The 115,343-nt window shown below is 31.2% G+C and carries 96 protein-coding genes and 1 tRNA gene (2 of these 97 only partly in view); 67 read left to right on the top strand and 30 right to left on the bottom strand.

The annotated features are described in order from the left end of the window. The 4 genes from gmk to lysM form a co-directional block, all read right to left on the bottom strand. On the bottom strand, window positions 1–189 hold the 5' portion of the coding sequence (gmk, locus tag CW731_RS10030) for a guanylate kinase (protein WP_100946596.1). Its footprint begins 405 nt before the window's first position; the window shows 189 of its 594 coding nt (coding positions 1–189); the start codon lies at window positions 187–189; its stop codon lies beyond the left edge, outside the window. A gap of 158 nt (window positions 190–347) precedes the next feature. Next, a complete protein-coding gene (locus CW731_RS10025; protein ID WP_100946595.1) occupies window positions 348–1,202 on the bottom strand; it encodes a YicC family protein in 855 nt (284 codons plus the stop codon). Window positions 1,203–1,249: 47 nt separating this feature from the next. Then, window positions 1,250–2,149, bottom strand: coding sequence for a DMT family transporter (locus CW731_RS10020; RefSeq protein ID WP_100946594.1), 900 nt, complete (start codon window positions 2,147–2,149; stop codon window positions 1,250–1,252). Window positions 2,150–2,271: 122 nt separating this feature from the next. After that, complete coding sequence (lysM, locus tag CW731_RS10015) at window positions 2,272–2,742, bottom strand: peptidoglycan-binding protein LysM (protein ID WP_100946593.1); 471 nt, start codon at window positions 2,740–2,742, stop codon at window positions 2,272–2,274. 97 nt (window positions 2,743–2,839) lie between these two features. Between lysM and upp the strand changes: the two genes are divergently transcribed. After that, the gene (gene upp, locus CW731_RS10010; RefSeq protein WP_100946592.1) at window positions 2,840–3,493 is read left to right on the top strand and encodes a uracil phosphoribosyltransferase; all 654 of its coding nucleotides are present in this window, start codon (window positions 2,840–2,842) and stop codon (window positions 3,491–3,493) included. Here upp and CW731_RS15965 read toward each other — a convergent pair. After that, the gene (locus CW731_RS15965) at window positions 3,488–4,417 is read right to left on the bottom strand and encodes a DUF6427 family protein (protein ID WP_368356653.1); all 930 of its coding nucleotides are present in this window, start codon (window positions 4,415–4,417) and stop codon (window positions 3,488–3,490) included. The two genes, upp and CW731_RS15965, sit on opposite strands and share 6 nt — an antisense overlap. Before the next feature lie 41 nt (window positions 4,418–4,458). On the opposite strand from CW731_RS15965, the gene CW731_RS10000 reads away from it, so the two are divergent. From CW731_RS10000 to CW731_RS09990, 3 genes are all read left to right on the top strand, one after another. After that, window positions 4,459–4,680: a hypothetical protein gene (locus CW731_RS10000; protein ID WP_100946590.1), complete on the top strand. Its 222-nt coding sequence runs from the start codon at window positions 4,459–4,461 to the stop codon at window positions 4,678–4,680. Between the two features lie 7 nt (window positions 4,681–4,687). Beyond that, entirely contained in the window at window positions 4,688–5,359 is a 672-nt protein-coding gene (gene trmB, locus CW731_RS09995) for a tRNA (guanosine(46)-N7)-methyltransferase TrmB (RefSeq protein WP_100946589.1), read from the top strand. A 95-nt stretch (window positions 5,360–5,454) separates the two neighbouring features. Continuing rightward, window positions 5,455–5,784, top strand: a complete 330-nt coding sequence (locus CW731_RS09990) for an MGMT family protein (RefSeq protein ID WP_100946588.1) — start codon at window positions 5,455–5,457, stop codon at window positions 5,782–5,784. 70 nt (window positions 5,785–5,854) lie between these two features. Here CW731_RS09990 and CW731_RS09985 read toward each other — a convergent pair whose 3' ends face one another. Both CW731_RS09985 and CW731_RS09980 read right to left on the bottom strand, forming a co-directional pair. After that, window positions 5,855–6,340, bottom strand: a complete 486-nt coding sequence (locus CW731_RS09985; RefSeq protein ID WP_100946587.1) for a hypothetical protein — start codon at window positions 6,338–6,340, stop codon at window positions 5,855–5,857. 201 nt (window positions 6,341–6,541) lie between these two features. Then, on the bottom strand, window positions 6,542–7,018 hold the full coding sequence (locus CW731_RS09980; protein ID WP_100946586.1) for a hypothetical protein: 477 nt from the start codon (window positions 7,016–7,018) through the stop codon (window positions 6,542–6,544). Window positions 7,019–7,189: 171 nt separating this feature from the next. On the opposite strand from CW731_RS09980, the gene CW731_RS09975 reads away from it, so the two are divergent. From CW731_RS09975 to CW731_RS09965, 3 genes are all read left to right on the top strand, one after another. Next, window positions 7,190–8,323, top strand: coding sequence for an Mrp/NBP35 family ATP-binding protein (locus tag CW731_RS09975; protein ID WP_100946585.1), 1,134 nt, complete (start codon window positions 7,190–7,192; stop codon window positions 8,321–8,323). 9 nt (window positions 8,324–8,332) lie between these two features. Continuing rightward, on the top strand, window positions 8,333–8,569 hold the full coding sequence (locus CW731_RS09970; protein WP_100946584.1) for a NifU family protein: 237 nt from the start codon (window positions 8,333–8,335) through the stop codon (window positions 8,567–8,569). A 202-nt stretch (window positions 8,570–8,771) separates the two neighbouring features. Then, window positions 8,772–9,827, top strand: coding sequence for an NAD(P)/FAD-dependent oxidoreductase (locus CW731_RS09965; protein WP_100946583.1), 1,056 nt, complete (start codon window positions 8,772–8,774; stop codon window positions 9,825–9,827). A 108-nt stretch (window positions 9,828–9,935) separates the two neighbouring features. On the opposite strand, the gene CW731_RS09960 is transcribed toward CW731_RS09965, so the two are convergent. Continuing rightward, window positions 9,936–11,312 (bottom strand): hypothetical protein, encoded by a 1,377-nt coding sequence (locus CW731_RS09960; protein ID WP_198519808.1) that lies wholly within the window; start codon window positions 11,310–11,312, stop codon window positions 9,936–9,938. A gap of 26 nt (window positions 11,313–11,338) precedes the next feature. Continuing rightward, window positions 11,339–13,762 (bottom strand): TonB-dependent receptor, encoded by a 2,424-nt coding sequence (locus CW731_RS09955; protein ID WP_100946582.1) that lies wholly within the window; start codon window positions 13,760–13,762, stop codon window positions 11,339–11,341. A gap of 322 nt (window positions 13,763–14,084) precedes the next feature. Here CW731_RS09955 and CW731_RS09950 point away from each other — a divergent pair, with 322 nt between their 5' ends. The 11 genes from CW731_RS09950 (at window position 14,085) to CW731_RS09900 (ending at window position 27,803) form a co-directional block, all read left to right on the top strand. Next, window positions 14,085–15,242: a homogentisate 1,2-dioxygenase gene (locus CW731_RS09950; RefSeq protein ID WP_100946581.1), complete on the top strand. Its 1,158-nt coding sequence runs from the start codon at window positions 14,085–14,087 to the stop codon at window positions 15,240–15,242. Window positions 15,243–15,439: 197 nt separating this feature from the next. After that, on the top strand, window positions 15,440–16,603 hold the full coding sequence (gene hppD / locus CW731_RS09945; protein WP_100946580.1) for a 4-hydroxyphenylpyruvate dioxygenase: 1,164 nt from the start codon (window positions 15,440–15,442) through the stop codon (window positions 16,601–16,603). Window positions 16,604–16,772: 169 nt separating this feature from the next. Then, window positions 16,773–17,690, top strand: coding sequence for a tryptophan 2,3-dioxygenase family protein (locus tag CW731_RS09940; RefSeq protein WP_100946579.1), 918 nt, complete (start codon window positions 16,773–16,775; stop codon window positions 17,688–17,690). A gap of 159 nt (window positions 17,691–17,849) precedes the next feature. Beyond that, a complete protein-coding gene (locus tag CW731_RS09935) occupies window positions 17,850–18,620 on the top strand; it encodes a DUF3108 domain-containing protein (protein ID WP_100946578.1) in 771 nt (256 codons plus the stop codon). A 122-nt stretch (window positions 18,621–18,742) separates the two neighbouring features. Beyond that, window positions 18,743–20,023: a peptidoglycan DD-metalloendopeptidase family protein gene (locus CW731_RS09930; RefSeq protein ID WP_100946577.1), complete on the top strand. Its 1,281-nt coding sequence runs from the start codon at window positions 18,743–18,745 to the stop codon at window positions 20,021–20,023. Between the two features lie 4 nt (window positions 20,024–20,027). Continuing rightward, window positions 20,028–21,593, top strand: a complete 1,566-nt coding sequence (gene pgi, locus CW731_RS09925) for a glucose-6-phosphate isomerase (protein WP_100946576.1) — start codon at window positions 20,028–20,030, stop codon at window positions 21,591–21,593. Between the two features lie 221 nt (window positions 21,594–21,814). Further along, window positions 21,815–24,352, top strand: coding sequence for a TonB-dependent receptor (locus tag CW731_RS09920; protein ID WP_100946575.1), 2,538 nt, complete (start codon window positions 21,815–21,817; stop codon window positions 24,350–24,352). 11 nt (window positions 24,353–24,363) lie between these two features. Next, window positions 24,364–25,470, top strand: a complete 1,107-nt coding sequence (locus tag CW731_RS09915; protein ID WP_100946574.1) for a hypothetical protein — start codon at window positions 24,364–24,366, stop codon at window positions 25,468–25,470. A gap of 102 nt (window positions 25,471–25,572) precedes the next feature. Beyond that, window positions 25,573–25,995: a hypothetical protein gene (locus CW731_RS09910; protein ID WP_100946573.1), complete on the top strand. Its 423-nt coding sequence runs from the start codon at window positions 25,573–25,575 to the stop codon at window positions 25,993–25,995. Window positions 25,996–26,087: 92 nt separating this feature from the next. Continuing rightward, window positions 26,088–26,816 carry a 1-acyl-sn-glycerol-3-phosphate acyltransferase gene (locus CW731_RS09905; RefSeq protein WP_100946572.1) on the top strand — a complete coding sequence of 243 codons (729 nt, stop codon included), beginning with the start codon at window positions 26,088–26,090 and terminating at the stop codon, window positions 26,814–26,816. Between the two features lie 6 nt (window positions 26,817–26,822). Beyond that, on the top strand, window positions 26,823–27,803 hold the full coding sequence (locus tag CW731_RS09900; RefSeq protein WP_100946571.1) for an acyl-ACP desaturase: 981 nt from the start codon (window positions 26,823–26,825) through the stop codon (window positions 27,801–27,803). 175 nt (window positions 27,804–27,978) lie between these two features. Here the strand turns inward: CW731_RS09900 and CW731_RS09895 are convergent, their stop codons facing one another. Further along, a complete protein-coding gene (locus CW731_RS09895) occupies window positions 27,979–28,494 on the bottom strand; it encodes a GNAT family N-acetyltransferase (RefSeq protein WP_100947677.1) in 516 nt (171 codons plus the stop codon). After that, on the bottom strand, window positions 28,487–29,293 hold the full coding sequence (locus CW731_RS09890) for an amidohydrolase (RefSeq protein ID WP_100947676.1): 807 nt from the start codon (window positions 29,291–29,293) through the stop codon (window positions 28,487–28,489). Before CW731_RS09890 ends, CW731_RS09895 begins: the two co-directional genes overlap by 8 nt. A 79-nt stretch (window positions 29,294–29,372) precedes the next feature. Between CW731_RS09890 and CW731_RS09885 the strand changes: the two genes are divergently transcribed. From CW731_RS09885 to CW731_RS09870, 4 genes are all read left to right on the top strand, one after another. Continuing rightward, complete coding sequence (locus CW731_RS09885; RefSeq protein ID WP_100947675.1) at window positions 29,373–32,126, top strand: PD-(D/E)XK nuclease family protein; 2,754 nt, start codon at window positions 29,373–29,375, stop codon at window positions 32,124–32,126. A 149-nt stretch (window positions 32,127–32,275) separates the two neighbouring features. Beyond that, the gene (locus CW731_RS09880; RefSeq protein WP_100946570.1) at window positions 32,276–33,607 is read left to right on the top strand and encodes an MATE family efflux transporter; all 1,332 of its coding nucleotides are present in this window, start codon (window positions 32,276–32,278) and stop codon (window positions 33,605–33,607) included. Between the two features lie 103 nt (window positions 33,608–33,710). Next, window positions 33,711–34,478: an enoyl-CoA hydratase/isomerase family protein gene (locus CW731_RS09875; RefSeq protein ID WP_100946569.1), complete on the top strand. Its 768-nt coding sequence runs from the start codon at window positions 33,711–33,713 to the stop codon at window positions 34,476–34,478. A gap of 4 nt (window positions 34,479–34,482) precedes the next feature. After that, window positions 34,483–35,040, top strand: coding sequence for an MOSC domain-containing protein (locus CW731_RS09870; RefSeq protein WP_100946568.1), 558 nt, complete (start codon window positions 34,483–34,485; stop codon window positions 35,038–35,040). 4 nt (window positions 35,041–35,044) lie between these two features. Here the strand turns inward: CW731_RS09870 and CW731_RS09865 are convergent, their stop codons facing one another. Continuing rightward, on the bottom strand, window positions 35,045–36,190 hold the full coding sequence (locus CW731_RS09865) for a DNA polymerase III subunit delta' (protein WP_100946567.1): 1,146 nt from the start codon (window positions 36,188–36,190) through the stop codon (window positions 35,045–35,047). A 172-nt stretch (window positions 36,191–36,362) separates the two neighbouring features. On the opposite strand from CW731_RS09865, the gene pgk reads away from it, so the two are divergent. After that, window positions 36,363–37,550 carry a phosphoglycerate kinase gene (gene pgk, locus CW731_RS09860; RefSeq protein ID WP_100946566.1) on the top strand — a complete coding sequence of 396 codons (1,188 nt, stop codon included), beginning with the start codon at window positions 36,363–36,365 and terminating at the stop codon, window positions 37,548–37,550. Window positions 37,551–37,691: 141 nt separating this feature from the next. Continuing rightward, window positions 37,692–38,732 carry an aldo/keto reductase gene (locus CW731_RS09855; protein ID WP_100946565.1) on the top strand — a complete coding sequence of 347 codons (1,041 nt, stop codon included), beginning with the start codon at window positions 37,692–37,694 and terminating at the stop codon, window positions 38,730–38,732. Between the two features lie 102 nt (window positions 38,733–38,834). On the opposite strand, the gene CW731_RS09850 is transcribed toward CW731_RS09855, so the two are convergent. Both CW731_RS09850 and CW731_RS09845 read right to left on the bottom strand, forming a co-directional pair. After that, window positions 38,835–39,149, bottom strand: coding sequence for a DUF6370 family protein (locus CW731_RS09850; protein WP_100946564.1), 315 nt, complete (start codon window positions 39,147–39,149; stop codon window positions 38,835–38,837). A gap of 65 nt (window positions 39,150–39,214) precedes the next feature. Further along, window positions 39,215–40,900 carry a glutamine--tRNA ligase/YqeY domain fusion protein gene (locus tag CW731_RS09845; protein ID WP_100946563.1) on the bottom strand — a complete coding sequence of 562 codons (1,686 nt, stop codon included), beginning with the start codon at window positions 40,898–40,900 and terminating at the stop codon, window positions 39,215–39,217. A 110-nt stretch (window positions 40,901–41,010) separates the two neighbouring features. On the opposite strand from CW731_RS09845, the gene CW731_RS09840 reads away from it, so the two are divergent. From CW731_RS09840 to CW731_RS09805, 10 genes are all read left to right on the top strand, one after another. Next, a complete protein-coding gene (locus tag CW731_RS09840; RefSeq protein ID WP_100947674.1) occupies window positions 41,011–41,226 on the top strand; it encodes a zinc ribbon domain-containing protein in 216 nt (71 codons plus the stop codon). Window positions 41,227–41,490: 264 nt separating this feature from the next. Continuing rightward, window positions 41,491–41,922, top strand: coding sequence for a DUF2452 domain-containing protein (locus tag CW731_RS15680; RefSeq protein ID WP_198519807.1), 432 nt, complete (start codon window positions 41,491–41,493; stop codon window positions 41,920–41,922). Then, window positions 41,923–42,279, top strand: coding sequence for a dihydroneopterin aldolase (folB, locus tag CW731_RS15675; protein ID WP_198519806.1), 357 nt, complete (start codon window positions 41,923–41,925; stop codon window positions 42,277–42,279). A 95-nt stretch (window positions 42,280–42,374) separates the two neighbouring features. Beyond that, window positions 42,375–42,448 (top strand) — tRNA-Cys (locus tag CW731_RS09830). 448 nt (window positions 42,449–42,896) lie between these two features. Beyond that, window positions 42,897–48,458 (top strand): alpha-2-macroglobulin, encoded by a 5,562-nt coding sequence (locus CW731_RS09825; RefSeq protein ID WP_100946562.1) that lies wholly within the window; start codon window positions 42,897–42,899, stop codon window positions 48,456–48,458. A gap of 81 nt (window positions 48,459–48,539) precedes the next feature. Then, window positions 48,540–50,888, top strand: coding sequence for a penicillin-binding protein 1C (pbpC, locus tag CW731_RS09820; protein ID WP_100946561.1), 2,349 nt, complete (start codon window positions 48,540–48,542; stop codon window positions 50,886–50,888). A 117-nt stretch (window positions 50,889–51,005) separates the two neighbouring features. Further along, window positions 51,006–51,170 carry a hypothetical protein gene (locus CW731_RS15590; protein ID WP_157812218.1) on the top strand — a complete coding sequence of 55 codons (165 nt, stop codon included), beginning with the start codon at window positions 51,006–51,008 and terminating at the stop codon, window positions 51,168–51,170. Between the two features lie 154 nt (window positions 51,171–51,324). Next, the gene (locus CW731_RS09815) at window positions 51,325–52,170 is read left to right on the top strand and encodes an MBL fold metallo-hydrolase (protein ID WP_100946560.1); all 846 of its coding nucleotides are present in this window, start codon (window positions 51,325–51,327) and stop codon (window positions 52,168–52,170) included. A gap of 10 nt (window positions 52,171–52,180) precedes the next feature. Further along, window positions 52,181–53,878, top strand: coding sequence for a S8 family peptidase (locus CW731_RS09810; protein ID WP_100946559.1), 1,698 nt, complete (start codon window positions 52,181–52,183; stop codon window positions 53,876–53,878). A gap of 67 nt (window positions 53,879–53,945) precedes the next feature. Beyond that, window positions 53,946–55,787 (top strand): M1 family metallopeptidase, encoded by a 1,842-nt coding sequence (locus CW731_RS09805; RefSeq protein ID WP_100946558.1) that lies wholly within the window; start codon window positions 53,946–53,948, stop codon window positions 55,785–55,787. A gap of 75 nt (window positions 55,788–55,862) precedes the next feature. On the opposite strand, the gene CW731_RS09800 is transcribed toward CW731_RS09805, so the two are convergent. From CW731_RS09800 to CW731_RS09790, 3 genes are read right to left on the bottom strand one after another with little or no spacing between them, the layout of a single operon-like run. Beyond that, a complete protein-coding gene (locus tag CW731_RS09800) occupies window positions 55,863–56,528 on the bottom strand; it encodes a LysE family translocator (protein ID WP_100946557.1) in 666 nt (221 codons plus the stop codon). Between the two features lie 20 nt (window positions 56,529–56,548). Beyond that, window positions 56,549–57,595, bottom strand: coding sequence for a ferredoxin--NADP reductase (locus CW731_RS09795; protein WP_100946556.1), 1,047 nt, complete (start codon window positions 57,593–57,595; stop codon window positions 56,549–56,551). 7 nt (window positions 57,596–57,602) lie between these two features. After that, window positions 57,603–58,592, bottom strand: a complete 990-nt coding sequence (locus tag CW731_RS09790; RefSeq protein WP_100946555.1) for an aspartate-semialdehyde dehydrogenase — start codon at window positions 58,590–58,592, stop codon at window positions 57,603–57,605. Between the two features lie 404 nt (window positions 58,593–58,996). Between CW731_RS09790 and CW731_RS09785 the strand changes: the two genes are divergently transcribed. From CW731_RS09785 to CW731_RS09735, 10 genes are all read left to right on the top strand, one after another. After that, window positions 58,997–60,028 (top strand): rhodanese-related sulfurtransferase, encoded by a 1,032-nt coding sequence (locus tag CW731_RS09785; protein WP_100946554.1) that lies wholly within the window; start codon window positions 58,997–58,999, stop codon window positions 60,026–60,028. A 245-nt stretch (window positions 60,029–60,273) separates the two neighbouring features. Further along, a complete protein-coding gene (gene ricT, locus CW731_RS09780; RefSeq protein ID WP_100946553.1) occupies window positions 60,274–61,797 on the top strand; it encodes a regulatory iron-sulfur-containing complex subunit RicT in 1,524 nt (507 codons plus the stop codon). Further along, the gene (locus CW731_RS09775) at window positions 61,775–62,272 is read left to right on the top strand and encodes a gliding motility lipoprotein GldH (protein WP_100946552.1); all 498 of its coding nucleotides are present in this window, start codon (window positions 61,775–61,777) and stop codon (window positions 62,270–62,272) included. The genes ricT and CW731_RS09775 overlap by 23 nt, the downstream gene beginning before the upstream one ends. Before the next feature lie 2 nt (window positions 62,273–62,274). After that, on the top strand, window positions 62,275–64,548 hold the full coding sequence (locus CW731_RS09770; protein ID WP_100946551.1) for a penicillin-binding protein 1A: 2,274 nt from the start codon (window positions 62,275–62,277) through the stop codon (window positions 64,546–64,548). Between the two features lie 59 nt (window positions 64,549–64,607). Next, window positions 64,608–65,309 (top strand): CoA transferase subunit A, encoded by a 702-nt coding sequence (locus tag CW731_RS09765; RefSeq protein ID WP_100946550.1) that lies wholly within the window; start codon window positions 64,608–64,610, stop codon window positions 65,307–65,309. A gap of 2 nt (window positions 65,310–65,311) precedes the next feature. Next, window positions 65,312–65,968: a CoA transferase subunit B gene (locus tag CW731_RS09760; protein WP_100946549.1), complete on the top strand. Its 657-nt coding sequence runs from the start codon at window positions 65,312–65,314 to the stop codon at window positions 65,966–65,968. A 224-nt stretch (window positions 65,969–66,192) separates the two neighbouring features. Continuing rightward, window positions 66,193–66,420, top strand: coding sequence for a hypothetical protein (locus tag CW731_RS09750; RefSeq protein WP_100946547.1), 228 nt, complete (start codon window positions 66,193–66,195; stop codon window positions 66,418–66,420). A 53-nt stretch (window positions 66,421–66,473) separates the two neighbouring features. Further along, entirely contained in the window at window positions 66,474–67,235 is a 762-nt protein-coding gene (locus CW731_RS09745) for an exodeoxyribonuclease III (RefSeq protein WP_100947673.1), read from the top strand. Between the two features lie 118 nt (window positions 67,236–67,353). Further along, complete coding sequence (locus tag CW731_RS09740; RefSeq protein WP_100946546.1) at window positions 67,354–68,838, top strand: lytic transglycosylase domain-containing protein; 1,485 nt, start codon at window positions 67,354–67,356, stop codon at window positions 68,836–68,838. Window positions 68,839–68,840: 2 nt separating this feature from the next. Continuing rightward, window positions 68,841–69,824: a DUF4837 family protein gene (locus CW731_RS09735; RefSeq protein WP_100946545.1), complete on the top strand. Its 984-nt coding sequence runs from the start codon at window positions 68,841–68,843 to the stop codon at window positions 69,822–69,824. Between the two features lie 180 nt (window positions 69,825–70,004). Here CW731_RS09735 and trpS read toward each other — a convergent pair whose 3' ends face one another. After that, a complete protein-coding gene (trpS, locus tag CW731_RS09730) occupies window positions 70,005–70,973 on the bottom strand; it encodes a tryptophan--tRNA ligase (RefSeq protein WP_100946544.1) in 969 nt (322 codons plus the stop codon). A 331-nt stretch (window positions 70,974–71,304) separates the two neighbouring features. Here trpS and CW731_RS09725 point away from each other — a divergent pair, with 331 nt between their 5' ends. Both CW731_RS09725 and CW731_RS09720 read left to right on the top strand, forming a co-directional pair. Then, a complete protein-coding gene (locus tag CW731_RS09725) occupies window positions 71,305–71,898 on the top strand; it encodes a lysophospholipid acyltransferase family protein (protein ID WP_368356652.1) in 594 nt (197 codons plus the stop codon). Continuing rightward, entirely contained in the window at window positions 71,895–72,536 is a 642-nt protein-coding gene (locus tag CW731_RS09720; RefSeq protein ID WP_100946542.1) for a hemolysin III family protein, read from the top strand. The genes CW731_RS09725 and CW731_RS09720 overlap by 4 nt, the downstream gene beginning before the upstream one ends. A 66-nt stretch (window positions 72,537–72,602) precedes the next feature. On the opposite strand, the gene CW731_RS09715 is transcribed toward CW731_RS09720, so the two are convergent. Then, entirely contained in the window at window positions 72,603–73,076 is a 474-nt protein-coding gene (locus CW731_RS09715) for a CYTH domain-containing protein (protein ID WP_100946541.1), read from the bottom strand. An 87-nt stretch (window positions 73,077–73,163) separates the two neighbouring features. On the opposite strand from CW731_RS09715, the gene CW731_RS09710 reads away from it, so the two are divergent. From CW731_RS09710 to CW731_RS09700, 3 genes are read left to right on the top strand one after another with little or no spacing between them, the layout of a single operon-like run. After that, window positions 73,164–75,497 carry a two-component regulator propeller domain-containing protein gene (locus tag CW731_RS09710; protein ID WP_100946540.1) on the top strand — a complete coding sequence of 778 codons (2,334 nt, stop codon included), beginning with the start codon at window positions 73,164–73,166 and terminating at the stop codon, window positions 75,495–75,497. Continuing rightward, window positions 75,498–76,220 carry a DNA repair protein RecO gene (gene recO, locus CW731_RS09705; protein WP_100946539.1) on the top strand — a complete coding sequence of 241 codons (723 nt, stop codon included), beginning with the start codon at window positions 75,498–75,500 and terminating at the stop codon, window positions 76,218–76,220. Beyond that, complete coding sequence (locus CW731_RS09700; protein WP_100946538.1) at window positions 76,220–78,694, top strand: TonB-dependent receptor; 2,475 nt, start codon at window positions 76,220–76,222, stop codon at window positions 78,692–78,694. Before recO ends, CW731_RS09700 begins: the two co-directional genes overlap by 1 nt. On the opposite strand, the gene CW731_RS09695 is transcribed toward CW731_RS09700, so the two are convergent. From CW731_RS09695 to CW731_RS15955, 5 genes are all read right to left on the bottom strand, one after another. Beyond that, window positions 78,684–79,043 (bottom strand): SdpI family protein, encoded by a 360-nt coding sequence (locus tag CW731_RS09695; RefSeq protein WP_100946537.1) that lies wholly within the window; start codon window positions 79,041–79,043, stop codon window positions 78,684–78,686. The genes CW731_RS09700 and CW731_RS09695 overlap by 11 nt on opposite strands. 33 nt (window positions 79,044–79,076) lie before the next feature. Then, window positions 79,077–79,952, bottom strand: a complete 876-nt coding sequence (locus CW731_RS09690; RefSeq protein ID WP_100946536.1) for an acyl-CoA thioesterase II — start codon at window positions 79,950–79,952, stop codon at window positions 79,077–79,079. Window positions 79,953–79,958: 6 nt separating this feature from the next. Continuing rightward, window positions 79,959–81,125 carry a peptidogalycan biosysnthesis protein gene (locus CW731_RS09685; protein ID WP_232734657.1) on the bottom strand — a complete coding sequence of 389 codons (1,167 nt, stop codon included), beginning with the start codon at window positions 81,123–81,125 and terminating at the stop codon, window positions 79,959–79,961. Between the two features lies 1 nt (window position 81,126). Continuing rightward, on the bottom strand, window positions 81,127–81,315 hold the full coding sequence (locus CW731_RS15960; RefSeq protein ID WP_368356651.1) for a hypothetical protein: 189 nt from the start codon (window positions 81,313–81,315) through the stop codon (window positions 81,127–81,129). A 216-nt stretch (window positions 81,316–81,531) separates the two neighbouring features. Continuing rightward, window positions 81,532–81,942 carry a hypothetical protein gene (locus tag CW731_RS15955; RefSeq protein ID WP_368356650.1) on the bottom strand — a complete coding sequence of 137 codons (411 nt, stop codon included), beginning with the start codon at window positions 81,940–81,942 and terminating at the stop codon, window positions 81,532–81,534. A 193-nt stretch (window positions 81,943–82,135) separates the two neighbouring features. Between CW731_RS15955 and CW731_RS09675 the strand changes: the two genes are divergently transcribed. The 6 genes from CW731_RS09675 (at window position 82,136) to trxA (ending at window position 89,061) form a co-directional block, all read left to right on the top strand. Continuing rightward, entirely contained in the window at window positions 82,136–83,251 is a 1,116-nt protein-coding gene (locus CW731_RS09675) for an efflux RND transporter periplasmic adaptor subunit (protein ID WP_100946535.1), read from the top strand. A 3-nt stretch (window positions 83,252–83,254) separates the two neighbouring features. Next, complete coding sequence (locus CW731_RS09670; RefSeq protein WP_100946534.1) at window positions 83,255–86,455, top strand: efflux RND transporter permease subunit; 3,201 nt, start codon at window positions 83,255–83,257, stop codon at window positions 86,453–86,455. Continuing rightward, the gene (locus CW731_RS09665; protein WP_100946533.1) at window positions 86,442–87,761 is read left to right on the top strand and encodes a TolC family protein; all 1,320 of its coding nucleotides are present in this window, start codon (window positions 86,442–86,444) and stop codon (window positions 87,759–87,761) included. The genes CW731_RS09670 and CW731_RS09665 overlap by 14 nt, the downstream gene beginning before the upstream one ends. A 66-nt stretch (window positions 87,762–87,827) precedes the next feature. Further along, on the top strand, window positions 87,828–87,959 hold the full coding sequence (locus CW731_RS15895; RefSeq protein ID WP_302849628.1) for a hypothetical protein: 132 nt from the start codon (window positions 87,828–87,830) through the stop codon (window positions 87,957–87,959). 113 nt (window positions 87,960–88,072) lie between these two features. Further along, a complete protein-coding gene (locus CW731_RS09660; RefSeq protein WP_100946532.1) occupies window positions 88,073–88,705 on the top strand; it encodes a Crp/Fnr family transcriptional regulator in 633 nt (210 codons plus the stop codon). Between the two features lie 62 nt (window positions 88,706–88,767). Next, complete coding sequence (gene trxA, locus CW731_RS09655; protein ID WP_100946531.1) at window positions 88,768–89,061, top strand: thioredoxin; 294 nt, start codon at window positions 88,768–88,770, stop codon at window positions 89,059–89,061. 31 nt (window positions 89,062–89,092) lie between these two features. On the opposite strand, the gene nadB is transcribed toward trxA, so the two are convergent. After that, entirely contained in the window at window positions 89,093–90,676 is a 1,584-nt protein-coding gene (gene nadB / locus CW731_RS09650; RefSeq protein WP_100946530.1) for an L-aspartate oxidase, read from the bottom strand. 9 nt (window positions 90,677–90,685) lie between these two features. Then, window positions 90,686–91,681, bottom strand: a complete 996-nt coding sequence (nadA, locus tag CW731_RS09645; protein WP_100946529.1) for a quinolinate synthase NadA — start codon at window positions 91,679–91,681, stop codon at window positions 90,686–90,688. 510 nt (window positions 91,682–92,191) lie between these two features. On the opposite strand from nadA, the gene CW731_RS09640 reads away from it, so the two are divergent. From CW731_RS09640 to CW731_RS09595, 10 genes are all read left to right on the top strand, one after another. After that, window positions 92,192–93,637, top strand: a complete 1,446-nt coding sequence (locus CW731_RS09640) for a RimK family protein (protein ID WP_100946528.1) — start codon at window positions 92,192–92,194, stop codon at window positions 93,635–93,637. A 1-nt stretch (window position 93,638) separates the two neighbouring features. Next, a complete protein-coding gene (locus CW731_RS09635) occupies window positions 93,639–94,865 on the top strand; it encodes a glutamate-cysteine ligase family protein (RefSeq protein ID WP_100946527.1) in 1,227 nt (408 codons plus the stop codon). After that, window positions 94,862–95,554: an N-formylglutamate amidohydrolase gene (locus tag CW731_RS09630; RefSeq protein ID WP_100946526.1), complete on the top strand. Its 693-nt coding sequence runs from the start codon at window positions 94,862–94,864 to the stop codon at window positions 95,552–95,554. The genes CW731_RS09635 and CW731_RS09630 overlap by 4 nt, the downstream gene beginning before the upstream one ends. 163 nt (window positions 95,555–95,717) lie before the next feature. Further along, window positions 95,718–97,049 (top strand): cytochrome ubiquinol oxidase subunit I, encoded by a 1,332-nt coding sequence (locus CW731_RS09625; RefSeq protein ID WP_100946525.1) that lies wholly within the window; start codon window positions 95,718–95,720, stop codon window positions 97,047–97,049. Window positions 97,050–97,052: 3 nt separating this feature from the next. Further along, a complete protein-coding gene (gene cydB / locus CW731_RS09620; RefSeq protein ID WP_100946524.1) occupies window positions 97,053–98,126 on the top strand; it encodes a cytochrome d ubiquinol oxidase subunit II in 1,074 nt (357 codons plus the stop codon). 15 nt (window positions 98,127–98,141) lie between these two features. Further along, entirely contained in the window at window positions 98,142–98,450 is a 309-nt protein-coding gene (locus tag CW731_RS09615; protein ID WP_100946523.1) for a hypothetical protein, read from the top strand. Between the two features lie 132 nt (window positions 98,451–98,582). Then, a complete protein-coding gene (locus tag CW731_RS09610; protein ID WP_100946522.1) occupies window positions 98,583–99,887 on the top strand; it encodes a TolC family protein in 1,305 nt (434 codons plus the stop codon). Between the two features lie 157 nt (window positions 99,888–100,044). Next, window positions 100,045–101,124, top strand: coding sequence for an efflux RND transporter periplasmic adaptor subunit (locus CW731_RS09605; RefSeq protein WP_100947671.1), 1,080 nt, complete (start codon window positions 100,045–100,047; stop codon window positions 101,122–101,124). Window positions 101,125–101,296: 172 nt separating this feature from the next. After that, window positions 101,297–104,491: an efflux RND transporter permease subunit gene (locus CW731_RS09600; RefSeq protein WP_100946521.1), complete on the top strand. Its 3,195-nt coding sequence runs from the start codon at window positions 101,297–101,299 to the stop codon at window positions 104,489–104,491. 12 nt (window positions 104,492–104,503) lie between these two features. Next, entirely contained in the window at window positions 104,504–104,713 is a 210-nt protein-coding gene (locus CW731_RS09595) for a DUF2892 domain-containing protein (RefSeq protein WP_100946520.1), read from the top strand. A gap of 82 nt (window positions 104,714–104,795) precedes the next feature. Here CW731_RS09595 and CW731_RS09590 read toward each other — a convergent pair whose 3' ends face one another. Beyond that, on the bottom strand, window positions 104,796–107,537 hold the full coding sequence (locus tag CW731_RS09590; protein WP_100946519.1) for an outer membrane beta-barrel protein: 2,742 nt from the start codon (window positions 107,535–107,537) through the stop codon (window positions 104,796–104,798). 214 nt (window positions 107,538–107,751) lie between these two features. Here CW731_RS09590 and CW731_RS09585 point away from each other — a divergent pair, with 214 nt between their 5' ends. Next, window positions 107,752–108,333, top strand: a complete 582-nt coding sequence (locus CW731_RS09585) for a methyltransferase domain-containing protein (protein ID WP_100946518.1) — start codon at window positions 107,752–107,754, stop codon at window positions 108,331–108,333. A gap of 88 nt (window positions 108,334–108,421) precedes the next feature. After that, the gene (locus CW731_RS09580; protein ID WP_100946517.1) at window positions 108,422–109,234 is read left to right on the top strand and encodes an ion transporter; all 813 of its coding nucleotides are present in this window, start codon (window positions 108,422–108,424) and stop codon (window positions 109,232–109,234) included. A 39-nt stretch (window positions 109,235–109,273) separates the two neighbouring features. On the opposite strand, the gene CW731_RS09575 is transcribed toward CW731_RS09580, so the two are convergent. From CW731_RS09575 to CW731_RS09565, 3 genes are all read right to left on the bottom strand, one after another. After that, window positions 109,274–111,061, bottom strand: a complete 1,788-nt coding sequence (locus CW731_RS09575) for an alkaline phosphatase (RefSeq protein WP_100946516.1) — start codon at window positions 111,059–111,061, stop codon at window positions 109,274–109,276. Window positions 111,062–111,144: 83 nt separating this feature from the next. Continuing rightward, window positions 111,145–112,731 (bottom strand): RagB/SusD family nutrient uptake outer membrane protein, encoded by a 1,587-nt coding sequence (locus CW731_RS09570; RefSeq protein WP_100946515.1) that lies wholly within the window; start codon window positions 112,729–112,731, stop codon window positions 111,145–111,147. Between the two features lie 19 nt (window positions 112,732–112,750). Next, window positions 112,751–115,343, bottom strand: the 3' portion of a protein-coding gene (locus CW731_RS09565) for a TonB-dependent receptor (RefSeq protein WP_100946514.1). It continues 455 nt past the right edge of the window; only the last 2,593 of its 3,048 coding nucleotides appear in the window; its start codon lies beyond the right edge, outside the window — the gene reads right to left on this strand; its stop codon occupies window positions 112,751–112,753.

The following is a 115,343-nucleotide window of genomic DNA, read 5'->3' as shown; positions in this document are numbered from 1 at the left end:
GAAATCTTTTAGATTGATAAAATAATAATCTTCACCATCTTTTTCGAAACCTCTAGGTTCTCTAGAAGTTGCAGAAATAGAAAACTCTAAGTTAAATTTTTCTTGCTTTAATAAATGACGAACAATGGTGGTTTTCCCTGAACCTGAAGGGGCTGAAAACACAAATAGTTTTCCTTTAAAATCTGACATGTAATTTATTATTTGTCATGCTGAACTTGTTTCAGCATTTTGTAATTTATCTATTTAAGTTAAAAATAACAAATGTCTTGTTCAATATAGTCGAAACCTATTCTTTTAAATAGAAATTTAGAGACCTTTCGACTACGTTTAAGGAGACACGTTAACTTTTATAAGACGTTTAAAATTTGTTCTTTAATTTGCTCAAGCTCGTTTTTCATTTGAATAACCGCTTTTTGCATTGGTGCAAAATTAGCTTTAGAACCTGTTGTGTTTATTTCTCGGCCCATTTCTTGAACAATAAATCCTAATTTTTTACCATTAGAATCTTCCGACGCCAATGTCTGTAAAAAATAATCTAAATGATTTGCCAAACGAACCTTCTCTTCATTAATATCTAATTTTTCTAGATAATAAATCAATTCTTGTTCAAAACGGTTTTCATCAGTGTCTACTTTTAGATCGTCGATAGCCTTCTTTAAACGTATTTTTACGTTTTCAACTCTGTCACCGTCTAAAGCTTTTACTTCTTCTAAATAGGTGTTTATATTTTCAATTCTTTGTCTAAAATCAATTTCTAAAGAAGCCGCTTCATCAATTCTATATTGTACAATTTCTGTAATTGCAACATCTATATTTTCATTGATAAGATTCCATTCATTTTCATCTAATTCTTCGCGATCTGTTTTTAATGCATCTGGCATTCTTACTGCCATTTTTAGTAATTCAACATCGTCAGAAGTTCCTGTTTGAACCACATTTCTTAGTTGTTGCATATATTCTTTTACAACACCATGATTTACAGTTGTAGAAGTTTCATCTGCAGTCATTTCAACAAAAATTGAAAAATCTACTTTTCCTCTAACTAAAAAACTGGCTAATTTTTTACGAACAGCTAATTCTTTTTCCTTGTAATAAGAAGGAATTCTAACGTTTAAATCTAAATTTTTACTGTTTAAAGATTTAATTTCTATAGTTACTTTTTTGGTAGGCAATTGTAATACTGCTTTTCCATAACCAGTCATAGATTGAATCATAAAATCATCATTTTTAATAAGTTGCAAATATAACTTTAATTACTAGATTCTTCTACTTGTTTGGTTACTAAATACACACCTAAAAAGATCAATAAAGTAGCACTAACTTTCACTAAACTTAAAGAATCGCTGCCAACAATTAATGCATAAATAGTAGCTATTACAGGTTGTAAATAAATAAAAACACTAACTGTTGTGGGTTTTAATTTCGATAAACCATATAAATTACAAAGATAGGTTACACAAGAAGTAAAAATCATTACAAAACCAATATTCCAGTAGATATTTGTAGGTATTTCTAGCCAAATAACTTCTTTCAATTCACTGTACCCAAAAGGAATTACAAAGAATAACCCGAATAAATACAACCATTTTACAAATACTATAGGATGGTATTTGTTGATTAGGCTTTTAGCCAAAACTAAATACATACCATAAGACGCGGCGTTTACAAAGACTAAAAAATTACCCCAATTGTTATTAGTAGCTGTTCCGTTAGTAGCAGAATTACCATAGGTAATTAGCAAGATAGTACCAGCTAAACCAATAAAAACACCAATAATTCTCTGTTTACCTATCGCTTTTCTAATAAGAATACTAGAAAAAAGTAGCACCATAATTGGAGACATAACCATCATTACAGATGCACTTATGGGAGTCGTTAGGCTTAAACCCTTAAAAAAAGTAAGCATGTTTAATCCTACGCCAAAAAAAGAGGCTAATAATATTTTTTTATAATCTTCTTTTTCTATCTTTTGTTGTTTTATAAATAAACCTAGCAACCAAAAAATAGTTGTTCCTCCGATAACTCTAAGAGAAATAAAGGCGTAAGGTTTTAAGTAGGTTGGCATTACGTCTTTAGCAATGGTAAATGTTAAACCGTATATTAAAGTTGCGATAGAAACTGCAATTAGTGCTAATGTTCTTTGATTCATTAGAAAATAATACTATAAAAGTTAAAAAATGCAAAGTTGATGATAAATTTTAAATTTAACGCATAAAAAAGAGTCTCAAATAAATTTTGAAACTCTTTTTACTTTGGTTGATTAACTTTTGGTTAGTCCACTAAAGGTGGAATTCTTAATACCTGACCAGGGTAAATTTTATCTGGGTGTGATAACATTGGCTTGTTTGCTTTGAAAATTACTGGATATTTCATTGCATTACCATAATATTCTTTAGCAATTTTACCTAAAGTATCTCCGCTTTCTACTGTATGGAACTGTGCCATTGCAGCTTCTTCAATTACTTCGATTTCTGCAACCGTTATATTATCTTCTACAGATGCAATGCCATTTGTATTACCTAGAACTAAAACTACTTTTTCTTTTGTTGCTAAATCTGTAGTTTCCCCCCAAACTTTTACGGCATCGTCATCTACTTCAATGGCTAAATCTTTAACCTCAAGTTCTAGCGCTGTAATAGCACCTCTTAATTGATCAGATTTTTCTGCATTCTCTTCCTCTGTTGTTTTTCCAATACCGAAAACTTTGGCTCCAGCATTTTTAATAAATGAAAAAATTCCCATTTTTTTTTATTTTTAATGATTAATGAAACTAATTTACGGTTAGCAATATACAAATTTTAAGTAATTATGCTACATTTGTTTACCTTATTTCAAAAAAATGCATATACATCACATCTCAGAAAATAATTCAATTCTAAATAAATTTATAGCAGAAATTAGAGACGTTGTTATTCAAAAAGATTCTTTACGTTTTCGTAGAAACATTGAAAGAATTGGCGAGATTCTAAGCTATGAATTAAGTAAAAACCTTTCTTATAAACCTATTGACGTTATTACGCCCTTGGGAGAAAAGTCAATAGAAAAACCAATTAATGATATTGTCTTATGCTCGATATTAAGAGCTGGTTTACCTTTACATCAAGGACTTTTAAATTATTTTGATGATGCAGAAAATGCTTTTATTTCAGCCTATAGACATCATCCAGTTAACAATACGGCGTCTGAAATCGTTGTAGAATATTTTGCTTCTCCTTCCATGGAAAACAAAACATTGTTGTTGGCAGACCCAATGTTGGCTACTGGGCAAAGTTTAGTAGCGGTTTACGAGGCAATTAAAAAGTATGGTGTGCCAAAAGAATTACATATAGTTGCAGTAATTGCAGCTAAAGAAGGAATCGATTTTGTTAAAACCCATTTTCCTGAAAACACACACTTATGGGTTGCTACAATTGATGCAAATTTAAATGAGAAAGGATACATTGTTCCTGGTTTAGGAGATGCTGGAGATTTGGCTTTCGGAAGCAAATTATAGTAAAAAGGGGAAAATAAAGGCGCTTATTAAAAGCAATATAAGAAGTATATTTTTTATTAAATTATTATTTATAGTTTCAAGTCCGTTTGCAATAATAATGGCAGCAGGAAATAGAAATAATAATAACTCTGTTCCGTTTTTATTTGGTATTAATAGTGCAAATAATAGAGCAATTACTAAATTTATTATTAAGAGAATCCAATTTTTTTTGAATGAATTATTTACAGATAATGCTTTAGGCGATTTTAAAAAAAATGAACCTAAAGAAAGCACTATAATTAATATTGATGTCCAATAAAGACTATTTTCTGAATAAAGAACGAAGCTATTGAGTGTTTCGTAATAGAAAAGATTGGTGAAAAGGTACAATTTATCAATCCAAAAGCAATAAGTAAAATAAAGAATCATTGGAGCTAAGAATCCCGTTATTGGGGCAATTAAATTGTTAATAACCCCTTTTTGATGTAAAAAAATAGCGGCATAAATTAATATGGAAAAAATTGCAGAAAATGGTTCGAGTATGCACAGAATACCCAACCAAAACCCACTGTCAAAAAGTTTTTGTAAGGTTTTATTTGGAGATTTTAAGCTGTATATTTTCCTTAAAAAAAGAGCATATAATAGTGTTATAGTCAGTGTTTTAAAGTTTAATGTAATCGATATGTAATAACTTAATGTAACCGTAAAAACAAAGAAGGCGTAAGAGTTGTCGAAGGTTAAGTTATTTTTAGAAACGATAAAATTATAGAAGAAGAAAATAATTAAATATAAACCTAAAAAACCTGTTATTTTTAATAGTAAAGAGAACTCAAAACTATGGTTAAAAAAAAGTAAAAAAACAGTAAATAAAAACAAGCAAACAAATAGGCTTAGAATAATTATGAAATTGATTGGTTTAGATTTCCCTAAAAAATTGGCTAGCATTGTTTCTTTTGTTATTTTTGCAACGTAAAGATAATTAAGTTATGATAGCAAGCAATATTTTTAGATGGATTGGTAGTTTATTTACAGATCTTTTATTCCTTCCTTTTGATTGGTTACGTTTAACCGTAGCGAATGCAGATTTAGGATGGTGGATTTCTAACGCAGTAAACTGGTTTTTTCTACTAGTTCTTTTAGTTTTATTTGCATATTGGATGGGAGAATCTCGTCGTTTTGTAAAGGAAGGAACAGAAGATAGAGCTTAATTTTACTTTGGGAAGCAAAAACAAACTTAAACGATTCAAAGAAAATGAAACGTTTAAAAATGTTATTCAGCCAACAAGAGAAGAAGTTGTAACAGACTTTTCTCACAAAGGTCAATGGCATTCTTTTTTTGGAAACAATAATCCTATAGTTGTAGAACTAGGTTGTGGTAAAGGTGAGTATACAATTGCCTTGGCTAGAAAAAATCCGAATAAAAATTACATAGGTATCGATATTAAAGGTGCTCGCTTTTGGCGTGGTGCAAAAACTGCAATAGAAGAAGGTTTAGATAATGTAGCCTTTGTAAGAACTCAAATAGAGTTGGTCGACTTTATTTTTGCAGAAAATGAGGTTTCAGAAATCTGGATTACTTTCCCAGATCCTCAAATAAAATACCAACGTACAAAGCATAGAATGACAAATACGTCTTTTCTTAAAAAATACAATCATATTTTAAGTGAAGAAGGAATAATGAATCTAAAAACTGATAGCGAATTTATGCACGGTTACACATTAGGTTTATTACATGGTGAAGGTCATGAGGTGTTATATGCAAATCATACAGTTTATAAAAACGAAGGAGCACCAAAAGAAGTTACGGAAACACAAACTTTTTACGAGAATCAATACCTAGAAGTGGGTAAACCAATTACTTATATTCAATTTAGATTGAAGTATTAATCTCGTTCTATAATTTAATTGTCCTTTTTTATCATAATTAAGTTAACTTTTAAGTTTCTATGTGAAACTGAGAGGAATAGCAATATCTTCACATTATGAAAGATTCTGATAATTTTTTTAATAAAGTTTACCATGTTGCACGTTTAATTCCTTGCGGAAAAGTAACAAGTTATGGTGCAATAGCAACGTATTTGGGTGCAGCAAGATCTGCAAGAATGGTTGGTTGGGCAATGAACAAGGCTCATAATTTAGAGGATATTCCTGCACATAGAGTTGTTAACAGAAAAGGTTTACTTACAGGAAAGCATCATTTTGATGGTACAAACTTAATGCAACAATTGCTAGAAAATGAAGGAATTATTGTGGTTGAAAATCAGATTCAAGATTTAGACAAGGTTTTTTGGAATCCTATAGATGAGTTGTAATTTTATTTTTTAGAAATAAAAAAAACCTATCATTTAAATGACAGGTTGTATTATAAGAGTTTTGAGGATTTTATTTTTTAAGAAAGTCATCTTCAATTTTTATGAATTTTCCAGACCAAGTTAAGCCTTCTAAATTAGAATCATAATAATATCTATTTCCTTTTACTCTAGATATTTTTGTATTCAATATTGTGCCTACACCAAAAGGTAAACTTTGTTTATTTATCTCTGTGATAACAAGTTTATATTCACTTTCAGAGGTCCATTTAATTTTAGCTTTAACAAATTCATTATTAGTGTAGTATTCTGTATAGTAGCCGTCTTTAATTTCAACTAATATCTCTTTTTTTCCATTATCGAAAGTGTATTTCCCTTCGCTTAAAACCGTATTTTTTATTGTTTCTTCCTTTTCTTCTTCTTCGGATACATTAAAGGTATTCAATCTGGCAATCTCATAATCTCGAATAGAGTTCGAGGCTACTTCTTGTGAAGAAGTGTTTTGAGAGCCAATAAATAATAATACTACTAAACCTAAAGTTTTTATTTCATTTTTCATAATCTGGGGGATTAAAAGTTACAGTCTAAATTTAGTGGTTTTAAACCATCTTCTCGTTAAACTATGTTAATAAAAATTGTAAAACTAATAAATTTAGTTATTTAAAGTTGAAATGTGGTTTTTAATAGTTATCTATATAACTTTTGGCAAAAAAAAACCTATCATTTAAATGATAGGTTTTTTTTAGAAGTTTAAATAAATTTATTTTTCAAGAAAATCGTTTTCAACTTTTATGAATTTTCCAGACCAAGTTAAGCCTTCTAAATTAGATTTATAATAGTATCTACTTCCTTTTACTCTGGATATTCTTGTGTTTAGTGTTGTACCTTCAACAAAAGGCAAACCTTTTTTATTTATCTCTGTAATAACAAGATTGTATTCATTTTCAGAAATCCAATTAACTTTAGCTTTAACAAATTCATCATTGGTGTAGTACTCTGTGTAATAGCCATCTTTAAATTCAACTAGCACATCTTTTTTTCCATTATCAAAAGTATATTTGCCTTCACTTAAAACAAAGTTTACTTCCTTTTCATCTTCTTCAGACACATTAAATGTATCTAACCGATCTATCTGGGTATTTTGAAGTGAGTTCGAAGCTAGTTCTTGAGAAGCTATATTTTGAGAACCAATAAATAATAATACTACTAAACCTAAAGTTTTTATTTCGTTTTTCATAATCTGGGGGATTAAAAAGTTATACCATAAAACTAAGGTTTTTTATCTATCTAATAGTTAAACTATGTTAAGATATTGTAGTTTATGAATTCTAGAAAGGTTGGCTTTATAGGCTTTAATATCTGCGATCTAAGACGTATCTTTGCAGTTAAGATTAAATAAAAATAAGACGTGAGTTTTAAAAAAGAAGATATATACAAAGCATTAGAAACCATAACGGCTCCTGGTGAAGGAAAAAGTTTGGTAGAAAATAAGAATATAACAAATGTTGTTGCTTTTGGTGAAGAAGTAGAGGTAGATGTTACAATAAGTAACCCAACTTTACAGGCAAAAAAGAAAGTAGAGACGGAAATTGCGAAAGCAATTAAAAAGAATGTTGGCGAGCAAATTACTGTAAAAGTAAATGTAAAGGTAGAAAAGCCTGCGGTAAAAGAAAACCCGAATCAAATTCGTGGAAAGGAAATTCCGAATATTAAAAACATTATTGCAGTTGCATCTGGTAAAGGTGGTGTTGGTAAATCTACAATTACTGCAAATACGGCTATTTCTTTAGCAAAAATGGGTTTTAGTGTTGGTGTTTTAGATGCAGATGTTTACGGGCCTTCACAACATATAATGTTCGACGTAGAAAAAGCAAAACCACTTTCTGTAAACGTAGGTGGAAGATCAAAGATGAAACCCGTAGAGAATTACGGAGTTAAATTATTGTCTTTAGGCTTTTTTACAGATCCAGATCAAGCAGTGATTTGGCGTGGACCAATGGCTTCAAAAGCATTAAACCAATTAATTTTTGATGCAGATTGGGGCGAATTAGATTTCTTATTAATCGACCTTCCACCAGGAACAGGAGATGTACATTTATCAATTGTACAAGCCTTACCTATTAATGGTGCTGTTATTGTAAGTACACCGCAAAACATTGCATTGGCAGATGCTAAAAAAGGAGTTGCAATGTTTCAACAAGAAAACATTAATGTACCTGTTTTAGGAATCATAGAAAACATGGCGTATTTTACACCAGAAGAATTACCAGATAATAAATATTATATATTTGGGCAAGATGGTGCTAAAAACTTGGCAGAAGATATTAAAACAAAATTTTTAGGAGAAATTCCTTTAGTGCAAAGCATTCGAGAATCTGGCGACGTTGGGCATCCTGTAGCTTTACAAAAAGGTACTGTTTTAGAAAAGTCTTTTAATGAGATTACAAAAGAAATGGTAGCAGAATTATTAAAAAGAAATGCAAATTTACCACCAACAGAAGTTGTTAGAATTACAACAATGAGTGGTTGTAGTACAAAATAAACTTTATTTATGACAGCACAGGAAACATTAGACAATGTAGAAAAAGCGTTAGATGAAATTCGTCCGTTTTTAATAAGCGATGGTGGTAATATTAAGCTTTTATCTATAGAAGATAACATCGTTAATGTTCAACTAGAAGGCGCGTGTAATGGTTGTTCGGTAAACCAAATGACTTTAAAAAATGGAGTAGAAGCAACCATTAAAAAATATGCACCACAAATAGTAGAAGTAGTAAACGTAGCATAAACTGATAAAAGTCAGTTTTTAAACCTTTAGAAAAATATATTTTTGGGCGTTCCCTAAAAAGGGCGGGCTTTTCGCACTCGCTTTTTTTACTTAAAAAAGTAAAAAAGAGCTCAAACAAGTGCTTCAATCCCTAACGCGCTCATCAACATAAAAAAGACCTCACAAGTATAAAACTTTGTGAGGTTTTAAAAAATAAAAAAAAGTGATTACAACAGATATCTTAATTATAGGAGCAGGACCAACAGGTTTGTTCACCGTTTTTGAAGCAGGTTTATTAAAACTGCGTTGTCATTTAATAGATGCGTTGCCGCAAGCTGGCGGACAATGTTCTGAGATTTATCCTAAAAAACCTATTTATGATATTCCTGCATATCCAGAAATTTTAGCAGGTGATTTAACCGATAAGTTACTAGAACAAATTAAGCAATTTGAACCAGGTTTTACCTTAGGTGAACGTGCAGAAACCATAGAGAAACAAGAAGACGAAACGTTTATTGTTACTACAAATAAAGGTACAAAGCACCATGCAAAAATAGTTGCAATTGCTGGCGGATTGGGGTCTTTCGAACCAAGAAAACCACCCATTCCTAACATTGCAAATTTCGAAGATAAAGGAGTCGAATATATTATTAGAGATCCAGAATTTTACAGAGATAAAAAAGTGGTAATTTCTGGTGGTGGAGATTCTGCTTTAGATTGGTCAATATTTTTAACAGACGTTGCTTCATCAGTCACTTTAATACACAGAAGAAACGAATTTAGAGGCGCTTTAGATTCTGTAGACAAAGTACAAGAATTAAAAGATGCTGGTAAAATTACCATGCTTACACCAGCGGAAGTTGTAGGTATTGCAGGTACAGATAAAGTAGAAGGGGTTTCTGTAATTCAAAACGGAGGAGAACCATTTATTATAGAAACAGATCATTTTATTCCACTTTTTGGTTTGTCTCCTAAATTAGGACCAATAGGAAACTGGGGCTTAGAAATAGAGAAAAATGCGATTAAAGTAAATAATGCTTTAGATTACCAAACGAACATTCCAGGAATTTATGCTATTGGAGATGTAAATACCTATCCAGGGAAATTAAAATTAATTTTGTGCGGATTTCATGAAGCAACTTTAATGTGCCAAAGTGCGTACAAACGCATTTATCCAAATAAAAAATATGTAATGAAATACACAACAGTTGGTGGTGTAGATGGTTTTGACGGAACACGAAAGGAAGCACCAAAAGCGGTTGTTAAAAAGATAGAGTAACTTAGTTGTTGGCGTTATATTAGAAAAATACCAAACAGCATTTAATAAAAAAACACCCTTCAGGTTATTATATCTTGAAGGGTGTTTTTATTTTGAATTTAATTAGTCTTAGTAAATACCAATATAAGTACCTTCAGCTAAATTTTCTAATGTTGCACCAACAGTAAAACCATCAGGGCTTGTAGAGCTTGTGTCAAAAATATACACATTACCATTTTTACCTGTCGGTGTAATTGCCATGTAGAATTTACCATCTTTAACAACAGCACTTTGGTATTGTCTTAACCAAAGGTTGGTAGGTAAATTCATTTTAATTGCTGTACCGTTATATAAATCTACACGAGCAACAGACCAATTAGAATCGTTATTTGAATTTGTTTCATCTGATCTTAAATACGGAACATAACCAATTCCGTTTCCTGCATAAAACCATCCGTAAGACCTTGTATTTTCTCCTAAAAGATCAGATAAATTAAACTTAAAGGTTTCGTCATAATCACCATTACTTATTTTTAAAATATTTGTGTCATACGTGTTGTCTGGCACAGAAATAATTTGATATACATCTCCAAGTTCATCCTTATAAGCAACAGGAGTTCTATAGCCATTAGTAGCACCTTTTGCAATATCCGTAGAAATAATTTTAGGATTTGTTAAAGAAGGGTAATCTAAAACTAGTGTTTCCGTATTTCTGTAAATTGCTGGAGGGCATCCTCTACCAGAACAAGGGTTTTCTGGGTTGTATGCACTTTTAGACATACCATAATATATTTTATTACCAGCAATAACAGGTGCATCTACTCTACCAACATAATTATAATGGTCATAATCTGTACCCTCCACATTAATGGTATAAGGCTCTAAATCTGTATCACTTACAGGAATAATAATTTCTTCAATAGAACCAAAAGTAAGGTTGTTTAAACCAACACTCATAATTCTTAAAGTAACATCAGACCTTATAAATTTGGTAGCATCATTTTCATCAAAAACTCTTGTAGCATTGCTACCACTAGCATAATGTATAGACGCAGATTCCTCGCTAGCTTTCGTCCATCTTGGGTAGGCTGTACCCATTGCAAATTCTACGTTTTTTTCGAATAATTGATTATAACTTTCCTCTCCATCAACAGAGAATTTGTAGATTCTTCCACCGCCATAATCAAGATTATATAAAGATTTTCCATCTGTAGATCCAAAAATTCTTGCAGTTCTTGTAGAGGGTATTTCAAACCCTTTACCATCATAACTTACGGTTACACCAGCAGTTACATCTGTTAAAGCTTGCGTATACACTTTTGTTTCTCCGGTTGGACTTGCAGATAAAGCCAATGTAAATTGGTTACGACCCTCTACGGTTGGTTCTTCGGGTTCTGGGTTGTCAATTGGGGCATCACTACTACAAGAAGTAGTTATAAAAACGATTGAAAGCATACTCAAAACAATTGTTTTTTGAATAGACCATTTGAAATTAAAATTAATCATAATAAAGTAGTGTTTAAAATTTAAGGTTAAAAAATTGTGTAGTTTATTTTCATGTAAAAAGCACGTCCTGGTTTTTGCAAAGCATAATTATCAAAAACCTGAGCGTTTAAAATATTTCTTGCGTCTAAAGAAAGAGTTAGGTTCTTATTAGGAAAAGTATGTGTAATACCAATATCGCTAACGAGTTGAGTAGGTATAATGTCTTTTCCTGCTCCACCTAAAGATTCCCAATCTCTGTAAAACCAATGCACATAAGATAAATTTGTAGAGAATACTGTTTTAGATTTTTTTTGAAATAAATTATCACTTGTGTATCTTAAGTTACCATTTGCTGTAAGAAAAGGGGCATTTCTTTCTCGGTCTCGATACCAATTATATGCTAGACCCGTTTCATTAAATTGAGTATTAAAACGGGAGTTAAATACAGATACATTTCCGTTAAAATCTAATTTTCTGTCATAAGAATAAAATACATCAATATCAAATCCTTTACTGATGTAACTCTCATCATTAATAAACTCGGTGGTTTCATCGGTATCATCTTCTCTTACATTTCGCTTTATTTTGTCTTTAGTATCTCTTAGAAATGTATTTATTTTAATTCTGGTTTCATTTTTTCCGTAGATAAAAGTTCCTAGTACCACACCCAGGTTTACATTTTTACTCTTTTCGGGTTTTAAATTATAATTAGGTTCAAGGTTTTCGGCAAGATTACCAAACAACTCTCGAGCTACAGGGAGCCTGAACGAGTTTTCTATAGATGTTTGAATTAGAAGATTAGGTAAGATTTCATATGCCATTGTAAATCCAAATCCATCAGCAGTTACATCTCTAGTCACATTATTTAACTCAACAGGAGAAGCGTCATTTTCTTTTTTATATTCAATAATTTGTATATTTTGATTGAAATTTTTATAAAAAACAGCCGTTTTTAGTTTATCATTAAAAGTATTTAACTCATAGCCTATACCAAAAATACTCTTGTTAGAAAATCTTGTATCTTCTAAGTTTCTTATGTCTATGTGCCTTAACGGATCTTGTAAGTCTCTAATAAACCTTGTGTGTAAAAAATTAGCTGTTATTGCGTGGTTATCGTTTATCTTATATTTTGATGATGCACGACCTACGTATACTTTTTCAATACTTTCTTGTAATGTTGGGTTTCCTGCTTCAGCACCAGAGAAATACTCGTAATATCCTATTGAGTTTCCATCTGAATAAAACTTTTCTTTACGTTTCCCATCCCAATCATAAATAAAAGGAGTGATGTCTGTTAGGTTTCTTTTCAATCTAGAGTATGATGAAAATAAATCAACACTAATTTTTTTGCTTCCTAAAAAACTAGCATCTTTATAAGAGGTACTAATCAGTTTTGTTTGTTGCGCTACTTTTCTATTTCCGTAAACAGATTCCATTGTAGCACCATGTTGTATCTCCCTGTTTAAAGAGGAGTAAATAGCACCAACTAATAGTTCATCAGCCCATTTTCGTTTAGAAAATCCCGCATCTACTTTAAACCCTTTAGAAGTATATGCATCATGAAATCTTTTAGCCCTTACATAAGTAATGTCTCCCGTTGTTGGTTCTGTAGTATATACTTGGTTTCCCCAGACTTTGTAGTTGTTGTCAGAATAGTTATAAAAACCGGAACCTCTAAGAGTAAAACCAGATTTGTTATCGTATTTGTTACCAGCTATTGTAGCCTGATGTGTGTTAAAAGAGCCAACTGAATAAGAAGTACTTAAAGAGTTTTTATTAAAATCATCTTTTAAAAGGACATTTATTGCGCCGCCCAAAGCATCTCCCGCCAATTCTACCGGAACAACACCTTTGTACACTTCTATACGCTCTATCATGTTTGTTGGTATGCTACTTAAAGAAAAAGAAGGACCGTATGATTGTATTGGAGATCCATTGATGAAAATTCGAATTGCATTGCCCGAAAGGCCATTTATAGTATAATGTGTGTGAGAACCCAAGCCACCATTTTGCCTTATTCTTACGCCAGAAGAACGATCTAAAACATCATTTGCTTGTACAGATTGTAGCGCTATATCTTTCATTTTTATAGCATTTACAGCAAAACCTTTCGTTTCTATTTTGCGTTCTTTGGTTTTGCTTTTTATAATAATTTCTTTTAGATCATTTGTTTGGTTGTATTTTAAAGTGTGATTTATTACAACCTCTTTGTCGTTAATTATAACAGTTACACTTTCTGTATCCTTACCAAAGTATTTTATTTTAATGATTTGTTTTCCATAAGGCAATCCTGTAATTTTATAAAATCCTTTTTCATTGGTGTAGGTGTGTTTTGTGCCATTTTCTAAATAAACAGTAGCCAAATCAGCAGGACTTTTATCTTTAAATTTAATAACACCAGTAATTGTTGCTTTCTGAGCAAAAAGAGATATGCTTACAAGAAAAAAGAAGACGTAAAAAAAGGATTTCATTTTAAAGTATTATTTTTATTAAATCTAAATAATGATAATTTATGCAAAGATATTTCTTAAAATCAATCTCGCAAGAGTTATTTAGAATAATTTTAAATAAGATTTAGTGAGTTTGTATTTATTGCTAAATAAATGAGACTATTAGTTTTTTAAGAATAAAAAAATAAGAATTGTATTATTTCCTATCTTTGTATAAATAACTAAATCGATTGAGATGTATTTAGATTTATTATCGCATTTAAAATTCCTAATAAAACGCAATCCAGAATAGAGTTTTTAAATTTTTATATTAATCAAATTATTAATTTAAAATTTAAAAAACATGCCTTTCTATCATAAATTAGGAACAATTCCACCCAAAAGACACACACAGTTTCGTAAAAAAGACGGAAGTTTATATTACGAACAACTTTTTGGTACCATTGGTTTCGACGGAATGTCTACCAACTCATATCATGAACATAGACCAACAATGGTCAAAGAAATTCGCAAGCAATATTCTGTAAAACCGAAAATTGCAAAAGCAAATAATATTCAATCTTATCGTTTTCGCGGATTTCAAGTTCCGCCGGAAGATGATTATTTAGAAAGTAGAAAAATTGTTCTAACAAATTCGGATTGTAATATCATTTTATCAGCACCAAAAAAATCGACCACAGATTATTTTTATAAAAATACTGATGCAGACGAGGTAATTTTTATCCATAAAGGAACCGGAAAACTAAGAACACATCTTGGTAATATTGATTTTAAATACGGAGATTATTTAGTAATTCCGCGTGGAATTATATACAAACTAGATTTCGATGATGAAAATAATAGACTTTTTATTGTTGAATCTTATTCGCCTGTATACACCCCAAAAAGATATAGAAATTATTTTGGACAACTATTAGAACATTCACCATTTTGTGAACGAGATTTAAGAAGACCCCAAGAATTAGAAACTTATAATGAATTAGGAGATTTCTTAATCAAAGTAAAAAAACAGGGCGAAATTATAGAAATGATTTACGCTTCACACCCGTTTGATGTAGTTGGTTACGACGGTTATAATTTTCCGTATGCTTTTTCAATTCACGATTTCGAACCAATTACCGGTCGTATTCATCAACCGCCACCAGTGCACCAAACCTTCGAGACAAATGCATTTGTAATTTGCAGCTTTGTACCACGTTTGTATGATTATCACCCAAACTCAATTCCTGCACCTTACAATCATAGTAACATAGATTCAGACGAAGTTTTGTACTATGTAGATGGCGATTTTATGAGTAGAAACGACATCGATCAAGGTCATATTTCCTTGCACCCAGCCGGAATTCCTCATGGTCCACACCCAGGAGCAACCGAGCGTAGTATTGGGCATACAAAAACCGAAGAATTAGCCGTTATGGTAGACACTTTTAAGCCGTTACAGGTTACAGAAGAAGCCATGAAAATTGCTGACGAGGAGTATTATAAATCTTGGTTGGAGTAGCTTAATTATTAGAAGCTATTTCCTGCTTTTCGCACTCGCTTTTTTTGAGAAAAACAAAAAAGAGCTCAAACAAATGCTACAATCAGGGCTAAGTTTGTTTGAAAAAGTACTGCTTTCATTAGAGAGAAGTAGCTAATTTAAAAACGAAAAGACCTCACAGGTTTTTAAAACCTGTGAGGTCTAAAAAATAAAAGACAATGAGTAAAAAAGAAATAAAATCAGTAGAATACGGTTTAGAAAAAATATTTGAAGGAGCACAAGATTTCCTTCCATTACTTGGTACAGATTACGTAGAATTTTACGTTGGTAACGCAAAACAAGCAGCACATTTCTATAAAACAGCATTCGGATTTCAATCACACGCATATCGCGGTTTAGAAACGGGTTCTAAAGATTCAGTGAGTTATGTCTTAACGCAAGACAAGATAAAGTTGATGTTAACAACTCCGTTAAATAGCAAATCGCCAATAAACGATCATATTGTAAAACATGGCGATGGTGTAAAAATTGTAGCACTTTGGGTAGAAGATGCTAGAAAAGCTTATGAAGAAACAACTTCTAGAGGTGCAAAATCGTACATGGAACCAACTGTAGAGACAGATGAGCACGGTGAAGTTGTAAGAGCAGGAATTTATACCTACGGAGAAACAGTACACATGTTCGTAGAGCGTAAAAACTACAACGGAGCATTTTTACCAGGTTTCCAAAAGTGGGAATCAGAATACAACCCGCCAAGTGCAGGTTTAAAATACATAGACCACATGGTTGGTAATGTAGGCTGGAATCAAATGGACGTTTGGGTAAAATGGTACGAAGATGTTATGGGCTTTGAAAACTTCTTATCGTTTGATGACAAACAAATTCACACCGAATATTCTGCATTAATGAGTAAGGTAATGTCTAACGGAAACGGTAGAATTAAGTTTCCAATAAACGAGCCAGCAAAAGCTGCAAAGCGTTCTCAAATTGAAGAATATTTAGATTTTTATGAAGGAGCAGGAGTGCAACACATAGCAGTTGCAACCGACGATATTATTAAAACTGTAAGTCAATTAAAAGCAAACGGCGTAGAGTTTTTATCAACGCCTCCAGAAGAATATTACAGATCAGTACCTGGAAGATTACAAGAATTTAGTCACGAATTAGGTGAAGATATCGAAAAGTTAATGGCTTTAGGTATTATGATAGATGCAGATGAAGAAGGGTATTTATTGCAAATTTTCACAAAACCAATAGAAGACAGACCAACCTTGTTTTTCGAAATAATTCAAAGAATGGGAGCCAAAGGTTTTGGAGCAGGAAACTTTAAAGCATTGTTTGAATCTATAGAAAGAGAACAAGAAAAAAGAGGAACGCTTTAGAAAGAAAAGATAAAAAAGAGACAAGAAAAAAGAACCAAGAGACAAGACTTAAAACTTTTGAATCTTGGTTTTTTTTATTCAACAAATAAAACGTTCTTAATTCAGCAAATAAATTAGATTTTTAAAAAAAGTCTTGTTTATTTGTTCTAATATCTTAATTCTAAAAAACATGAACAAAGACGAAATTTTAAAAGCAATTGAAGAAAAATACGATAAATTAGGTGTTCCTGTAGATTCTATGTTAGAAGGTTTACTTTGGAGTACACCAATTACGTACTGGGATTATATTCAGACAGACGCACTTTTAGGGTTGCAAACACCAAGAACAACACAACCAGATGAAATGGTTTTTATCATGTACCATCAAGTAAATGAGCTGTTGTTTAAAATGATTCTGTGGGAAATAGACCAAGTTGCAAAAACTACAGAAGTTTCTGTAGATAAATTCTCGATGCATTTAGGTAGAATTAGCAGATATTTCGATATGTTGTGCAGTTCTTTTTCTGTAATGGCAGACGGTATGGAGAAAGAGCAATATCTTAAATTTAGAAACACGTTAACCCCTGCAAGTGGTTTTCAAAGTGCACAATACAGAAAAATTGAATTTGCTTCTACAGAATTAATCAATTTAATTGATGCACGTTTTAGAAAAGATATCGATAGAAATTCGTCTTTTAAAAACGCATACAATCATTTATATTGGCAAGCTGCAGGTAAAAATTATACCACTGGTCAGAAATCAACATTGTTAAATCTTTTTGAAGAAAAATATTTAGGAGAATTTATTCATTTTATGGAAGATTATAATGATATTAATCTTTCAAAGAAATTTAAGGAATTGCCAAAAGAGGTGCAACAAAACGAAGATTTAATTAAAGCAATGCGTCACTACGATTATACTGTAAATGTAAAATGGGTAATGGCACATTACAATGCTGCAGGTAAATATTTAGGCGGAAAAGAGAAAGATTTAGAGGCAACTGGCGGAAGTAGCTGGCGAAAATACATGCACCCAAAATACCAGCGAAGAATCTTTTACCCGTATTTATGGAGCGAAGAAGAGTTAAAGAATTGGGGAACATTTTAAGTAAAAATAATTTATTAATTTACTCATAGACATTACAGATGAAATGCTTATTCTTAAAAAAAAAGAAACTTAAAGGAATCGTTTACATAATGTTAGTAAATAATTTTTTTTCTTTTTTGGAACGGTAATTGTCAATACTTTTTTATAAGTTTGAGAATTATGAAAAAATATATCTTAATAACATTTACACTCGTTTTATCTATAACTGCTTTTGCACAAGAAAAGACAACAGCCTTTAAGAGTGGCGAGTGGTTGCGCTATAAAATGAGTTACAGTGGTTTTTTAAGAGCTGGAACTGCGATTTTAGAAGTTAAAGAAACCGATTTACATGGCAAAAAAGTGTTTCATACAAAAGGTTCTGGTTGGACTTCTGGTATGATAAAATGGTTTTTTAAAGTAGACGATGTTTATGAAAGTTATTTTGATAAAGGCAATGTAAAACCCTATGTTTTTAAGAGAAAAATTGATGAAGGTGGTTATAAAAAACATAGAATAACCAATTTCGATTACAATTCAAAAAAAGCATATATTCAAGATTTTATAGAGCAGACAGATACTACGGTTGCATTTACTAACATTCAAGACATGCTTTCTTCCTTTTACTATTTAAGAAATCAAGATGTAAAAAAGATGAAAAAAGGTGATGAAATAGCGATTGATATGTTTATGGATTCTCAAGTATATCCTTTTAAACTTCGTTTTTTAGGAAGAGAAGTTTTAAAAACAAAATTCGGAAAAGTAAACTCTTTAATATTTAGACCCTTAGTGCAATCTGGTAGAATTTTTAAAGCACAAGAAAGTGTAACTATTTGGATTACAGATGATGCAAATAAAATACCAATTAAAATGAAAGCAGATTTATCTGTAGGTTCTTTAAGAGCAGAATTAGAAGCTTATAAAGGTTTAGCTAATAACTTTAAAAAGAGTTAACTAGGTTTTTAGGTAAATTATTAAAACTTTAACGAAACCGTTCTAGCAACTTCCTTGTTTAGATTTAAAATAAATCAATTTTATTTGTACTTTTGAGGGTTAAATTTAATCACTCCCATTTTTTGAAAAAAGTAATCTACCTCTTATTAGTGCTTTTCGCGTTTTCTGCTTGCAAAAACGATGAGAAAATTAAAGAACCAACTCTAAAGCCAAAACCGGAACCAAAACCGGTTTATAAATACGGTTTTAAAATAGCCGATTATAAAGTTGTTTTAGATACAATAAAAAGTGGAGAAAGTTTTGGTGTTATTTTAGATAGACATCATGTTGGTTACCCTAAAATTAATGAAATTGCAGGCTCAATAAAAGATGTTTTTGATGTTCGAAGAGTAAGAGCAGGTAAACCTTACATGATTTTATCTAGTAAAGATTCTTTAGAGGAAGCCAAAGTTTTTATATACAAAAATGATAAAATTAGAGCAACGGTTGTTAATTTTAAAGATTCGATAATTGAAGCTTATTCTTATCTTCAACCTATAAAAACAGTAGAAAGAATTGTAGAAGGAGAAATTTATTCAAACCTTTCTAATGCAATGGATAGTTTGCATTTGTCCCCAAACATAACGTATGCTGTTGCAGATATTTATGCTTGGACGTTAGATTTTTATAAACTTCAAAAAGGAGATTCTTTTAAACTTATTTTCGAAGAAAAATTTATAAACGATAGTCTTTTTGCTGGTTATGGCGATATTAAATCTGCTGTTTTTAAGCATAATAATCAAGATTTGTATGCTTTTCGATTTGTTGCAGATTCTATAAATGGTATTGCAGAGTATTATGATGAAAAAGGAAATATGTTAAGAAGTCAGTTCTTAAAAAGCCCTATAAAATTTCAGTATAGAATATCATCTAGGTATAATTTAAAAAGAAGAATTGCTTATTATGGTAATAGAATAAAACCTCATAAAGGAACAGATTTTGCAGCTAATATAGGTACACCAATTATAGCAACTGCAAGTGGAACTGTTGTTGAATCTACAAGAAGAGGTGGTAATGGTAAGTTTGTGAAAATTAAACATAATAGTACATATTCTACACAATATTTACATATGAAAACGCGTAAAGTAAAAAAAGGACAATACGTAAAACAAGGAGATGTAATTGGTTTGGTAGGAATGACAGGTAATAGTGGTGGGCCACATGTTTGTTACCGTTTTTGGAAACATGGTAAACAAGTAGATCCATTAAGCCCTAAAACAAAATTACCAGAAGCAGAACCTTTAAAGGAAAGCTTAAAACCAAGATTTTTAGAGTTTATGTATCTTCTAAAAAATCAATTAGATAAAAATATACCACAAATAAAAGAACCTACAGTAATTACAGAAGTAATAGCTCAAAATTAATCAAATGGCTTTAAAAAACATCAATCCAACCAAAACACAAGCTTGGGAAAAACTTACAGATCACTTTAATAAAAATAAAGAGATTCGTATTAAAGATTTGTGTAAAGACATAAATAGACAAGAAAATTTTTCTTTAGAACTAGGTGATTTATCAGTAGATTTTTCAAAAAATAGAATTACCGAAGAAACTATTTCTTTGTTGGTGGAATTGGCAAAAGAAGTTGATTTAAAAGATGCTGTAGAAAAACAATTTTCTGGTGAAGTAATTAACGTTACTGAAGGTAGAGAGGTTTTACACACCGCTTTAAGAAGTACTTCAGATGAACCTGTTTTAGTTGATGGGAAAAACATAAAACCACAAATACAGGCAGCTTTAAGAAAAATAAGAAGCTTTAGTAATAAAGTTATTTCTGGAAAGTGGAAAGGATATACAGGTAAATCTATTACAGATGTTGTAAACATTGGTATTGGAGGTTCAGATTTAGGTCCAGATATGGTGGTAGAGTCTCTTCAGTATTATAAAAATCAATTAACTACACATTTTGTATCTAATGTAGATGGAGACCATGTTTCTGAAATAATGAAGAAACTAAATCCGGAAACTACATTGTTTATAATTGTATCTAAAACATTTACAACGCAAGAAACCATTACAAATGCAGAAACGCTTAAAAACTGGTTTTTAAAATCTGCTACAATTTTTGATATTCCGAAACACTTTGTGGCGGTTTCTACAAATTTAGAAGCAGTAGATAATTTCGGGGTAGATAAAGCAAACGTTTTTCCTATGTGGAACTGGGTTGGTGGTCGTTTTTCTTTGTGGTCTGCAGTTGGTTTGTCTATTAGTTTATCTGTAGGTTTCGATAATTACAGAGCTTTATTAGATGGTGCAGAAGAAATGGATTTGCATTATAGAAACGCCGATTTAGATAAGAATATTCCTGTAATTTTAGCTTTACTAAGTGTTTGGTATAATAACTTTTACGGTGCAGAAACAGAGGCAGTTTTACCTTACACACAATATTTGAAAAAACTACCAGATTATTTACAACAAGCAATTATGGAAAGTAATGGTAAAGGTGTAGATAGAAATGGGGATAAAATAGATTATCAAACAGGTACTATCGTTTGGGGAAGTACAGGTACAAATATGCAGCACGCATTTATGCAATTGGTACATCAAGGAACAAAATTAATTCCTGCAGATTTTATTGGTTATAAAGAGTCGTTATACGGTTTAACAGATCATCATAAGAAATTAATGGCAAATTATTACGGTCAAATTGAAGCCTTAGCTTTTGGTAAAACAAAAGAAGAAGTGCATTTAGAGTTAAAATTTGCTGGTAATGAAAATAAAATAGCAAAACTACTACCGTTTAAAGTTTTTGAAGGAAATAGACCAAGTAATTCTATTGTTTTTAACAAACTTACGCCACGTTCTCTAGGTAAGTTAATTGCATTATATGAACATAAAATTTATACTCAAGGAATTTTATGGAATATTTATAGTTACGATCAGTTCGGAGTAGAATTAGGGAAAGAATTGGCGAAAAAAATATTGAATAAGTAGTGATTTGTAGGTTTGGAAATTAAATTGCTAAATTTTTAATTGAATATTGATGTTTTGTTAACAATTTTGTTAACATGTAAGTTGTTGGTATATAGGTTTTAGTGTTTGTTTTGTTTAAATTGAACGTTCTTAATTTTTTGTTAAACCTTAACATTAAATTAACTTTAGAACTCTGTAAAAGGAAGAATTTTGCAGAACATTTAATAACATAAAATTAAACAATGAAAAATTTTAAAAACTTATTATTTGTAGCTCTGTTTTTTGTAACAGCTACAGTTTTAGGACAAACTAAAATTACTGGTACGATTGTCGATGAAACCAATCAACCATTACCAGGAGCAAGTGTTCTAGTAAAAGGAACAACAAACGGAACATCAACAGACTTTAACGGTAAATTCTCTTTACAGGTAAAATCTAATTCAGGTGTTTTAGTAGTATCTTTTATCGGTTACAAACAAAATGAAGTTGCTTTTTCTTCTTCAAAAAACAATTTAACAATTCAATTATTAGAAGATGCAGGAGCGTTAGATGAGATTGTAGTCGTTTCAACATCATTCGCAATTGATAGAAAAACTCCAGTAGCTGTTTCTACTATCAAAGCGGCAGAAATTGAATTAAAATTAGGGTCTCAAGAGTTTCCTGAAATCTTAAAATCAACTCCAGGTGTATATGCTACCAAAGCAGGTGGGGGTTACGGAGATGGTAGAATTAACTTACGTGGTTTTAACTCAGAAAATGTAGCTGTACTTATTAATGGGGTTCCTATTAATGATATGGAAAACGGTAGAGTTTATTGGTCTAATTGGGCTGGTTTAGGAGATGTTACTTCTGCTATGCAAGTACAAAGAGGTTTAGGAGCATCTAAAGTTGCCGTGCCTTCTGTTGGTGGAACAATAAACATTATAACCAAAACAACAGATATTGAAGCTGGTGGAAACATTAAAACTAGTCTAGGTAATGATGGTTATAAAAAATTCGGATTTACATATTCTACAGGGTTAAATGACAATGGAGTTGCTGTTACTGTTTCTGCCGCTAAAACAGACGGAGAAGGTTATGTAGATGGTACATCTTTTACAGGGTTTAACTATTTTTTAAATGTTTCGAAAGAATTTAATGATAATCATAAATTATCATTAACAGCATTTGGTTCTAAACAACGTCATGGTCAAAGACAAAATAGACACCTTATCAAAACTTTTAGAGATAGTGAAAGAGGTAGAAAATATAATTCTGATTGGGGTTATAAGCAAGGTCAAGTAACAAGTGCAGAAGATAACTTTTATAATAAACCTCAAGTATCTTTAAATCATTATTGGAACCTTAGTGAGAAAACATTTATTTCTACTGCTGCATACGTATCTGTTGGTTCAGGTGGTGGTGGTGGTACAGCAGGTGCTAGAAAATTTGGTTATGACAATAGTGATTATAGAATTGGACCATTAGGAACAATTAATTTTGATAAGATTGTTGAAGAAAACATTGCAAATGGTGTAGCTGGTTCAGAATCTGCTTTAAGAGCTTCAAGAAATGACCATAAATGGTACGGGATACTTTCTACCTTAAAAACAGATTTATCTGACGAGTTAACTCTTTTAGCTGGTTTAGATTACAGAAATTATAAAGGAATTCACTTTACAGAAGTTACAGATTTATTAGGAGGTCAATACTTTGCAGATGGTGCAAATGTTAACAATCCAAATAATAAAGCTCAAGTTGGAGATAAAATATTTTATGATAACGACGGAAAAGTTAATTGGTTAGGAGCATTTACTCAATTAGAATATGCAAAAGATAATTTATCAGGATTCTTATCTGTATCATTATCTAATACTTCATACCAAAGGGTAGACCGTTTTTTATATTTAGATTCAGATCCTTTACAAACATCAGACAAGTATGACTTTTTTGGTTTCGGAACAAAAGGTGGAGCTAACTATAACTTCAATGACAATCATGGTGTATTTGTAAACTTAGGATATTTTGAAAAAGCACCTTACTTTAACTCAGTTTTTGCAAACAGAAATAACAAAGATGTTAATGATGATGCAAGAAATCAAAAAATTACAAGTTACGAATTAGGATATACGTACAGAAGTGAAAAACTAACTGCAAACGTTAACTTATACAGAACAAACTGGAAAGATAGAACAGAAGTTGCTCGTTTTCAATTACAAAGTGGAGAAACAGCTTTTGCTAATATTTTAGGGGTTGGAGCTCTTCACCAAGGAATTGAATTAGACTTCCGTTATAAAACAACAGATAAATTAACCTTTACAGGTATGTTATCTTTAGGAGACTGGAGATGGGGTAACAATGTTGAGGGTGTTCAAATTTACGATGAGGCAAATAACTTAGTTGATACTGTTAATTTATATATTGAAGATTTACACGTTGGAGATGCAGCGCAAACAACTGCAGCATTAGGATTAAATTACAAAATATCTCCTGAGACAACATTTACTTTAGATTATAACTATTTTGCAGATTTATATGCAGAATTTGACCCAAGTGATAGAGGTACACCAGGATCTACTGAAGCATGGAAAGTGCCAGCATACAGTTTATTCGATACAGCAATTAGACACAAATTTAAATTAGGTAGCTTCGATACGACACTTACTGCAAGGTTAAACAATGTATTTGATGTAAAATATATTTCAGATGCTAACGACAGAGGTAACTCTACAGCAATGGACGCTTTAGTTTATTATGGTGTTGGTAGAACATTTAATGTTGGAGCAAAAATTAATTTTTAAAAAATAATAAAATGAAAAAAATAATTTATTTATTCGCCATTTTAGTTGTGACTTTTTCAAGTTGTAACCCATTAGAAGACATTCATAACGAAATTGATGCAATACCAGATGCGCCAAACGTAGGTAGTTTTGAGTATGCTTTAGAGGAAGATGATTATGCTGCTTTAGCCTTAAACTTTGGAAGCTTTAGCAACCTTGAGGATGCAAAGACAATGTTACCAGATTTCTTAGTATCTAAGTTTTCACTATACGGGGAAGGTACAGATGTTAAAACTACATTTAAATTATATTCTCCAAAAAGAGATGAAAAAAGTTTAAAAGTTTATACAGTGAGTTCTGCAGATTATACTGCAGGTGGTCATTCTTATGGGAATTTTGATAGTTATAGTGATATAACTACGTTCTTAGACACTAAATACTCAGATGCACCTAACAGAATGTTAGTTTCATTAACATACAAATACTATAACGGAACTAACTTAACATTAGAAAATGGTTTCATTAAAGTTGATGGTAATTGGGAAATGTCTACAGGTATTACAGATGATGAGTATACTGCAATGGGTGAAGGTAGAGCTCAGTTTTCAAATGAAAATGAAGCTTTAGAGAAAATACCTGTATTTTTAAATGATAGATTTAAGTATGAAAATAAAAAATCAGGAGATATTGAAGGTATAATGTATAAGCTATATGTTAATGATACCCAAGATATTGATGGAGATGATGATACGGATGAAAGAACAGTATACCGTTTTGTAGCTTTCTTTATTTATGACGGTGCAAATTGGTCTAAATATAATAATGTTATAAATGAAACGGTGCAGTTTGCACATGATGGAACCACATTTGTACCAGATAACACAATTAAATATACTTTTACGGCTGCAGACTACGAATTGGTAGGTAACGGTAAATATGGTAATTTTGATGTTAGAGCAGGTAAAGATGAAGAACTAGAATCTGTGCGTTTAGAAAAAGTAAATACAGTTTTATTAAATAACTTTCCTAATGTAGAAGAAGGACAAAAATTTGCAACTTCATTTAATATTTATGATGGCGCAAATGCGGTTTGGACTTTATTTGTAGTAAAGTCAGGAAATGAATATGTTAAACAATAAGTTATTGACATTATATTAATTTTTAAAACCACCTCAACTGAGGTGGTTTTTTTATGCATAAAAATTAGTAACTTTGTAAGAACTAAAAAACCAACTATTATGATGAAAGATGTACACTCTTATTGGGCGTATTTAGTACTTGCTATATTAATATTCGCAGTAGTAAATGCAATTATTGGCTTAACTCAAAAAAAACAATTTACAGACAAAGATTTACGTATTGGCTTGTTTGCGCTAATTGTGTCTCATATACAATTATTAATAGGTTTAGGTTGGTATTTTATGTCGCCTTGGTATGAAGCTTTAAAAGCAGATGCGGGTGCAGTTATGAAAGAAAAATCGGTAAGATTGTTAGCTGTAGAACACCCAATAATGATGATTTTGGCTATTGTCTTTATAACAATAGGTTGGTCTAAGCACAAGAAGAAAACAGAAGATGCTGCAAAATTTAAAACATTTGTAGTCTTTTACGGAATAGGATTGTTATTAATTCTTTCAAGAATTCCTTGGAGTAACTGGTTTTAGTAAATATAAATAGTAACTTTTTATTTCTAAATATTAGAAGTAACTAGAAGGTTTTCTAAAGATATACTTTAAACTCATAAAGAACGCACACAGTGAAAATTCTAAGTTATATAATATCACCAATTTTTATATTGGCATTTTTCTTAATCTTAATCATATTTCACCCACTGCAATGGTTAAGTTTTAATTTATTTGGACAAAGTGCACACGGCAAAATGGTAGATGCGTTAAACTTTTGTTTGGTAAAATCGATGTTAATTCTTGGTGTTTCAGTACGGTTAATAAATAAACATAAAATACCAGAAGATGCGTCTGTCGTATTTGTTTCAAACCATCAATCTACATTCGATGTTGCTCCCTTAGGATGGTTTTTTAGAAAACAGTATCCTAAATTTGTAGCAAAAGTAGAATTAGGTAAAGGAATACCAAGTGTTTCTTTTAACTTAAAACATGGTGGTGCAGCACTTATCAATAGAAAAGACCCAAAGCAAGCAATTACAGCTTTAGTGGAATTTTCTAAACGAATTAAAGAGAAAAAATGGGGAGCAATTATTTTTCCGGAAGGAACAAGAAGTAGAGACGGGGAACCTAAAAAATTCGCTTCAAACGGATTAAAAATAATAACAAAGTACAATAAAGAAGGTTATATCGTACCTTTAACAATTAATAATTCGTGGAAAGTTTTTAAATACGGTAAATTTCCGTTAGGTTTAGGAAGCCCAATTACAATTATAACACACGAACCAATTAAAATTAACTCTTTACCTTTTGAAGAGTTATTAGAAAAAACAGAAAAAGTTATTAAAGAACATATAAAATAGAAACTTATGTCTATATATAATATCAGAAAAGAAGTAATGTTAACGCTAGAAAAAAGTATGGACCGTTTTATGGACAAGTACTTAATTCCTGCAGAGAAAATTTGGCAACCAACAGATTTTCTTCCAAATTCTCAAAAAGATTCTTTTATTACAGAAGTAGAAGAAATTAGAGAATTATCTAAAGAACTGCATGACGATTTTTGGGTGGTTTTAGTAGGAGATACAATTACGGAAGAAGCTTTACCAACCTATGAATCTTGGTTATTAGATTTAGATGGTGTAAGCCAAGACCCAGATAATGGTTGGGCAAGATGGGTAAGAACTTGGACGGCAGAAGAAAACAGACATGGAGACGTTTTAAATAAATATTTGTATTTATCTGGTCGTGTAAACATGCGTGAAGTAGAAATTACAACACAGCATTTAATTTCAGATGGTTTCGATATTGGTACATCAACAGATCCATACAAAAACTTTGTCTACACAAGTTTTCAAGAATTAGCAACCTATGTTTCTCATAACAATGTAGCAAAAATTGCACGTAAAAAAGGACATAAAGCATTGGCGAAAATGTCTAAAATTATTGCAGGAGATGAAATGCGTCATCACCAAGCATATACAGAGTTTGTAAGAGAAATTTTTAAGATAGATCCTAGTGAAATGATGTTGGCTTTTCAACACATGATGAAACACAAAATTGTAATGCCAGCATTACACTTAAGAGAATCGTATGCTGCAAAAGGTACCTTGTTTGACGATTTTTCATCAGTAGCACAAAGAATAGGTGTATATACAGGTTTCGATTATGTAGACATAATAAAGAAACTAAATGCAGCTTGGGAAATAGATAAAATTACCAATCTTACACCAGAAGCAGAAAAAGCAAGAGATTATTTAATGAAACTTCCAGACAGAATGTACAGAATTACAGAAAGAATTGTAATTCCAGACACAAAGTTTAATTTTAAATGGATGTTACCAGCTTAAATAGTTTTTGGGTATAGAAGCTATTTCCTGCTTTCCGTTATATCTTTTTGTGAAAAACAAAAAGGATGTCACTTCAATCAGGGCTAAACTTGTTTGCTAGCTTATATAGAGATAAGCGATAGCTATAAATTTTAAAAACCTTTCTGTTCCTAAATTTTTGGAACGGAAAGGTTTTCTAGTTTTTATCTAAGTCTATTTCAAAAAGACACACAGGTGCTTTTTTATAATGCTCTGGTAAATTAGATGTGTCTTTTAAATTAAAGATACCTAAAAAATTAAAACCTGCATTTTTATAATGCTCAATAAGTTTATGGTTTTCACCCAAAGTATCTAGTCTAATAAATTGAATCCCCTTTTTTTGAGCAAATCCTTTTGCCCATTTAACAATTTTATAAATATAATTATTACCTCTAAAACTAGGGTTCGTAGCAATTCTATGAATGTATACTGCGCTGTCCTTATTCTTTTCTCCCCAAATTTGTTCATCAGAAAAAGTAATTGCCCAAATACAAGCAACTTCATCATTAATTAAAAATTTAAACTGTCTCTTTTCTAGAATTTCTTTGGCAACCATTTCTCTATCAAAATCTGGCCAAACAACTACCGTTTTCTTTTCTTTCTGATAATTAGAAGCTACCTTGTAAAGTTTAAAGACTTCATCAATATCAGTAATTTTAACCTTTCTAATCATTATTTTCAATTTTAAACGAATCTCTATCATTTAGAAATCCAAGTTTATTTCTTGTTTGTTTTAGTTCCTCTTTAGACAAACTAGCAGAAATAAATCCTACTTCATTTTTATCTAAATTAGAAAGTTCTTCCCCTAAATAATCAATAATTAAAGAATTTCCAGAATACTCATAGTTATTAAAATCTGTTCCTGTTCTATTTACGCCCACTACATAACTCATGTTTTCAATTGCTCGTGCTTTTAAAAGCGTATCCCAAGCTTTTACTCTTGCAATTGGCCAATTAGCCATAAAAATAAGAAGATCGTAGTTTTCTGTATTTCTAGCCCAAACAGGAAAACGCAAATCGTAACAAATTAACGGACATATTTTCCATCCTCTGTATTCGATTAATAGTTTTTCAGCACCAGAAGTATACACTTTGTCTTCATTAGCCAACGTAAAAGAATGTCTTTTATTATAGGTTTCTATTTCTCCGGTTGGATGTACAAAAACCAAACGATTGTAAAATTTGTCTCCTTGAACGCTGTCGAAAGGTTCTTTTATTACCAAACTGCCACAAATAGCAGTCTGTTTTTCTTTGGCTATTCTTTGCATCCAGGCAACAGACAAGCCATCCATTTCTTCAGCAATTTTTTCTGGGTTCATTGTAAAACCTGTGGTAAACATTTCTGGGAGTACAATTAAATCTACCTCATTTTCTAAAGTCTTTATTTTCGACTCGAAAAAGGCAATGTTTTGGGCAGGATTTTCCCAAACCAAAGCAGCCTGAATTCCAATTATTTTCAATTCGTCTTTCATTAAAATTAATTTTAAAGATGTAACAAGTATAAAAGTAAGTTTTTGTAATTTAGAAAACCAATTGAATACCAAAAAAACGATGCAATCCTTTATTTCAGAAACTTTAGATGCTATTTTAAAAACGACTAAATCTTTTGAAGATGTGGTGTTTATAATGCCTTCTCAAAGAGCCAAAGTATTTTTAAAGCAAACATTAAAAGATAAAATAGCGGTCGGTTTTTTACCAGAAACGATAAATATAGAGCAGTTTGTGCAGCAAGTTTCTGGTATTGAAAAAGCAGATAGCATTCAATTGTTGTTTCACTTTTATACGATTTATAAAAATTTAGAAAAAGAACCAGACTCTTTTGACACTTTTTCTTCTTGGGCATTTACGGTGTTGCAAGATTTTAATGAAATAGACCAGCATCTAGTAGATACAAATGAAATTTTTATTTACATAAGAGATATCGAGCGTTTAAGAAAATGGTCTGTAACGGGTACGTTTAAGGAAACCGAGTTTATGAAAGACCATTATTCTTTCTTAGAAAAGTTGAATAATTTTTATCCGCCTTTATATCAGTTTTTATTAGAGAGAAAGATTGGTTACCAGGGTTTAATGTATCGAGAAGCATGTAAGAATATAGCAGGTTATATTGAAGAAAATAGCCATAAAAAGTTTTTTTTTATCGGTTTTAATGCCTTGAATAAAGCAGAAGAGTTTTTGTTCCAGAAAGTATTAGAAACAGAGCATTCAGATATTTATTGGGATTTGGATGAGGCATTTTTTAAATCAAATCATCAAGCAGGTACATTCATAAGAAAATATAAAAGAGAGTGGAAATATTACGAAAAAAATCCTTTAAAAACATTAAGTAATTATTTTTCTACGCTAAAAAATATTGAAGTAATTGGTGCTTCTAAAAATACGACCCAAATAAAATACGCAGGAGAAATTTTAGAGAAATTTACCGATTTTAAGAATACGGCACTTATTCTAGCAGATGAAACGTTATTACCAATTACGTTAAATTCGTTGCCAAAAAACATCAATGCAATCAATATAACTATGGGATATCCTTTAAAAGATATTCCTACTACAAGCTTGTTATTCTCTATTTTTCAATTGTTTGTATCGCAAGAAAAGCTGCAAAAAACGATTGTGAATGAATTTTATCATAAAGATGTTGTTCGGTTTTTAAAACATCAATCTGTTTATAAATTATTATCTAAAGACAAGAACTCTTTGGTAGATAGTTTTACGGAAGAAATTGGAAAAGAAAATCATATTTTTATCAGTAAAACACAAATAGAAACTATTTTAAAAGATACAGATGTACAAGTAAGAGACACAATCTCTTCAATCTTTAGTTCTTATACAACGATTAACGAGTTTTTAGATAGAATTTTAAACCTAATCAACCTTTTAAAAGAAGATGTAACAGATTTAGAAAAAGAATACTTGTTTCGTTTTTATACCGCTTTTACACAGTTAAAAACACTGCAAACAGAATATGAATATTTTACAGATTTAAAAACATTGTCCTTGTTTTTTAAACAATTAATTTCTTCAGAAACCTTGTCTTTTCAAGGGCAAGCATTAAGAGGTTTGCAATTAATGGGAATGTTAGAAACTCGTGTTTTAGATTTTGAGAATATAATTTTAACATCTACGAATGAAGGTGTTTTACCTGCAAGTTCACAACAGAATACATTTATTCCTTTTGATGTGAAAATAGCTTTTGGTTTGCCAACGTATAGAGAAAAAGATGCGATTTTTTCGTATCACTTTTTTAGATTATTACAAAGAGCAAAAAACATTTTCATACTTTATAATACAGAACATGATGTTTTTGGAAGTGGAGAAAAAAGCCGTTTTGTAACACAATTAGAAATGATGCGAGGAGATATTGTTCAGAAAAACATATCGCCAAAAGTAATTTCTAACAAGAAAGAATTAAAAGATATTAGTAAGAATGAAGCTACTTTTGAGCGTTTGAAAGAATTGGCAGAAAAAGGAATTTCACCCTCTGCTTTAACCAACTATCTGCACAATCCTGTTTCGTTTTACAAACAGAAAATTTTAAAGATTAAAGAGTTTGATGATGTTGAAGAAACCGTTGCTTTTAATACTTTGGGTACTGTGGTTCATGAAGTTTTAGACGAATTATACACCCCTTTTGTAAATGCCTTTTTATCTGTAGAAATTATTACTAAAATGGAAAAAGAAGCCAAAGATTTAGTGGTAAAACATTTTGAATTGCAGTTTAAAAACGGAGACATATCTAAAGGAAAAAATCGTTTAATTTTTGAAGTTGCAAACAGATTTGTTTCAAACTTTTTGTCTAAAGAAAAAGAATTGCTAAAAGATGAAAACAATAAACTAAAAATTATTGCAACAGAAGAAAATCTATCCGCAGAAATAGAAATTGAAGGAATCGATTTTCCTATAAAATTGCATGGTCAAGTAGATCGAGTAGATGAGTTAAATGGTGTTTTAAGAATTATAGATTATAAAACAGGCATGGTAACGGGTACGAATTTACGGGTTCCAGAACTTGAAAACTTGCGAGATGAGAAGCACCTAAAAGCGATTCAGGTTTTATTATATGCATACTTATATACAAAAAGTAAAAACTATAATTTTTCTCAACCTTTAGAAGCCGGAATTTATTCGTTTAAAAACTTAAACAGTGGTTTCTTACCAATTGATTTTGCACTGCCTAGAAAAAAGGCAGCAACAAATATTACACAAGAAAAACTAGACGAGTTTATAGAAGAAATTAAGAGTTATGTAAAAGAAATTTACAATCTAGAAATCGATTTTATTGAGCCTGCAGATCTAAGGTATTAAGAGTTATTTACCCTTTAAAACCAATAAAGGCATGTTGGAATATAACGCTGCTTTTAAATTTTTTAACCACCTTAATTAGTTAATTTTAAGAGAATTTTTTTCTTTTTTACATTTTTTAGATATGTATCTTTGCAAAAAGGATATTTTTTTTGAGCACAAATATTAGTTTTAAGAACATTAATAAGTTAGCAATTCCTGCTTTAATTGCTGGTATTGCAGAGCCCGTTTTGTCTATTACAGACACCGCCATTATTGGTAATATAGATAGTAATGCAACAGAAAGCTTAGCAGCAGTTGGTATTGTGGGTGCTTTTATTTCTATGTTAATTTGGGTTTTTGGTCAAATAAGAAGTGCTATTTCGTCTATTGTCTCTCAATATGTAGGGGCAAACAAATTAGATGAAGTTAAAGAATTACCTGCACAAGCAATTGCAATTGTAGTTCTTGGTAGCTTATTGGTTTTGGCAATTTCTTATCCGTTTTCTAGACAAATTTTTGAATTTTATAATGCTTCTGGTCAAATTTTAGAATATTGTATTACCTATTTTAATATTCGAATTTTTGGCTTTCCGTTTGCACTTTTTGTATTTGCCGTTTTCGGAACCTTTAGAGGATTACAAAACACTTATTATCCGATGATAATTGCCATAATTGGTGCATCTTTAAACATTGTCTTAGATATAATTTTAGTATACGGAATCGAAGGGTATATTCCTGCAATGCATATAGAAGGAGCTGCGTATGCAAGTGTAATTGCACAGATAACAATGGCGGTTATTTCTTTGTTTTTATTATTGAAGAAAACGTCTATTTCGTTAAAAATAAGTTTTCCTTTTCATGCAGAAATTCCGAGGTTACTAAATATGATTTCAAATCTTTTTGTAAGAACGATTGCTTTAAATGTGGCGCTGTATTTAGCAACTTCTTATGCTACAGATTATGGAAAAGAGTACATTGCAGCATACACAATAAGTTTAAATATTTGGTTTTTAGGCGCTTTTATGATAGATGGATACTCAAGTGCAGGAAATATTTTATCTGGTAAATTATTAGGTGCAAAAGATTATAAATCTTTGATACAATTAAGTAATAAACTACTTAAATACGGATTTATAATGGGACTCATAATGGGGTTGATTGGTTTATTTTTTTACAATTCCATTGGAAGAATATTTACGAAAGAAGAATTAGTTCTAGAACAATTTTATACTGTTTTTTGGATTGTTCTAATCACACAACCTATAAATGCAATTACCTTTATTTTTGATGGAATGTTTAAAGGAATGGGAAAAATGAAATATTTAAGAAACCTTTTAATCTTTGCAACAGGTCTGGTTTTTATTCCCACTTTATTAATATTTGATTATTTTGATTTTAAATTAATTGCCATTTGGATTGCCTTTACACTTTGGATTATTGCAAGAGGCTTACCGTTGGTTTTTAAATTTCGAAGTACTTTTTTGCCACTTGCAGAAGAATAAAACCTAACGAACGTCACCTCGAACAGAGTCGTGAGATTAAAAATAACTATCCACAAAGCTAGAGCTTACATTTATTATTATACTTTTACTTAAAATTCAGTTTATGACCACAATAAGACAAAACGGAAGTTTATATACCAATATTCAAAATAAAATTGCAACTATAGAATTTGGACATCCTGCAAGTAATTCTTTTCCTAGTGAATTATTAGACAGGTTAACCAAAGAATTAATTTCTGTAGGAAAAAATGATGAAGTTTCTTTAATTATTTTAAAATCTGAAGGAGAAAAGGCTTTTTGTGCTGGTGCTTCTTTTGATGAATTGGTTGCAGTTTCAACCCTAGAGGAAGGAAAACAATTTTTTGCTGGTTTTGCAAATGTAATTAATGCTATGAGAACTTGTGGTAAATTAATTATTGGTAGAATTCAAGGAAAAACTGTTGGCGGTGGCGTTGGTTTGGCAGCAGCTTGTGATTACGTTTTAGCAACAGAAAATGCGTCTATAAAATTGTCTGAATTTACCATAGGAATTGGACCATTTGTAATTGAACCAGCGGTTTCTAGAAAAATAGGTATTTCTGGAACTGCAGAATTAACGCTAGATGCAACAAGCTGGAAAAATGCCTATTGGGCAAAAGAAAAAGGTTTGTATGCCAAGGTTTTTGAGTCTACAAGTGAGTTAGATAAAGAAATAGATATTATGGCAACTAAGTTAGCCTCTTACAATCCTGTTGCTCTAATAGAAATGAAAAAAGTATTGTGGAAAGGAACAGAAAATTGGAATAATTTATTAGCAGAAAGAGCTGCTGTTTCTGGTGAATTAGTCTTATCTGAATTTACCAAAAAAGCATTATTAAAATTTAAAAAATAGCCTTGTGAAAATCATTTCAACAAATATAGGGGAACGAAAAGAAGTTGATTGGAAGGGAACTTTAGTTACAACTGGTATTTTTAAATATTCAGTTGAAAGATCTGTTTTTTTAGATCTAGAAGATGTAAAAGGAGATGTTATTTGTAATAGAGTAGATCACGGAGGAATTCTACAAGCAGTTTATGGTTATTCACTAAAACATTATGAATATTGGAAATCTGTGTACCCTAATTTAGATTTTGAAATGGGCATCTTTGGAGAAAACTTAACCATTGATGATTTAGATGAAACAAAAATTTATCAAGGAGATACTTTTAAAGTTGGTGAAACTATTTTAGAAGCTACAAAGCCAAGAAACCCTTGTTTAAAATTAGGTGTTCGTTTTAACGACATGAAGATTGTTAAAAAATTCTGGAATACAACCTTTTGTGGTGTATATTTTAAAGTTTTACAAACGGGTTTAGTTAGATCTGGAGATGAATTCGTTCAAATTAAATCTTGCCCAGAAAACCCAACAATTGCAGATTTGTATCTTGCCGAAAGAATTGTAAAAGGAATTTAGTTTACTAAGAAACTGTTTCCTCCTTTTTATGTAAAAAACGAGTTAATTTCATAGAAAGGTCTAACAAAATAATTTTAGCGTTTCCATTTCTTTCAATGTGAAACATGGCATCATTTAATTCTTTTTCGATGTCTAAAATATTACCAGAATGTACAAAAGGAGCAAATTTAGAAAGATCGAAACCCGTTTTAGTTTCCATAAAAACCAAGTTATCACTTTTGTAATTTAATAACAAAGCTTGTCTAAAAAATTGCAAACAATACTCTAAAAAACGTTTCTGAGTTTCTCGTCCGGTTTTTGCAATTGTTTCAGACCATTCTATTAATTGTTGTACAACAGAGGCATTTCCTTTGGCTCTAAAAGCAGTTCTAATCCAAGCGATAAACCATTCTTCAAAAACTAAATCAGAAGAATCGTTGTGCAATAAATGCACTGCTTTGTTATAATTTCCTTCTGCCTGATGTGCTATTTTAACTGCTTCATTTTCAGAACAATTTTCTCTTTCAATCAAAGCATTTGCAATATTATTTTCACTTAAAACAGGAAAATGCAAAGCTTGGCAACGAGATTTTATGGTATTTATAATATGTTCTTCATTCTCTGTAATTAAAATAAATACCGTTTTATTTGGTGGCTCTTCAATTAGTTTTAAAAGTTTATTAGCAGCAGCAATGTTCATTTTTTCTGCCATCCAAATAATCATCACTTTAAAACCACCTTCGTAAGATTTTAATTGTAATTTTTTAACAACTGCTTCTGCCTCATCAACGCCAATATTACCTTGTTTATTTTCTACGCCAATAAATTGTAACCAATTAAACAAGCTTCCATACGGTTGGTTTTTAACAAAATCGCGCCAATCTTCTAGAAACAAATTACTTACTGCATGTTTTTTTACAGCATCATTTGTAGTTACAGGAAAAGCAAAATGTAAATCAGGATGTTGTAATTTATCACACTTTATATTACAAGCCGCTGCATTATTCGAAGAATTGCAAAGTAAAAATTGTGCATATGCAATTGCCATTGGTAAGGTACCACTTCCTTCTTTACCAACAAATAGTTGAGCATGAGGAATTCGACCATTTTCAGCAGAAACCTGCAGATGGTTTTTTATGTGTTCTTGGCCTATAATTTGGTTGAAAAGCATCTACAAATATAAAATTTGTTCTTCAGAAATTCATCAATTTTAGAAAGCAATCTTTCAATTTATAAAAATGTGATAATAATAAAGGAGAACTACGCAAACGTTAACTTAATTTTTCAGGTTTCGATTTCTATACATCTAAAGAATTAGGTATTTTTGTTGAAAACAAGACATAATGAAAACACTAAAAGATTTTAATTTCGAAAATAAAAAAGCAATCATTCGCGTAGATTTTAATGTGCCTTTAAATGATAAATTTGAAGTAACAGATAATACTAGAATTCAGGCTGCAAAATCTACAATTATAGCTATTTTAGAACAAGGAGGAAGTTGTGTTTTAATGTCTCATTTAGGTCGTCCAAAAGGATTTCAAGAAGAATTTTCTTTAAGACATATTGTAAAATCTGTGGTAGATGTTATTGGCTGCAATGTAAAATTTGTTGAAGATTGTATTGGTGATAAAGTTGAAGAAGCAGTTGCTAACTTAGAAGCAGGAGAAATTTTATTATTAGAAAATCTTCGTTATTATGAAGAAGAAACAAAAGGAGATGTTGCTTTTGCAGAGAAATTATCGAAATTTGGAGATATTTATGTGAATGATGCCTTTGGTACTGCTCACAGAGCACATGCATCAACAACAATAATTGCGCAGTTTTTTGAAGGAAAAAAATGCTTCGGAAATTTACTAGCAAGAGAAATAGAAAGTATAGATAAAGTATTAAATAATTCTGAAAAACCAGTTTTGGCAATTTTAGGAGGTGCAAAAGTATCGTCTAAAATTACCGTCATTGAAAATATTTTAGACAAAGTAGATCACTTGATTATTGGTGGTGGAATGAGTTTCACTTTCATAAAGGCACAAGGAGGAACTGTAGGTAATTCTATTTGTGAAGATGATAAAATGGAATTGGCACTTGCTATTTTAAAGCAAGCAAAAGCAAAAGGGGTTGAAGTTCATATTCCTGTTGATGTAATTGCTGCAGACGATTTTTCTAACGATGCAAATACACAAATTATAGACATTACTAAAATTCCTGATGGATGGCAGGGTTTAGATGCTGGCCCAAAATCTAGAGAAATTTTTGATACGGTTGTAAACAAATGTAAAACGATTCTATGGAACGGGCCTTTAGGTGTTTTTGAAATGGAATCTTTTGCTGGTGGAACAATTGCTTTAGGACATTCAATAGACAAAGCAACCAAAAACGGAGCGTTTTCTTTAGTTGGTGGTGGAGATTCTGTTGCAGCTGTAAAGCAATTTGGTTTTGCAGACAAAGTAAGTTATGTTTCTACTGGTGGTGGTGCTATGTTAGAAATGTTAGAAGGAAAAACCTTACCAGGTATTGAAGCTATTTTGAAATAAAAGGTAAATAATATTTAATTTAAAAAGCGTGTAATTTTATAATTATACGCTTTTTGCTTTTGAGACGAATAAGTTTTAAATTCGTTGTCAGGTTTTAATTAATTATACGATTAAATTAATAAACGTACAGGTATTTATAAGATGAAATATACAAAACTAGGAAATACAGAGATTAAAGTTTCTAAAATTTGTTTAGGAACCATGACTTGGGGAAAACAAAATACTCAAGAAGAAGCTTTTGAACAAATGGATTATGCTTTAGAACAAGGTGTCAATTTTTTTGATACCGCAGAATTATACCCTGTTCCTGCAACTCCTGAATTATATGCAGACACAGAAATAATTATTGGAAACTGGTTTCAAAAAACAGGAAATAGAGACAAAGTAGTTTTAGCAACTAAAATTGCTGGTGGTGGCGATTATACAAAACATATTAGAACTGGCGGCTTCAATAGAAAAAACATCACAGAAGCCATAGAAGCAAGTTTAAAAAGGTTGCAAACAGATTATATAGATTTGTACCAATTGCATTGGCCAGATCGTGGTGTAAATTGTTTTGGTACTAGAGATTATCCGTATAAAACAGCCTCAAAAGAGGCCGAAAATCATTTAGAGATTTTAGAAACACTAAACGATTTTGTGAAAAAAGGGACTATTAAAGCATTCGGACTTTCAAATGAAACTCCTTGGGGAACCATGAAATATTTAGAAACAGCCAGAGCACACAATTTAGTAAGACCCGTTACGATTCAAAATTCATATTCTCTAATTCATAGAGCGTATGAAATAGGAATGTCTGAGGTTTCTATGAGAGAAGACATTGGTTTGTTAGCATATTCGCCTTTAGCGCAAGGTGTTTTGTCTGGTAAATATTTAGACGGTAAGAAGCCAGAAGGTGCGAGAGGAACCTTGTTTCCGCGTTTTACGGCACGTTATATGGGTGTTAGTTCTCTAGAGGCTGTAAAAAGATATGAAGCAATTGCAAAGAAAAACGGACTTACCTTATCTGAAATGTCTTTGGCGTTCATCAATCAATTGCCATTTGTAACTAGTACTATTATTGGAGCAACAAAAATGAGCCAGTTAAAAGAAAATATCAATTCTATAAATATTGAGTTGTCTGAAGAAACCTTAAAAGAAATTGAAGCAGTACATTCAGATATTCCAAATCCTGCGCCTTAATTTAATCAGCAGTTTTTAGTATTCAGTTGTCAGTATAAAAAAATCCGAAGTAAATATTTTACTTCGGATTTTTTTTTATTTTGATTCTTGTATATAAAATATTTACTCTAAATCGTCTACCAACTTTATAGAAGTCGCTTTAAAACGTCCGTTTTCTACAACACCAGAAACTGCTGCTTTTCTAACTACTTCGCAAAAACCTGTGTGTTCATCATGGGCATCACCAAAATCATCAATATTAAAACCATCTACAAAATAGGCTTTATCATCTATACGAACTGCTAAATCGCAACCATTTTGACTGTCTAACTCAAACTGACATTGACCACAAGAAACTTCTGCAACTTGCGTAACTTCTTTTTTGTTTGAACAAGAAAGTGTAAAGATAAGGATTGATAAAAAAAGTAATTTTTTCATAATTTGTAATTGTTTATAAATATTATATTTTCAATAACACAGCAGTAAGACTGATAATTACCTACTTATTTGCCACCCCAAGAATCTCTTAATCCAACAATTTTATTAAAAATTAAATTGTCTGTAGTGGTATCATCATCAACATTAAAATATCCCATACGTTGAAACTGAAAACGTTCTCCAATTTTTGCTGTTTGTAAACTTGGTTCTACAAAAGCGGTAATCACTTCCAAAGAATCAGGATTTATAAACTCCATAAAATCTTTATCTTTATGAGAGTCTGGCGCTTCATCTAAAAACAATCTGTCATAAGCTCTAACCTCTGCTTTTACAGCATGTTTTATAGAAACCCAATGCAAAGTACCCTTTACTTTACGCTTGCTTTCTTCTGTATCCATTCCAGATTTTGTCAATGGATCATACGTACAATGAATAACGGTAATTTCTCCATTTTCATCTTTTTCACAACTAGTAGCTGTAATAAAATAAGCATTTTTTAAACGGACTTCTTTTCCTAATTTTAAACGGAAGAACTTCTTGTTCGCTTCTTCTCTAAAATCTTCACGTTCTATGTAAATCTCTCTAGAAAAAGGAACCTCTCTAGTTCCAAAACCATCTTCATAATCATTATACTCAGCCGTTAGAAATTCTTCTTTTCCTTCAGGATAATTATCAATAATTACTTTCACAGGATCTAAAACTCCCATCACTCTTTTAGCTGTTTTATTTAAATCCTCACGAATTTTAAACTCTAAAAGTGCCACATCAATTATATTTTCACGTTTAGAAACACCAACCGTTTCCACAAAACTTTTAATAGATTCTGGTGTATAACCACGTCTACGTAAACCAGAAATTGTTGGCATTCTTGGATCGTCCCAACCATTAACAATTCCATTTTCAACCAACGTCAACAATTTACGTTTACTCATAATTGTATAACTCAAATTCAAACGAGAAAACTCACGTTGTTTTGGTGCATTCGGGTATTCAGATCTACTATAATCAACAACATTATCACGAAACCAATTGTACAATTCTCTGTGAGGTTTAAACTCTAAAGAACACAAAGAATGTGAAATTTGCTCAATATAATCACTCTCACCATGCGTCCAATCGTACATCGGATAAATACACCAATCATCACCAGTTCTATGGTGTGTTTTAAACATAACTCTGTACATTAAAGGATCACGCAGTAACATATTTGGGTTCTCCATATCAATCTTAGCACGCAAAGTATGTTCACCTTCCTTAAATTTTCCGTCTTTCATTCCTTGGAACAATTCCAAGTTTTCTGCCACAGAACGCGTTCTAAAAGGACTATTTGTACCAACCTTCGTTGGCGTACCTTTTTGCGCTCTCATTTCTTCCGAAGATTGAGAATCTACATACGCTTTTCCATCTTTTATCAACAAAACTGCCCAATCGAACAATTGCTGAAAATAGTCTGAAGAATAACATTCATTTGCCCAAGAATAGCCCAACCAAGAAATATCTTTCTTAATAGCGTCTACATACTCTTGTTCTTCTTTTGCAGGATTTGTATCGTCAAAACGCAAATTTACAGGCGCATTATACGTCTCACCCAAACCGAAACTAATTCCGATTGCTTTGGTGTGACCAATATGCAAATACCCATTTGGTTCTGGCGGAAAACGGAAACGTAAGTTTTCTTTTGGCATTCCGTTTGCTAAATCCTCTTCAATAATATGCTCTAAAAAATTGAGCGATTTTTTCTCTTCAGACATCGTTTTATTTGAAAAAATTAGAACACAAAATTACATAAAATACTTCATTGGTATTAAGAGTTTGTAACAAAATTGTAAATTCAGCAACTAATAAACAAACACTATTTCCTATGAGCGATCAAATTAGAAATTACACGTGTCCGAAATGCGACTCTAAAACCTATAAGTTAGGAGAAATGCGAGCAACTGGCGGAACCTTATCAAAGATTTTCGATATTCAAAATCAGAAATTTACTAGTGTAACTTGTACACGTTGTACCTATACAGAATTCTATAAAACCAAAACAAGCGGAATTAGCAATGTTTTCGACTTTTTTACGAGTTAATGAAACTTATTTTTAAGAGCCTTCAGCATAAACTTAAAATTAGCAATTGAATTAATCCTGAATTTATTTCAGGGTCTTAAAAACTAGCATTTACAGTTCTTGGGCGTTACCAAGCAAAAAAGCTTGGTCAGGCTTTTCACTATATCTTTTTATTTATAAAAAAAATAAAAAGGATGCCGTTTCAATCCTTAACGCGGGCATACTTGCTATTTAAAGTTCTCTAAAAGCTACTTTAGTATTTATATTTTGTCGTAATTTTGTAAAATGAAGAAAGACGCAGAAAAAAAGCCAGATTTAGTTGTTTTTAATGAAGAAACACAAAAATATGACGCTGCTTTAAAACCCTACGGGACCTCTGCGAGTTCGCCAGTAATTAAACCTACAAATACTGCAACTTGGACGGCAGATGGCGTAAGACGTACAAATAAAATACTCAAAGGGAAGTTTGAAGAAGTAAGAAAAGAGTATGAGCTATTGATGGAGAAATTTCAATACAATGACATGTTGTACAATGCGAAATTTGGTTTTGAGCCTATTATTGGCGAAACATATCACTTATATATAAATAAAAAAGAAGAATTATTTTTATCGATTATAGAACCTAGCGAATGGAGTTTAGAGTTTAAAGGATCTTTTAGGTTAAACTCAGATAAAATGTGGGAAAAAATTGAAAGTATTTCAAATAAAGAAGAATAAATGGGAATTATACAAGTAAACAATATCAAACTATATGCATTTCACGGTTGTTTAGATGAAGAGGCTAAAATAGGAAGTGAATACCGAGTAGATGTAGAAGTAAAGGCAAGTTTAAGAAAATCTTCAAAAACAGATGAATTGGCAGACACGGTAGATTATGTGCATTTAAATCATATTGTAAAAGAAGAAATGGCTATTCGTTCTAAGCTTTTAGAAGAGGTTGCACAACGCATTCTAAATCGTCTTTTTAAAGAAATAAGAAAGGTAAAAAGTGCCAAAGTTTCTGTAGCAAAAATAAATCCACCAATAGGCGGAAACGTAGAAGAAGTTGTTATAATTCTCACAAAAAAGCGATAAGATAAAAAAATGCTTGTAATACTTGTAAATTTGCGTAAATTTGCAATCCTTAAAACAGCTTCCTAATTTATTAGAAATAAGTTTTAAAACTAAAAGGTGTCTTGGCCGAGTGGCTAGGCAATGGTTTGCAAAACCATGTACAGCGGTTCGAATCCGCTAGACACCTCCACAAAGCCCAATCTAAAGATTGGGCTTTTTTTTATGTAAAAAAAAAATAACAATAACATATGTTCTTAGTTATATAAGAAGAGACACAAAATAGTTTCACTCTATATTATGGAACATAATATATTTATCGGTTTAAAAAGAAACCAAGTAAAAGAAATTAGTTGTTCAAACTCTGTTATAAGAGTTAAAAATGGGTTAGTCCATTTAATTCTAAAAGAAGGTAACGTCGAGAGTGTTTATTTTTTAATAATTACCAGCTGATTATCTCGATAAAAGAGGATTTAGCTTAATGAGAGAAGAATTTACCTAAAAACTTTATGGTTGGGAAGTAAAGAACTATTATTTTTATTTTACGCGAATACTAAATAAACAATAGCGAATACTAAATAGTTATCCATAAGCTAAAAAGGAATCCTTATTTTTGTGGTGTGTTTATAAAGACAACCAATATGAAAGCGAAAAATCTACTTTTTAGAATCTCAATTCTTTTATTAATTTTTTCTTGCAAAAAAGAAGAGATTAAAACCGATAACATCTATAAATTTAAAGAATACATCAGTTATACAACTTCTGGTGTTGTTTCTGTGGCGAATAATTTAGAAGTAAATCTTGCCAAAGAAGTAGATGGTTGGGAGGCGAATAAAGAAATATCATCAGAAATTATTTCTATAAAACCATTTGTAAATGGTACTATTAAAACGGTGAATAAACATGCTTTTATATTTATACCTGATGAGAATTTAGATGCTGATACCGAATATTCTGTGACTATAAAATTGAATGAAATCTATAAAAAGACTTCCAAAGAATTTAAAAATTACACGTTTCAGTTTAAAACAATCGCACCGAATTTTAATATTCAAACGAATAATTTGCAATCGTATTCTAAAGAATATCAATATTTAGGAGGCGTTGTAAAATCTGCAGATGTAATTTCTTTAGAAAATGCTAAAGAATTGATAAAGGCATCACAAAAAGGAACTTCAAGAAACATCGTTTGGAATGAATCTTATGAAAAGGGAAAAGTTTTTGAATTTAAAATTGATAGCATTCAACGTTTTGTAGAAGATTCTAAATTAGAAATTATTTGGAATGGAGATCCGATAAATTCAGAGTCAAAAGGAGAAAATGAAATTATAATTCCAGGGAAAAATAATTTTAATGTAATTCATTTAAAAGTGAATAACACTTCAGAACAATATATTTCTATTAATTTTTCTGATCAACTTAAAAAGCAACAAAATTTTGATGGTTTAGTAACCGTCAAAAATGTAAAAAATCCACGTTTCATTGTTAACGGAAATGAGTTAAAAGTGTTTTCTGAAACGAAATTTGAAGGCGCTATTTTGGTTTCCGTTTTTCAAGGAATAAAGAACATTGACAATTATAAATTAAAAAACAATTATACAGAAACCATCACTTTCGAGCAGAAAAAACCAGAGATTAGAGCAATTAGTAGTGGAACTATTTTGCCGAATTCGAATGACTTAAAATTCAATTTTGAAGCCATAAATGTTAGGGAAGTTGATGTTCGGATTATTAAAATTTATGAAGAGAATGTGTTGCAATTTCTGCAAGAGAATAACATAAATAGCAATAATGAATATGCTATAAAAAGAGTAGGTAGAAGAGTTGCAAAAGAAACCATTACTTTAATTGATAAGAATGAAAACAATACTCAAAAATGGAAAGCATATAGTGTAGATTTGGCTAAAATGATGGAAGCTGAAACCGGAGCAATTTACAGAATAGAGCTGAGTTTTAATAAGGATCAGGCTATTTACAATTGTTCAGAAAGTACGGTTTCTATTGCGAATAATACTGATTTTGAAGGTGATTATTATGGTGAAGAATATGACAATTTAAGTGAAGTTGAAGGTGAAGAAGAAAGAGAAGAATTGTATTGGGATAATAAATTGTATAGCTACAAGAACTATAATTATAATTGGAGAGAAAGAGACAATCCGTGTCATGAAGTTTATTATAATGAAAGAGGAATATCGCAAAATTTATTGGCTTCCAATATGGGAATTATCGCTAAAAAAGGGACAAATAATGAATACTTTTTTGCTGTAACAGATATTTTAAATACAAAACCTATAATTGGTGCTATTGTTAAATTATATAATTTTCAGCAAAAAGAAATTTTATCAACTAGAACAAATGCACAAGGTTTTGTAAAGGTAGAAAGTACTAAAAACGCAGCATTTGCAATTGTTTCTAAAGGAAATAAAAAAGGGTATATCAAATTATTAGACGGAAATTCTTTGTCTTTAAGTAAGTTTGATGTTGCAGGAAGTAAAACTCAAAAAGGTTTAAAAGGGTATATTTACGGAGAACGTGGCGTTTGGCGACCTGGAGATTCTCTGCATTTAACGTTTATGCTAAATGATGCAGAAAATAGGTTACCTAAAAATCACCCAGTAAAATTAGAAGTTACAGACCCAAGTGGAAAGTTGGTGTATAAGAAGGTGACGTCAGAAAATCTACACAACTTTTATAAGTTTTCTGTAACAACTTCACAAGAAGCAAAAACAGGAAATTATTCTGCAAAAATTTCTGTTGGTGGCGCAAAGTTTTACAAAAGTCTAAAAATTGAAACCGTAAAACCAAACCGATTAAAAATTAAAATTGATTTTGATGGTGAGGTTCTAACAAGCAGAAACCCAATTAACGGTACGTTAGATGTAAAATGGCTACACGGAACGCCTGCAAAAAATCTAAAAGCAGAAATTAAAGCAAAGGTTTCGGCGGCTAATTATAGTTTTGAAAATTATAAGGATTTTGTTTTTACAGATCCATCAAGAGAGTTTTCGTCAGAAGAAATAACTGTTTTCGAAGGGAAATTAGATGCAAACGGAATTGCAAAAATTAATAGTAAATTAAGTATTGGTAAAAATGCTCCAGGAATGTTAAACGTTCAATTTTTGGTAAGAGCTTTTGAAACTGGCGGTGATTTTTCTATGGATGCTTTCACTAAAAAATATGCACCTTTCACCTCTTTTGTGGGTTTAAAATCTCCAGAAGGAAATAGATATGGTTCGTTTTTTACAGATGAGAATCAGACCTTTTCTGTGGTTTCTGTAGATGAAAAAGGAAATCCGATTCAAAGAGATGAAATTGAGGTTGAAGTTTATCAAATTCAGTGGCGTTGGTGGTGGAGTGCTGCTGATGATAATTTATCTAGATATACTGCTAGCAGTTATCAGAACAAATACAAAACTTTAAAAATCAGCACAAATTCAAAAGGAAAAGGAAGTTTCAGTTTGAATATTCCAGAGAAAGACAGAGGACGTTTTTTAATAAGAGTTCTTGATAAAAAAAGTGGTCATGCAACCGGTAGAACTGCTTATTTCTATAAAAATTGGTGGCAAAATTCTACTTCGGGTGATAAAGAGGCTGCAAAAATGTTGGTATTTTCTGCGGATAAGGAAAAATACAATGTTGGTGAAACTGCAAAAATTACGTTTCCTTCAGGAAGTAAAGGACGTGCGTTAATCAGTATCGAAAATGGTACAAAGGTTTTGGAAACGAAATGGGTGGAAACGCAAAAAGGAACGACTTCTGTAGAAATTCCTATCAATAAAAACATGGCGCCAAATGTGTTTGTAAACATTTCATTATTACAACCGCATCAGGTTTCAGAAAACGATTTACCAATTCGATTGTTTGGTATTATTCCGATATTGGTTGAAGATAAGTCTACCAAATTAGAACCAGAAATTTCGATGCCAAATGAATTGCAACCAGAAAAAGAGTTTGTTGTAAAAGTTTCAGAAAAAAACAACAAACCAATGACCTATACTTTGGCTGTTGTAGAAGAAGGTTTGTTAGATTTAACACGATTTAGAACCCCGAATGCATTCGATGTTTTTTATGCAAGAGAAGCTTTAGGTGTAAAAACCTGGGATATTTTTGACGATGTAATTGGCGGATATTCAGGAAGTATCGATCAAGTTTTTGCCATTGGTGGAGATGGAAATGCATCAAAAGGGAAAAACAGAAAAGCAAACAGATTTAAACCTGTTGTAAAATATTTAGGACCGTTTTATTTAGAAAAAGGAAAAACGGATTCTCACAAAATTACCTTACCGAATTATATTGGTTCTGTGAGAACAATGGTAATTGCTGGTGATGTTAATAAAGGGGCTTTTGGAAATGTAGAAAAAGCAGTTCCTGTTAAGAAACCTTTAATGGTGTTGGCTACATTGCCAAGAAAATTATCGCCAAAAGAAAAAGTTACCCTACCAATTACCATTTTTGCAATGGATAAAAAAGTAAAGAATGTTACTGTTCAGGTAAAAACTTCCAACGGAATTTCTGTTGTTGGGAACAAGTATCAAACAATCAACTTCAAAAAACCAGATGAAAAGATGGTGTATTTTGAATTGGATGTTTTAAAAGCAAATGGCATCAATACGGTTGAAATTATTGCGAGCGGAAACGGAGAAAAAGCAACTTATAAAGTAGATTTAGATGTTGTAAATCCGAATCCGATGACCTCTAAAGTTGTTGATGTAACTATTGAAGGAAAACAAATGCAAAGTATCAACTTTAATACATTTGGAGTCGCAGGTTCAAACACGGCAATTTTAGAATTGTCTACAATTCCGTCCATTAATTTTTCTGGAAGACTAGCCTATTTAATTCGCTATCCGCATGGTTGTGTAGAGCAAACAACATCAAGTGTTTTTCCTCAGTTATTTTTAAATGATATTTTTGATTTAACTGCGGATAAAAAACGTCAAGTTCAAGAAAACATAGAAAACGGAATTAAACGATTAGGGAAATTTCAACAAGCAAATGGAGGTTTGAGTTATTGGCTTGGAGAAAACGAGACAGATGATTGGGGCACAACGTATGCAGGTCATTTTATGTTAGAAGCTGCCAAAAAAGGCTTTGTTTTACCGTTAACTTTTAAAAGTGATTTTATTAGATATCAGAAAAATGCAGCAAGAAATTGGAGACCAGATTACAGAAATAATTACACAGATTTAGCGCAATCTTATAGGTTATATACGCTGGCCTTGGCTGGAAGTGCAGATTTGTCTGCAATGAATAGAATGCGAGAGTTTAAACAAATTTCGAATGAAGCAAAATGGCGTTTGGCTGCGGCGTATGCTTTGGCGGGTCAGAAAGAAGCTAGTAAAGAAATTATGAGTACTGCAAATATTAATTTTAGCACTTCTAAACACAATTATTACACGTATGGTTCTGTAGATAGAAACCGAGCAATGGCTTTAGAAACGATGTTAATTACCAATCATAAAGACACCAAAGATGTAGCAAAATCTATCGCAAAAGAGTTGTCTAGTAATAAATGGATGAGCACACAATCTACGGCATATAGTTTGTTAGCAATCGGAAAGATGGTTGTTAAAAACGGAGGAAAAGCAATCAATTTAAAGTATACAAATGATGGACAAACGGTTGCTGTAAAAACACAAAGTTCGATGGTTCAAAGAACTTTAAAAGTGAAAAAAGGCGAAAATTCTATCCGTATAAAAAATGATGAAAATAATATTGTTTTTGCAAGAATTATCAATTCTGGGCAATTGCCTTTGGGTGATGAAATTTCTGAAAGTAGAGGTTTAAGTGTTGCTGTTCAGTATATCGATTTGGAAGGGAAGTTAATCGAAATAAATGAGTTGAAACAAGGTCAAGATTTTGTTGCAAAAATAACAGTGAGTAATCCGAAAAATGAAAGTGTAAAAGACATTGCGTTAACACAAGTTTTTCCTTCTGGATGGGAAATTGTAAATACCCGTTTCACAGATTTTGGAACTACGACAAAAAGTGAAGCACGTTACACAGATATAAGAGATGACCGTGTAAATTTCTATTTCGATTTGAATCAGCAATCTAAAAAAACAGAGACAAAAACCTTTACTGTTTTACTGAATGCGGCCTATTTAGGGAATTATTATTTACCAGGAGTTCAGGTAGAAGCGATGTATGATAACGATTATTTAGTGAGAACTAAAGGACGTTGGATTGATGTTGTAAAATAAGATGTCATTGCGAGGAACGAAGCAATCTCTCAATTAAAATAACAAATTGCTTCGTAAACTCGCAATGACAGATAATAAATAATGCAGATAATAAACTACATAAAACGCCATAAGAAGAAAACAATATTCGTTGTTGTTTTACTGATGTTCTATGCATTTTGTTTGCCAACAAAGTTATTTACAAAACCTACATCAACTGTAATTACGAGTAATAATGATGAGTTGTTGGGTGCATTGATAGCAAAAGATGGGCAATGGCGTTTTCCTCATAATAATGCTGTTCCGCAGAAGTTTAAAACCTGTTTAATTCAGTTTGAAGATGAACATTTTTATAAACATCCTGGGTTTAATCCGGTTTCTATTTTTAAAGCATTAAAACAAAATTTGCAAGCAGGAGGTGTAAAAAGAGGCGGAAGTACAATTACGCAACAGGTAATTCGATTAAGTAGAGACAACCGATCTAGAACGTATTTTGAAAAGATAAAAGAATTGATTTTTGCCACACGTTTAGAGTTTCGGTTTTCTAAAGAAAAAATTATTTCTTTTTGGAGTTCAAATGCACCTTTTGGTGGAAATGTAGTTGGTTTAGATGCAGCTGCTTGGAGGTATTTTAATAGAAATGCATCCCAATTATCTTGGGCAGAATCTGCAACCTTAGCAGTTTTACCAAATGCACCAAATCTGATTTATCCGGGGAAAAATCAACAAAAATTATTGCTAAAAAGAAACCGTTTGTTACAAAAATTACTTGCTAAAAAAGTAATTGATTCTTTAACTTATGAATTATCTGTTTTAGAAGAATTGCCACAGAAACCGTATCCACTTCCGCAAATAGCACCGCATTTATTACAGAAAATTAACAAAGAAAAAAAAGGGGAGTTTGTAAAAACGACAATTGATAAAAAATTACAACATCAAGCGAATACCATTGTAAAAAACCACTACAATCAAATTAATAAAAACGGAATTTATAATATTTCTGTGTTGGTTTTAGATGTAAAAACAAGACAGGTTTTAAGTTATGTTGGTAATTCGCCAACAGATACTAAACATCAAAAAGATGTAGATGTTATAGACAAACCAAGAAGTACAGGAAGTATCTTTAAACCATTTTTGTACGCTGCCATGTTAGATGCTGGAGATTTGTTGCCCAATATGTTGGTTGCAGATGTACCTACAAACTTTGGAAGTTATCAACCAGAAAACTTTGATAAAAAATATGCAGGAGCAGTTTCAGCAAAATTAGCCTTGTCAAAATCTTTAAATGTGCCAACCGTAAGAATGTTACAAGATTTTGGATTGGAGAAATTTCATGATTATTTACAAAAATTAAAGTTAAAAGATTTAAATAAGAATCCGAATTATTATGGATTAACATTGGCTTTAGGAGGAGCAGAAAGTAACTTGTGGGATTTATGTAAAAGTTACGCATCCATGGCATCAACAGTAAATCATTATACCCAAAATTCTAGCAGGTATTTTAAAAATGAGTTTTGTGAACCTACTTTTTATGGAAATGAAAAGATTGATTTTGGGCAAAAAACATCCGAAAAGATAATTTTTGATGCGGCTTCTATCTATTTAACTTTCGAGAGTTTGAAAGATGTAAACAGACCAAATGCAGACCAAAATTGGGAATTTTTCGATTCATCAAAACAAATTGCTTGGAAAACCGGAACCAGTTTTGGTTTTAGAGATGCTTGGGCAATTGGTACTACGAAAGATTTTGTAGTAGGAGTTTGGGTTGGAAACGCAGATGGAGAAGGAAGACCCGGTTTGGTTGGTGTGCAAACTGCTGCACCCATTTTATTCGATATTTTTGATAAATTACCAAATGCAGCATGGTTTGAAAAACCGTTTGATGAAATGACAGAGATCGAGATTTGTAATAAAAGTGGTTACAGAGCAACACAGATTTGCGAAGAGAAATCATTGGAGTTTGTTCAAAATGCTGGGTTAAAAACAAAACCTTGTCCGTTTCATGTTTTGGTAAATGTAGACGCATCCGAAAATTACCAAGTAAATACTTCTTGTGAACGTTTAGAGAACATTAAACAAAAATCTTGGTTTGTGTTGCCGCCATTAATGGAGTATTATTACAAAGATAAAAATCCGTTTTATAAATCGTTGCCAAAATTTAGAAACGATTGTTTGGGCGAAAATAAAAATGCGATGAAGTTTATCTATCCAACAGAAAAAAGCACGATTTTTTTACCAAAAGGGTTTGATGGAAAAAAGAATGAAATTATATTAAAAGTTGCCCATTCTAATAGTGAAGCTACTTTGTTTTGGTATGTAAATGACAGGTATTTAGGAACCACTAAAGAAATAAATGAGTTTTCAACATCTTTAGAAATAGGTGATTATATAATTTCAGTTACAGATAGTTTTGGAAATGAAATTCATCAAAAAATAATTGTAAGAGATTGATTTACTTAAGGGTAGTTAGTCGCTAGTCATCTAAACTAAAGCGTGTTTTGTCGAAAAATATTCTAGAAAAATGAACCTCAGTAGTACTTTTGTTCTATAATAAAAATACTATTAATTATGTTTTTACAGATTTTACCACCAGATGCATTTGCAACTTCAGAAAATGTTTTAGACAATCAATTATTGATGGTGATTTTAGGATTAGGAGTCTCAGTTTTTGTAATTATTAAGGGAGCAAAATTTTTAAGCAAAATTAAAGTTTCTAGACTAGTAAAAAACTAAGTTATACTTCTTAAGAATTAGATTTTTATTAACAGAAAATCATACAATTTTCTTCATATTTGTAAATTGCAAAAGTATTTTGTGATTTACTGTTTAATAAATCATTAAATTATTATTTTAAAAGTAATTTTAATGATTTTTTAATTTCTTAAAAATGAAGATTTATCCAATAGAAACAGGTAATTTTAAGTTAGATGGTGGTGCAATGTTTGGCGTTGTTCCTAAAACTATCTGGCAAAAAACAAATCCTGCAGACTCAAACAATTTAATTAATATGAGCATGCGTTGTATGCTTATTGAAGATGGAGATCGTCTCATATTAATAGACACGGGCTTAGGTTCTAAACAATCAGATAAGTTTTTTGGCTATTATTATTTATTCGGAGATTTTTCTTTAGATAGTTCTCTGAAAAAACATGGTTTTCATAGAGATGATATTACAGATGTTTTTTTAACACATTTGCATTTTGATCATTGTGGAGGTGTTATTGAATGGAATTCTGAAAAAACATTACTACAACCCGCTTTTAAGAATGCAAAATTTTGGTCTAATGACAAGCATTGGCAGTGGGCAACCGAGCCTAACGCTAGAGAAAAAGCTTCCTTTTTAAAAGAAAATATCAATCCTATAAAAGAAAGCGGACAATTAAATTTTATCCATAGAAATTCTATAGATCAAATTGGGTTTGATGTTTTGTTTATGGACGGTCATACAGAAAAACAAATGTTACCAAAGCTGAATTACCAAGGTAAAACTATTGTTTTTATGGCAGATTTATTACCAACAGTTGGGCACATTCCTTTGCCTTATGTAATGGGTTATGACACAAGACCTTTATTAACAATAAAAGAAAAAGCAGCTTTTTTAAATGAAGCAGCAGACAATAATTACTATCTTTTTCTAGAGCATGATGCGTACAATGAAATTTGTACAGTACAACATACAGAAAAAGGAGTTCGATTAAAGAACATACATAAATTTACAGACATATTTAATTAAGAGAAGAGAAATGAGCGTATTAAAACCAATTATTTATACAGCAGTAGCTGCATTTTTATTAGCAAGTTGTAAAACATCAGTAAATACAATTCCGGTTCCTAATGGAACTGATACTGTGATTAATGTTCCTGCGAAAAAAGGCGTGTTAACTGAAAGTGAAGAGCATGTTTGGAGTCATATGGATTTACAAACAGATTCTATTCCTGGAATGAGTATTGCAAAAGCATATCAATTTTTAGAAGGAAAGAACGGTACAACAGTTATTGTAGCAATTGCAGATTCTGGTATAGATGTAGAGCATGAAGATTTAAAAGATGTTGCCTGGGTAAACCTAAAGGAGGTTGCTGGCAATAATAAAGATGATGATAATAATGGGTATGTAGATGATATTCATGGTTGGAATTTCTTAGGAAATAAGGCTGGTAAAATTGTAAATGCAGATCAGTTAGAGTTAACCAGAATTGTTAAAAAAGGAATGGATAAGTTTGGTGATAAAAAAGCTTCAGAAATTGCGGATGCTGATAAAACTGAATTTCAACAATTCTTAAAATTAAAAGAAAAATACACAAAATCTGTTGATGCCCACAAGGAAGAGTTAGCCAATCTTAAACAAACCGAAGATAGAATTAGTCAAATTGAGCAGAACTTTATGGAGGTGAAAAAGTTCTTAGGCAAACAAGAGCTTTCTGTAGAAAACTTAAAAAGTGCAAAGCCAGAAAGTGCTCAACTAGCAGCTAAAATTGCAGATGTTTCTAATATGTTAGGCAGAGGAATGTCTGAAGCAGGTTTGTTAGACTATAAAAAACAATTAACAGATTATAAAAAAGGAAAAGATGCTTCTAAAAGTTACGATCTAGATTTTAATGAACGTCAGACTTTAGGAGATGATTTATATGATATCACAGATAAATTCTACGGAAACAATAATGTAATAGGTTCTAAAGATTTAGAAAGCCATGGAACGCATGTTGCTGGTATAGTAGCAGCATCTAGAAACAATGGTAAAGGGGTAAATGGTGTTGCAAATAATGTGAAAATTATGGCAGTAAGAGTTGTGCCAGATGGAGATGAGCATGATAAAGATATCGCTTTAGGAATTCGTTATGCAGTAGATAATGGCGCTAAAGTTATCAATACAAGTTTTGGTAAAGCATACTCACCAAACAAACAATGGGTTTACGACGCAATTAAATATGCAGCAAGTAAAGATGTTTTAATTGTAAATGCTGCAGGTAACGATGGTAAAGATATTGATGTAGAAAGAACATACCCAAATGATTCTGAAGACTTGGTAAATGAAATTTCTGATAATGTTTTAACCATTGGTGCAATGAGTTTGCATTATGATGAAAAATTACCAGCAACTTTTTCTAATTACGGAAAAATGAATGTAGATGTATTTGCACCTGGGGTAGCTATTTATGCAACTTTTCCAAAAGATGAATACCAAGCAATTAGTGGTACTTCTATGGCAGCACCTTCTAGTGCAGGAGTAGCAGCTTTGGTTCGTTCTTATTATCCGCAATTATCTGCAAGTCAGGTAAAACATATTTTAATGAATTCTGGTATCAAAATTAATTTCGAAGTAATTAAGCCAGGAACAAAAGAAGAAAAAGTTCCATTTTCAGATTTATCTGTATCTGGTAGAGTGGTAAATGCCTACAATGCTGTAAAAATGGCAGATAGGATTGTAAACGGAAAAAAATAATTTCAAAAAACAGTGATGATTTCATCGCTGTTTTTTACTTTTATAGTTAAACTTAATCTATTATAACATGAAAAAAAACCTATTTTTAGTTTTTACAATTGCATTGATAACTTCTTGTACGCAGACAAAAGAAGTAACTTATCAGCAAAACAAAGATGCTAAGTTTACTACATATTGGCAGCAACACATCGATTATACGATGGATATTGATGTAGATGTAGAAAAACATCAATATAAAGGAACACAGAAAGCAGTTTATACAAATAATTCACCAGATGAGTTAACAAAAGTATATTACCATTTGTATTTTAATGCATTTCAACCAGGTTCTCAAATGGATGTTCGTTCTTTAAATATCAAAGATCCAGATAGAAGAGTTAGGGATCGAATTAGCAAATTAAATGCCGATGAGATTGGTTATATAAAAGTGAATTCACTTACACAAAACGGAACAGCCGTTTCTTTTGAAACTGTAGGAACTATTTTAGAAGTAACTTTAAATAAACCTATTGCATCTGGTGAAAGTGTAACTTTAGATATGATTTTTGATGCACAAGTTCCGGATCAAGTTAGAAGGTCTGGTAGAAATAGCAAAGAAGGTGTTGCTTTGTCTATGGCACAATGGTATCCTAAAATGGCAGAATATGATTTCGAAGGTTGGCACACACCACCTTATATTGCGAGAGAATTTCATGCGGTTTGGGGTAATTTTGATGTAAAAATTTCAATCGATAAAAAATACATTCTTGGTGGAACTGGGTATTTACAGAATCCGCAAGAAATTGGTTATGGCTATGAAGACAAATCGAAACCTTTAAACATTCCTAATACAGATAAATTGACTTGGCATTTTAAGGCGCCGAACGTACATGACTTTATGTGGGCTGCAGATCCAGACTATAACCACGATGTTTTAAAAATGGCTAATGGAATTGATTTACACTTCTTGTATAAGAAAACCTTAGAAGCAAAATATCTAAGTAATTGGAAAGATTTACAACCAAAAACAGCTGAGTTAATGAGTTATTTTAGCAAACATATTGGTGCATATCCTTACAAGCAATACTCTGTAATACAAGGTGGAGATGGTGGAATGGAATATGCAATGTCTACTTTAATTACAGGAGAGAGAAGTTTTGGAAGCCTTTTTGGAGTAACAGCACATGAAATGGCACATACTTGGTTTCAGTTTTTATTAGCGACTAATGAAAGTAAACATCCTTGGATGGATGAAGGATTTACTTCTTATATTTCTAATAAAGCATCTTATGAAATTTTAGATAGAGGAGACAATAATCCGAATGCTGGTCCTTACAGAGGATATAATTATTTAGTTAATAATAATATTGAAGAGCCATTAACAACGCATGCAGATAGATATAATACGAATGCAGCTTACGGTACTGCAAGTTATGGAAAAGGAAGTATGTTTTTATCTCAATTAGAGTATATTATTGGGGTTGAAAATGTTGCTAACGGACTTAAAAAGTATTTTGCAGATTTCAGTTTTAAACATCCAACACCAAATGATGTAAAACGTTCTATGGAAAAAGTTTCTGGAATTCATTTAGATTGGTATTTAAACGAATGGACACAAACAATTCATACAATCGACTACGGAATTAAATCTGTGAATGGAAAAAATATAACGCTAGAAAGAATCGGACAAATGCCAATGCCGATGGATTTAGAAGTTGTTTATACAGATGGTTCTAAAGAGAATTTTAATATTCCGTTAAGAATGATGAGAGGAAATAAACCTACTACAGCAACCGTTTTAAAAGATTGGGGTTGGGCAATACCAACATATTCTTTTAACGTTTCTAAAGCTGTAAAATCTGTTACAATAGACAAAAGTAAGTTAATGGCAGATGTAAATGATGACAATAATGTTTTTGAAGTAAAGTAAATACTCTAAAATAATCAAAAAAAAAGACCTCATTTATATAAATAAATGAGGTCTTTTTTTATCTGAACTTATCTATTATTGAATAAATTCTTCAATTTTTTCATTCGGAATAAAGCCTTTCAACATTAAAAACACACCACAAACAATTAAGATAATTCCCATAATCTTCTTTATTCTAAAAATTACGGGTGGTGTCATTTTATTTTTAAGTTGTTTTGCTAAAAATATCTTACCTAAATCAGTTATAAAATAGCCTAACAGAACAGTTCCGAAGTACCAAAAAATAGCATTCTGATCCATTTTTAAAGTGGGACCAATTACGAGAACAGTACCTAACCAGAAAGCTAAAACGCCAACGTTTATAAAATTTAAGAAGTAGCCTTTAAAAAAGAGTTTTAAATAATTATTTTTTATCGGAACTTTTACAATTTTTGCAGACTCTAGCGCTTCTTTTTTATTCTCTTTTTCTAAATACGTGATTAACCCGTAAATAATTAAAACCAATCCTCCTAAAAAAAATAATCTTGGATCATCTTTTATTTCTTCTAGCAAAGACCTACTACCGTAATAGGCAATTAAAATAAAACATAAATCTCCTAAGATTACACCTAAATCGAATACAATTGCAGCTCTAGCACCTTTTAAAATACTGGTTTGTATTAGCATAAAAAAAACAGGTCCAATCATGAAAGCCATGAAAAAACCAATTAAAAAAGCATTTTTAAAGTCGTAAATATCCATATTAGCAAAAATACGGAATTTTAAACATCATCAAAGTCAATTGTTATTTTAGGTGTTGTTGGATATGCTTGACAAGCTAAAACGAATCCTTCTTCAACTTCACTATCTGTTAAAATAGAGTTTTTAATCATCACTGCTTTTCCTTCAGTAACTTTGCATAAACAAGAACTACAAACTCCGCCTTGGCAAGAATAAGGAGCATCTAAATGATGGCGCAAACTCGAAGCTAAAAGATCATCTGTTTGAGACATTGTAAAGGTGGTTTTTTCATCGTCTAAAAGAACCGTAATTTCTGTTTGTCCTTCTTTAACTTGCGCTACCTTTTCTTTGTCTACAGAAGCTGTAAATAATTCGAAATGAATATTTTCTTTGGCTATTTTGTTTTTCTCTAAAGTATTAGAAACCTCTTTGATCATTTCTTCTGGGCCACATAAAAATGCAGCATCAAAAGAAGTTTCTTTGTACATGTTTTTTACAAAGTAGTTGGTTACACTTGCATCAATTCTGCCTCTTAAACCATTTTTTACATTTTCTCTACTATAAATATAATGCAGTTTAAAACGATCTGAATACGTTTCTTTTAGTTGATTTAATTCTTCAAAAAAGATAGTATCTGCCATCGATTTATTACCATACACCAATGTGAAATTAGATGTTTTCTCTGTTTCTAAAACAGATTTTATCATCGATAAAATTGGTGTAATTCCAGATCCAGCTGCAAAACCAATGTAATTTTTATTTGCTTCAGCGTTCAGTGAAAAACGTCCTTCAGGAACAGAAATTTCTATTTCATCACCCACTTTTAAGTTAGATGTTGCATAAGTAGAAAACAAGCCGTCTGCTACTTTTTTAATAGCGACTCTAATTTCTCCACTTGTTGGGGTAGAACAAATAGAGTATGCTCTTCTAATTTCTTCGCTATTTATTTCTTTTTGAAGTGTAATGTATTGTCCCGATTTAAATTTAAAATCTGCTTTTAAATTCTCGGGTATCTTAAATACAACAGAAACCGCATCTGCGGTTTCTTGTTTTATTTCTTGTATGTTTACTTTGTGAAATTCTGCCATAAATGTATTAAACTAAATTATTCTCAACTAAATATTCAGCTATTTGAACTGTGTTAGTAGCAGCCCCTTTTCTAAGGTTATCTGCAACAATCCACAAATTTAAGGTATTTTCTTGAGATTCATCCCTTCTAATACGTCCAACAAATACTTCGTCTTTATTATGGGCATTAATTGGCATTGGGTAAATGTTATTTGCCAAATCATCTTGTACAATAATTCCTGGAGAATCATTTAATATTTGACGTACTTCAGCCAGATCAAAATCATTATGAAACTGCACATTTACAGCTTCCGAATGTCCGCCAGCAGTAGGAATTCTAACCGCAGTTGCTGTTACAGAAAAAGAGTCATCTCGTAAAATTTTCTTTGGCTCTTTTACCAATTTCATTTCCTCTTTCGTGTAGCCGTTTTCTAAGAAAACATCACAATGCGGCAATGCATTTCTACCAATTTTATGAGGATATGCCATTTCGCCATCAATACCAGCCTCTTCATTATCTAGTTGCTGTACTGCTTTTACACCCGTACCAGAAACAGATTGATACGTAGAAATAACTACACGTTTCATTTTATATTTTGTGTGCAAAGGAGCCAAGGCCATTACCAACTGAATCGTAGAGCAATTAGGGTTTGCTATAATTTTATCATCCTTCGTTAAAACGTCTCCGTTAATTTCTGGAACCACCAATTTCTTTGTAGGATCCATTCTCCAAGCAGAAGAATTATCGATAACTGTTGTACCAGCTTCAGCAAATTTAGGAGCCCATTCTAAAGAAGTATCTCCTCCAGCAGAAAATAAAGCAATATCTGGGGTCATTTTTATAGCATCTTCTAAAGTTACAATGGTGTATTCTTTACTTTTGTATGCTAATTTTTTACCAGCAGATCTTGCAGATGCTACAGGAATTAATTCCGTTATTGGTAAATTACGTTCTTCTAAAACTTTTAACATTACTGTGCCAACCATTCCAGTTGCGCCAACTACAGCTACTTTCATCTTTTATAAATTTTGATATTGCAAAGATGCTAAAAAAAAGAAGGAGTTAAATGACACAAACCGTTATAAATCAGCTAAAGTTTAAAATTGAATAAAGAATTTTTGTAATGTTTAAAATTAAACAATCCGTAGTGAAATTTGAACAAATCAACTTTTCGTTTTTTTTCTTTTTGAAGCTATTTCCAGCTTTCCGCACTAGCTTTTTCTGCCTAAAAAGGCAAAAAAGAGCTCAAACAAATGCTTCAATCTAGGCTAAATTTGTTTGCTAGCTTATTTTATTACTTAGTAAAACCTATGAAATCCATGATAAAAATCATAAAATCTGTTTCTAAAAATTTGTAACTTTGCAGTAAGAAGAACTGAAATAAATTCAGTTTAAAAACGTTAAATCTAATTAGTATAGCATGCAACTGTACAATAAGTTAAGCGCAATAGAACGCGCTGCATTAATAGACGAAGCTGGCAAAGACCGCTTAACAATTTCTTTCTATCAATACTATAAGATAGAAAATCCACAATTATTTAGAGACAAGTTATTTCTAGAATGGAACGCTTTAGATGTACTTGGTAGAATTTACGTTTCTTATGAAGGTATAAATGCACAATTATCTGTGCCTTCAGAAAACTTTTACGCTTTAAAAGACCAATTAGACAGTATTTCTTTCTTAAAAGATATTCGTCTAAATGTAGCTGTAGAGCACGATAATAAATCGTTCTTAAAGCTCAAGGTAAAAGTAAGAAACAAAATTGTGGCAGATGGTTTAAATGATGAAACGTTTGATGTAACCGCGAAAGGAGTGCATTTAAATGCGGCAGAATTCAATGCAATGTTGGCAAACCCAGATACGGTTTGTGTAGACATGCGTAATCATTACGAAAGTGAAATTGGTCATTTCGATGGTGCTGTAACACCAGATGTAGATACCTTTAGAGATTCTCTAGATATTATAGAAGAAGATTTGAAAGACAACAAAGAAGACAAGAATTTGCTAATGTATTGTACTGGCGGAATTCGTTGCGAAAAAGCATCAGCATATTACAAACATAAAGGTTTTAAAAACGTTTTTCAATTAGAAGGCGGAATTATAGAATACACACGTCAAGTAAAAGAAGAAGGCATCGAGAATAAATTTATTGGTAAAAACTTTGTTTTTGACCATAGAAGAGCAGAAAAAATTACAGACGATGTAGTTTCTAATTGTCACCAATGTGGTAAACCATGTAATGAACATACAAATTGTGCAAACGAAGCCTGTCATTTATTATTTATTCAATGTGATGCCTGTTCAGAAGCAATGGAAAATACCTGTTCTACAGATTGCCAAGAAATAATTCAATTGTCTTTCGAAGAGCAAAAAGAACTTCGAAAAGGAAAAGGAAATAGCAATAAAATCTTTAAAAAAGGACGAAGTGAAGTTTTAAAGTTTAAGAAGTAACTTATTTATAAACAAATATATAAAAGACCTCAGTTTTGAGGTCTTTTTTTTGTCAAAAAAATCCCTTTTAGGTGTCAGCGAGATTTCATATATTTACTGATTAGACTTTGTCAAATCACTTTTTTGTAGTGGCTTGATAATCAAATTATGAACCAAACAGTAGTTCGGTTTTCGGTGTTCGTTTTTAGTAGAGATTGCTAAGAGCTAGTTGCCGTCAGCTAATTACTAAATAATATATAAATCACATGGCATGTGGAAATTGTGGTACAACAGAAGATGGCGTACCAAAAGGTTGTAAAAGTAATGGTAATTGTGGGTCAGGAACCTGTGGAAGTGGTAGTAATAAACTAGCCGTTTTCGACTGGTTGTCTAACATGACGTTACCAAGCGGACAAGAAAGATTCAATATTTTTGAAGTCCGATTTAAAAACGGAAGAAAACATTTTTATAAAAATCCAGATAATTTACCCATAACAATGGGAGATATTGTTGCTGTAGAAGGCTCTCCAGGGCATGATATTGGTACAGTTTCTTTAGCAGGAGAATTGGTAAAAGTGCAAATGAAAAAGCACAAAATTACTGAAGATCATGAAGAAGTAAAGAAGATTTATAGAAAAGCATCTCAAAGAGATATTGATATCTGGCAGCAAGCGAGAGGTAAAGAAGAAGAAACTCAAAAAAAAGGAAGAGAAATTTTAGGCCGTTTAGGACTACAAATGAAACTTTCTGATGTTGAGTATCAGGGAGATGGTAATAAGGCAACTTTTTACTACACAGCAGAAACAAGAGTAGATTTTAGACAGTTAATTAGAGATTTAGCGAGTGCATTTTCTATTCGTGTAGAAATGAAACAAGTAGGCGCAAGGCAAGAAGCTGCACGTTTAGGTGGTGTTGGTTCTTGTGGTAGAGAATTGTGTTGTTCTACTTGGTTAACAGATTTTAGAAAAGTAACAACATCTGCAGCTCGTTACCAGCAATTATCTTTAAACCCTTTAAAGTTAGCAGGACAATGTGGTAAACTAAAATGTTGTTTAAATTTTGAATTAGACACCTATTTAGATGCTTTAAAAACGTTTCCAAAACAAGATTTAGTTTTAAAGACCGAAAAAGGAGAAGCTGTTTTTGTAAAGATGGATATTTTTAAAAACCATCTTTGGTATACTTATAAAGAAGAGCGTTTTAAATGGTTTCGTTTAACATTAGAGCAAGTTTTAGAAATAGTAGCGCTAAATAAAGATAACGAAAAATCTGCTACGTTAGAAGAATATGAAGCAGATGTAGAGGTTCCTGTAAAAGTAGATTTCGAAGATGCAGTTGGGCAAGACAGTTTAACGCGTTTTGATGCACCAAAAACAAGTAAACGAAGAAATAATAGAAATAAGAATAAGAAAAAACCTGTTGTTGGTGCAGTTGCAATTGCTACGCAACAAAAACCTAATGCCAGAAGAAAACCTCAGGCAAAACCACAAAACAAAACGCAACCACAGCCACAGCAGCAGAATAAACCACAAGCACAAAATAAGCCAAAGCCGAGACCAAGAGCAAAACCTAAGCCAAGACCAAAACCAAATTCAAGTGAAAATGCAAAAGCAAAACCAAATGCAGATGCTAAGGCAGATGTAGTTGCAAAACCAAATATAAAAACAAACGGAGCAGCAAATACAAATCAGCCAAAAGGTGAAGTGAAAAAAACAAGTAAACCAAGAAGAAATAATAATAGAAATCGTAATAACAACAGTCCTAAAAATGGAAGCGATTCAGAAAAATAGATTTTTTGTGCTTTTACTGGTTTCAATTGTGATGTTCTCTTGCGATGATGTTTCCGAATTTAATCAATATAAAACATTAGAAAATAGTTCTTGGCAGTCTGGAGAAAAAGTAGCTTTTAGCTTTGAAGTTAAAGACACTGTTTTACCTAAGAACTTATTTATTAACCTTAGAAATAATAGCGATTACGAGTTTAGTAATTTATATATAATTACAGAGTTAAAATTCCCGAATAATAGTTTAGTTATAGATACGTTACAGTATGAAATGACAGATGCTTCGGGTGTTTTTTTAGGCGATGGTTTCTCTGAAGTAAAAGAAAATAAATTGTTTTATAAAGAGCATAAGGTTTTTCCTGTTTCTGGGGTTTATTCTTTAAATATAAGGCAAGCAATGAGAAAAAATGGAGAAGTCAATGCTATTGAAAGCCTTAACGGAATTCAAGATGTTGGTTTTAGTATCGAAAAAATAAATTAAAAATGGCAAAGAAAGAAACAACAAGTTTTAAAAAATATTTAAAGTGGTTCTGGGGAATCGTTTTAGGAGGTTTTACCTTTATTTTATTATTGTTCTTATACACCGCTTGGGATCCTTTTAATGCGTTGCCCTCGTTTGAAGAATTAGAAAATCCACAAGAAAATTTAGCAACAGAGGTTATTTCTATTGACGGGAAAACCATTGGTAAATATGCTACGGAAAATAGAACACCCATAAATTTCAAGGAATTACCAACCAACTTAGTAAATGCATTAATTTCTACGGAAGATGAGCGTTTTTACGAGCACTCTGGTATCGATTTTAAAGGAACAGCAAGAGCTATTTTAAAGCCAGGAAGTGGAGGTGCAAGTACAATTACACAACAATTGGCTAAAATGTTGTTTACCGGAAAAGCATCAAAAAATATAGTTAAAAGAGTACTTCAAAAAGCAAAAGAATGGGTTGTAGCTACTAAATTAGAGAGGCAATACACTAAGAATGAAATAATTGCAATGTACCTGAATAAGTACGATTTTTTGAATCAGGCAGTAGGGATTCGTTCCGCAGCAAGAATTTATTTTGGAAAAGAACCGAAAGAATTAAATTTAAGTGAATCTGCAATGTTGGTAGGAATGTTAAAAAACTCATCTTATTTTAATCCTTTAAGAAGAGAGGAAAAAGTAAAACAGCGTAGAAACGTAGTGTTAAAACAACTAACACGTAGTGAGTTTATTACAGAAGTAGAAAAAGATTCTTTGCAAAAACTAGATTTAGGTTTAGATATTCATAAAGAAAGCCACAAAGATGGCGCAGCAACTTACTTTAGAGGTCATTTGCAAAAAGTAATGCGCAGATGGGTTCAAGAACACCCAAAACCAAACGGAGAACAATACAATATTTTTGAAGATGGTTTAAAAATCTATGTAACGTTAGATTCTAGAATGCAGCAATATGCAGAAGAGGCAATAGATGAGCACATGTCTAATTTACAAAAATTCTTTTATAAAGAACTAAAAAAGAATAAGAACGCACCTTTTTATGATATTGATAAGAGTCAGGTTGCAGGAATTATAAACAGAGCAAAGAAAAATTCTGATAGATATAAACGTTTAGAAATAGCAGGAAAATCATCAAAATATATAGAGGAAGTTTTTAAGAAAAAGACAGCAATGAAAGTATTTTCTTACAAAGGCGATATAGATACTATTATGTCTCCAAATGATTCTATAAAATATTACAAATACTTTTTACGTTCTGGTCTGTTATCTATAGAACCACAAACAGGGCACATAAAAGCATGGGTTGGTGGTGTAGATTATAAACATTTTAAGTTTGATGCAGTAGAGCAACAAAAAAGACAGGTAGGTTCTACTTTTAAGCCATTTGTATATGCAACTGCCATTAATCAATTAAAATTATCTCCTTGTGATCAGTTTCCGAATATTCCGTATACAATTCCTAAGGGAAAATACGGAATTCCAGAAGCTTGGACCCCAGATAATGCGAGTTCTAAATACGGCGGAATGTTGACATTAAAACAAGGTCTAGCAGGTTCTGTAAATACGATGTCTGCAAGATTAATAGATATGGTTTCGCCAGAAAACGTTGTTCGTTTGGCAAAAGCTGCGGGTATAGAAAGTGATATTCCAGCAAACCCATCAATTGCTTTAGGAGCCGTAGAATTATCGTTATTAGAAATGGTAAGTGCATATTCTACTTTTGCAAATAGAGGTTTGCGAGTTAGCCCTATGATTATTACCAGAATTGAAGATAAAAATGGAACTGTTTTAGAAGAATTTATACCAAAGACACAAGAAGTTTTAAGCGAAGAGTCTGCCTACGTAGTTTTAAATTTATTAGAAGGAGTTACACAATCTGGTTCTGGGGCAAGATTACGTTCTAATTGGACTTCTTATCCAAAAATTGTAACTGGTTTTCCTTATAAATTAACCAATGCAATTGCTGGTAAAACAGGAACAACTCAAAACCAATCGGATGGTTGGTTTATGGGAATTGTACCAAACCTAGCAACAGGAGTTTGGACAGGTGGTGAAGATAGAGCTACCCATTTTCCGGGAATTAGTTTTGGACAAGGAGCAACCATGGCTTTACCTTCTTGGGCTTTGTTTATGCAGAAATGTTATGCAGATAAAGACTTGAATATTAGTAAAGAAAATTTTGACAAGCCAAAAAACTTATCCATAAATATTGACTGTGACGAAAAAAAGGATGAAAAAGGAAAAGGGACAACGCAAGAAGAGGATACAGATTTTTAAAATTTCTTTAATTAAAATATGATCTTAAGGGAGTAGAAAACTTATAAAATTTAATTAATATGATTAATAAAAAAGTAAATAACGTACAAGAAGCTTTAGAAGGTGTAGAAAGTGGAATGACTTTTATGTTAGGTGGTTTTGGTTTGTGCGGAATTCCGGAAAATGCAATTTCAGAATTAGTTAAATTAGACGTTAGAGATGTTACTTGTATTTCTAATAATGCTGGTGTAGATGATTTCGGATTGGGATTGTTACTTCAAAATAAGCAAATCAAAAAAATGATTTCTTCTTATGTTGGCGAAAACGATGAGTTTGAAAGACAAATGTTGTCTGGAGAATTAGAAGTCGAACTAACACCACAAGGAACTTTAGCAGAAAAATGTAGAGCTGCACAAGCCGGTTTTCCTGCGTTTTACACACCTGCAGGCTATGGAACAGAAGTTGCTGAAGGAAAAGAAACAAGAGAATTTGACGGTAAAATGTATGTTTTAGAGCCAGCATTTAAAGCAGATTTTGCTTTTGTAAAAGCTTGGAAAGGTGATGCAGCAGGAAATCTAGTTTTTAAAGGAACCTCAAGAAACTTCAATCCGAATATGTGTGGTGCAGCAACAATTACAGTTGCAGAGGTAGAAGAAATGGTAGAAGTAGGTGAGTTAGATCCTAACAACGTTCACATTCCAGGAATATTTGTACAAAGAATTTTTCAAGGAACAGCTTATGAAAAGAGAATTGAACAACGAACAGTAAGACAAAGAGATTAATTATGGCTTTAGATAAAACAGGAATCGCAAAACGAATTGCACAAGAAGTTCAAGATGGATTTTACGTAAACTTAGGAATTGGAATTCCTACTTTGGTTGCCAACTATGTAAGAGATGATATTGAAGTTGAATTTCAGTCTGAAAATGGTGTTTTAGGAATGGGACCTTTTCCTTTTGATGGAGAAGAAGATGCAGATATTATAAATGCAGGAAAGCAAACCATTACAACCATGCCAGGTGCAAGTTTTTTTGATTCTTCTATGAGTTTTGCTATGATTAGAGGAAAACATGTAGATTTAACCATTCTTGGTGCAATGGAAGTTTCTGAAAATGGAGATATTGCCAATTGGAAAATTCCCGGAAAAATGGTAAAAGGAATGGGAGGCGCAATGGATTTAGTTGCCTCTGCAGAAAATATTATTGTGGCAATGATGCACTCTAATAAACGAGGTGAATCTAAAATATTAAAAAAATGTTCTTTGCCATTAACAGGTGTTGGTTGTGTAACAAAAGTAGTTACAAACTTAGCTGTTTTAGAAGTTAAAGACAATGCTTTTCATTTATTAGAAAGAGCTCCTGGGGTTTCTGTTGAAGAAATTCAGCAAGCAACGGAAGGAACCTTAGTTGTAAATGGAGAGATCCCTGAAATGAATATCTAGATTGAAAAAAATTACACCATTTGTTCCTCTTTTATTTCCAGTTTTAATCATCTTTTTTGGGTTAATTACTTATAAGGTTCTAGAGTATGAACCCAATCTCTACACCATAATAATAAACATTGGTTTGGCTTTTGTTTTATCACCAAGATTAAAAAAGGTTAAAAAACAAAACGAAACAGAGACCCAATTTAGGTGGCTATTTTATAAAAAAATACTGAAGTAATATGAAGTTATTTAAAAAGGTGTATTGGCTCATCTATCCAATATTAATAGTTGTTTTTATGTTGATTTTTGATCAACTTTTTAAAACGGATAATTTTATAATGAAAGCAGGAATTTGTGCTGTTTTAGCCTTTATTTTATCACCAAGAAAAAAGATAATCCAAACTGAAAAAGGAAAAATAAAACAAATTAATTGGCTGTTTTTAAAGCAACCAATACTTATAGATTAATAACATTGAGATTATTTCCTTTTCTTAAGGAAAGAAATGAAGAAAAGATTTTTATGAAAATAATATCCTACAACGTAAACGGAATAAGAGCTGCCTTAAAAAAAGGTTTTATAGAATGGTTAGAGGCGGCAAAACCAGATGTAATTTGTATTCAAGAAACGAAGGCACATAAAGAACAATTAGATTTATCTGAGTTTGAAAATGCTGGGTATAAATATAATTATTGGTTTTCTGCACAAAAAAAAGGCTATTCTTCTGTAGCTGTTCTTTGTAAGGAAAAACCAAATCATATTGAGTATGGAACTGGAATTGAAACCATGGATTTTGAAGGGCGAAATCTTCGTGTAGATTTTGACAATGTTTCTGTGATGAGTTTGTATTTACCTTCGGGAACAAATTCAGACAGACTTAGTTTTAAGTTTAATTTTATGGATGAATTTCAAGAATACATCAATAATTTGAAACAAGAAATTCCGAATTTAGTTATCTGTGGAGATTATAATATTTGTCATGAAGCAATAGATATTCACAACCCGAAAATGAAAGGTGTTTCTGGTTTTTTGCCAGAAGAAAGAACCTGGATTGGCGATTTTATTAACAATGGTTTTATAGATAGTTTTCGTTATTTAAACCAAGACAAACAAGAATATTCTTGGTGGAGTTATAGAGCCAATGCAAGAGCGAATAATAAGGGATGGCGTTTAGATTATGCAATGGTTTCAGAACCTTTAAAAGACGCAATTTCTAGAGCTTATATTTTGCCGGAAGCAAAACATTCAGATCACTGCCCAATTGCTTTAGAATTAGATATTTAAAATAAATAAAAGCTATCACATAAAAATATAGCTTGCGTTTCTATGTGATAGAAAATATAAATGAGTGCTAGATAGGTTTTATTATATCTCGATATCGCTCGATTAGACAACTGTTTTTATGAAAAAATTCCTCCTATTATTACTTTTTACTACAAGTCTTTTTGCACAAACTCCAAAAGACGCCATTCCTAAGAAAATTACACAAGCAGACTTGTTCTCTGACTATGATATTGTATTGATAGATAGTTTATTGATGGATACAAAATACAAGTCTCCATTATATGAAACATCAACTTACATTATAAAAGACGCAGAAACAAAAGATGTTTCTAACGTAACATTGTCAACAGAACTTTTAAAAGAAAGATTGCAAAAAGTAAATGCAAAAACGCCTTTTCATATAGCATACAACCCTGCATTAGAAAAGGTAATTAAATCTTATTTAAAGTATAGAAAAAGATATTACCCTGCTTTAATGGCGAAGGCAGAATATTATTTTCCAATGTTCGAGAAGTATCTAGATCAATATGATATTCCTTTAGAAATGAAGTATTTAGCAATAGTAGAATCTGCTTTAGATCCTACAGCAAAATCTAGAGTTGGCGCAACAGGTTTGTGGCAATTTATGTACCCAACTGGTGTACAATATAATTTAAAAGTAAGTTCTTATGTAGATGAACGACAAGATCCTGTAAAAGCAACAATTGCTGCGTGTAAATATTTATCTGACTTATATAATATTTTTGGTGACTGGGATTTGGCTTTAGCAGCCTACAATTCGGGGCCTGGTAACGTTGCAAAAGCAATAAAACGTTCTGGAGGTTACAGAAATTATTGGAATATTCGTCCGTTTTTACCACAAGAAACAGCAAGTTATGTACCTGCATTCTATGCAACGATGTATTTGTTTGAATATCAAAAAGAACATGATTTAATTGCAGACGCACCACAAATTCGTCATTTTGAAACCGATACTATTCATGTAAAGAAGACAATAAGTTTCGATCATGTTTCAGAAACTACAGGAATAAGTTCAGAGTTAATTCAGTTTTTAAACCCGTCTTACAAGTTAGATATTATTCCTTTTGTTGAAGGAAAAAATTATGTAATTACATTACCAAGAAAAAATTCTTTTAACTTTATTGAAAGTGAAGATGCTATTTATACATTAGCAGAAGCAGATGCCTCTAAAAGAGAAAAACCTTTGCCAAAGTATTTTGAAATGGATAAACGTATTCGTTACAAAGTAAGAAGTGGAGATTTCTTAGGGAAAATTGCTAATAAGTTCGGAGTACGAGTTAGTGAAATAAAACGTTGGAACCGAATGAAGACGAGTCGATTAAAAATTGGACAACGTTTAAGTATTTATCCTAAAAAAATAGCAATTTTAAAATCTTCTGTAAAAGTTTCATCAACAAAAAAGAAAGAAAAATTTTCTAAAAAAGGAGCTTTTGAAACCTATACAGTAAGAAAAGGAGATTCTCTTTGGACGATATCTAGAAAGTTTAAAAATGTTTCTATTGATGAAATTAAAAAGTGGAACAATATTTGGAGTGGTAAAAGCATAAAACCCGGAACCAAACTTAAAATCTATAAAAGCTAATTATGAAAAAAATATTTTCAATATGTATTGTAGCAACTTTACTAACTTCTTGTGTAGGAACAGATAAATTTGTGCTAAGAAATTCTTTAGGAAAAATTAATAAAGTAATGGTTGTTACTAAAGCGAGTCACTGGAATGGGGATTTAGGAACATCAATTAGAAATTCTTTTGGAGAGATTATGGTAGGTTTGCCTCAACCAGAACCAATATTGTCCGTTTCACAAATTGCGCCAAATGGTTTTGGAAGTATGATGAAAGTTTCTAGAAACATTTTAATTATTGGTGAAGGAAAGAAAGAGGATTTTTATATTAAGAAAAATGTGTATGCACAACCACAAACTATTATTTATGTCTATGGTACAGATGACGCAAGTATTATAAAAACATTTAACAAACATAAAAAAGAAATTATAGCTGCTTATATTTCTTCAGATGTTCTAATGACTCAGAATATTTTTAAAGAAAAGAAGTTAGATGAGTCTCAATTTAAAACGCTTCAAAACTTAGGGATTTCTTTTACTGCGCCAGAAAATTTTAAGACAGTAGATGATACTGGAGATTTTTTATGGTTAAGACAACATTTAACAAGCGGAATTGCAAAAACAGGGAGTAATAACATCTTAGTATATTCGGTTCCTTTAGAAGATGAAGCTAGCGTTTCTGAAAACATTGTAGCTGTTAGAAATAGTATTGGAGAAAAATACATTCCTGGTACAGACCCAGAAACCATGCACATGATTACAGAGGAAGCGTATACACCTTTTACTTCTGAAATGATTTTAGATGGCAAAAAAACCTATGAAACAAGAGGGAAATGGGAGGTGAAAAACGATTTTATGGCAGGCCCATTTGTAAATTATTCTGTTGTTGATAAAAAGAATAATAGAATTGTAGTTTTTGAAGGTTTTACCTATGCACCTTCAGTAAATAAAAGAGCTTTTTTGTTTGAGTTAGAGGCTATTGCAAAATCGATGAAGATTAAGTAAATACACCTTTTAATTCTATAATTTAAAGCGCCTAAAAGATATCATTTTAGGCGCTCTTGTTTTTTAATGCATTTGTTACTAAAAACTTTAATACTGAATTTGGTGATCAGCCATAACAAAATTTTAGCATAAAAATGAATTTATAGTATTCTTAATTGCAGTAATGCTATGCTTCAATAGTTAATACCCTATTTTTTTTCGAACTCTTTTTAATACAGAATCTGCAGTAACTCTTGCCTTTTTAGCACCAATACTAAGCGCTTCGTCAATTTCATGTTTGTTTTCCATAAAATGATGGTAGCGCTCCCTAACAGTTGCAAACTTTTCTAGAATAAGCTCGTATAGCGCTTGTTTTGCATGTCCGTAACCATAATTACCTCCTTCATAGTTTGCTCTCATTTCTTTAATTTGAGCTTCTGAAGCTAATAAATTATACAATGCAAAAATATTATCAGTATCTGGGTTTTTTGGGTCTTCTAAAGCCAAACTATCGGTTTTAATTCCCATAATTTGTTTGCGCAATTTTTTATCAGTAAGAAAAATATTGATGGTGTTTTCTCTAGATTTACTCATTTTTTCACCATCGGTTCCTGGAACTAACTTTGTACCTTTTTGTATTTTAGCTTCTGGTGCCACCAGCGTTTCGCCAACAATATTGTTAAATCTATTGGCAACATCACGTGTCATTTCTAAATGCTGTAATTGATCTTTTCCTACAGGAACAATTTCTGCATCATATAATAAAATATCTGCTGCCATTAACATTGGATAGGTAAATAAACCCGTATTTACATCTCCTAATCTATCTGATTTGTCTTTAAAACCATGTGCTAATGTTAATCTTTGGTACGGAAAAAAGCAACTTAAATACCAAGTTAATTCTGCTGTCTGAGGGATATCACTCTGTCTGTAAAAAACAGTTCTATTAATATCTAAACCACAAGCAAGCCAAGTAGCAGCAACACTATATGTGTTTTCTCTTAATAAATTACCATCTTTAATCTGTGTTAAAGAATGCATGTCTGCAATAAATATAAAAGATTCGTTTTCTGGCTTGTTAGCCATTTCTATTGCTGGTAAAATAGCTCCTAATAAATTACCTAAATGTGGTGTTCCTGTACTTTGTACGCCTGTTAAAATTCTTGACATTAATTTTTGTTTTTACTGCTTTTATAAACGTGATAATGAAGTTCTATAAATCACAAAAATACAATAGAGTGTGAGATATAAATCTTATCCAAATACAAAAATAAGGTTTTGATTATGAAAATCAATAAACAAAAATAAATTAGTATTTTTGGTCTTTATGAGATTTTTAAAAATTCCTTTAGTACTAATTTGGCGAGTTTGGTTTTACATTTTAATGTTTAGTTCTCTCTTGTTACTTTTTCCTTTTTTATTGATTTTTTCAATTAAAGAAAAGCATTATCACATATTTTGGAAGTTCGCAAGATTATTTTCTAAAATATTGATTTATGGAATGGGTTTTCGAATAGATTTTAATTCTGAAGAAAAAATTGAATTAGATAAAAGCTATATGTTTTGTCCTAATCATGCATCACTTTTAGACCCTTTTTTATTGATTGCTATCAGCAAAAACCCGATTGTATTTGTAGGGAAAAAAGAACTTGCTAAAATTCCTATATTTGGGTTAATATATAAAAGAACTGTTATTATGGTAGATAGAAGCAGTTTAGAAAGTAGAAAACGTGTTTTTAAAATGGCAAAAGAAAGGTTACAAAATGGTGTAAGTATGGCCATTTTTCCTGAAGGGTTAGTGCCAACTGAAGATGTGATTTTAGCACCATTTAAGAAGGGAGCATTTAGTTTGGCTATAGAGTTTGAAATACCAATTGTACCACAAATTTATTATGACTGCAAACGTTTTTTTTCTTGGGATTTTTTTAAAGGCAGACCAGGTATACTAAGAGTGCAACAATATAATTTTATAGAAACGAAAGGAATGTGTTTACAGCAAGACTTAGAAAATGTAAAGAATAAAACATTTAATCTTCTTTATAATAATTTAGAAAATGATTCTAAATACATGAAAGATACAAATAGAAAAAGATGAGTGAAAAACTAAATCATGCATATGATACTTCTGAAGAGAATTTAAACATTTGGTCTCATGCTTTTGGTTTATTGCTAAGTGTAATTGCTTTTCCTTTTTTAGTTATAAAAGCATTAAATTTTAACGGTTTTTGGAAACCTACAAGTTTTATAATTTATGGTGTTAGTTTAATTATATTATATGCAGCATCTACATTTTACCATGCAGCAAAAGAGCCTAGAAAAAGAAGAAAATTAAATATTTTAGACCATGCTGCAATTTATGTACTAATTGCAGGTAGTTACACGCCACTTTGCTTGGTCGGTTTAAATTCTAGTTTAGGTAATTACATGGTAATTTTTGTGTGGCTTTTTGCGTTAGTTGGTGTTGTTTTAAAATTGTTTTTTACAGGAAGGTTTGATAAGATTTCTACTGCAATGTATTTATTAATGGGTTGGCAAGTTATTTTTTTTATCAATCCTTTAATAGAAAATTTAACTCCATTTAGTTTGAATTTATTATTTATTGGAGGTGTATTTTATAGTATAGGGGCAATTCTTTACATGATAAAAAAATTACCATACAATCACGCAATATTTCACCTTTTTGTTCTTTTAGGTAGTTTTAGTCACTTTTTGACGATATATTATATTCTGTAAGTCTCTAATTATCTTATTGGGTCTCTATAAAATTATTAAATTTTTTCAAACACTTGGTTGAGTTTTTTATATCCAATTTTTAAAAGGATTTTTACTAATACTAGAATTATAATATTTTAACTCTCCTGTAACTTCTTTAGCTAACCAGTTTGGTTTCTCAAAATTTTCATTTTCAGAATTCAATTCAACTTCAGCAACAATTAAACCTCGGTTGTCCCCAAGAAATTCATCAACTTCAAAAGTATGTTTTCCTTTTATTACGAGATACCTGTGCTTTTCAATTAAACTAGGTTCACATAAAAGCATTAGTTCTTTGGCTTCAGAAACGGGTATTTCTTTTTCCCATTCAAACCTACTTGTTCCTTCTGCATTAGATTTACCTTTTACTGTTATAAATGCATTATCATCAGAAATTCTAACTCTTACAGTTCTATTTTTATCAGCATTTAAATAACCTTGTTTTATGTAATTTTTTTTGAAGCTTTCCGTCTTAAAATTCAAGTTTTTAACTAAAAATTTCCTTTCTATTTCTATGCTCATAAGCTTGTATTCAATTTTGTACTAATGTAGTCTGTTTTAACGTTATTGTAACAATTAATAAATATCTTTGAATTATAAAATATTTAAATGAAAAAACTCTTTTCTCTTTATTTACTAATTTCTTCTCTAGCAATATTTTCACAAACAGATTATAGTGCCTCTTGGGAAGATTTTTACTCATATAATAATGTAAAATATTTTACAAAGGTAGATACTATTATTTATGCTTTAACAGATAATGCTGTTTTTACATACAATACTTCAAACGGAGAAATTAACAAACTTTCTTCAGTGCAAGGTTTGTCTGGTGAACCAACAGCAGCTATTCATTACAATAAAGAATATAAAAGACTAGTAATTGGTTATAAAAATGGTTTGGTAGAGGTTGTAGATGATGATGGTCGTATTACTATTTCTTCAGACATTGTTAATTTTAATCAATCTGGCGAGAAGAGTATCAATCATATATCAGAGTTTAATGGTAAGCTTTATTTATCGACACCCTTTGCGGTAGTAGTTTATGACATAAAAAGGTTAGAGTTTGGCGATACTTATTTTATAGGAAACAATTCAGCATCCATAAAAATAAACGAAACAATTATTGTTAATAATACAATTTATGCGGTCACAGAAAGCGGTATTTTTAAAGCAGATGTAACTAGTAATTTATTAATAGACTCTAGTAAATGGACACCATTATTTACAGGCGAAAACTACGAAGAAATTGTTCTATTTAACGATGTTTTATACGTTACAAAAGGCGCTAATCTGTATCGGTTTGATGGAACGAATACACCACCAGAAGTTGTTTTTTCTGAAGGATCTGAAGAAATAAAGAGTATAAAAACATCTGCAACACATTTAAGTATTGCTTTAGCTAAAAGAGCTATTATTTTAGATACTACTATGACTAAAGTTGGTGAGTTTACACCAAATACAATTTTTAATTATACTTTAAATAATGCTTTTTTTGAAGATGATAAAGTTTTTCTAGCAACTAAAGAATTCGGAATTTTAGTAGCAACAAATACCCAACCTTCAACTTATTTAGAAATACATCCAGATGGTCCTTTGTCTAATGACGTTTTTTCTATTACGGCTCAAAATAATAACCTTTGGGTAGTTTATGGTGGTTATGATGCTACATTTACACCAGTTTTAAATAGAAAAGGTTATAGTCATTTTAATGGAGAGTCTTGGGTAAACACAAATTTTAATTCAAACTTACCAAATGATTTAGTAGATGTTACCATAGATCCTAACAATAAAAACAGGGTTTATATTAGTGCTTTAGGTGTAAGTAATAATATACTTACGAAACCAACAGGTGGTTTGCTTGTAGTAGAAGATAATATACATGTAGAAACTTATAATCATTTAAACAGTTCTTTTACACCAATTGGGGTTTCTTTACCTCTTATTAATATTAGAGTTAGTGGTTCTGTTTTTGACAGTAGTGGCAACCTTTGGGCAACAAATTATGAAACAGATGAAGAATTAGTGAAATTTTCTGCTAGTGGAAAATGGAGTAGTGTAGATTTGAGAATTTTAGAATCAGTTTCTAATAAACCTGGTCTAACAGAAATTGTTGTAGACAGAAATAATAGTATTTGGATAGGGACAAGAAGGAACGGTGTTTACGTTTATAATGAAAATGGGGGTCGTAAAAAAGCATTAATTGCAACTCCAAACTTGGGTAATCTACCAGATGCAAACGTAAATACAGTAGCTGTAGATAAAAGCAATAGAATTTGGTTAGGCACAAAATCTGGTTTGGTAGTTTACAGTAATGCCTCTGGTGTTTTTGAAGAAACAGTTTCTAATGCAAGCCCTATTATAATTTTAGATGATGGTATTGCTAAAAAACTAGGAGGAGATCAAACCATTAATACAATTTCTGTAGATGGTGCAGATAACAAATGGATTGGTACAGACAATGGTGGTGTTTTATATACAAACCCAAGTGGGCAAAAAACAATTGCAAATTTTAGCAAGCAAAACTCACCTTTACCTTCCAATAGAATTTTAAAGATTAGAGTAGATAATTCTACAGGTAAAGTATACTTTGCTACAGACAAAGGTATTGTTGCCTATAATAGCAATGTTGCACCTTTTGGTGATGTTTTAGGTGAAGTTTACGCGTATCCAAACCCTGCATTGAGAAATCATGAAACTATCACTATAGATGGTAGAAACGGTACACATTTACCTAAAGGAACAAACGTAAAAATATTAGATGTTGCAGGCAATTTGGTGTATGAAACCAATGTTGTGGAAGGGCAAGAATTACAAGGAGGAAAAGTAGTTTGGAACAAGAAAAATTTAGCAGGCAATAAAGTGGCATCTGGTGTATACATCGTTTTGCTTTCTAATGATGACGCATCTGAAACTTCAGTTACAAAAATAGCAATTGTTAATTAAATGGCTGTTGTAACTACCAAAGCAATTGTATTAAGTAGCTTAAAGTATAGCGACACTAGTTTAATAGTGAAATGTTATACCGAGCAAGAAGGTATAAAATCTTACATTATAAAAGGGATTTTAAAAGCGAAAAAAGGCGGGATTAAAATAGCTTATTTTCAACCGTTAACGCAATTAACTTTAGTTGCAAACCATAGCTCTAAGAGTTCTCTTCACACTTTAAAAGAAGTTCAAATTTTAAATCCGTACAAAACAATTTACAGAGATATTGTAAAACAATCTGTGGTGTTATTCCTTTCTGAAGTATTATCTAATAGCATTCAAGAAGAAGAAAAGAATGCAGATTTTTACAATTATTTAGAAGCAAGTTTAACTTGGTTAGATGTTCATGATAAAATGGCTAATTTTCATTTGCTTTTCTTATTAAATACCTCTCGTTTTTTAGGGTTTTATCCAGATACCACAGAAACCTCAATTTATGGTTTCGATTTGTTAAATGGAAGTTTTTCAGAATCAATAACTGATAAAAATGTTATTTCTGGTAACGAATTGTATCAATTTAAAAAGCTGTTAGGCATAAATTTTGATAGTATAGAAAACGTGTCTTTTAGTAAAAATGAGAGGCAATTAGTATTGCAAATTATAATTAGATATTTTGAATTACATTTGGACGGTTTTAGGAAACCGAAATCGTTACAAATTTTAGAAACAGTTTTTAATTAATGAAGAATTTACTTTTTACAATCGTTTTTTTAGTTAGTGGTTTTACTTTTTCACAAAAAATAAAGGTCATAGATCAGCAAACAGGTAAAATTATTAAAAATGCAAGTATTTTTAATGACAAACAAACGATTAGCATAATTACAGATAATAATGGTTTTGCAGATATTTCTATTTTTGAAAACAATGAATTTGTAGTGTTTTCTCACCTTTCTTACTCGGTTTTAAGAGTGAGGAAATCGGTTATAAAATCTAAAAACTATGTTGTTTATTTAACCAAAGAATCTGAGCAATTAGATGAAGTAGTAATTTCTTTGTTTAAAACGGATGAAAAAACAAACAGAATTGCAGAACAAATTGCTGTTCTAAATGCGAGAGATATTCAGAAGGTTTCACCGCAAACCTCTGCAGATTTATTAGCAACAATTCCTGGGATAAAAGTGCAAAAATCTCAATTTGGTGGTGGAAGCCCTGTAATTCGTGGTATGGAATCTAACCGTGTTTTATTAGTGGTAGATGGTGTTCGAATGAACAATGCTATTTATAGAAAAGGACATTTACAAAGCTCAATAACAGTTACTCCAAATATGTTAGATAAAACAGAAGTTGTTTTCGGACCTTCTTCTGTTGTTTATGGTTCAGATGCCTTGGGTGGTGTAATTCATTATTATACAAAAACGCCAAAATTATCTGAAGAAAACGAAGTGAAGAGTCAGTTATTTTCTAGGTTTTCAACAGTAAACCATGAAATTACAACCAATGTTACCGCAGAAATTAGAAGGAAAAAATGGGCATCTTTAACAAGTGTTTCATATAGTGATTTTGGCGATTTAAAAGCAGGTAAAAATCGTGCTCATGGTTTTGATACTTGGGGAAAAGTGTTTTTCTACTCAGAAAATAGCAATGGAAATTACAAAGAGAATCCTACTGTAAATACTGATCCGAATTTGCAAAGGAATACAGGTTATAATCAGACAGATGTTTTACAAAAATTCTTTGTGCCATTGTCAAAAAGTACAGATTTAAAGGTGAATCTTCAATATTCTACATCATCTGACATACCAAGATTTGACAGGTTAGCAGAGTTGAAAAAAGGAGAGTTAAAGTTCGCAGAATGGTTCTATGGCCCACAAGAAAGATTTTTAGCATCTACGCAATTATTACTAAATCCGAATAAAAATTGGATAGAAAACGGAGTTATAACCGCAGCGTATCAAAATTTAAAAGAAAGCAGAATTCAACGTAAATTTGGCAGTTTAGATAGATCTTACAGAGAAGAAACGGTAGATGTTTTTAGTTTGAATGGAGACTTTTCAATATCGCTAACAGAAGATAAGAAAAGAACACTTTCTTATGGTTTTGAGTTTGCTTATAATGATGTAAATTCAAATGCTATTGGTAAAGAGCTAAACATTGTAAACGGAGAGATTGATGGTTTTTCAAACAATTTTAACGTACAATCTCGTTATCCAGATGGTGGTAGTAATTATTTAAGTTCTGCAATTTATATAGATTATAGACAAGATATTAATAGTAAATCTACTTTAAACTCGGGTATTCGTTTTACAAATACAAACTTAAATGCAACGTGGGTTGATCAATCATTTATTCAATTACCCGAAAGTGATATTCAAGCAAATCATTCTGCTGTAACTGCAACTTTAGGGTATGTTTACAAACCGAATAAAAATTGGCAATTAAACAGTGTTGTTTCTTCTGGTTTTAGATCTCCAAACATTGATGATGTTGGTCGAGTTAGAGAAAAATCAGGCAATGTTACCGTACCAAATATAAATGTAACTCCAGAATTTGCATACAATGCAGAAATTGGAGTTCAGAAATATTTTAATGATAAAAAATTCCGTTTTGGAGCCAATGTCTATTACACTTTATTAGATAATTACATTCAAAGAGACTTTGTTTATAACACAGACGGAAGTATAAAGCAAGTGGAATTTGATGGAGAGTTTGGGAACGCAGTCTCTAATCAAAATAAAAAAAGAGCTTACATTACTGGTTTTACAGCCAATTATTTAGGTAAAATTTCCGATGCTTGGAAAACGTCTGGTTTTATAACGTATACAAAAGGAAGAACCTATGACACAAATGAACCAATGTCTTCTATTCCTCCTTTATTTGGTCATTTTGAAGTGAATTATAGAGCAGATAAAATTGAGTTGGGAGCGGCGATTCGTTTTAATGCTAAAAAAGATATTGAAGATTTTAACATTACAGAAGGAATTGACAACCATGATTTAACACCAATTGTCGATGCAAATGCAACTGAAGATATAGATATGTATTTTGGTGCACCAAGTTGGGTTACATTAGGCTTAAATGGAAGGTATGTAGTGAATACAAACTTTTCTGTACAAGCGAGATTAGATAATCTATTAGATCAGCACTATATAGAGTTCGCATCTGGCGTTGCTTCACCAGGAAGAAATTTATCTGTTTCCTTTATGGCTACTTTTTAATTTTTTTCTTTTTACCTTCTTCCGTAAAATTATCATTTAATGCTTTTTCTGTTTTTACAATACTTACAATTATTGATAAAAAGACAAAAGCCATTGGTTGCCAGGTTAATTCGGCATTTAAAAATGTTACAAAAGCTAAACCTGCAAGAAAAGAAATACCAGCATAGATTAGTAAACTCCTATTAAAAGTACTGTTTGCAAAATCCCATATTTGTTGATTTTGCTGTGCTTTTGGTGTCTTGTAACCATAAAGGCTATTGATTTTTTTCGGTGGAAATTTCCAAAAAATAATACTAATTAAAAATAACAATCCGTTTGTGGTGAAAACGTATAATAAAGCATCACTCATAATATTTTTTTTAATTTTTAATACTGAAACTACTTATTTTTTACTCTTCTTAGGTCTTAACAATCCTTCTTGTGCAAAAGAAGCAACTAGTTTTCCATCTCTTGTAAAGATGTTTCCTTTCGCTAAACCTCTAGCGCCAAAGGCATTTGGAGATTCTGCTGAAAATAACATCCAGTCATCAAAATCGAAATCTCTAAAAAACCACATCGAATGATCTAAACTTGCGGTTTGTGTGTTCCCAAAGTTATACTCGCTACCATTAGGGTTAAAAGCTGCATTTAATACATTATAATCAGAAATATAAGTAAGAATTTCTTGTTTGGTTCTTATATCTAAACCATCATGACTATCTCCTTTTAAGCGAAACCAAACTTGTTCTGTTGCCGGTAAGTTTTTAGGGTCTAAAGGGTTTGGAACTCTAACAGGTTTAAACTCTATAGGTCTTTTTACGCTTAAAAAATCTTTGGTCGTTTTTGGTAAAAAATCACCAAACTGTACCAACATATCTTCCCAACTTAATAACTCTTCTGGCTGTTTTATATTCGAATCAAAAGTTGCTTGATGCTCGAAACCATCTTCCTTTTGATGAAAAGACGCCGCCAAAATAAAAATTGTTTTTTCACGTTGAATTGCAGTTACTCTTCTAGTTGAAAAGCTTCCACCGTTTCGCATTTCTTCCACTTTGTAATGAATAGGAATTGTTAAATCTCCTGCTTCTAAAAAATAACCGTGCAAAGAATGTAAAAAACGAGTTTTTGGTATTGTTCTATAAGCGGCGTTTACGGCTTGTGCTAGTACTTGGCCTCCAAAAACATTCGGACTTCCAATAGTATAACTATTTCCGCTAAATATATTATTTCCTAAATCTTTTAAATCTAAAAGGGCAATTAATTCTTTACTAGTTTGCATTTATTTCTATTTTTTAAAAGGAAATTTTTGTTGAAAAGGAGTTGGTTGAACTCTTTGCAAAAATAACTTTAAAATTTTGTTTTTAATCGTTTTCTTGTGACGAAGATACATGGTTAAATCTTGCGGAACTGCACCAACAGAACTTTTAATCTCGCTAGCAGTTCTTCCAAAGTTTACTATTTTTAATTTTTTATTGATAGCAATTTCTATGTAGTCATATAACATTCGTTGATAAATTGCATGTTCTCTATTTAGTCGATAATCAATACCTACAAAATGTGCATCTAAAGATGTTTTGTTAATTACACCAGAAAGAAAACCTACAATTTTATTTTCTAACCAATACGTTTTTAGAATATAGTTTTCGCCTAATTTTTCTTTTAATTGGGTATAGGTTTCTAAATTGAAATTGCCTAAATTAAAACCTGCATTCGAAGCAACTTTTTCATATAAAGTTGTCATTTCTGCTAATTGCTCTTCGATGTTTTCTGTTGTAACTTCTTCTACCTGAAGGTTTATACTTTGTTTAAAAGCTTTTCTTGCTTTTACTCTAAATTTCGTTTTCATTGAAGCCAAATAAGCATCAAAATTTAGCCAATTTTCATCAATTTGAAGCATCATGTTTGGTTCTACAGAAAACGGATGATAACTAAATTCTTTTAATTCATCTGTAATAAACAGCGATTCGTTTGCAAAATCTTTAATTAAGAATGCATCAATTTGTTTTTTTAGTTTTTTATCAGAATTTACAAAATGATTGATACTTTCTGCGAGTTCTTTTACAATGGCTTTTTTATCTTGATTTTCCTTTATGAAAACACCGTGTTCTCCACTTACAAATGTGTTTCCACAAATTAATAATTTCAAGGGTTTTTTATTTGGAAATACGTGTAGTTTTCTGCCGATATTTCTTAAAAACTTTAAGTCGTTTTTAATGGATTTTAAATAAAAATCAATAATTTTTATACTTGCAAAAGCAGTTGGTTTATTTTTATTATCTACTAAAACAATATAATGAAACGTAATTTTAGTGTGATTATTTTCTAGAGCTTTTAGAAAATCAGGATGAAAGTAGGTGTTTTTTGTACAACCTAAAGCTTCCCAAATTTGGGAAGGAATCTCATCTATAGAAGAGAAAAATAACGCGGTATTTGTGTTGGTACAACAAATCAAATTAATTCATATAATGGGTTAAGCTTTCTGGTCCTTCTAGAGGGGGTCTCTTAATTTGCATAGTTCCGTTTTCTTTGGTAATAATGTGCCATTTTATAAGACAAATTTTATTTTCATTAGGAAAATGAGGTCTGTGTGTATGACCAGTAATCATCATTTGATTGTTGTTTTCTTGAATCCATTTTTCCAATTTACACTCCACTTTTATACATTATTTAAAGTTTTGGGCAGGACTTGTTGGGTCCGAAAAACTTAGAATTTGTAAGGGGTTCCAAAGTACTTTTACCAAGAAACTACTCAGCCTCCAAAACACATAATTAAACCAATCTGCTTGATGTCCGTGTAGTAAAAAAATGCCTTTTCCTGTTATCATCTAAAACAATTGCTTCAGAAAATGATGTACCAATTAAAAGTTCTTTTTTGTGTCAGATATTGAGTCGTAATAATAGTGCCGATTCTTACGAATTGTTGCTGCATTTTTATACTTCATGTCATGATTCCCCAAAATTAAGTGTAATCGGTCTTTATCATGAAATTTCTTCAACCACATATAAATGTGTTTTTTGGCTCTAAAAATGGATTCAAAACGTCTATTTTTCCAAAGTTCATCTCTATCACCCAGTTCAATATAAGTAAAATCATTCTTATAATAATACTCTAATGCATGTTTGAGCATGTCTCGGTTGCGAGCAAAATCTTCTGTAAAACCGTTGTTTCCTCTATGAGAATCGCTAAAAAACACGAATTTGGAATCTGTATTAAAACTAATTCTTTTTGCATTTTTAAAGGCTCTAGAAATTCTAAAATTAGAAGACATTGTTATTTTTCTTTTGAAGATCTAAAGATGCTAAAAAAAAGTGATTCTATAATTTTTAGTTTAAATTTAATAATTATAACATTTCTTTAACATATTGCTTTTAAACCTCATAAAATACTTTTAGTCTAAAAACTATCTTTGTACAAACTACCAAAACCTTTTTTTATTCTAAAAAAGGTAAACTTTATTTATTATGAGAAAAATTATTCTAGCTATTCTAGGAGTTTTAACTATTGTAGGTGCTATTCTTTTAGGGAATTATCTAATTGATAAAAACCAAAAACCCAAGCCAAAATATAAGAAACAAATAAAAACAGTTTTTGTAGATACGGTAGAGAACAAATCGATTCCTATTATTTTGTCTGCTAGCGGAAACTTAACTGCGAGAAATAAAATAGAAATATTTTCTGAAGTTCAAGGGATTTTAAAAGCATCTAATAAGCCTTTTAAAGCGGGTACAAATTATTATAGAGGTGAAGTCTTATTAAGTATTAATAGTGATGAGTTTTACGCAAGCTTGCAGTCTCAGAAAAGTAATCTAAATAATTTAATTACTGCAATTTTACCAGATTTACGTTTAGATTACCCTGTAGAGTTCTCGAAGTGGGAAACCTACATTAAAGGGTTTGATATGAACAAATCAACTTCTAAATTGCCGAATTTTTCATCAGATAAAGAAAAATATTTTATTTCTGGCAGAGGAATTTTAACTGCTTATTATAATGTAAAAAATTTAGAAGCTCGTTTTGCAAAATATCAAATAAAAACACCTTTTAGAGGAACGTTAACAGAGGCGCTAGTAAGTCCTGGTACTTTAGTAAGAGTCGGACAAAAATTAGGGGAATTTATAGACCCAAGTGTTTATGAAATGGAAGTTTCCATCAATTCAGAATTTGCAGATTTGTTAAAAGTAGGCAATTCTGTAGCACTTTCTAATTTAGAAGAAACTAGAAACTATACGGGTAAAGTTGTGCGTGTAAACGGTAAAGTAGATCAGGTTTCGCAAACAATAAAAGCATATATAGATGTTAAACACCCAGATTTAAAAGAAGGAATGTTTTTAGAAGCAAATTTAATTGCAAAATCTGAAACAGCAGCAATTGAGATTCCTAGAAAATTATTGGTAGATAATGTTGCCGTTTATACCGTTAAAAACGATAGTGTTTTAAGTTTGGTAACGGTAAATCCTGTTTATTTTGGGTCTGAAAGGGTTGTAATTAAAGGACTAAAAGACAACGATAAAATCTTAACACAAACTTTGCCTGGTGCTTTTGATGGTATGATTGTAAAAATCAACAAAAAGAAATAAGCTATGAAAAAAATCATTACTTATTTTATAAAATACCCAGTGGCTGTAAATGTAATTATTATTGCATTTATTGTTTTTGGAGCCGTTGGTGCTTTCAGTATGAAATCCTCTTTCTTTCCACTAGTAGATTCGCAATTAATTAGAATTAATCTAGCATATCCAGGAGCCTCACCAGCAGAAATGGAAGAAGGTGTTGTGCTAAAGATTGAAGACAATTTAAAAGGAATTGTGGGAGTAGAGAGAGTAACCTCTGTTTCTAGAGAAAATTCTGCAAGTGTAAATATAGAAGTAGAAAAGGGCAAAAATATAGATGTTGTTTTGTCTGATGTAAAAAATGCGGTAGATAGAGTTCCGTCTTTTCCTTCAGGTATGGAGCCCGCAGTAATCGCTAAAGTAGAAAGTGTTAGACCTACCATTAGTTTTACAGTTAGTGGAGAAAATGTTCCTTTAAAATCGTTAAAGCAATATGCTAGAAATGTAGAAAATGATATTCGAGGAATTGAAGGAATATCTCAAGTTGAGATTTCTGGTTTTCCAGATGAAGAAATCGAAATTGCCGTTAGAGAAAGCGATTTGCGTTCGTATAATATGTCTTTCACAGAAGTTGCAAATGCTGTTAGAAATTCTAATATATTAATTACTGGTGGTAACATAAAGACGTCTGAAGAAGATTATCTAATTCGAGCAAGTAATCGTTCTTATTATGGTGTAGAACTTCAGAATTTAATTGTTAGAACAAGTCCTAACGGAAATATTATTCGTTTAAAAGACATTGGTACGGTAAAAGATACATGGTCCGAAAATCCAGATAGATTGTACTATAATGGCAACTTAGCTATTAATATAACCGTTAGTAACACCAATAATGAAGATTTAATTTCTTCTGCAGATAAAATAAAAGAATACATTCATAAATTTAATCAGCAGCAACAAAATGTGCAATTAAATGTTTCTAGCGATGCTTCCATCACTTTAAACGGAAGAACAAAATTGTTAATAGAAAATGGTGTTGTAGGTATTTTATTAGTACTATTTTTTTTAGCATTATTTTTAAACTTACGCTTGGCAATTTGGGTAGCCTTTGGTTTACCAATTGCGTTTTTCGGAATGTTTATTTTTGCCGCACAATTCGATGTAACTATTAATGTATTATCACTCTTTGGAATGATAATAGTAATTGGTATTTTGGTGGATGATGGTATTGTGATTGGAGAAAATATTTACCATCATTATTACGATTTAGGGAAAACGAAAATTCAAGCTGCTATAGACGGAACGATGGAAGTAATTCCACCAATTGTTTCCGCAATATTAACTACAATTATTGCCTTTTCAACCTTCTTTTTTGTGGACGGTAGAATCGGAAGTTTCTTTGGTGAAGTTTCTACCATTGTACTTTTAACTTTAACGGTTTCTTTAATAGAAGCATTAATTATTTTACCTGCACATATTGCGCATTCGAAAGCTTTAGACAGAAAAAGATTAGAAAATGGCGAAGAAAAAAAGACGAATGCACTGGATACTTTTTTTAATAAAATAAACAAAGCTGCAGATGGCTTATTAGTAAAATTAAGAGATACTTTTTATTTGCCTTTTTTAAAATTCTGTTTACAAAACAAAATTTTAGCATTTTCAATACCAGTAGCATTAGTTATTTTTAGTGTTTTAGCAATGAATGCAGGAATTGTAAAACAAGCTTTTTTTCCAAGAGTTGCCAGTGATCGAGTTCAGATTACGTTAACAATGCCGCAAGGTACCAATGAGCAGATTACAGATTCAATTATTTCATCTATAGAAGAAAAAGTTTGGATTACAAACAAAGAATATACAGAAAAACAAACAGGAAATATTTCTGTTGTAGAAAATGTAATTAAAAGAATTGGTCCAGGAAGTGCAAATGCTACTTTAACTGTAAACTTATTACCTGGTGAAGCAAGAGATTTTTCATCACCAGAAATTACCAATTCTATTAGCGATAAAGTAGGTAAAGTATATGGTGTAGAAAGTTTAATTATTGGCTCTGGAGGTAATTTTGGTGGAAGCCCTGTTGCGGTTTCCCTTTTAGGTAATAATATAAATGAACTAAAAGCTGCCAAACAAGAATTAAAACTAGAGCTAGAAAACAATGCACTTTTAAAAGATATTTCAGACAATGATCCTGCGGGAATTAAAGAAATAAAAATAACCTTAAAAGACAACGCTTATTTATTAGGGTTGAATTTGCAATCTATTATGGCGCAAATTAGATATGGCTTCTTTGGTTTTCAGGCACAACGTTTTCAACGCGGACAAGATGAGATTAAAGTTTGGGTTCGATACGATAAAAAAGACAGGTCTTCTATAAAAAATTTAGATGACATGCGTATTTCTACACCTACAGGAACCAGAGTTGCATTTTCTGAAATTGCAAATTATACTATAGAAAGAGGAGACATCGCAATTAATCATTTAAAAGGGCAACGAGAAATACAAGTGACTGCAGATTTAAAGGATCTTGAAACAAGTGCAACAGAAATTTTAGCTGATATTAAAACGCGTGTTATGCCCGAAATAATATCTAAATATCCAACAGTTTCACCATTATATGAAGGCCAGAATAGAGAAGCAAAGAAAACTACAGATTCTGTAGGTGTTGTAGGGCCAATTATTTTATTGTTGATTTATATTGTAATTGCATTCACATTCCGTTCTTATAGCCAGCCAATTCTGTTAATTATTATGATACCTTTTAGTATGATTGGTGTTGTTTGGGGGCATTATTTTCATAATTTTTCAATAGGAATTTTATCTTTTCTAGGAATTATTGCGCTCGTAGGAATTATGGTAAATGATGGGTTGGTTTTAATTGGTAAATTCAACAATTATTTAAAAGAAGGAATGAAATTTGACGATGCATTAATTGCTGCTGGTCAATCTCGTTTTAGAGCAATATTCTTAACTTCCTTAACAACGGTTGCGGGTTTAGCACCTTTACTATTAGAGACAAGTAGGCAAGCACAATTTTTAATTCCGATGGCAATTTCTATTTCATACGGAATTGCAATTGCAACCATTTTAACATTGGTAATGTTGCCTTTATTATTATCTGTTTCTAACTCGATAAAAGTGGGGGTAAAATGGTTAATAACTGGCAAAGAAGTTACTAAAGAAGAAGTAGAAAGAGCTATTATAGAATCTAAATTTGACGAAAATGAAGATCATTAAAAACACAGTATTGGCAGTCGTTTTTTTATCGACTTTACAAGGAGTTTCACAAGAAATTTTAACTAAAAAAGAAGCGCTAAAAATTACCTTAGAGAATAACTTCGGAATTAAAATAGCAAACAACAATTTAGAAGTTGCAAAAAACAATACCAGTATTTATAATACAGGTTTTTTGCCAACGGCTTCACTTTCTTCTGGTGCAAATTATAGAAACGATAATCAGACGATTAATAGACAAGACGGTACTTCTACGATTGTAAGTGGTGCCGTAACAAAATCGTATAATGCATCTTTAAATGTAAACTATATTATTTTTGATGGTTTAGGTAGAAAGTACAATTATCAGCAATTAAAAGAAACCTATAATTTAACAGAATTACAAGCAAAAGAAACGATAGAAAACACCTATTTACAGTTGTTTACTACTTATTTTGAAATTGCAAGATTGTCTGAAAATAAGTCGAATTTAAACGAGGCTTTGTCTATTTCTAAACAACGATTGCAGCGTGCAAAATATCAATATGAATATGGGCAATCTACCAGATTAGAGTTGTTAAATGCTGAGGTAGATGTTAATAATGATAGCATTACTTTAATAAGTGCCAATCAGCAATTAAGTAACGTAAAACGTGGCTTAAATATTATTTTAGGAGTAGAAAAAGAGGTAGATTATGTGGTAGAAACCGCAGTAGATTTTATTAAAATGATGAATTTTGATGAACTTCAACAAAAAACAATCGCAAATAATACAATTTTAAAACAAAACAAAAAAAATATTGCCATCAGCGAATTTAATATCAAAATAAACAAGGCAAATTATTTACCTTCTTTGGGCTTAAATACTTCTTATGGTTGGAATAAAAGTGAAAACCCCGCAACCTCTTTTTTAGCAGGTTCAACATCTAACGGCTTAAATGCGGGTTTAAATTTATCATGGAATTTGTTTGATGGTGGAAGTACAAAAACACGCGTTGCGAATTCAAAAATAGCTTTAGAGAACCAGCAAATATTATTAGAACAGCAAAAAGTAACTGTAGAAAATACGCTAAAAAATACTTGGGAGAATTATCAAAATCAGTTATTCATTCTAAAAGCGCAAGAGAGAAATGTTTTTACAACTCAAAATAATTTCGATAGAACTAAAGAACGTTACAAATTGGGGCAAGTTACTTCTATCGAGTTTAGACAAGCTCAGATAAATTTTATCAATTCTAAAACAGCTTTTAGTAATGCAAAATTCGATGCGAAATTAATTGAATTACAATTATTACAATTAAGTGGAGATATTTTGAATATAAATTTCTAAAAACTGATTTATATCATAATTTAAACTTCATATTCTGTTTAATTTTGCAATAAAATTAAACAGAATATGAAGTTTTTAAACGTACCACTTGTTTCTTGGGTAAATGGCACAATTATGATTGGTGTTTTTGCAGTAGTTGTTGTTGGTTTGGTTGTTGCTGTCTATTTATTAATGAGTACAGACAAAAAAGCAAAATAAATAACTTTTTTTTAGTGAAAAACCCTGAGTTTTTCTCGGGTATTTGTTGTTACAAGAAATTCTCTTTTTACAAATCATTTCATTACTTTTATAGATGTAAAAAATAAGGTGTAATGACAAGTGAGTTAGACGCAAATTTTGGTTATCTTTTCGAAGAAGATTTAATTAAAGAAATAGGTACAGTTGGCGTTCCTAAAACTTTTTCTGCGGAAACTACAATTATAGAGATAGGAGATTATATAAAATCGATGCCATTATTATTGTCTGGTGCTATTAAAATTCTTCGAGAAGATGAGAAAGGAGAAGAATTGATACTGTATTATTTAGAGAAAGGAGATACTTGTGCCATGACACTATCTTGTTGTATGGGGCAAAATAAAAGCAAAATTAGAGCAGTTGCAGAAACAGATGTAGAACTAATTATGTTGCCAAAAGAAAAAATGACAGCTTGGTTAAGCAATTTTAAAAGTTGGCAATCTTTTATTTTACAAAGCTATCATAATAGAGTAGATGAACTTTTAGATGCAGTAGATACAATTGCTTTTTTAAAGATGGATGAACGTCTTTTTAAGTATTTAAAAGACAAAGCAATGGTAAATCAGAATGATGAGTTGACCACGACTCACAAACAAATTTCAGAAGATCTACACACTTCTAGGGTCGTGATTTCTAGACTACTAAAAAAACTAGAAAATGAAAATAAAATTAAACTTTTTAGAAATAGTATTAAAGTTTTAGAACTATAGCAAAAGTGACACTAAATATTTTTATTTAGAATTATTTTTGAGGTCATTAAAAAATAATAATTATGAATTTTACAGAAATAATCAATCAAGAGAAACCTGTTTTAGTAGATTTTTTTGCAGAATGGTGTGGACCTTGTAAGACGATGAGTCCTATTTTAAAAGAAGTAAAAGAGACTTTAGGTAATAAAATTTCTATTGTTAAAATAGATGTAGATAAAAACCAAACTTTAGCAGCTAAATACCAAGTTAGAGGTGTACCTACTTTAATTTTATACAAGTCTGGTAAACAAGTTTGGCGTCAATCTGGTGCAGTACAGAAAAACGAGTTAGTTGCTGTTATTACCAAGTTTAGCTAGTTTCTCTGAACGTTAGTTCGCAAGCATTTTTTTAGATACAATCTAAACTATAAAAGCCACCACAATTTTCGGTTCTCTTTTTAGAAAACTGCGTAATTAAATATGCAGTTGTAATTAAGTTTCTTAATTCGCATAAATCTACAGAAAGTTCAGAATGGTCATATAGGCGTTTATTGTCTTCATAAAGTACGCTTAACTTTTTCTCGGCGCGTTTTAAACGCTCGTTAGAACGCACAATACCCACGTAATTCGTCATAATAGTTTTTACTTCATTTCTATCATGCGTAATTAGTACTTTTTCCATGTTTTTAACAATACCACTATCATTCCAAACAGGAATATCTTTTGGTGTTTTGGCTTTATTATATTTTTTAGAAACGTCTAGAAAAGCCTTATGAGCGTATACTAATCCTTCTAATAAAGAGTTAGAAGCTAATCTATTTCCTCCGTGCAAACCAGTTCTAGTTACTTCACCACAGGCATATAATTTCTTGATAGATGTTTTTGCTTTTTTGTTTACATTTACACCACCACAAATATAATGTGATGCAGGAACTACTGGAATGTAATCTTTCTTAACATCAATATTAAGAGAAGCACATTTTTCTGTAATGTTAGGAAAATGCTCTTTAAATTTATCTTGATTTAATTGTGTGCAATCTAAATAGACATGCGATTTTCCGCTCTTTTTTAACTCATTATCAATGGCTCTTGCTACAATATCTCTAGAAGCTAGTTCTTCTCTTTTATCATATTTATGCATGAAAAAATTACCATTACAATCTCTTAATTTAGCACCAAAACCTCTAACAGCTTCAGAAATTAAAAAAGCAGGATACTCACCAGGATTGTATAATGCTGTTGGGTGAAACTGAATAAACTCCATTTCAGAAATTTCTGCTTTTGCTCTGTAGGCAATCCCTATTCCGTCACCAGTTGCAACTGTTGGGTTTGTTGTTGTTTCGTACACTTGCCCATTTCCACCAGAAGCTAAAACTGTAAATTTGCTTATAAAAGTTTTTACTTTAGACTCTTTTACATCTAAAACATATGCACCATAGCAGGAAATTTTGCCATTTCTTTTTGTTTTTTTCTTTTTTACTTGATGCTCAGTAATTAAGTCGATGGCATAATGATGTGTAAAAAAATTGATATTTGGTAATGCATTAACCTGAGCCAATAAAGCACGTTCAATTTCTGCACCCGTAATATCTGTATGGTGTAAAATTCTATTTTGAGAATGACCTCCTTCACGACCTAAATCATAATCTCCAGTTTCTTTTTCATCAAACTTTGTTCCCCAATTGATGAGCTCTTGCAATCTTTCTGGAGCATCTTCGACTACCATTCTAACAACTTCTTCATCACACAAACCATCTCCAGCTAACAAAGTATCTTGTATGTGTTGCTCGAAACTATCTACTGTTTTGTTGTAAACAGTTGCAATTCCACCTTGAGCATATTTTGTGTTAGACTCACTTTGTTCATCTTTTGTGATGATTGTAATTTTTGCTTCAGTAAACTCTGTAGCAGTTTTTAGCGCAAAAGTTAATCCTGCAATACCAGAACCAATCACCAAGAAATCAGTCGAAATTATTTTTTTATCGGGTAACATTTTAAATTGTTATTTAGAAAGTGCTAACATTCTATTAATCGGAATTATTGCTTTTTCAGATAATTCTGCAGCAACTTCAATATTTGGTAATTCATGTTTTAAACACAAGTATAACTTCTTTAAAGTGTTCATTTTCATATAGGCACATTCACTACAAGCACAAGTATTATCTTCTTTTGCTGGCGCAGGAATAATTTCTTTATCAGGATTTTCTTGTAACATTTGATATAAAATTCCAGCTTCTGTTGCAACAATAAATTTTTTCTTTTCGCTGTTTCTCACATGGCTTAAAAGCCCAGAGGTAGAGCCAATATACGCTGCTACTTTTAGCAGGTGAGCTTCAGATTCTGGATGTGCTATGATTTCAGCATCAGGGTTTTCTTTATATAAATCAATCAACTTTTCCATAGAAAAAGCTTCATGTACCATACAAGCTCCGTCCCAAAGTAACATTTCCCTTCCTGTTTCCTTGTTTAGGTAATCTCCTAAATTTCTATCCGGAGCAAAAATAATAGGTTGTTCTTTTGGTATAGAATCGATTATTTTTTTAGCGTTAGAAGAGGTACAAACATAATCGCTCAGAGCTTTTATTTCTGCAGAACAATTAATATATGTAACCACTATATGATCTGGATGTTGTTTTTTAAATTCTGAAAATTTTTCTGGCGGACAAGAATCTGCCAATGAACAACCTGCTAGTAAATCTGGTAAAAGTACTTTTTTAGTTGGGTTTAATATTTTTGCAGTTTCTGCCATAAAATGAACTCCCGCAAAGACAATAATATCTGCTTCTGTTTTGGCAGCTTGTTGTGCTAAAGCTAAACTATCTCCTACAAAATCTGCAATTTCCTGAATTTCATCAACCTGGTAATAATGTGCCAAAATAACAGCATTCTTTTCCTTTTTTAATTTTAAAATCTCTTCACGATAATTAATATTAGGAGTTTCAATATCTAAAAATCCTTTTGCTTTAATATTTTTTTTTGCAGTAACTAAAGTTTCCATAAAAGTGGTTGTTTTTAACAATACTGCAAATATAAACTCTATTTTATTGGTAGGGAAATGATTATTATCATTCTATTGAAATCTGATAATAATGTGCTAAATAAGGAATTTATCTGAAGATTTTTAGGGAGATAAAGAACATTAATTGGAATTTATCAGCGGTATTTCCATCTTTAATATTTTTTTTGAAATAAAGACTTAAAATTAAGAGTTATTGAAGATGTAATGCCTTGAGGAAAACATTCTTTATTTTATAAATATGCAATTGAATTTAAGTTGGTTTTTGATGCAAAAATCACCTCTATTTTAGTGAAGATAAAAAAGGATATCTTTCTTCTTTCGAATCTTATTTCTCTATATATAAAATGGGATGTTTTTATATTTTTTATAAAATAGAATCAAGGTAAAGAGTTGTTTTTTAGGGTTCAAAAATAATTTTCACTCAATGTTAAACATATTAAAAAATAGTATAATTTTACATAAAATTAAGTTAGCTATCATGCTTTTAAAATGAACAAATACATTGTTGTCAATCAACCAGAAAAATGGAATTTTTCGATTGAGAATATTACTGTAATTTCCTCGCAAGAGTATCTTACAAATCCACAATTTTCACTACTTAAAAAGGCTAGAATATTTAATCTTTGTAAAGATTATTCTTACCAATCTAAAGGTTATTATGTTTCGCTTTTAGCAGAAGCCAGAGGGCATTTAGCAATACCAACTGTAAAAAACATTGTAGATTTAAAAACGTTAAAACTAGTAAGAATTGTTTCTGATGAGTTTGACGATATCATTCAACAAAGTTTAAAAAATATTAAGTCTCAAGAATTTACGTTAAGTATTTATTTTGGACAAAATGTTGCTCAAAAATATAAGGAGTTAAGTGCCTTGTTTTACAAGCATTTTCAAGTCCCATTTTTACGTATTAAATTTAATCATGCTACAAAATGGAACATACAAAGTATTAAAGCAATTTCAGAATCAGAAATTCCTGCAGAACACATAGAAAGTGTGTACGAATTTGCAAACCAATATTTTTCAAAAAAACGGTACGATACTCCAAAACTTACAAAGTCTGACTTTGATTTAGCTATTTTGGTAAATCCCAAAGATCCTGCACCACCAAGTAATGCTAAAGCCTTAAAAAGGTTTATAGATATTGCTGAAAAAATGAACATTTATGCAGAAATTATTGAACCTAAAGATTTAAGTCGTTTAACTTCTTTCGATGCGTTATTTATTCGTCAAAGTACAGAGGTGAACAACGAAGCGTATGCTTTTGCAAGAAAAGCACAACAAGAAGGGATTGCTATTATTGACTATCCGGATGCTATTTTAAAATGTTGTAATAAAGTATATATGGCAGAAGCTTTAAATAATGCAAATATAGCAACGCCAAAAACCATTATTGTTCATAAGGAAAACCGTAATTCGGTGTTACAAGATGTTGGTTTACCATGTGTTTTAAAAGCACCAGATTCTACATTTTCTTTTGGTGTAAAAAAAGCAAAAACCGAAGCCGAATACAACACTTTGGTTACAGATATGCTTAAAGAATCTGATCTTATTATTGCCCAAGAATTTTGCCCTTCAGATTATGATTGGCGCATAGGAATTTTAGATGACAAGCCTTTTTTTGCATGTAAATATTATATGGCAAAAGGACACTGGCAAATATATAATTGGAACGCTAAAAAGAAAAACGACCAAGACGGAGATGCAGATTGTTTACCTATTGAAAAAGTACCGAAAAAAGTACTAAGTATGGCTTTAAAATCGGCTAAATTAATGGGTAAAGGTTTATATGGTATTGATATTAAAGTAGTAAATAACAAACCAATGGTTATTGAAATTAACGACAACCCGAATATAGATTTTGGTGTAGAAGACTTGCATTATGGAGATGCAATTTATACAGAAATTCTTTCAGCATTTAAAACTAGATTAGATTAAAATGGGTAAAAAATATCATTTATTCGAAGTTTACGGAATTGAACTTGAGTATATGTTAATCCATAATTCCACCTTTAAAGTTGCACCAATAGTAGATGCACTTTTAACAAAGAAAAATGGCAAATTAACGTCAGATGTTTCCAATGGAGACATTGCTTGGAGTAACGAATTAGTGGCACATGTTATCGAATTAAAAACAAACGGACCAACCAAAAATTTGAATACATTGTCAGACAAGTTTCATAAAAACGTATTAGAAATAAATACGCTTTTAAAACAAATGGATGCCCAATTATTACCAACAGCAGCGCACCCTTTAATGAATCCGTTAGCAGATACAGCACTTTGGAAACATAGTTATAGTGAGGTTTACGAGCTTTATAATCGTATTTTTAATTGTAAAGGGCATGGTTGGGGCAATGTGCAAAGTACCCATATAAATTTACCCTTTTTTGATGATAAAGAATTTGAGCAATTACATGCAGCTATTCGTGTTCTTTTACCTTTAATTCCTGGTTTGTGTGCAAGTTCTCCAGTTTTAGAAGGAAAAAATACAGGCTTTAAAGACGCCAGATTAGAATATTACAAAATAAACCAAAAGGAAATACCAGAAATGACTGGTCTAGTAATTCCTGAAGCTGTTTTTTCTAAAGCAGATTATTATGCCACCATTTTTGAACCAATTAAAAAAGCGATTAAACCTTTTGATACCAAAAATATTTTAGATCATCATTTTTTAAATTCTCGTGGTGCTATTGCTCGGTTCGATAGAAATGCCATAGAAATTAGATTGGTAGATATTCAAGAAGCACCAAAAGCAGATATTGCTATTTGTGTTTTAATTATTGAAGTTTTAAAACTATTCGTAGTTGAAAAATTAGCATCCTTAAAAGATCAGAAAAACTGGACTAGAGAGCCTTTATTTGCTATTCTAAATGATGCTATTCTAAATGCTGAAGAGTCTATAATAACAAATATTGATTATTTACATTTATTTGGTTTAACGAAAGAAACAACCATTCAAAATGTATGGAGACATTTATATGGTTTAGTAAAATCGAACATAGATACATCGCATCACAAAGCCATTGAAATTATTTTAGATAAAGGTACTTTAGCAACCAGGATTTTAAAGAGATTAGATGATGATTTATCAGACATAAACATTAGAGAAGTATACATGGAATTGGCAGATTGTTTAACTGAAAATAAGTTGTTTACAACGTGAAACTTGTATTAACCTGCGAACATGGGGGGAATACTATTCCAAATATATACCGTACTTATTTTAAAAATCATAATGCTGTTTTAAATACGCATCGTGGTTTAGATTTAGGTGCTTTAGATGTTTTTAATCATTTGCAACCACTTTCAAGTTTTTCCCATTATAGTGAAATAAGTCGTTTGTTAATAGAGTTAAATAGATCGTTACATCATAAGAATCTATTTTCAGAGTTCTCAAAATTGCTTTCAGAAAATGAGAAAGAAGCATTAATAACGGGTTATTATTCTGAATATAGAGATACTATAGAAAATTCAATTAAAAAATATATTGCTGCTAATAAAAAAGTTGTACATATCTCTGTTCACTCGTTTACGCCTGTTTTAAAAGCTTCTGAAAGACATTGTGATCTTGGTTTACTTTATGATTCAACCAGAAAAAATGAAAGTTCGTTTTGTATCCAATTTAAAAAGGAAGTTTTACAAGAAGACAGCAACTTAAACGTAAGATTTAATTATCCGTATTTAGGGAAATCAGACGGATTTACCACGTATTTACGCAAACAATTTCCTGAAAATTATATAGGAATTGAGTTAGAAGTCAATCAGAAATTTTCAAGCAATAATAAAATAAAGAGCATACTAAAAAACCAATTATACGTAGCCTTAAATAGAATGAAAAGTATTTATCATTAACAAAAAAAACAATCTCATTTATACAAAATAGAAAGAGCTTTTAAGTTGAGTGTTCTTGCATTATTCTTGTAAAATTTTGATAAAAAAAAGTGTTTTATTTTTGTAATATAAGTTACATGGTTTTCCATTCATACTTCGTATTTTTATAGTCTAAAACAAGGCTATGGAAGACATGATCTTTTACGATAGGCTGCAATTTGCATTTACTATCACATTTCACTATATATTTCCACAATTAACCATGGGACTATCATTATTGATTGTCTTTTTTAAATGGAAATATTTAAGAAATAATAATGAAAAGTATAACAATGCTGCAAAGTTTCTAATGAAAATTTTTGCTATTAATTTTACAATGGGTGTTGTTACAGGAATTCCGATGGAATTTCAATTTGGCACCAACTGGGCAAAGTTTTCTGAATTAACTGGTGGCATTATCGGTCAGACTTTAGCCATGGAAGGTATGTTCTCTTTCTTTTTAGAATCCTCCTTTTTAGCACTCTTTATTTTTGGTGAAAAATTAATGGGACAAAAATTACATTTCTTAACAGGTTTTTTAGTGTTTTTAGGTTCTTGGGCAAGTGGTTGGTTTATCTTAGCTACCAATGCTTGGATGCAACATCCTGTAGGGTATGAAATTTTAGACAATGGTAAATTTGTATTAGAGAATTTTTCAGCATTATTTACAAACCCTTGGTTGTTGCCTGCTTTTTTACACAATCAAATGGCTTCTGTAGTCACGTCTTCTTTTGTGGTAGCAGGTATTGGTGCTTTTTACATTCTAAGAAACAAACAAGTAGAATATGGAAAACTATTTTTAAAAACAGGTGTTATTTTCGGATTAATTTCTAGCCTCTTAGTCGCTTTTCCTACAGGAGATTGGAATGCTAAAAATGTAGCAAAATACCAACCAGCAGCATTTGCAGCTATGGAAGGGATTTTTGAAACCGAAGAAGCAGGGGCAGAAATTGTCTTGATTGGGCAACCAAACATGGTAGAGAAAAAACTAGATAATAAAATTGCAGTTCCTAATATCTTAAGTTTTCTAACACACCAAGATTGGAACAAACAAATTCCAGGGATGGATCAGTTTAAAGAAGAAGAGTTGCCAGACAATATACCTGCTTTGTATTATTCGTATCATATAATGGTTGGTTTAGGAACCATATTTATAGGTGTTATGGTATTAGCAATTTTCTTATTATGGCGAAGAAAATTGTACACTTTTAAACCATTACTTTGGTTTATTATGTTTTTAGTTCCGTTTCCTTATATCGCAAATATTACTGGCTGGTATACAGCAGAATTAGGAAGGCAACCGTATTTGGTGTATGGTTTATTAAAAACAAGTGATGGTGTTTCGCCTACAGTTTCATCTGGTAATACTTTATTTACGTTGCTTGGTTTTGTAGCTTTATATATGTTACTAGGGTTATTATTTTTAGTCTTAGTTGGTAAAACTATTAACGAAGGTCCAAAACTTCAAAAACATTAAACTATGGAAATATTTTGGTACATTATAATAGCTGTTGTTTTAGCTGTATTTTTTATTTTAGATGGCTATGATTTCGGAACAGGAATTATTCATTTATTTTTTGCGAAAAAGGAAAAAGACAAAGAGGTAATTGCAAAATCTGCAGGTTTATTTTGGGACTCTAATGAGGTTTGGTTGGTTGCTGCTGGGGGAATGCTTTTTATGGCTTTTCCAACATTTTATGCATCTGTTTTTAGCGGATTCTATTTACCGCTTATCATTGTTTTGTGGTTAATTATTTTTAGAGCAATTGGGCTAGAATTTAGAAGTCAATTTAAGTATCAGATGTGGAAAGATATTTGGGACAAATCCTTTGGAGTTTCTAGTTTACTATTAGCTTTGTTTTTTGGAATTGCTTTAGGAAATATTGTTAGAGGTGTAAATTTAGGCGGCGTAGAAAATGGAATTTCTGTTTACGAAGGACATTATTTTTTCTTGCCATTATGGAACAGTAGTTTTAGTCCTTTAACAGAGCATCCTGGAGTTATCGATTGGTTTACAATTATAATTGGTTTAATTTCTGTTGTAACTTTAGCTATTCATGGTGCTAATTGGGTTATTTTAAAAACAAATTCATCTATCAATTTAAAATTGAAAGGAGTTATTTTTAAGTTGAATATTGCATTGGCAGTACTAACTGTATTTTCTTTATTTGTATGGCAAATTGTGAATCCTAATTCTTTAGATAATTTTGTACACAAACCGTATTTACTAGTATTTCCCATTATTTATTTTACAGGTTTAGTAGGGTTGTTTTTTATTAAAAGAATAAAAAAAGATAGTTATGCTTTTGTGTTGTCTACACTATTAATTTTAGGAGGAATTACATCTTCTTTAGCTTCACTTTTTCCGGTTATATTACCATCAATTAATAATGTTAATGAAGATTTAACAATCTACAATACTGCGTCTTCTGAATATGGATTATCTGTTGCTTTAACTTGGGGTGTTATTGGGTTTATTCTTCTTTTTGTATATATGATTATTCAAAAAAGATTAATGGGGGGTAAAGTCGATAAAATGGATTATGGACATTAGTGTATAATTACTATTATGACAGAAACATTAATTTCTTTAATTAGTATTTTTATAGGGATAATTGGAGCAATTAGCGCTGGTTTTATTTTTAAAAAGTACTCATTTGGAATTGTAGGAAATACAATTTCGGGCGTTTTTGGTAGTGTCTTTTTAATAAAGTCCTTTGGGCGATTGGGTTTTAATCCGCAATCGATAGTGCAAAATGGAACATTTAATGGTTTATTATTTAGTATTAACTGTATTGTTTCATTCTTAGGAGGTGTTTTTGTACTCATTATTATAAAAAAAATTAGTCAGAAAATGAATAAAAAAGGAACGAATTAGCTGTTTTTTATACTCTTAAAATTAACAATTGTTGTCTTCTATTAAAACACTCTTCTTTTTTTTCGTGTAACATAGGTTACAGACAAACATTTATTCTACATGTATTTTTGTGCTAGTTAATAGCATAGATTTATGAAAAACAAAATATCAATACTTTTTTTCTTTGTCGGAATATTGTTTCTACAAGCACAAGAAATAAAACCAATTTCAAAAGCAGAAATCTTAACTAAAGTTGCAGGCAGCAATTCAGCTATTAAAATTTCTCAGGAAGAATTTAATGCTTCAAAAGCAGATTACAGACAAACAAATGCGGTGTTTTTACCAAACATTGCAGTAAGTTATACAGGTATTTCAACTACGAACCCTTTAATGTCTTTTGGGTCTAAATTAAATCAGGAAATTTTAACCCAGAACGATTTCAATCCTGCTTTGCTAAATGATCCAACCAAAACTCAAAATTTTGCAACAAAAATTGAAATCCAGCAACCATTAATAAATTTAGACGGCTTTTATCAAAGAAAAGCAGCAAAATCTAAAACGGAAGCAATGTCTTTAAAAACAGAGCGTACACAAGATTATTTGGTTTTTGAAGTTGGAAAAGCGTACATGCAGTTGCAGTTAGCATATAAAGCCGTTTTTGTTTTAGAAAAAGCGTTAGAGGCTGCAAATTCAAATAATAAAATGGCAACTAATAGTTTTAAACAAGGAATTTTACAACGAGCAGATGTTTTAAATGTAGAGATACGTGTTATAGAAGTTAAAAATCAGTTGCAAACTGCAAAAAGTAATGTTAAAAATTCCTCTAATTATCTATCATTTTTAATGAATGATGAAAGTGATGTTGTGTATCAACCAACGGAAAGTTTAACAGTTTCTAATTTTAATGTTATTAACAAAACTATTTCTGAGAACAGAGCTGATATAAAAGCGATGCAATTAGCTTCTAAAGGATATGAAGCAATGAATAAAGCGGCTAGAATGGCTTTTTTACCTCGTTTAAATGCCTTTGGAAGTTATGAAATATATGATAATAAAATTTTTAAAGGAAGTGCAACTGGCTATTTAATTGGGGCACAATTAAGTTGGGATCTTTTTCAAGGATCTAAACGTTTTGGTAAAGCTCAGAAAAGTAAAGCCGAATTCGAAAAATCAAAGTTAGAATACAACCAATATGTGTCTAAAAGTAATTTAGAATTGAACAAAGTAAAACGTCAATTAGTAGCTGCCAAAAATAGCTTAGAATTAACCGATTTGGCAGTACAGCAATCTGAAGAATCTTTAAGAATTAGAAAAAATAGATTTAAAGAAGGATTAGAAAAAACGTCAGATTTATTAATGGCGGAAACCCAGTTTGCACAAAAGCAATTGGAATATTACCAAACAATTTATCAATATAATTACACACAAACGTATTTAGAGTTTTTAACAAAAGAATAAAAGAGAAACAAGAATTAAGAACCAAGAATCAAGACAGTTGTTTGTGTATTTCTGGTTGGAAATACTTTGCAGTTGAGAGTTGCTGTTTTCAGTAAAAAAATAAACTTTAAAAAACTTGTCAGGTCTAGCGCAGTCGCGACCTATAAAAATTAAACAAATGAAAAAATATTTATTCTTATTAGTACTAATTACAGCATCAGTATTCATGACGAGTTGTGGAAGTGAAGAAAAGAAAGTAACAGTAGATACTACACCTGTAATTAAAATTACAACTAGTAAAGTTACAGTAAATAACAGCAACCCTTTTTTGTCTGTAAGTGGAAAAATACAAGCAACTAACAGTGCAGATTTAAGTACAAGAGTAATGGGTTATGTAAAGAATGTACACGTAAATGTTGGCGATAAGGTTAGAAAAGGACAATTATTAATTTCTATTAATAATACAGATTTACAAGCCCAAAAAGGACAAGCAAACGCAGGAATAACACAGGCTAAAACTGCCTTTGCAAATGCTGAAAAAAATTACAATCGTTTTAAAAGTTTATTTGCGAGTGCAAGTGTTACTCAAAAAGAAATGGACGACATGAGGGCTAATTACCAAATGGCAAAAGCGGGTTTAGAAGCTGCAAATCAAAAGAAGAATGAAATTAATGCACAATTGGCATATTCTAATATTACGGCTCCTTTTTCTGGTGTAGTTACGCGTAAAAATATTGATAGTGGAGATATGGCAAACCCAGGAATACCATTAATTAGTTTAGAAACGCCTAAGGAGTTTGAAGTACTTGCAATGGTGCCAGAAACGGAGATTTCACAAATTAAGAAAGGAACTACTGTAAGTGTTTTAGTAAAATCTTTAGAAAAAACCATCAAAGGAAAAGTAATAGAAGTAAGTACTTCTGCTAAAAACACGGGAGGACAGTATTTAGTGAAAGTCAATTTAGAGAAAACGGATGCAGCTATTTTATCTGGTATGTTTGCTACGGTTCAGTTTCCGGTAGAGAGAAAAGCAAAGTCTGAGTTGGTTTTAATTCCTGCAGATGCAATTGTTAAAAACGGACAATTATCTGGTGTTTATACAGTAAGTCAAACTAATACAGCGCTATTGCGTTGGTTGCGTTTAGGAAGAGCGTATGGAGATGAAGTGGAGGTTTTATCTGGTTTAAATGCTGATGAATCTTACATTGTTTCTGCGGATGGAAAGTTGTTTAACGGAGCTAAAGTTCGTGTTCAATAAAAAGAGTATTCAGTTTACAGTCTCAGTTGACAGTAAAATAAAATAACAAATTTAGTTAAGAATAAGAATTGTCGCGTTAAGGATAGTAGTGTAAATCCTTTTTTTGCTGCCATATATGGCAAAAAAAGATTGCAACGAATAGCCTGTTAAAACGCCCAAAAAATAGAATAAAATGAAAGAAGGTTTAGCTGGAAAAATTGCAAAAGTCTTTATTGGATCGAAACTGACTGTGTTGCTAATGATCGTTTTTATGGTGGTTGGTGTGTACGCTTCGTTTTTAATTCCGAGGGAAGAGGAGCCACAAATAGATGTGCCAATGGCAGATATTTTTGTGGGGTATCCAGGAGCGAGTCCTAAAGAAATAGAAACGAGAGTTGTAAAACCTTTAGAGAAATTAATTTCGAATATTAAGGGTGTAGAGTATGTGTATTCTACTTCTATGAATGAAAAAGCAATGGTAATTGTGCAGTTTTATGTGGGCGAAGATATTGAGCGTTCTTTTGTGAAATTATACAATGAAATTAACAAACACATGGATCAAATGCCTGCAGGTGTTACGTTTCCGTTGGTTAAAACGCGTGCTATTGATGATGTGCCGATGTTGGGATTGACATTGTGGAGTGAAAACTACAGCGATTATCAATTAGGTCAAATGGCGCAAGAATTAGAAAATGAAATTAAAAAGGTAAATGATGTTTCTGTTACGCATAAAATAGGCGGAAGAAATCGTCAATTACGTGTGGTTTTAGATAAAGATAAACTGGCTGCAAGTGGGCTAGATTTTTTGTCGGTTTCTAAAATGATAAAAGCCAATAACACACAATTAAATTCAGGTAGTTTTGATAAAAATGATACGGAATTTTTAGTGACTACCGGAAAGTTTTTAACATCTACAAAGGACGTAGAAAATTTAGTGGTTGGTGTACAACAGAACAGACCTATTTATTTAAAACAAATTGCCAATATTGTTGATGGACCAGAGGTTCCGCTGAATTATGTGTCTTTAGGTTTTGGAAAAGGGAGTGAAAAATCTACTACTTACAAATCTGAATACCCTGCAGTAACAATTTCTGTTGCCAAAAGAAAAGGCGCAGATGCCATGAAAATTGCTGAAGTTATTTTAACCAAAGTAGACCATTTAAGAAGTACTTTAATTCCGGATGATGTGCATGTAGAAGTGACTAGGAATTACGGGGAATCCGCTTCTAATAAAGTGTCGGAATTATTATGGCATCTTATCGGTTCTATCTTTGCAGTAACATTGGTTGTGATGCTGGCAATGGGTTGGCGTGGTGGTTTGGTAGTGTTTTTATCAGTACCAATTACGTTTGCTTTAACATTGTTGAGTTATTATATGATGGATTATACGCTAAACAGAATTACGTTGTTTGCGTTGGTATTTGTTACCGGTATTGTGGTAGATGATTCCATAATTATTGCAGAAAATATGCATAGGCATTTTAAGATGAAACGCTTGCCGTTTAAACAAGCTGCTTTATATGCAATTAATGAAGTTGGGAACCCTACAATTTTAGCAACTTTTACAGTGATTGCTTCTGTTTTACCAATGGCTTTTGTGTCTGGTTTAATGGGGCCTTATATGGCACCAATGCCAATTGGAGCTTCCATAGCAATGATTTTATCCTTATTTGTTGCCTTAACAATTACACCTTATTTAGGGTATATTTTCTTAAGAGAAAAAGATAAAAAAGGAGACATAGAGAAAGTAGAAAAACCTTTAGAAGAAAGTTTTATTTATAAAATTTATAACAAATTTGAAAGACCATTATTAGAAAATAAATCGAAAAGGTGGTTGTTTTTAGGGGGAACATTCGTTGTATTAATGGCAACAATGGTATTGTTTTTTACCAATTCTGTAGCTGTTAAAATGTTACCTTTTGATAATAAAAATGAGTTTCAGGTTGTAATAGATATGCCAGAAGGCACCACTTTAGAAAGAACGGGGGTTGTAACCCAAGAAATTGCACAGTATTTGTCTACAAGACCAGAAGTTGTTAATTATCAGAATTATGTTGGTACTTCTGCACCGATTACTTTTAACGGTTTGGTACGTCATTACGATTTGCGTGGCGGATCTAATATGGCAGATATTCAAGTAAACTTGATTGATAAAGGAGAACGAACAATTCAGAGTCATGGAATTGCAAAATTATTACGACCAGAAATACAGCGAATTGCAGCAAAATATAATGCGAATGTAAAGTTAGTTGAAGTTCCGCCAGGACCACCAGTATTATCTACAATTGTAGCTGAGGTTTATGGACCTAATTATGAAGAGCAAATTAAAATTGCGAATAGTATTCAAAATATCTTAAAAAATACAGCTGATGTTGTGGATATCGATTGGATGGTAGAAGACGATCAAATTGAATATCAATTCGAAATTAATAAAGAAAAAGCAATGTTGTATGGAGTTGCTCCGCAGCAAATTGCATATACCATGAATATGGCTTTGTCTAACAGACCTATTACAACTTTGTATGATGAAACCGCTGTGAATCAAGTTGGGTTGGTGTTGACTTTAGATGAAAAAGAAAAATCTACCATTTCAGATATTTCTCAACTAAAAGTAACTTCTAAACAAGGAAATCAAGTTCCAATTGCGGATTTAGTGGAAATTAAAGAAACCATTGCTGCGAAAAGTATTTATCGTAAAAACCAAAAACGTGTTGTGTATGTGCTGGCAGATATGGCTGGGGAATTAGAAAGTCCTGCATACGCAATTTTAGGAATGGAAGAAAAGTTGAAAGAAATTCCGTTACCAAAAGGTTACGAGTTAAACGAAATGTATTTGGGACAACCAGATTTTGAAGATAATTATACGGTAAAATGGGATGGAGAATGGCAAATTACTTTAGAAGTTTTTAGAGATTTAGGAATCGCATTTTTAGGAGCAATTATCTTAATTTATATCTTAATTGTTGGCTGGTTTCAAAACTTTAAAGCACCTATTGTAATGATGGTTGCAATTCCGTTATCATTAATCGGAATTATTTTAGGACACTGGATTATGGGCGCATTTTTTACAGCAACGTCATTTATCGGAATGATAGCGCTGGCAGGAATTATGGTTCGGAATTCAGTTTTATTAATCGATTTTATCAACTTAAGAACTGAGGAAGGAATTCCTTTAAAACAAGCTTGTATTGAAGCTGGAGCCGTAAGAACTACTCCTATTTTATTAACAGCAGGAACGGTTGTTATTGGAGCCTTTGTGATATTATTTGATCCAATTTTTCAAGGATTGGCTATTTCATTAATGGGTGGAACCATTGTTTCTACCGTGTTAACTTTATTAGTTGTGCCTTTGGTTTATTATATGATTGAAAAGAAGAAATATAAATAAAAAACAGTTAAAATGTTAAACAAGTATTTTAGAGTTATTGTAGGAGTAATGGTATTATTAAGTGTTGTACTCACTTATTATGTACATCAAAATTGGATGTGGTTTACCATTTTTATAGGTGTAAATTTAATTCAATCTGTATTTACAAAATGGTGTTTGTTAGAAACCATTTTAGTGAAATTGGGGGTTAAAAAAGAAAGAGATTCTTGTTCATCTTGTTAAAAGAACAACGCAATTATTATTTAAAAAATAAGCATAAAAAAAGGGTGATAAAATATTTTATCACCCTTTATATTTCTGGATTCTATCCTCTATGTCTCATTCTACTACTCGGTTCAAATTTTTTACCAGCACTTCCTAAGCTATTAAACTTCCAAGTAAAAGATAACATTGCATATTGGTTTAAAACCGTACTAGAAGAATCTTGAATGTAGTCTTCTGTAGCAACTCTTCTTGCATTTGTGTTTTGGTTTAAAATATCATACACTTTTATACTAATTGCTCCTTGGTCTTTTAAGATAGAATAACGTAAAGAAGTGTTCCAAAACCAAGCACTTTTTTGAAAACCATCTGCAATATTAGGGTTGTAATTGTAATTTATATCATTTCTCCATTCTAATTTCTTTGGAAGAAATGTAGCTGTTTGAATAGTTACGTCATGACTTATAAAGTTTTTGTTTTCAAAACGCTCAATATCATATGTGTTATTGTTAAATGAAATAGAATATTCTGGTCTAATCTGCAAAATTTTATCCCAATTAAAATCGAAACCAATTCTTGGAGAAATAGTTGCCGTTTTACTAGAATATTTAATACCATTATTAAAATTGATGTTTTTATTATAGTTACCAAAAACTCTAAACTCAGTTTTTAAACTTCCGAAATCTTCCCATTTTTTTGTAGTACTATAACTTCCACCAGCCCTAAAACTGTAAAAACCATCTACGTTTGCATAGGTTGTTTCTCTAATTAATGAATTTGGGTCTATAACAGTGCTTGCAACAACTCTATCATTTGTAAAAGACAGGTTTGCAAAAGACCAAAAACCAGTTCTTTGTTGCCAGTTGAAATTAGATGCACCAAAACGGATATTATGTGTTTTAGAAGGTGTTAAAGTAGGATTACCTGTAACAATGTTTAGCGGGTTAGATTCGTCTCTAAAAGGTTGTAATTGAGATAGGTCTGGTGTTCCGTTTCTAAAGTTATATCTAACTCTAAAGCTACTGCTTCTGCTTTTTCTAAATCTTACTCCAAAACCATATTCTAAATTATTAAAATCTCTTACAAGGTTTGTTTCTGGTCTTAAAAAATCTTTATTTTCTAAGGTTCTACTTACATGCGCAATTTCAGCAGAAGCAGACCATTTACTATTTCTAAACTCAAGTTCTGCACTTGGTCTTTTTGTTTTATTTAAATATTCAAAATCTGTACTTAATAAATTACTGAAATCTGTGTAGTCATTTGTGCTTTGATTAAAATCGAATGTGTTACGTGTTGTTTTTGTTTTTGTATTACCATACTCGTAAGCAACGTCAAAAAATAATTTATTAGCTAATATTGGAAAACGGTAAGTAAGCTCACTTCCAAACTCTTTTCTATCAGAGTTTCCATCAGAATATTGATCTCTTATAATTTGATCTGGATTTGTACCGTAAATATTTGTTTCAGACTTCACAAAATCTTCCGTTTCACTCTTTCTAAGGTTTGCTGTAATTTCTGCTCTAATAAAAGCACCTTTGTTTCCAAACTTTTTAGAAAAATTTATTTCATTATCAAATTGTTTTCTATCAGAATCTGCAACAGAGTTTGTCTTAGAATCATTTGTAAGTATTTTGTCATTATTTAAACTTTCAGAATCACTATTGTATGTATTTGTATTTAAATCTCTATTAAAGTCAGATTCTATATCTATTCTAAACGTACTATCTATTTCAATTTCAAAATCGATACTTGCATCATGGCTATCACTTTCGTTTAATGAGTTGCTTCTAGAGTTTCTAAAAAAACTTTCTCCATTAGATAAAAAAGTTTCTCTGCTGCTAGAAGAAGTATTTTCAGACTCACTGTTTTTGTAAAAGTAATCTCCTGATACTTCAAATATTTTATTGAAAGAATTAATATAGTTTACACCATAATTGTTAGAGGTAACAATACCTTGTCCGCCACCAAAACTTCTATTATTACCACCAAATTGAGATCTTTGATTTCCAAAACTAAAACCTGGTGAGTTTATATTATTTCCTCCAGCAAGCAAACCTATTCTTTCGCTTTGTTGAAAACGAGTTGCCAAACCTGCGTATTCATACCTATCATCTGTACCAATTCCTGCAGCAACTTTACCAAAATAACCTTTATTATTTTCTTTTTTTATAGTAAGATTAATGGTTTTATTTTCACCGTCAGAGTCTTCACCAGAAAAAGCTTGTGCATTGGTTTTAGTGTCTGTAATTTGAATTTTCTCGATAATTTCTTTTGTTAAATTCCTTGTTGTAATTGTAGGGTCATTTCCAAAGAAAGGTTTTCCATTCACTAGAATTTTGTTTACTTCTTTTCCGTTTACAGTAATTTTACCTTCTGCATCTACTTCCACACCAGGTAATTTTTTAAGCAAATCTTCTACATTCGCATCTGCTTTTGTTTTAAAAGATTTTACATTAAATTCTACCGTGTCTTTTTTAATAGTAATTGGTGCAGAAGACCTAATAACTATGGCGTCTAATGTATTTGCAGATTTTAAATATAAAGTACCAACGTTTTGGTTTTTTACTTCTATTGTTTTAAAATAAGGTTTAAAACCAATAAAAGAAACTACTAATTTTATTTTTGAATCTGAAGTATTAGCAGCTATTTTAAAATTACCTTTTGCATCTGTAATTGTGTAGGCTACAATACTACTGTCTTTTAATCTTTCTACATGTACCGTTGCAGATTCTAATAATTCTTTCTCATCTGCAGATTTTATGTTACCTGTTATTTGAAAGTCTTTTGTTTGGGAATAAATAATAGAAGTTAAAAAAAAGCTAAATAGAATTAAAAATCTCTTCATTTGAATTTGTTAAAGTTGTTGATAAAAGTAGTATGACTATTTCTAGATGCAAAGGTTTAATTAATTAAGTAAAGTATTTTGCTTTTAACAGAACTTTAAGATAACTAAAATTAAAGGTTATTTTTTTTGAGAGTTGTAAATGAATTGAAGAAGTTTCTTTTCGGTTTTTGAATGAAAATTAGGTGTATTTTTGTTGGTATAAATTTTTATGTAAATGGATTTATCTTCAAATGCTTGGAATACTAGATATTTAAATAATGATATTGGTTGGGATTTGGGTGAAGTATCGCCGCCTTTAAAGGAATATTTTGATCAATTAGAAAATAAAGAAATCAAAATATTGATTCCTGGTGGAGGGAATTCTTATGAAGCCGAGTATTTGTTTAGAAGCGGATTTAAAAATGTTTTTGTGGTAGATTTATCTAAAATAGCCATAGATAACCTCCAAAAGAGAAATCCTAACTTACCTGCTTCACAATTAATTATTGGTAATTTTTTTGATATTGAAGACTCTTTCGATTTAATTATTGAACAAACTTTTTTCTGTGCACTAGACCCAAATTTAAGAGAAGATTATATTGTTAAAATGAATTACTTGTTAAAGCCTAAAGGAAAACTAGTTGGTTTGCTGTTTAATGTGCCTTTAAATACAGATAAACCTCCTTTTGGTGGAAATAAAACAGCATATGTTTCTTCGTTTAAAAAATATTTGAAGATAGATAAAATGGAGTCTTGTTATAATTCTTATGGAAATAGAAAAGGTAGAGAGTTATTTGTAAAGTTACTTAAAAGTTAAAAATTAGCTTAAAATATTTTAAATATAATAAAAAGGGTTAAACCTTTAATTTTCATATAGATTTGCAACTGCATTTGATGCGATTTCTATGAAGTTTGAAAAACCCAAATTTGTTAAAAAAACTGCTGATGTTGTTAACAATCTAAATGATTCTACAAAAGAAAGAATAAGAATTATTATAGAAGAGACTGATACGAGATATGGAAGAATCTTTGATATATCCATTCAGGTTTTAATTTTTTTATCAATATTAGTCTATTGTTTAGGAACGCTTCCTAATTTATCTCCACTCTGGACCAAAACACTTAACATTATAAATAACGTTTGTTATGTGGTTTTTACGATTGAATATTTTGGGAGAATTTATATTACGAAACATAGATTAAAGTATATTTTTAGTTTTTTTGGAATTATAGATCTACTAGCTATTTTACCCTTTTTGTTTGCAAAACAATTCGATTTAAGGGCTATTAGAGCATTAAGAATTTTTAGAATTATAAGTGCGTTAAAAATATCTAAATATAGTGATGCATTAGAAAGGTTTGCAATTGCTTTGAGAATTATCCGTCCAGAACTTACTTTATTTTTTATACTAACGGGTGTTTTTATCTTCCTTTCTGCTGCAGGTATTTATTATTTCGAAAATGAAGCACAACCTAAAGCTTTTGCTTCTATTTTTCATAGTTTATGGTGGTCTATAATAACTCTAACCACGGTTGGTTACGGAGATGTGTATCCGATAACTTTGGGTGGTAGAGTTTTTACTTTCTTTATTCTATTAATAGGTCTGGGAATAATTACAATACCAACAGGTTTAATTGCAAGTGCACTTTCGTCTGCAAGAAATCTTGAATCAGCAGAGCTAAAAGAGCAACAGAAAGAAAAAGAGGATAATAATTAATTTATAAATACTATTTTCTAAGCTGCTTATATTCCCTTTTTACTTACTTTTTTTATAAAGTTTTATAAGATTCATTATTTTATGAAAGATTTCGGTGTTTTCATAGACTCCAGAAAATTCATTAGAATGAGGGCCGTAAGCAAAAACAGGAACTAATGCACCTGTATGGTCATATGTAGTAAAATTACCTTCAACTTCATGGGTTTCTAAATTACCTTGTGGAATACTAAAGCCAGAAGTTTCATGATCTGCTGTTATAATAACTAAAGTACCCTCATTGGCGTCCGCAAATTTAATAGCAGTAGTTATTGCTTTATCAAAATCAATCCCTTCGCTAATAATCCCTTTCGTATCATTTCTATGTCCGTAACTATCTATCTGTGCTCCTTCAATCATTAAAAAGAAAGGCTGCTTTTTTGTTTTAAAATACGCTAAACTGTTTAATGTAACCTCAGCTAAAAGATTACCTCTACCTTCTAAAACTCCAGGCACACCTTTATTTGACATGAAAAAGCCTATTTTATTATTTTTAGAAGTACCAATTTCTTTTGGTGATTTTAGAATTTCAAATCCACCAAAATCCTTAAACTGATTTTTACCACCTCCAACAAATAAGTTGAGTTTACTCTTTAATAAATCTTGTGCTATTTCAGATTCATCATCTCTATCTTTTTGATGTGCATAAAAAGATGACGGTGTTGCTCCTGTAATATTATCTGTTGTTATAATGCCCGTATTAAAATGATGCATTTGCAAAATCTCTGTAATGTTTTTTATAGATTTTTCTGAAGAATCTAGACCAATTGCTCTATTGTATGTTTTTTTTCCGGTTGCTAATGCAGTACCAGCAGCAGCAGAGTCTGTTGTAAAATCATCCGAAGATTGCGTTTTAATAAGCCCAATACTTTTAAGTTGTGTTAATGTTAATGCTCCTTTATTTGCTAAAGTAGCGGCAGATATTTGGGTGAGTCCATTTCCATCACCTATTAATAAAATAATATTTTTTACAGGCTTCTTTTTCTGATCATTTTTAAAAGTAGGTGTATATACTTTTGAAAATAATGAGTTTGTGTACGTACGCTTTTTAAAGTTTTTTACATATTGATAACAAGCAAAAGGCATATCTGTATTTATAAAATCGACGCCTAAGTCAGAGAAAGCTTTCCAAGCTGTTTTTGAGTCTGGTGTACCCCAAAACCTAAATGGTTTATGGTATTTGTGTGCTGCTTCTATAACGTTAATTATTTTTTGCTTGTCGGCTTTTGTAAAACGTCCTTTCCCGTTCCATTTTGAAAACTTACTATAATCTAAACTAATAAGTGCTACTTTTTTCCAAGCATCAATTGAAATATTTTCTAAACTTTGATAGTCAAATTTTATAAAATCTGGATAGTTTTTATATTCTGATGGTTTTGGTCTGTTACCAGAAATAGTAAACGAAATTTTATTTGTTTCTGTTAAATTAGGGTAACTTTTTAAAACCTCTATAATTTTATGGAGTGTTTTATAGGCATTAGATTTTACATCAATTAGTAAATGAATGTTTTTTGTATCATTAAAACCTAACTTTAGAGCTTGTTGTAAAGGGTTTAGATATAAACCTTCAAGTGTTCTGTTCTCAATAATATCACTTTGGCTATGGGCAACGTAAAGTGTATTGTTTTTTAATAAAACGTCTACTTCAATAGAACTTGCCTCGGCAGAAAAGGCGTTCCAAAACGGAACTTTTTGCAAGTAATCATTATGAGAATGTACTTTTTGTTGAGCATTTATACTTGCTACACAGCAAATAAAAAGGATGATAATTTTTTGGACTCTATAAAACATAAATAAATAATTAATAAAAGGTACTATCTAAATGTCTAGATAGCACCTTCTAAATTCAAACAAATAATTAAAAAAACAATTTTTTACCAATTTTTATTTTGAGGTATTCCAGAAGAATTTACCGATTGATTCGGAATTGGCCATACATTCATATAAGAAGCATCAAAATTTCTTGCTGGCCATATTTCTTCTATTTTATAAGACGAATTTGGATCTGAACGGTCTGTATGAATTCTACCGTGAAGAGGTTTACTGTATACTTCTTTTGCATCTCCCCAACGTACCAAATCAAAATGTCTGTTTGCATATTCTCCTGCAAATTCAACTCTTCTTTCATTCTTTAAATCTGTCATAGTCGCATTTGTTATTGGGGTAAGGCCCGCTCTATTTCTTACTAAATTTAAAGGAGCATCTCCATTTTTTCCTAACATAATTAATGCTTCTGCTTTTATTAGTAAAATTTCTGCATAACGTAAAATAGGAATATTGTATGCTGTTGTAGGGGAGTCTCCATTAGGGTTTATATAAGTTCCTATTGGATTTTCAAATTGATATTCATACATATATTTATTAAATTGAAAACCAGATAAAGAGTTTTCTGATTGGTACTTTTTTGTTTCGCCAAAAAACTGAAATTCATCTCCAAATTTAAGAATGGTAACTTCTCTTCTTGCATCACCATTTTCAAATGCTTCATATAATTCTTGAGTTGGTTGATAGTAACCCCAACCATTATAAGTTCCCCAGCCTTTGTTTTCTAACATAACTCCTGGCAATATACTTCCTCCTTGTATACCAGAATCTACAGACCATATGTATTCACTAGTCCAATTATTTAAATGACTATGTAATAATCTGTAATCTTCAGATGGGGTATTTGTATCTACCAAAGCTCTTCCAGATCCTGAATTAGTTACCGCATCACAAGCTGTTACCGCAGCTGCATATTTAGAAGCGTCATGTTGTGCCCAGTATAAGTATGTTTTTGCAATGTAAGCTAATGCTGCATCTTTATGAGCACGCCCATAATCTTCTGTGCTATATTCGGTATATAAAGGCAATAAATCTTTTGCTTTATTTAGGTCCTCAATAATTTGTTTATAATTTTCTGTAACGCTTGTAGGTCTTTTATAGCTACCTGCATCATCAAACATGTTTTCTTCAGTAATAATAGGTATTCCTCCGTTTAAACTGTTGTCTCCATAATGATATGCTAACCAATGGTAATGAAAAGCTCTCATAAAATAAGCTTCACCTAAAATTTTGTCTTTTAGTTTTTTATTAATGTCCATCGTAGCAACATTAAGTAAAATATCATTAGCTCTTCGTATGATTTTATAACTTTGAGGATACATCCACTTTAAACCACTTTCATCACCACTAATATTAAAGTTTTTGGTATTATCAGCATAACTTTTAATACGACCAGTTATCATATCATCTGAGGCATTAATATACCACATAAATCCTCTACCGAACATATCTCCATCTTTCATGTAATAGTACATGCTATTCGCTGCTTCTATGGCATCTTGTTCGGTTTTCCAGAAGTTACTATAAGAAGAACTTCCTTTGGGTTCTAAATTGGTAAAATCATCAGAGCAAGATGTTATTGTAAAACATGTAAGGCCTAAAAGGATCAGTACTGTTTTTAAAATTTTAGTATTCATTTTTTATTATTTTATTAGTTTATAACTTTAAAGACAAGCCTATTGTAAATGTTTTAGACAAAGGATATTTAGCCACATCTAATCCTTTACCACCTACTTCTGGATCTATACCAGAATAATTAGTAACGGTAAATATGTTTTCTGCTGAAATGAAAATGCGTAAATCTGTATTTAGAACATCTTTTGGCATTGTATACCCCATTGTTATATTTTTAAGTCTTAAGTAAGATGCGTCTTCTAAATACCAGCTAGAGGTTGTGCCAAAATTATTGTTGTTGTCTTTTGTAGATATTCTCGGAATTGTTGAAGCTGTATTAGTATCTGACCAAGCATTTAAAACGCTATTATCTAAGTTATATCCTTGTAATGACGCGTTATAAGCAACATATTTATAACCATTAAATGCTTTTACGCCTGCAACACCTTGCAATACCATACCAAGATCAAAGCCTTTATAATCTAGATTAAGACCAAAACTGTATGTTAAATCTGGCTGATAACTATCCATAAACACCTTATCGTCATCATTAATACTACCATCTCCATTGGTATCCTGAAATTTTAAATCTCCAGGTACAGCATACGGTTGTATAAGGTTTCCGTTTTTAGCATGTGCATCTATTTCTGACTGAGATTGAAAAATACCTAAATAGGGTATTAAGTGATTAGAAAACAATTCTCTACCTACTACAGATCTGTAGGGCGTTAAAACACTTCTAACATTATCATCATGAGCTACATAATTTATGTTACTATTATTGTATCCTTTTAGATTTATCAACTCATTTTTAAGAGTAGATGCGTTTCCATTAATTGTGAAGTTGAAGTCTCCAATAGCATCGGTATAGCTAGCAGCAATTTCTAAACCTGTGTTTTTAACTTCACCTCCATTTACATCTGCAGCAGATATACCTTGGTGTGCATCTTCTAAACCAGGCAATATCATGCCTTTTGTAGTTTTTTCGAAATAATCTAAGGTTAATGACAACTTATTATTAAAAAGTGTAGCGTCTAAACCAATATCTATAGACTCAGATGTTTCCCATGTTAAATTTGGGTTTGATTGCTTTTTAGCATAAACTCCTTTGTCATTCTCTAAACCATCTTCTCCAATAATTAGTGTTTGACCTCCTAAAGGCACATCAAAAGAATAGTAACCTACAGAATTAATGTTACCAATCTGTCCCCAAGAAGCTCTCATTTTTAAACTATTAATTGCTTCAATATTAAAGAAATCTTCTTTAGAAATTTTCCAACCAAATGATGCTGCTGGAAACACGTCTGATTGGTTTCCTTGCGCTAATCTAGAAGTTTCATCTCTACGAATACTTCCGCTTACAAAATATTTTCCGTTGTAATTATACATCGCTCTACCTATTGCAGATGTTAGTGCATCTTCGTGAGCACTTGAACTGTAACTGGTTATTTCTGAAGCATTTTTTATATATTGATTAAAAGGAGCTTCACTACTAAAACCTTTACCTGTTGCAACTTCATATTCATAATCACTAAATTGAGCAGAATAAATAGCTGTTAGGTTTAAATTATGGTTTCCAAAAGATTTAGTGTAAGACAATTGGTTGTCCCAAACCCATCTATTAAGAATACTACTACTTTGTGTTAATGAGTTTTCTAGACTAGTTCTACCTAACTCTGGTCTTTTAGGAAAAAAACCTTTGTAGCTTTCATTCGTTCTATTAAAAGAATATGTTGTTTTAAATTTTAGACCATCAATAATTTTATAATCTAAAAACACATTTGCATTTATAAAAGAAACTGGGTTTTCTACTGTTGGTCTTAATAACAATGACACAGGATTGTAAACATCTCCATAAGCCCCTGCAAATTTTGATAAGCTATAAGGAACTACACCATGAAACATTTCTTCATTATCGTAAACAGGAGCAGCAGACGGCATGTATAATGCACTAATAATAGCACCTGAATAACCACTAGAGGTATTGGTTCCTGTGGCTTGTGTATTAGAAAAATAGATATTTTCACCTACAGTAACTTTATCTGTTAATTTAAAATCATTTTTTACACGAAAAGAGTATCTTTCAGATTGTGTACCTAATAAAATACCTTCTTTCTTATTGTAGTTGAAAGAAGTCATATAATTCACTTTATCAGAAGCACCTCTTATATTTGCAGCAACATTATATACACTCGCTGCTCTAAAGATAGCGTCCATCCAATTTGTTCTTGTTGTTTGTCCCCAAGGGTTTTGAGTCGCATTATGGGCAGATTGTCTTGGAGTACCACCATTATCAGCAGCTAAATTATAAACATCTGCTTGCTGTTTGGCGTTTAAAGATGTTGGTAAATTTGATGCACTTTGAAAACCAGAATAGACATCTAGACTTATTTGTGGTTTTCCAATTTTTCCTCTTTTAGTTTGAATAACAATAACCCCAGAAGCTGCCTGAGCACCATAAATAGCAGCAGCCGACGCATCCTTTAAAATAGAAACCGAAGCAATGTCATTAGGGTTAATTGCTGGTCCGTAATAAGGCACACCGTCTACTACTGTTAATGGAGCTTCTGAATTAACAGAGCCAAAGCCTCTTATTACTATACTCGCATTAGAGGTAGGGTCTCCTCCTTGCTGC

It is taken from the genome of Polaribacter sp. ALD11 (genome assembly GCF_002831685.1).
Lineage (GTDB): Bacteria > Bacteroidota > Bacteroidia > Flavobacteriales > Flavobacteriaceae > Polaribacter.
The sequence above is the reverse complement of the archived record's forward strand: the minus strand, read 5'-3'. Positions and strand labels throughout refer to the sequence as shown.

Bases quoted from the DNA above. Each gene is read 5' to 3' on its own strand.
- CW731_RS15955 (WP_368356650.1), bottom strand. From the start codon at position 81,942: ATGTCTTCTAATTTTAGAATTTCTAGAGCCTTTAAAAATGCAAAAAGA.
- nadB (WP_100946530.1), bottom strand. From the start codon at position 90,676: ATGTTACCCGATAAAAAAATAATTTCGACTGATTTCTTGGTGATTGGT.
- CW731_RS09810 (WP_100946559.1), top strand. From the start codon at position 52,181: ATGAGCGTATTAAAACCAATTATTTATACAGCAGTAGCTGCATTTTTA.
- CW731_RS09635 (WP_100946527.1), top strand. From the start codon at position 93,639: ATGGGTAAAAAATATCATTTATTCGAAGTTTACGGAATTGAACTTGAG.
- CW731_RS09760 (WP_100946549.1), top strand. From the start codon at position 65,312: ATGGCTTTAGATAAAACAGGAATCGCAAAACGAATTGCACAAGAAGTT.
- CW731_RS09660 (WP_100946532.1), top strand. From the start codon at position 88,073: ATGACAAGTGAGTTAGACGCAAATTTTGGTTATCTTTTCGAAGAAGAT.
- pgi (WP_100946576.1), top strand. From the start codon at position 20,028: ATGGCTTTAAAAAACATCAATCCAACCAAAACACAAGCTTGGGAAAAA.
- CW731_RS09775 (WP_100946552.1), top strand. From the start codon at position 61,775: ATGGAAGCGATTCAGAAAAATAGATTTTTTGTGCTTTTACTGGTTTCA.
- CW731_RS09610 (WP_100946522.1), top strand. From the start codon at position 98,583: ATGAAAAACAAAATATCAATACTTTTTTTCTTTGTCGGAATATTGTTT.
- CW731_RS09715 (WP_100946541.1), bottom strand. From the start codon at position 73,076: ATGAGCATAGAAATAGAAAGGAAATTTTTAGTTAAAAACTTGAATTTT.
- CW731_RS09855 (WP_100946565.1), top strand. From the start codon at position 37,692: ATGAAATATACAAAACTAGGAAATACAGAGATTAAAGTTTCTAAAATT.
- hppD (WP_100946580.1), top strand. From the start codon at position 15,440: ATGAGTAAAAAAGAAATAAAATCAGTAGAATACGGTTTAGAAAAAATA.
- CW731_RS09970 (WP_100946584.1), top strand. From the start codon at position 8,333: ATGACAGCACAGGAAACATTAGACAATGTAGAAAAAGCGTTAGATGAA.
- CW731_RS09720 (WP_100946542.1), top strand. From the start codon at position 71,895: ATGAGTGAAAAACTAAATCATGCATATGATACTTCTGAAGAGAATTTA.
- CW731_RS09590 (WP_100946519.1), bottom strand. From the start codon at position 107,537: ATGAAGAGATTTTTAATTCTATTTAGCTTTTTTTTAACTTCTATTATT.
- CW731_RS09885 (WP_100947675.1), top strand. From the start codon at position 29,373: ATGCAATCCTTTATTTCAGAAACTTTAGATGCTATTTTAAAAACGACT.
- CW731_RS09625 (WP_100946525.1), top strand. From the start codon at position 95,718: ATGGAAGACATGATCTTTTACGATAGGCTGCAATTTGCATTTACTATC.
- ricT (WP_100946553.1), top strand. From the start codon at position 60,274: ATGGCATGTGGAAATTGTGGTACAACAGAAGATGGCGTACCAAAAGGT.
- CW731_RS09910 (WP_100946573.1), top strand. From the start codon at position 25,573: ATGAAAGATGTACACTCTTATTGGGCGTATTTAGTACTTGCTATATTA.
- CW731_RS15895 (WP_302849628.1), top strand. From the start codon at position 87,828: ATGAAGTTTTTAAACGTACCACTTGTTTCTTGGGTAAATGGCACAATT.
- CW731_RS09585 (WP_100946518.1), top strand. From the start codon at position 107,752: ATGGATTTATCTTCAAATGCTTGGAATACTAGATATTTAAATAATGAT.
- lysM (WP_100946593.1), bottom strand. From the start codon at position 2,742: ATGGGAATTTTTTCATTTATTAAAAATGCTGGAGCCAAAGTTTTCGGT.
- CW731_RS09570 (WP_100946515.1), bottom strand. From the start codon at position 112,731: ATGAATACTAAAATTTTAAAAACAGTACTGATCCTTTTAGGCCTTACA.
- CW731_RS09770 (WP_100946551.1), top strand. From the start codon at position 62,275: ATGGCAAAGAAAGAAACAACAAGTTTTAAAAAATATTTAAAGTGGTTC.
- CW731_RS09985 (WP_100946587.1), bottom strand. From the start codon at position 6,340: ATGAAAAATGAAATAAAAACTTTAGGTTTAGTAGTATTATTATTTATT.
- CW731_RS09980 (WP_100946586.1), bottom strand. From the start codon at position 7,018: ATGAAAAACGAAATAAAAACTTTAGGTTTAGTAGTATTATTATTTATT.
- CW731_RS09815 (WP_100946560.1), top strand. From the start codon at position 51,325: ATGAAGATTTATCCAATAGAAACAGGTAATTTTAAGTTAGATGGTGGT.
- CW731_RS15590 (WP_157812218.1), top strand. From the start codon at position 51,006: ATGTTTTTACAGATTTTACCACCAGATGCATTTGCAACTTCAGAAAAT.
- CW731_RS09790 (WP_100946555.1), bottom strand. From the start codon at position 58,592: ATGAAAGTAGCTGTAGTTGGCGCAACTGGAATGGTTGGCACAGTAATG.
- CW731_RS09850 (WP_100946564.1), bottom strand. From the start codon at position 39,149: ATGAAAAAATTACTTTTTTTATCAATCCTTATCTTTACACTTTCTTGT.
- CW731_RS09695 (WP_100946537.1), bottom strand. From the start codon at position 79,043: ATGAGTGATGCTTTATTATACGTTTTCACCACAAACGGATTGTTATTT.
- CW731_RS09950 (WP_100946581.1), top strand. From the start codon at position 14,085: ATGCCTTTCTATCATAAATTAGGAACAATTCCACCCAAAAGACACACA.
- CW731_RS09580 (WP_100946517.1), top strand. From the start codon at position 108,422: ATGAAGTTTGAAAAACCCAAATTTGTTAAAAAAACTGCTGATGTTGTT.
- CW731_RS09605 (WP_100947671.1), top strand. From the start codon at position 100,045: ATGAAAAAATATTTATTCTTATTAGTACTAATTACAGCATCAGTATTC.
- upp (WP_100946592.1), top strand. From the start codon at position 2,840: ATGCATATACATCACATCTCAGAAAATAATTCAATTCTAAATAAATTT.
- trxA (WP_100946531.1), top strand. From the start codon at position 88,768: ATGAATTTTACAGAAATAATCAATCAAGAGAAACCTGTTTTAGTAGAT.
- CW731_RS09990 (WP_100946588.1), top strand. From the start codon at position 5,455: ATGAAAGATTCTGATAATTTTTTTAATAAAGTTTACCATGTTGCACGT.
- CW731_RS09960 (WP_198519808.1), bottom strand. From the start codon at position 11,312: ATGATTAATTTTAATTTCAAATGGTCTATTCAAAAAACAATTGTTTTG.
- CW731_RS09805 (WP_100946558.1), top strand. From the start codon at position 53,946: ATGAAAAAAAACCTATTTTTAGTTTTTACAATTGCATTGATAACTTCT.
- CW731_RS09765 (WP_100946550.1), top strand. From the start codon at position 64,608: ATGATTAATAAAAAAGTAAATAACGTACAAGAAGCTTTAGAAGGTGTA.
- CW731_RS09875 (WP_100946569.1), top strand. From the start codon at position 33,711: ATGACCACAATAAGACAAAACGGAAGTTTATATACCAATATTCAAAAT.
- CW731_RS09600 (WP_100946521.1), top strand. From the start codon at position 101,297: ATGAAAGAAGGTTTAGCTGGAAAAATTGCAAAAGTCTTTATTGGATCG.
- CW731_RS10000 (WP_100946590.1), top strand. From the start codon at position 4,459: ATGATAGCAAGCAATATTTTTAGATGGATTGGTAGTTTATTTACAGAT.
- CW731_RS09735 (WP_100946545.1), top strand. From the start codon at position 68,841: ATGAAAAAAATATTTTCAATATGTATTGTAGCAACTTTACTAACTTCT.
- CW731_RS09750 (WP_100946547.1), top strand. From the start codon at position 66,193: ATGAAGTTATTTAAAAAGGTGTATTGGCTCATCTATCCAATATTAATA.
- recO (WP_100946539.1), top strand. From the start codon at position 75,498: ATGGCTGTTGTAACTACCAAAGCAATTGTATTAAGTAGCTTAAAGTAT.
- CW731_RS09595 (WP_100946520.1), top strand. From the start codon at position 104,504: ATGTTAAACAAGTATTTTAGAGTTATTGTAGGAGTAATGGTATTATTA.
- CW731_RS09900 (WP_100946571.1), top strand. From the start codon at position 26,823: ATGTCTATATATAATATCAGAAAAGAAGTAATGTTAACGCTAGAAAAA.
- CW731_RS09890 (WP_100947676.1), bottom strand. From the start codon at position 29,293: ATGAAAGACGAATTGAAAATAATTGGAATTCAGGCTGCTTTGGTTTGG.
- CW731_RS09675 (WP_100946535.1), top strand. From the start codon at position 82,136: ATGAGAAAAATTATTCTAGCTATTCTAGGAGTTTTAACTATTGTAGGT.
- pbpC (WP_100946561.1), top strand. From the start codon at position 48,540: ATGCAGATAATAAACTACATAAAACGCCATAAGAAGAAAACAATATTC.
- CW731_RS09865 (WP_100946567.1), bottom strand. From the start codon at position 36,190: ATGCTTTTCAACCAAATTATAGGCCAAGAACACATAAAAAACCATCTG.
- CW731_RS15680 (WP_198519807.1), top strand. From the start codon at position 41,491: ATGAAGAAAGACGCAGAAAAAAAGCCAGATTTAGTTGTTTTTAATGAA.
- CW731_RS09700 (WP_100946538.1), top strand. From the start codon at position 76,220: ATGAAGAATTTACTTTTTACAATCGTTTTTTTAGTTAGTGGTTTTACT.
- CW731_RS10025 (WP_100946595.1), bottom strand. From the start codon at position 1,202: ATGACTGGTTATGGAAAAGCAGTATTACAATTGCCTACCAAAAAAGTA.
- pgk (WP_100946566.1), top strand. From the start codon at position 36,363: ATGAAAACACTAAAAGATTTTAATTTCGAAAATAAAAAAGCAATCATT.
- CW731_RS09615 (WP_100946523.1), top strand. From the start codon at position 98,142: ATGACAGAAACATTAATTTCTTTAATTAGTATTTTTATAGGGATAATT.
- CW731_RS09915 (WP_100946574.1), top strand. From the start codon at position 24,364: ATGAAAAAAATAATTTATTTATTCGCCATTTTAGTTGTGACTTTTTCA.
- CW731_RS09840 (WP_100947674.1), top strand. From the start codon at position 41,011: ATGAGCGATCAAATTAGAAATTACACGTGTCCGAAATGCGACTCTAAA.
- nadA (WP_100946529.1), bottom strand. From the start codon at position 91,681: ATGGAAACTTTAGTTACTGCAAAAAAAAATATTAAAGCAAAAGGATTT.
- CW731_RS09670 (WP_100946534.1), top strand. From the start codon at position 83,255: ATGAAAAAAATCATTACTTATTTTATAAAATACCCAGTGGCTGTAAAT.
- CW731_RS09640 (WP_100946528.1), top strand. From the start codon at position 92,192: ATGAACAAATACATTGTTGTCAATCAACCAGAAAAATGGAATTTTTCG.
- CW731_RS09665 (WP_100946533.1), top strand. From the start codon at position 86,442: ATGAAGATCATTAAAAACACAGTATTGGCAGTCGTTTTTTTATCGACT.
- CW731_RS09825 (WP_100946562.1), top strand. From the start codon at position 42,897: ATGAAAGCGAAAAATCTACTTTTTAGAATCTCAATTCTTTTATTAATT.
- CW731_RS09845 (WP_100946563.1), bottom strand. From the start codon at position 40,900: ATGTCTGAAGAGAAAAAATCGCTCAATTTTTTAGAGCATATTATTGAA.
- CW731_RS09575 (WP_100946516.1), bottom strand. From the start codon at position 111,061: ATGTTTTATAGAGTCCAAAAAATTATCATCCTTTTTATTTGCTGTGTA.
- CW731_RS09800 (WP_100946557.1), bottom strand. From the start codon at position 56,528: ATGGATATTTACGACTTTAAAAATGCTTTTTTAATTGGTTTTTTCATG.
- CW731_RS09795 (WP_100946556.1), bottom strand. From the start codon at position 57,595: ATGGCAGAATTTCACAAAGTAAACATACAAGAAATAAAACAAGAAACC.
- CW731_RS09955 (WP_100946582.1), bottom strand. From the start codon at position 13,762: ATGAAATCCTTTTTTTACGTCTTCTTTTTTCTTGTAAGCATATCTCTT.
- CW731_RS09740 (WP_100946546.1), top strand. From the start codon at position 67,354: ATGAAAAAATTCCTCCTATTATTACTTTTTACTACAAGTCTTTTTGCA.
- CW731_RS09940 (WP_100946579.1), top strand. From the start codon at position 16,773: ATGAACAAAGACGAAATTTTAAAAGCAATTGAAGAAAAATACGATAAA.
- CW731_RS10020 (WP_100946594.1), bottom strand. From the start codon at position 2,149: ATGAATCAAAGAACATTAGCACTAATTGCAGTTTCTATCGCAACTTTA.
- cydB (WP_100946524.1), top strand. From the start codon at position 97,053: ATGGAAATATTTTGGTACATTATAATAGCTGTTGTTTTAGCTGTATTT.
- CW731_RS09690 (WP_100946536.1), bottom strand. From the start codon at position 79,952: ATGCAAACTAGTAAAGAATTAATTGCCCTTTTAGATTTAAAAGATTTA.
- CW731_RS09710 (WP_100946540.1), top strand. From the start codon at position 73,164: ATGAAAAAACTCTTTTCTCTTTATTTACTAATTTCTTCTCTAGCAATA.
- CW731_RS09745 (WP_100947673.1), top strand. From the start codon at position 66,474: ATGAAAATAATATCCTACAACGTAAACGGAATAAGAGCTGCCTTAAAA.
- CW731_RS09920 (WP_100946575.1), top strand. From the start codon at position 21,815: ATGAAAAATTTTAAAAACTTATTATTTGTAGCTCTGTTTTTTGTAACA.
- CW731_RS09785 (WP_100946554.1), top strand. From the start codon at position 58,997: ATGCAACTGTACAATAAGTTAAGCGCAATAGAACGCGCTGCATTAATA.
- CW731_RS15965 (WP_368356653.1), bottom strand. From the start codon at position 4,417: ATGCTAGCCAATTTTTTAGGGAAATCTAAACCAATCAATTTCATAATT.
- trpS (WP_100946544.1), bottom strand. From the start codon at position 70,973: ATGTCAAGAATTTTAACAGGCGTACAAAGTACAGGAACACCACATTTA.
- CW731_RS09725 (WP_368356652.1), top strand. From the start codon at position 71,305: ATGGGTTTTCGAATAGATTTTAATTCTGAAGAAAAAATTGAATTAGAT.
- CW731_RS09935 (WP_100946578.1), top strand. From the start codon at position 17,850: ATGAAAAAATATATCTTAATAACATTTACACTCGTTTTATCTATAACT.
- folB (WP_198519806.1), top strand. From the start codon at position 41,923: ATGGGAATTATACAAGTAAACAATATCAAACTATATGCATTTCACGGT.
- CW731_RS09895 (WP_100947677.1), bottom strand. From the start codon at position 28,494: ATGATTAGAAAGGTTAAAATTACTGATATTGATGAAGTCTTTAAACTT.